Consider the following 91,904-nt stretch of genomic DNA (forward strand, 5'->3'; position numbering starts at 1 on the left):
TAATAAATCGGTCGAGCAGACCAAAAACACGGGGCGGTTTTATACAGTGGCTTGTGTATTTACTGGCTTTGTTGCCATTACCCTGATGGCATTACGCTGTTGTGGTTCCTCATTCGTTAGAAGATATCTATATACGAAATGTATAACTTGCCTTAATGATTCTCTCTACGGATACTGACTACTGTTTGGCTATACCAGTATCGCAGATAAGGTGGCCTCTATGGATAACGAGACGACATTACTAAGTGATAAAGCTGATAGTGGGATGCGATCCCTTTCGTGATTTGGTAGCAGTAAATTGAGGTATTTTAGTTGGTAGAAGTAAAAACGATTGGCTTGTTCTTTGTCACAGCCGTTGCAGAAATATTGGGTTGTTACTTGCCGTATCTATGGCTAAAAGAAGGTAAGTCAATTTGGCTATTGCTGCCAGCTGCATTTTTTCTTGCTTTGTTTGCTTGGCTTTTATCTCTTCATCCAACCGCTGCGGGAAGGGTTTATGCAGCATACGGCGGCGTGTATATTCTCGTCGCGATTGGGTGGTTGTGGTTAGTTGATGGTATTCGTCCTACCCTGTGGGATATCGTTGGTGTATCCGTCGCATTAGTGGGCATGGCAATAATTATGTTTGCCCCTCGTGCAGCATAGTAAAGATGACAATTTATGAATATCTGCGACAAAGTTAACTGCTAGTAAAATAAGCTAACCTGTGTGCGGATAATGTTCAAATTAAAGCGGCAACAAGTGCCGCTTTGTAAGGTTTAGGATGCACATTAAGCCGGCTAGTTGTTAGCCACAAGCTCCCGCCGAACAATATCCGCTCCGGCACTCAATGCATTCAGCTTGGCTGCTGCTACAGTGCGGGGTAGTGGGGCCATGCCACAGTTGGTGCAAGGGTATAGCATATCGGCATCAACATACTTGAGTGCTTCTCGCAGGGTATTGGCGACTTCCTCTGGCGTTTCTATCTCGTTGGTGGCGACATCAATTGCGCCAACCATTACCTTTTTGCCTCGGATGAGTTGAAGTAACTCGATAGGTACGCGAGAGTTGTGGCATTCCAACGAGATGATATCAATATTGGACTGCAGCAGTTTAGGGAACACTTCTTCGTACTGTCGCCATTCAGAGCCTAACGTTTTTTTCCAATCAGTATTGGCTTTAATGCCATAGCCATAACAAATATGGACAGCGGTTTCACACTTTAACCCTTCAATGGCTCTTTCTAGGCAAGCAATGCCCCAATCATTGACCTCGTCAAAAAATACGTTAAAGGCAGGTTCATCAAATTGGATGATATCAACGCCTGCCGCTTCTAACTCTTTGGCTTCTTGGTTGAGTATTTTGGCAAACTCCCAAGCAAGTGCTTTGCGGCTTTTATAGTGGGCATCGTATAGCGTATCTATCATTGTCATGGGGCCTGGTAGCGCCCACTTTATGGGTTGCTTGGTTTGCTTGCGTAGAAATTTGGCATCTTCAACAAATACGGGCTTTTGGCGGCTAACTGGGCCAACCACTGTTGGTACACTGGCATCATAGCGGTTACGGATTTTGACCGTTTTACGGTTTTCAAAATCAACCCCGCTGAGGTGCTCGATAAATGTCGTCACAAAATGCTGGCGGGTTTGCTCACCATCACTGACGATATCTATGTCAGCTAGCTGTTGTTCCTGCAAAGCCACGCGTAGCGCATCGTGTTTGCCATCAATAAGTTCCTCGCCCTGTAATTTCCAAGGCGACCAAAGTGTCTCTGGCTGTGCCAGCCAAGCAGGTTTCGGTAAACTGCCTGCTGTTGAAGTCGGTAATAATGTTTTCATAATCAATGCTTTTTAGGTTTTCGTTATTTATTAAGCGTAATTAGCTGACCACTGCTCAAGAACAGTTTGATAAGGTTTGATGAAGTGCTCTTCGGCAAACTTACCTTGTTTTACAGCCAACTTACTGCGTTCTTCTCGGTCATAAACAATTTGAGTCAATGAGTGATCGAGGTTCTTCAAATTAGGCTGGTAACGCTTACCTGCGATTGCATTGGCATTATAGATTTCAGGCCGATATATTTTTTGAAACGTTTCCATTGTGCTGATGGTGCTTATAAGTTCTAGGTTGGTGTAATCATTAAGCAGATCACCAAAGAAATAGAAAGCCAAAGGGGCAACACTATTCGGCGGCATAAAGTAGCGAACCTGTAGCCCCATTTTCTTGAAATACTGCTCAGTTAAAGAGGACTCATTTGGCTGATATTCAAAACCCAATACCGGATGCTGATTGTCAGTTCGGTGATAGGTCTTGTTATCAGACACACTCAGGCAGATGACAGGTAGCTTTTTAAAATGCTGTTTGTAAGCCTCTGAACTCACGAAATACTTGAAGAGCTTCCCATGCAATTCGCCAAAATTATCTGGAATACTAAATTGTGGTTGATCTTTATTATGATCCAGCAAGAGCACGCTAAAATCATAATCCCGTACGTAAGAAGAAAAGTTATTGCCGACAATACCTTCAATGCGTTCATTGGTTTTATGATCAACAATATTGGTTTTCAGCACTTCTATTGAAGGAAAACTTTGGCCGCTTCCTTCAATATCCATATCAACAGAAATTATCTCTAGCTCGACAGAGTAACGGTCTCCATTGGGGTTATCCCAATGCGCTAATCCATTGAAGCTGTTATCAATCATTCTCAGGGCGTTGCGCAGGTTCTGCTGGCGGCTTTCACCTCGCGCTAAATTGGCAAAGTTAGTGGTGATACGGGTGCTGTCTGATGGATGGTAATTTTCATCGAGACAAATACTTTTGATAGTAAAAGAGAAGTCTGTATTCATGGCGTGCTGGTATCCTATTTCCTTAAATTAAAGCTGAGTTTGTTTTTATTCTTTCTGCTATTTCAGGTTATTTATGCTAAGTGCTTTCACTTAGGTAACTTATTTTTTGTTGCCTTGAAGGCTGTGTTTTATTTATATCTTGGAAGAGAACATGAAGATAATGTTTTTACCTCAAGCGCAACATGAGAAAGATTCATGATCTTTTGATTAGTGGTTTGAACATTGGATTGGTGACCCAGCTCGCAAACGGTACATGACTGATTATGTTCATATTAATAGCCTAAATGTATTGGGGAATAATGCGATGAAAGTGGTGCTGCCTACAATTTGTGCTTTGATGTGTACGGTTTCTTTTAGCTACGCTAACAACCTTGGTGAAGGCGTAAAGATACCCATGGTTGATAAAGGTATAGTCTGGGATTCCAATATCGAACTAGAAGCAACGATTTACAAACCCGTGGGGGAAGGGCCGTTTCCTACCGTTGTTTTTAGTCATGGCTCTACAGGCCCTGGTGTTATACCTGAAGATCAGACGATAAACCCCTGGGGCTTTGGTCGATATCTGGTTGATAAAAACATCGCGCTGGTTGTGCCTATGCGCAGGGGGCGTGGGCAATCTGAAGGAAGTTACAAAGAGCTTTACTCCTGTGAGCCTAAAGAGATAGCCGAGGGCATGGAATATGCCGAGCAATCTTTAGAAGCAGCGATGAGCTTCTTAATGCAGCAAGATTGGGTTGATCGTGAAAAAATGATACTTGCTGGTAACTCAAGAGGCGGGATATTGTCATTGGCTTATGCTTCTCATAATCCTGGCAAAGTAGCCGGTGTTATTAATTTTGCAGGAGGCTGGGTAGGGGATGTTTGTAACCGAGATGATAAATCGCAGAATATCCCGCTTTTTGAGCAAGCAGGCAAACAGTTTAACAAGCCAACCTTGTTTATCTATGGCAGCAATGATTCGTATTACTCCGATGCTACGATTAAATGCCAAGCTGAGGCCTATAAAGAGGCTGGGGGAGACGTTAACTTTCAGTTCTACCAATTCAGAAATGGCGCTGCAGGCCATCATGTTTTTTATGAGTATGGGTACCTATGGAGTGGCGTAGTGGATAGTTACCTTGCAAAAATAAACGCAAAGTAAATCACATAAGTACGTTTGCTACCAACAAACTTAACGGCGACAACCTGTGGTATTTGCTTAATTTGTGGGAAGAGTATGAAGTTTCATCAATTCAATGTATCAGACATTGATGCTCAAAAAAGATTGTTATTAATTGCGCTTTGGACGCCAGAAGATGAACCGGACAATAGCCCCGAAGTCTTAGAATTGCCTCATATTAAAGAGTATTTTGAAAATTGGGGACAAGAGGGTGATATGGGCCTGTTTGCTGTTGGGGCAAATGGTGAGGCCATTGGTATCGTTCAGTTGCGCTATAAATCATGCCTGACTGAATCGTACTCAGAGTACCCAGAGTTAGCCATTGCTGTTGCTCCTGCGTATCACGGTCAAGGGATCGCCTCGGCGTTGATGCGTGAACTACTTGAACGTATTGATGTCACGGTAAAAGGGATACGTTTAGGCGTACATCCTAAAAATACTGTGGCGATGGCTTTGTATAAGAAGTTTGGTTTTAAGGTTTATGACACTGGAAAGAATGGCTTTCCGCAATTGGTCATGAAGGTTAATACTTAATATGCTTGCCTGGTGCCGATAAAGGAAGATAACCAATGGCTAATGAAATCATCCTATTACGAGGTTTGTTTCGTGGTAGCTATCATTGGGGGGATTTTCCCGAGCTATTACAAAGTGAGCTTCCAGATAAAGTCGTCACTTGTATCGACATTCCTGGCAATGGCGAGCTTTCATCACAGGTGTCTCCCTCGACTATCCCCGCAATGGTTGAAGCCATAAGATTGCAGCGTGAAACTAGCAACAAGGTACACATCTTGGCTATTTCGATGGGAGGAATGATTGCGTTGAAATGGGCAGAGTTGTACCCAAGCGAAGTTGAGTCCTTGATTTGCGTGAATACGACAGCGAAAGGGTTTAGCCCGTTCTATCAACGCCTACAGCCGAAAAACTATTTAAAAATCGTCCAAGCATTAATATCGAACTCAGTTCAAAGAGAAAAAATCATCTATAGCATGGTCTCGAACCAACAACTGAATGTCGATGTTGTGGCAGGGTGGGCTGGGTATGGGGAAAGACACCCAATGAGAGCGAGTAACTTTTGGCGTCAACTCGTCGCTGCAACTCAGTTTGATGTCACCCGTCCGGCTAGTCATCTTTACTTTATTTCATCAGAAAAAGATAACTTGGTGAGCAGTAAAGCCACCAAAGCAATCGCTAAGGCATGGAAAGCGCCACTCATAATTAATGAACACGACGGGCATGATATCGCTTTAGATAATCCTCAATGGCTTCTGAAGAAAGTTGTGGTGACTTTGGATAAAGCTGAGTAATGCCGAAAGTGGTCATATTGGATGAACACCGACAGGGCGTAGTGTGGTGGTATAGCTTGTAGGCTAAATAACAAAAGGGCAGTCATCGACTGCCCTTTGTAATGTTAGCAATAGGTAAACGATATGGGTTTACTGAACCACTTCGCCGCTTTCAACAACGGTTTTACGTACCTTGTCTGCAAAATCCAGAGCTTCTTGGCGGATAGCGTCTTCGTCCACCGTTAGCATCTCACGATCTTTCATCAGGATCTTACCATCAACAATGGTGTGCTTAACGTTAGATGCGTAAGCAGAGTAAACCAGTGCAGAGTATGGGTTGTATACCGGCACCATGTTTGGCGACGTGGTATCAACAACGATAATGTCTGCTAGTTTGCCCATTTCTAGTGAGCCAATGGTGTCTTCCATGTGAAGGGCACGTGCTGCACCAATGGTTGCCATTTCGATAACTTGCATCGGTGGCATTGCTGCGCGGTCTTTGCTTACTAGCTTGTGTACTTTTGCAACCTGGTTGAATTCATCAATGGTGCTAATGGTGTTACCAGACATAGGGCCGTCAGTACCTAGGCCGATACGAACGCCTTCTTCAAGCATTTTAGGAGCAGGTGCAACGCCTTTCGCTGATTTGATGTTTGCACTCATGTTGTGAGCAACACCTACATCGTGCTTTTTAAGTAGCTCGATGTCGCTGTCACTAACGTTAATCATGTGAGCACCTACAAGGTTAGGAGTTAGGGCACCGATATCTGCCATGTACTCAACAGGTGATTTACCGCCGCTACGTTCAGCAATAACTTGGTTCTCACGCTCAGATTCAGCAAGGTGGATCATCACAGGCACGTCGTATTTCTTCGATAGCTCAGTGATTTTCTGCAGTGTTTCTGTGGTGTTGGTGTAAGGTGCGTGTGGTGCAAACGCTGGGGTAATACGTGGGTGGTCTTTGTATTCTTCAATAAAGTTAACCGCGTACTTAATGCCTTCTTCGGCATTGGCAGCATCTGCTACTGGGAATTTGATAACGGTCTCACCCAGTACTGCACGCATACCGATTTCATCAACGGTTTTCGCCACTTCATCTTCGAAGTAGTACATGTCTGCGTAAGTGGTTACACCGCCTTTTAGCATCTCTACGTTACCCAGCTGGGCGCCGATGCGCACCATATCACGAGAAACAAGCTTGCTTTCTAGAGGGAAGATGTAGCGGTGCAGACGATCTGGCACATCATCAGCCAGTGAGCGGAATACCGTCATTGATACGTGGGTGTGGGTGTTGATCAAACCCGGCATCACGATATCGCCATCAGCATCAATGGTTTTTTCTGCTTTGTATTCGTTTACATCGTTTCCGTCAGTAACTGCGAAAATCTTGTTTTCTTTTACAGCAACAAGACCATTCTCGTAGACAGTTTTATCTGCGTTCATGGTAAGAACGGTTGCGTTCTTAATAAGAAGATCAACTTTTTCAGCTGCCATTGCCGTGTTGCCAACAAGAGATACTGCTGCAAGAGAAGCTGCTAGCAGAGTTTTTTTAAACATAGTTACCACCAGAGTACGATTAAAGTAGCCTGATGATACCGCCTGCAAATGTGTTGAGAATCACTATTGCAATGACGGTTTACAATATGTGATGTAGTTCCCGTTTTTACGCTTTTACTAACAATAAAGTGCTCAATAAAACGGCGAAAACAGCAAGGGTAAACGTTTGCCTTAGCTCTTTATGCCGCTTTTTGGGCATCTTTATTGAGCGCGTAGGCCATCCAAAGCACCAGTGCTGTACTGCATAGTGGCAGTGCAACCCACACACCGTTAACGCCAAGCAATTTAGCCAGGGTAAAGATAAATACGGTGATAAGGATCAGCTTGCCGCCCGATAGCATAGAGGCTTCCTTGGCACGGTTGATAGACTGAAAATAAGTCGCACCAACCAACAACAAGCCTTCGGCAGGCAAGCCCCAGAAGTACAGTTGCATACCGTTTACCGCTTCAGGTAGTAGAGTTGGGTTATCACCCGCGAACATATACACCACGGTTTCTGGCACGGAGTAGAGAACGGCAACACCAACAAGGGCGAGTGCCAATGTCACGGTGAAGGCAATATTACGTGTTTTGATCACTCGGTCGTGGCGTTTAGCGCCAGTGTTGTAACTGGTGATTGGTTGGATACCTAAGGCTATCCCTTCAAAAATTAGATAGAAGAAAGCTTCTGTATAGCTGACGATACCGTAGGCGGCCACATGGATAGGTTGGCCAACCCATAGAAAGGCTTTGTTGTGTAAGGTCAGTACCACGGAAAGGTATAGATACATCAACAGGCTCGAAAAGCCGAGGCGGCAAATTTGAGCAACTTCGTGCCACTTTAGCTTGAGGGTTTGCCAAGTAATTCGCAGCTGGGTCTTATCGCTGAAAAAGTGAGAAATACACAAGGTCGCGGTAGCCAGCTGGGACAGCATGGTTGCGATGGCGGCACCAGTAAGTTCCCACGGCAGCACAACAATGAATATCCAATCAAGAAACACATTCAGTACACCGCCGAATATCATGATTAAGGTAACGCGGTTAGGTTGACCATCGTTACGTAATAGCGATGAAAATGCCATTGAGATGATCGGGAATGTGCCCAAAGCGAAGTACCAAAACAGGTAATCGGAGGCCATTTGCAGGATTTCACCTTCGGCACCTAGCCATACCAGAATATCGTCACCGAACATCATGCCCAAGCTACAGGTGATCAATGAAACCACCAGGCAAAGAGACAGGGCATTGCCCACAATCTGTTTGGCTTGTTGCTCGTTACCCTCACCAAGCTTGATTGAGACAAGTGCTGAGGCGCCCATACCAACCAGTGCCCCTTGGGCGTATAACACCGACCCTATGGGGTAGCCCAGCATGATACCTGCCAAGCCTTTTTCTCCGATGAAATGCCCCACAAACATACCATCAATCGCTACGTAGATACCGGTTACCAGCATGGCGGCAATGGTAGGCATGGTATAGCGAATGAATAAACGGTACAGGGAATCGTTTTTCAGAGAAAGGTGCGAGGCCGAATTGGATGCTGATGACATGGAAGTAACTTTTTAAAGAGGGTAATAGGCAGTGAGCACAATGTACTTGTAGACGGTTTTGTCGTCTTGCTCGCGTTTGAGCGGGTGGTGAATTTGGTGCTCACCATTCACAAACCCAAATGCGTCATTTAATTGTGAGGGTAAATCGCTGTTTGGGACAAGTAGTTTCACCCCGTCTTGTTGATAGTCTAAGGCGTTTGCTGGCAGCTCACCCAGCCACCAAGCCGGTATTTCTTTGCTTGCCTTGCTTCTATCGAACCAATGATCAGCCACCAATACCAAGTGCTGAGGCTTGTTCGGGTTCAGTTTCTGCTTTGTTTGCTCAATGGCGGCAATCAGGCTGTTGCGCCTTGCGATGTTGGCACTCAACAAGCGGTGGGCAATAACCCAAACGGTAAATTGCTCGGTTTCTATTTGAAAAATAGGCTGTGCCAAGCTGTCTTTGCTTTGGCATTGCTGAAGTTGTGCAGCAATATTATCTTGTTGAAGGGTGGTAATAATTCGGCGGCAAAGTGCTTTGCCTAGGTGGTTTTCACGCATCCCTCGGTTATGAACAGTTGGATAATGCTGTTCACAAAGTTGGTGACAATCAGCTTGGAAAGCTTGAATGCTAGTTGAAAGATATTCTGAAACCAAAGATTCACCCCATGAAACACGAAACTGGCTGGAAGGGTTGGGCGTTCAACCAGCCAGTATTGAATGGGTATATCGTATCAGAAAAAACAGCTTCTTCTACATAATTCAACGATTTGAGTTAACGAAAATGAAGTAACTTAGCTGTTACCTTTTTCGGTTGCACGACGCGGTAACGGGATGATTTGTAACCATCGACGAAATGTTTGATGGCGTAATGCCAAGATCCCGACCACGCAAGTGATATAGATAGCCGGTTCAATGATCCCCGATTTAACTGACCAGTAGTAATGAATGGGCGCGAGCAACACGGCCAGGTATACCCAGTTATGGAGTTGCTGCCAGCGTGGTCCCATCTTGCGCTGAATAGCTTGGGTCGAAGTAACCGCAAGGGCAAACAGGATCAACCAGCTAATGGCACCCAAGGTTAAATAGGGCCGTTCGACGATTTCTGAAACCAGCAGGGCTAGGTTTAAGTTAAGGTCGAGCACCATATAGCCCATCATGTGTAAAAGTGCCCAAAAGAAGCTGTATAAGCCAACCAAGCGCCTAACCCTCACCAGCATGCCTTGTTTAAAGTGACGTGCTAACGGAGAGATGATCAATGTGATCATCAAGGTATTTAGTGCCGCTTTACCGGTGAAGTGACTAATGCCTTGTATTGGATCCGCGCCCAAGCCTCCTGACAGGGTTTGCAAGACTAAAAGCGCCAAGAACCCTAACGATACAAGATGGATAACAACCTTTAGCCAGAATATATGTCGAGGCGTGATTTTAAACCGAGTTTTTGCCATTAGTAATTCCTCGTTAAATCCATCCCTTTATAAAGGCTGGCAACTTCGCGTTCATAACCGTTGAACATGAGCGTAGGCTGGCGTCGGCTACTGAATACGCTGCCTTCGCCGATAAAGCGCTCACTGGCCTGGCTCCAGCGAGGGTGGTCAACTTTTGGGTTTACGTTGGCATAGAAGCCATACTCGTTGGGTGCCAATATGTTCCACGTTGTTGGTGGTTGCTTGTCGGTAAGGGTGATCTTAACGATGGATTTAATGCTCTTGAATCCGTATTTCCATGGCACAACCAAGCGAATAGGTGCGCCATTTTGTGGCGCCAAGGTTTTCCCATACAAGCCAACGGATAACAGGGTTAGCGGGTGCATGGCTTCATCTAGGCGCAATCCTTCAACGTAGGGGTAATCAATCCCGCCGCCTAATCGGCGAGAAGCTTGCCCCGGCATCTGCTTAGGATCATACAGGGTTTCGAAAGCCACGTATTTTGCCCCGCTGGTTGGTGAAGCCATGCGAATCAAATCTGCCAACTGAAAGCCAATCCAAGGAATGTTCATTGACCATGCTTCAACACAACGAAGGCGGTAAATACGCTCTTCAAGGGTGAATTTTTTGAAGATATCCTCATAGCCGAGCGTCATTGGCTTTCTTACCATGCCACCTATTTCAATGTTCCAAGGGTTGGTTTTGAAATTCTGCGCCCGAGCGGCTGGGTCGGATTTGTCAGTGCCAAATTCATAGAAGTTATTGTATTCGAGTACTTTACTTTCTGGTGTCAAAGACAATTGCTTATTGGAATAGACAGATGATTGAGTCGCAAGTGCTCTTCGATTATCGACAATTTTCTTGTCTTTACCTGTAAACGCATCGAACAAACCAGCATTAGCCTGTGAGGCGAGGGGCATGCCTACCAATGTGATGCCGAGCTTCTTCAAAATGTCTCGGCGCTGGTGGTATACCGACTCAGGAGTGGCTTGGTTTTCAGTCAATGACCAGCGAAAAGGTTTCTTAATTAACATAGCTGTCCCTACTTAAGCTTATCTCGTTAAACCTAAAGACCTGAGCTAGGTCGAATAAATTTCACAACATTTCAAAATTGCTTGATTTCACATAAGAAAGAGGTATCTTGCGCTCCCTGATATTCCTAATTCATTGAATGTATAGCTCATGAATGGGTGCTGTTAGTATCAAACAATTTTCAGGGAAAAAGAATGAAACTACGTGCGCTGTTACTGGCATCTGCAATGATTTTGCCGACCACGTCTTTTGCTTCAACTGCTCCATTGGCTGCTGGGGTATTTTTAGGCAGCCCAACATCGGGCCTGACACTGCAATATTGGGATCGCGTCCAGTTTGGACTTGGTTTAGATACCTTGAGTTTTAGTGTTGATGCCAAATGGTACCTAAGTGAGTTCACAGGCCGAACTGATCTGGCTCCTTTCTATACCTATACGGGTCTACAATGGGTTGATGATAATGAAGACGATTGGGGGCCACGCGCTGGGTTAGGCTTCATTCTGCCAATCGGTAGTGCTCATATGTACGCTGAAGCGGGTCCAACTTGGTATGTTGACTCTTCGAATATTGAATTTGAAGGCGCCTTAGGTTTCCGTTTCCAGCTTTAAGTCAATGCTTAGTCTGGCGAGTAGCTACACGAGATTAAAATCAGTTTACGGTGCTAGATTGGCCAAGTAGTAACAAGACGAGATGTAACATGCGCGATATCCATGAATTTAATGCCCACCTTGAGCTTCAGCATATATTCCTTGAAGCCAATGCCGAGCGTTATCACTCATTGCGCCAATACTTTGAAGCTTATTACTGCTATAGCCACAAGTTGACGACTCGCCAAGGCAAGCCTGACTGGGAGCAAATCTTCAGCTTTGCGTCATGCTCCCAGCAAGCTGCAATGATTCAGGCGTCAAAGGCGAATCATCGAAAGGAAACAGTCCGAGAGCTGCGGGTGCCATTATCGGTACTGACAGGCAAGCTAAAGACCCTAGTAAGGGATGAGCAATTAACGCTTGAAGCGGTTAAACAGCTGCTAGATAGCACATTGGAATATGTGGTGATTAGCCGTGCTGAATGGCAGGTCCTGAAGAAAAACGGCTGGCTGGAGGCTATGCCACCGGCGTTCTATCAATCCAGCCACCCCAATTATCAGGATACGAACCTACGCTTCGAATTGGCAGGCATTACTTTCTAGCTCTCATAGGTTTAGTTGTGAATAGTTTGCTCTATATAACAAAAATTATGCCATTCAGTTTATATATAGAGTATATGTTCTAAGCTGTTTCGATAAGTAGGTTATCAGGATGGCAGGGAATGGATAGACAACAAAAATCAAATGGCGCTTCAGCATTGATTGTAGAGGGCGGGGCAATGCGGGGTATTTTTGCTGCCGGGGTACTTGATAAGTTTTTGGAACAAAACTATCGCCCTTTTGATTTTTGTATCGGCGTGTCTGCGGGCTCTACCAATTTAGCGGCTTGGCTCGCCAACCAACATGGCCGAAGTTACCGTGTTATTACCGACTATTCCTGTCGGCCAGAGTTCATCGACTTATATCGTTTCATTAAGGGCGGCCATTGGCTCGATTTGGATTGGCTTTGGGATATCACTATTGATGAAATCGAAATTGACCGTGAAACATTAGAAAACCAGCCAATTCCATTGTACGTAGTTACCACTAAGGTGAATACTGGCGAAGCGGCGTATATTCAGGCAACGGCAGAAAACCTCAATGATTTGCTAAAAGCTTCTTGTTCAGTACCCATCGCATATCGTCATTATCCTGAAATTTTGGGGGAAGCGATGACCGATGGTGGTGTTGCTGATTCAATTCCCGTGATTAAGGCCTATGAAATGGGAGCAAGAGACATTACCGTGGTGCTATCTCGACCAAGGGGCTATCGCAAATCTGCCCCGCGCAGTACTTGGTTAGTAAAGAAGCTACTTTCTGATACACCCGTTCTAGCTGAAGCAATGTTGCAACGGGCAGAGAGTTATAACCGGGCAATTGATTTTATTGATAATCCGCCAGAAGATTGCAAGATCACCGTGATTGCTCCCCCTGATGATTTTGTCGTAGGTAGGGTGACGACGGACAAGGAAAAGCTCGATCTCGGCTATCGACAAGGGATCACAGCAAGCAATTTATAACCTATAACATTTAACGTAACTTGCCATACTTAAAGCCTTCATATATCAGGTCTAAGCTGTTTATAGGGTTCTACCTATATCGAGGATGGTATGTCGGAAGATCAGGTTGAGCAGGTTGGCTTCTCAGGCGGTTGCTATTGGTGTATCGAAGCTGTATTCCAGTCTTTAGTCGGTGTTAATACCGTGAGGCAAGGCTGGATAAAACCCATTAATGGCAGGACCTTTACTGAAGGGGTGCTGATTGATTTTCAGCCCGAAACCATTTCACTTGAAGTGCTGATTGCTGTTCACCTCCATACTCATAACTGTACTAGCCGACATGCGTTACGGTATCGTTATCCTTCAGGTATTTATGTCACTTCAGAATTACAGCGACTTAATGCCAAACAAGCATTGGTCATGAATCAAGCTGACTTTGATGATGAATTATTAACACGTGTTTATGATCTCGGTAGTTTCAAATTGAGTGATGAATCAATGTGGAATTACTATTATGCTAATCCGAACAAACCCTTTTGCCAAACAAAAATCAAACCAAAGCTAAAAGCGTTATTAGACCAATTCTCGGATCATGTTGATAGCAATAAAAGGCGATTGATTAATAACTAGGTTTGAATGTCTAGGTTTGAATATCTTTAATTAAATCATATTAAGTTTATGGTTTATTTGTATAATTTAACGCTACTTATAAACTGCTGGAGGTAGTGATGGCGTATGCAGTTTCTCAATTGCTTTGTAGTAGTCAGTACCTGTATTAGCACAAGAAATAGATACGTTACTTGCTGCCCCAATAGGCTTTTTACCGCTAATGGTTGTGATGGCCGCACTAGTGGGGTTTAGCTTTGGTAGCATTTCAAAAGAGTTTATGCTTACAATTTTCATTTAAATGTCTGCTTGGTTTGCAATATTAAGTTTGAGTAATAGTCATGACATCCTGTGTGGTTGATTTTTACACTACCTACGACAAATTTAGCAATGATATATTTATCATTAACTGAATTTAAAAGTTATTAATTTACATTTTGCGATAGGGCTTACTTTAATAGTGATAAGGTGATTTATTACCACTCTAAAGATAAATAAATTATCTTTTGTGGTGCGATTATTTGTGATTTTGCGTTGGATTTATAATTGGAGATGTAACAAATCAAAATAAAAAAGGCAGACCATATAATGGTCTGCCAGAGCAGGAGCTTGCTAGTATTGTTATTGTAGTGCGAGTTTTTGAGCGTTACGCGTCACCGATAATACCACCATCAGTACGCGTAATACGGATAACCGATGAGCGTGGTACTGAGTTACCGCCATCAGGGAAGTGTGATGGTTCAAGATCTTCACCTGGATGCTGTACACCAACAAACATGGTTTTTTGGTCAGGACTAAACGTCAAGCCAGTGACCTCACAAGCGATTGGACCTGTTAGGAAACGGCGTACTTCACCAGTGTTAGGGTCACCGCAAAGCATTTGGTTATTCCCCATGCCTGCAAAGTCGCCGGTGTTAGAATATTTACCGTCAGTTTGAATCCATAGACGACCAGCGTTATCAAAGCCGATACCATCTGGGCTGTTGAACATGTTGTCGGCGTTGATGTTGTCGCTGCCAGCCATCAAGCCTTTGTGAACCGTCGGGTTACCCGCAATCAGGTACAGATCCCAATCAAAGCTGTTTGCCGTGTGATTACCGTTGGATGGCGACCAGCGCACGATATGACCATATGGGTTTTCTTCACGAGGGTTAACAGCATCAACAGGTTGGTTGGCTTTCATGCCACGGTACTTGTTGTTCGTAAGCGTACAGAACACTTGCTGGTTTTTAGGGTTAATTGCTACCCACTCAGGGCGATCCATGGTTGTTGCACCAACTTGAGTTGCTGCTTTACGCGCAAAGATCAGTACTTCTGCTTGGTTCTTAAATCCATTTTCTGGTGTTAGGCCATTTTTGCCAAACGTAAGTTCAACCCATTCGCCTTTACCTTCAAGCTCACCTTCTTTGGCTGAGAACTTGGCAACGTAGAGTGTACCTTCGTCGAGCAGGTCGCGGTTAGCGCTTAGATCAGAAGGGTTGTATTTGTTTTTAGAAACAAAGCGGTAGATGTGCTCACCACGTTCGTCATCACCCATGTAGACAACAACATGGCCGTCATTGTTGACGGTTAGTGCCGCGTTTTCATGCTTGAAACGACCAAGCGCCGTGCGCTTTTTGGGTGTCGAGTTCGGGTTCATTGGGTCGATTTCAACAACCCAACCGTGGCGGTGCGGTTCGTTAGGGTTTTTCGCTAGATCGAAGCGCTCGTCATGCTTAAACCACTGGTAATCCCAGTCTTCTTTAGAAAGGCCGTAACGCTTGTAGTTACTGTCTAGGGCAGGGTTGCCCGCAGAGCCAAATACACCGTTGAAGTTTTCTTCACAAGTGAGGTAGGTACCCCAAGGTGTTTCACCGTTCGCACAGTTGTTGAAAGTGCCTAAAACGGTTTTACCAGCAGGATCCGCAGAGGTTTTCAGAAGTGCGTCGCCAGCAGCTGCGCCTGTTAGCTCCATTTCTGTGTTCGCGGTAATGCGGCGGTTCAAACGACCTTCAACGTTGATTTCCCATTTACCGTTTTTCTTTTGCAGTTCAACGATGGAAATACCGTGTGCGTTTTGCGACTTCAATACATCATCAGCAGACAGGTTTTTACCCTGATGCTTGAAGAGATACTCGTGGTTGGTGTATTCGTTGTTGATGGAAAGCACGGCACGGTCATCGCTGATCTGGAAGAAAGTCATGCCATCGTTGTTGTCACCAAATTGCTGAAGCTGTGCTTTGCTATCTGCATCTTGGCTAAAGCTAGGCGCACCTTTGAACATTGGGTCGCCCCAAGAGATCAGCACATCGGCCTGATAGCCTTTTGGCACCACAATGGTATCAGCCGTTGAAGCAGGTACGGCTTCAAAGCCGATTTCTACTTTTTGTTCTTTTGTTTGGGCGATGGCTTGGGCAATTGGTGCTGAGGCAAAGAATGCAACCGTACCGGTTGCTGTTGAGGCTTTTAGGAACTGGCGGCGGTTAATTCCTTTTTCAATGATGCGATTAAACTCTGGTTCTTCATTGCGAGGATGAAGAATGCTTTCTAAACGCTCAAAACGACTCATTGCTGACTTCCTTTAATTATATTGTTTGTCCTTGCCAGCTTTTCTATCTGGCAAGCAAAGCTGTTATGTGATTTACGCATCACAATGTATAGAAGGTGTGTGATGCTTTTGTTAATGCTAGATGACAAAACCGTGAATCGAATAACTGTTCGGTGAAAACGGTTGCGCAACCGTTTGCCTTAATTTGTTTCAAAATGTTTCTTTATTATCCAATCACACTTTTAGAAGTTGAATTTCTTCATCATCTCTATAGAATTCGCGCCAAAGACGGATTGAGTTGTATATTTTTGGTGAAATGGACCAAAAGTTTCTACTTCGAGACCTATTCTCGAAACTACAATTTACCTACCTAAGGGTAGGGCAGATCCAGAAGCATCTCCTAACGCTTAAATATCAATTCGATACCTGTCTTGTAGCCAAGTAACACCCATTTTTAACGCCTTAGGATCTTTGTTGTGAATCTGGATACCATGTTCAAGCTGTCGGAACGCAAAGCGACAGTTTCAACCGAAATTTACGCAGGTTTTATTACCTTTTTAGCGATGAGCTACATCCTTGCTGTTAACCCAGCTATTTTAGGTGATATTCCTGGAATGGATCGTGGGGCGCTGTTTACAGCGACGGCAATCGCTTCTGCGCTTGCAACACTTGTCATGGGTGTGTGGGGTAACTACCCGGTGATGCTTGCGCCGGGTATGAGTATGAACGGCTTCTTTAAGGGCGTTCTGCTGAGCGGTTCGATAGCCTTGGTGTGGCATGAAGCGCTATTGGGTATCTTCCTATCAGGTATCATTTACCTAATCCTAAGTATGACTTCAATCCGTAAGAGCTTGATTGAGTCGATTCCTGAAGATCTTAAGCTAGCCATTTCTGTCTCTCTTGGCTTGTTCATTGCTTTTCTTGGCTTAAAGAACGCAGGCATTATTGTTTCAAACCCAATTATCTTGGTGAGTTTGGGTGATGTGACCAATCCTCAAGTGGCGATTGCTTATATCTCTATCTTCATTGCATTGGCGTGTATGATTCGCAACATCAAATTGGCAACCTTCATTGCCTTTGTGTCTGCCATCGTACTAACGGTGATTGCTGACTTCTTCATGGGTACCAGCAACGCGCCGATCCCAGATAGCCTATTCTCAATGCCGCCAAGCATAGAGCCAACCCTAGGCCAAATTTTTAATTTTTCTGGATTCACGCCCGAGAAGCTATTCGACTTGTTCTTCATTGTGATGATCTTCCTGATTGTCGACTTCTTTGACGGCTTGAGCACCATTGTTGGGGTAGGTCGTGATGCAGGTATCATTGATAAAGACGGTAAAGTGCCGAATGCGAAGTCTGCACTGGTAGCGGATGCGGGTGGTACTGTTGTTGGTGCTGTATTAGGTACAACATCTGTTACGGCATTCTCTGAATCTGGTATTGCCTCTTCTCAAGGCTCAAAAACGGGTTTGAGTGCGGTGGTTGTTGCGGGCATGTTCGGCCTGTCACTATTCCTATACCCAGTCTTCTCTATCTTCTCTGCTGCGATGGTTGCACCAGCAATGGTTGTGGTAGGTATCTACATGATTGGTCGAATTGCGAAGATCAACTGGGATATCATGGAAGTGCGCATTGCCTCTTTCTTTACCATCATGTTTACCATTCTGTCGTTCTCGCCAGCAAACGGTATGGCGATGGGCTTTGTTAGCTATGCATTCTCAATGGTTGTTGCCGGTAAGCGCAAAGAAGTGCATCCGCTTATCTATATCCTTGCAGCAATGTTCCTTGCTTACCTAATCTTTGTATAAGCAGTTAAAACCTCCGGTTTGAAAAACGGCCACTTACAGTGGCCGTTTTTTTATGCGTAAGGATGTATGAATTTAGGCTGGGTATGATGAAAGTGGCGCATCTTCACCATCAATAACTCGGTTTGTTCGCTTAAGCATTTATCGATTATATAAAGCTTCTTTATTGATGCCTTGAATAGCCAGTAACGAAAATCGTTAGAGTTATAGCTATTTCCTGTTTCTACAGGATGAAATTAGTTAGATCTCGAAATAATAGGGTGATTATTTTTTCAGCTTCAATCCTGTAAGAAAGGGGTTTTTTGGCTAATATTTAATCGTTAATTGTTGATTTATCTTAAAACTTGACATGATACTAGTGAGAATGGTTTGATCTATATGATGTTTTATTATTTATAGGGCTAAGTATTCTTGGTGAGAGACGTGCCAAGTAGGATTAAATGATGAGTAAAATAGATAAGTACAGTATCGATAATACGGATTATACAGTCGGTCAAGATAACGTCCAAAAGTGGGGGTTTGATGTACATAATCCCGTCTTCGGTACCAGTGCTGGCTTGATTGTTTTGTTTTTGGTTGCTGTTTTAATTAGTGACCCAACTACCGCTAAAGAAACCTTGAATGGTGTAAAGAACGGTATCATCAACCAGTTCGATTCGTTGTTTCTTTGGGCAGGTAATATTTTTGTTATATTTTGCCTTGCACTAATTGTTTCGCCATTCGGTAAGATCCGCATTGGCGGTCAAGATGCAGAAGCTGACTACTCACGCATGTCATGGCTAGCGATGCTATTCGCAGCGGGTATGGGTATCGGCCTGATGTTCTGGAGTGTGGCTGAGCCTGTTGCTTACTACACAGGTTGGTTTGGTACTCCGCTAAATGTTGCTGCCAATACTCCTGAAGCCCGTGAGCTTGCACTAGGCGCGACTATGTACCACTGGGGTCTGCACCCGTGGGCAATCTACGGTGTCGTTGCACTTTCCCTTGCTTTCTTTGCTTACAACAAAGGTTTGCCACTTTCGATCCGTTCCATCTTCTATCCAATTCTTGGCGATCGTGTTTGGGGCTGGCCTGGTCACATTATTGATATCTTCGCGGTATTGGCGACGATGTTCGGTCTTGCGACTTCATTGGGCCTGGGTGCTCAGCAAGCAGCAAGTGGTGTACAGCACGTTTTCGGTATTGAAGCTGGCATTGGCCTGCAAATTGCCGTGATCGTTGTGGTGACCTTACTGGCGGTGATTTCGGTAGCTCGTGGTATTGATGGTGGTGTGAAGCTGCTAAGTAACCTAAACATGCTGGTGGCAATTGCGCTGCTTGTATTCGTTGCTATGGTTGGTTTTGCCGTTTCTATGGGGACTATCCCGACGACAGTTGCAGGCTACGCAGAAAACTTCTTTGCATTAAGTAACCCGCATGGTCGTGAAGACCAAAGCTGGTTGCACGGCTGGACTATCTTCTACTGGGCATGGTGGGTGTCATGGTCACCATTCGTTGGTATGTTTATCGCACGTGTATCTAAAGGTCGTACTGTTCGTGAATTCATGGTGGCTGTACTTATTGTACCAACACTAATCACGACGCTTTGGATGTCTGTATTCGGTGGTCAGGCGATTGATCAGGTGATCAACGGTGTCGGTACATTGGGTGAGAATGGCCTAACATCTGTACCGCTAGCTATGTATGAGATGTTTGACTCGCTACCAATGAGCACATTCCTGTCTGTCGTGGCAATTATCCTAGTAATGGTATTCTTCATTACTTCTTCGGATTCTGGTTCGATGGTAATCGACAACATTACAGCAGGCGGTAAGATTGATTCACCAATGCCTCAGCGTATTTTCTGGGCTGCAATGGAAGGTGCTGTTGCTGCGGTAATGCTGTACGTGGGTGGTACTGAAGCTATTGAGGCACTGCAGGCTGGTGCGATTTCAACCGCGCTACCATTCGTGTTCATTCTATTGCTGATGTGTGTGAGCCTGATTCTTGGCTTCCGTACTGAAAAGTACCGTTAAGTAACTAGATTGCACTTAACTGGTTGCACTTAAAAGAGTGTCTTGAGATGAGAAAAGCCGCTAGCGATAGCGGCTTTTTTATACCTGAAAACTAGAGCCAGAGCTCCGATAGCGGAGTATCCGGACTAAAGTGATAGGCTATTTGAGCTTGAAGCAGTTCAGCCGTAGCCAGCGCATCAGTGACAGCATGGTGGGGTTGATAGGCAGGCAAACCGTAACGTTGGCGGGAGCGGCCTAAGCGAACCGAACCTGGACGGTTACCCTTAAGTCGGTTAATAAAGCCACCAAAATCACGCTGCTGAATAGCAGATTCAATCGCAAGGGTATCGATAACAGGAAAGTGAATACCTTCGTTCAAGCGCGTTTGTAGCGCCTGATTCATAAACTCACGTTCAATGTTCTTGTAGTGGACCACCACAATTTTACCCGCGAGAGAATCGAGCACCTTCTCTAAGATCTTGAGAAGATCGGGCGCGTTTTCGACTTCTGAGTCGGTAATACCATGGATAATGACCGACTCTTCTTCCAGCGGGCGGTGTGGATTTACAAACCACTGTGCAGAGTCCCTGCATCGAATACGTTTCATGGTAAAAGGGACAATACCAATACTGATGATCTCATCTTTTTTGGGGTCTAATCCTGTGGTTTCAAAGTCTAATGCCACAAACTCCACATCTTTTAGGGGCGTATCGCCACTAGGCAGTGAGGTTGAGTAAAACTGCTTGAGACGAGGATCCGTTGCTGAACCTAATAAGGTATTAAAAAACGTTGGCCAATCAGGTGTTGACCGCGTATTTAATAGCTGTCGAGTCGCCTTTGTTGGCGATGCTGGTGATTTAGCCATTAGCGACGATTACCTTGATAGCGGAACTTAATGAAGTTTTGCGCATTGCTTAAAATTTGGAATGCCGCCTTTAGGTTGCGTCGTTCGAAGTCTGACATGTTTTCTGGCTCAATGCTGTTATCGGCTTCGATTTCCGCTTCGATATCGAGTGCCTGGTGGCGGATGCGCACCATGTAGATAAACTCCATCGCATCACGTAAATCTTGTCCCCGCCCCTTAGGTAGAATGCCAGCATCAATGATGTCATCTAAGCGCTCGAATGAATTCTGCGAGCGTGAGCCTACAGCCAGAGAATGCACACGGATCAAATCAGCGAGTGGGGCAGTGCCGCGGCGCTTGAGGTTAATCGAGTTTCGGTGCTGGCCGTCTTTCTCCATAACAAAATCTTTGAAGAAGCCTAGCGGCGGTGTTCGAGTGATTGCATTTCGTGCTAAACAAGCCAAGAAGCGATTGTTTCGACGCGCACGACGTACCACGAAGCCGTTCAACTGCTCTGCCCATTTTTCACGGCCGTAAACACCGGACAAATCGAAGAAGATTGAGCTATTCAATAGGGCCTGTGGTTTCGGGTCATCTATCCATTCGGCAAAGCATGTTTCCCATTCACTGCGGGTTTTACGCCATTCAGGGTTGGTGATCATAATATCGCCAGTACAGTAACTATAACCACAGGCAGCAAGGCCATCGCACACGAACTTGGCAAAGTCTTCAAAGTATTTTCCATGAAGTTTTTCGTCGTAGCTGTCATCAAGGATTAACGCGTTGTCTTGATCAGTAACGATAAGTTGTTCGTCTCGCGCCATTGAGCCCATAGCCATGAGGCAGTATGGGATAGGCGGAGGTCCAAACTTCTCTTCAGCAAGTTCAGCCAGACGCTGCTTGAAGCTGCGCCCGATAACGGACATTGCACTACCTACCATGTGGGCGTTGGCGTCTTCGTTAACCATACGCACGAAACAGTACTTAACCTGTTCGGATACGACTTGCAGCTCCTCAACTGTTTGTTGCTGGAATATGGTACTTACCAGTAACAAGCTGTTTTGAGATTCGTAACGAACGATATCGGTTAGGCCTATCACGCCAATCGGGTGCTTGTTTCGCAATACTGGCAAATGGTGAACGTTATAGCGAAGCATGGTCAGCATTGCTTCGAATACATACGCGTTGTAATCAAGTGAGATAAGCTCTGTGGTCATGACTTCTGACACTGGCGTGTTAATGTCAACACCTTCAGCGATTACGCGAGAGCATAAATCACGGTCAGTAATGATGCCTACCAGTGGGTCAAAATCGTCTTCATCATTACTTTCACGCTCTGGGTCGGTGATAAGCAAAGACGATACGCTCTCTTCGGCCATGGTCATTGCTGCGGTCTGAATCGACTCATTTTTAGCAATCAAGATCGGCTCGCGGGTGAGCAGGGTACGAACTTTTGAGGTTGTTAGATCGTTTTCTTCTGAATGGGTTGAGACGGCATTGCGAAGGCGAGTGCTGTCTTCCAACTCAACGAAATCGGCAAACGAATCAAATTCATCACACAGTGAGTTGAAGATATCTTCCGGAATACAGTACACCAAGGTATCTTCGATAGCGCGAGCTGGCATACGAACGCGATTACTCATCAACAGGCCCATTTGGCCAAATAAATCACCTTCGTCAATACGGTTGTACAGTTCACCTTTCCTGCGGTAAATCTCGACCGAGCCGCTACGGATCATGTAAAGATCATGAATATCATCACCGAAATTCAAAATCATTGTATCTGCACGGTAATAAGAAACCTCAATATTCAGGGCGACACGTTTGAGCGTCTCTTCCGGCAATTGTTTAAAAGGGGGATATTGGCTAATGAAATTGAGAATTTCGAGCTGTTCAGCTTCCATGTGCGATCCGTCTGTGACACGTTTGATATGGCTTAAGTATACCGTTAATCACCCGACATGTATGTTGCTCAGCCCAACGTATTCAAAATTATTCCTGCTATAACAAAGAAATAAGCGTAGATAAGGGATGGCGCTAAATAATAATTGAGCCGCTCGGTGTTAAGTGGTGAAAAAGTGATCGCTCAACGTCATATTATTGTTAATTTCATGATTTTTATTGCAGTCACATGTATTTCGCCCATAATACTGTTTATTTATCCAGTTTTAGAGACGTTGATTGTTTATTGGTGATGTAAGCTTCATCTAGTGACAGCTATGTAGTGTGAATAATGTGGCTAATTTCAAAACACATCTTGGATCAGCCGCGATAACCAGTAGCCTAGCTGCTACCGCGTTATTGTCTGCGGGGCATATCGTGCCAATTACAGCCCTGTGGCTAATGCTACTGGGGACTGTGGGCGGCTTGCTGCCAGACATTGACTCCGATAACTCGACATCCATGAGCACGTTGTTTAGGCTCTTTGCTGGGTTAATCACATTCAGTTTTGTTGGCCATATCTACAAAATGGTGTCGATGCTCGAGCTCATGGTTTATGGCGCTTTCTGTTATTTAACCATTCGTTATAACTGCAAGTCGACGTTAGAAAAGATCACGGTACATCGCGGTTGTTGTCATTCGATTGCGTTTATTTCAGCTTCAGGCTTGTTTACCGTGTGGCTGTTATACCTGCTTGGGTATAGTGATATTACCGCTTGGCTGTCAGGTACTTTCCTGTTCTTTGGTGGTGTGGTGCACCTTGCACTTGATGAGATTTACAGCGTTGATTTAGCCAACCGACGGCTGAAATTATCTTTTGGTTCGGCGCTGAAAATATTCTCGCCCAAAAATCCATTTTTAAGCGCACTTCAGTGCTTACTTATCGGCATGCTTTATATCCATAGCCCTTCGTGGGATAACACCTGGAAAGAGGTTAGCAACTGGAGTGAATTTCGCTTTAAGCCAGATTGGCTTAATCGTGAAGATGTGACACGTTTTTTTGATAGTGTTATCTCTTCAACCAAGGAAGCGATGAATAATAAAGCAAGTTAAACCTTTTGATTATGCACCAATTGCAACAAATTGAATTCTCTTTGGTTTAGTTTGATAAATATCAATAGTAACAATGGCATCCATGCTAAAGTCACGGAAAACAATTCTATAAAATTGCTTTGCATTTTCGTGAGAACCATATGCCATTGAATATCAATAACATTTCTGTCAGAAAGCAGGTGTTGTTACCCGTTGTTCTGATTTGTCTTATTATGCTCGTTGCTTTTTCAATAGTAACAAAGCAATCTGCCGCTCAGCGCAAGCATAATAATGACGTGACCTATAATGCGTTGAACCATAAAACTAACGTTCAACAGGTGTTGGAAAATACCTTTAATATTCGAATTAATGCAATATATGCATTGAATGATGACGCAGCATTTAATCGCCTTGATGCTGCTGTTGCTGATGGTATTAAAGCCAATAACCTACTGTTAGACAGAATTAGCCAAGACCAACAGTTTCTAGCCGCGGTAAATACAGTTCGCTCTAACAGCGAAAACTATCAGCAGTTTATTCAACGTGAATTGAAGCCTTTTGTTGTGAAGAAAAGCAGCATGGGAGTGACGGCAAGTGAAGAGGGTGCAGTTGCGGCTAACTTTCAGGCGACAGGCCAAGCATTAATTGAATCTATCGACGGGTTATCTTTGGCAATTAATAGTGATGCTGAAAATCAGCTGGCAAGTGTTTACGCAGATTATAATCAGATGATGCGCGGCGTCATGATTTTAATTGGTAGCCTTGTGGTTGTTGGTTTATTGATTGCATGGTATCTAGCAGGACGCATTGTGCAGCCGATTATTGCAGTGAGAGATGTGCTGCACCAATTGTCGGAAGGTAACCTTACTGTGCGTGCCGAAGAGAATGGCAGTAATGAAATTGGCGCTTTGAGCCACGACATCAACAATACCCTGTCTCGTCTACAGCAGACGATCACGTCATTGAACCGTATTAGCGACGAGGTAGCATCGGCTTCTACTGAATTGACCGCTGTTATGCATTCAGCTCAAACCAATGCTGAGAGTGAGTTGGCAGAAATTGAACAGGTAGCCTCGGCGGTTAACGAGTTGTCGAGCACGGCTGAAAACGTGAGTATGAATGCGGGTGAAGCAGATACTTGTGCCAAGCAAAGCCAGAAAATGGTTGATGAAGGCCAGAGTGTGTTTGTGCAAAGCGAGCAGGCCAACCGTGAAACCTCCGGAAAAATGTCACAGGCAGCAGATGTCGTGCTGCACCTTCGCGAGCAGTCTGAGCAAGTCAGCAAGGTCATTGATGTTATCCAAGGTATTTCAGAGCAAACAAACCTGTTGGCGCTAAACGCAGCCATTGAAGCGGCGAGGGCGGGTGAGTCTGGCCGTGGCTTTGCCGTGGTAGCCGATGAAGTGCGTATGCTGGCTGCTCGTACACAAGACTCTACCCGCGAAATTCAAGCCATAATTGAAGATCTTCAAGCCCAGTCGGTGAATGCGAATCAAGGCATGCAAGACTCACTGCAAATGCTTGAAGATTCAGGCAATCTAACCAGCTTAGCAAATGAAGTGTTTGAGGGTATTACCGATGCCATGGGCGTTATCGGTGATATGAATGCCGAAGTGGCAACGGCCGCTGAACAGCAATCTCAGGTTACTCAAGATATTAACCGTAATGTGGTGACCATGTCTGAATTGGTTAATCAAAATGTAGTGGGTATCAGCCAAAGCACCAGTGCGAGTGAGGAGCTGGCACAGCTGGCTGACCAGCAGCGCAAGCAGCTGTCATTCTTTAAATGCTAAGCACATTTTTTAGTCATAGCCTGCTTTAAAGTGAAAACAAGAATGGGAGTGATCAATCACTCCCATTTTTTATGTGTTTTATGCGGCTTCTTCCACTGGCTTTGGCGGAGTGCGGAAGATATTAATAATAGCCTTTACTGTGTAGTAGCCACAGATGGCAGTAAAGCCGATGGCGGCAGCATTTTCACCGAATGCGATGGAGCCTCCAATAAAGTTAGCCACTTCGCCGCCGAAGCTTTTGACGTATTCGAGCGCCCATTGGTAGACAAGATATAGCTTAGTTAAGGTAATGAACACAAGGTAGGCTTTACCGTAAGGTGTCATTAGGAATTGTTTTACTTTTAACCAAAAGCTTTTCATATCGGATGCTCTCTGAATAAGTTATTGGGAACGAGAGCAAGTGTAAGAAATACACCGTAGGTAAACTTACCAATATGCGCCAGTGCGTGATATTGGGGTTAATGGCAGTTTGAGGTTGAATTGAGATTACATGGCATCACGAAATATAGAAGGGTACGACACAACTTGGTTCTTGCCCTGCTTCTTTGCTTGCCCAAGCGCGATATCAGCATCATTGACTAAGGTATAAACGCTGTATGGCGATTGTTCGATGGTTTTTACACCAATGCTGACAGTAAATTGAATAGAGTTGTCTGGGCAGCAAGGTAGAGCCAGCTTACTAACCCGCCAGCGAAGTCGCTCTGCGAGTTGTTCGCCGAATTGCTGGGCTGTATTTGGCAGTAGAATCAGAAACTCTTCACCACCCCAGCGACAGATGAAATCAGACTTCCTGATACTGCTTTTACAACAGTAAGCAAAGCGTCGGATGGCTTCATCACCAACGTGGTGACCAAAGCGATCGTTAATTGACTTAAAGTTATCAATATCAAGGAATAAACAGGTAAGCGGCTGGCCGTAGCGTTCGGCTTTGCTAAGTTCGTTCTCTAGAATCGACTCAAAACGGTTGCGATTAGTGAGCTTGGACAGTGCATCCACGTTCGCCTGTTGCTCAAGATCGTTATAGTGTTGATACTTCTCGGTGATATCGATAACAGAGAGCTGTATAGCCGGTTCACCTTCATATTCGACAACTGATTCCGCTGCTAACAAGTTCACTTGCTGCCCGCCACTTTTGTTTAAAACAAAAGTCCTCACTCTTGGTTTCATTTCGTGATTAATGAGCTTGCGGTAATTTTCGAAGGCTTCTTCATGGGGAATGTGTTGAAAAAGGTCAAGCAGGCTTGGCAGTGAAGTAATGTCAGAAACGGAGTTCAGCCCAATTATCCGGCATAAACTTTCATCGGCATAGAGTGGTTTGAACTCACGGTGTACTAGCGTTCCAAAGTCAGAAGCAAAGGTATTATCGTAGTCCAGATGTATTTTAGGGAAACTGTCCATCGTTCCTCATACTGCTCAGTTGTTCTTTTGGGAATACCCATCTGTTCTCTTCTGGATATCCATCCATGCTATATGGAAATTAGTTATTTGATATACCAATCACTAGTTAGAATATGTGATATTGGTTCAGAAACATCAAGGCGAATTTTGCGTGTGAGATAACTTTGTTTGAAACGGTGCTCTGTGTCACGGAATTCTCGTTTTTATGAGCGTTATTTTACTGCGTTCTTATGCTTAGCCCCCGGCTTAACCTGCATAATATTCATTCGTAATTACTCTTACGGCTGGCATGAAATGGTAAGTAAACCATGCCATCATCCATACAATACCTATCAAGATTTGAGGCGTAATCGCCACATCCCATTCAAAACTTGAGGTTGGTATGAGTCAAACTACAAACGAAGTAAAAGCCCCAGTGTCTACTTCTATGGATAGTGAGCCCGTTGCTAAGGAAAGCCAATCACAAGAAAAACAGCCAAAACTAACGCCACAGAAGATCACCGCCGCTGTGCTAATGCTGTGTGTCTTTTTATTCGCATTCTACCTGGTGGCTGACCGAACAATTCCGAGTACCGATATGGCCAGGGTACAGGGTAACGTAGTGCCGCTAACGCCACTGGTCTCTGGCCCGATTACCAAAGTGCATGTAAAGCCGAACGATATTGTTAAAGCTGGCGACCCATTAGTTGAAATTGACCAGACTGATTATCGTATCGCGGTCAAAAAGGCCGAGCAGGGGCTTGAAATCGCAGGTAAGCAGATTGGTGTACAAACTGCGTCTATTCAATCGGCACAGGCGCAGCTTTCTGATGCGATTGCAAACCAAGAGAATGTGCGCCGCCAAGCCAATCGTGTGTTGGCAATGGTGAACAAGGGCATTGTGACCCAGTCAGATGCGGATAAAACGCGCGCGGCATTGTCTCAGGCAGCGGCCCAAGTACAGAAAGCGCAAGCGGGCCTTGAACAGGCTAAGAAACAGCTTGGTGCCAACGGCGCGGAAAATACCGATATGCAAGCAGCCATTCTTGCTTTACAAAAAGCGCAGCTGGATTTGGAGCGTACTGTTATTCGTGCACCTTCAATGGGCGGGGTGACTAACTTCCGACTAGATGAAGGGGTTTACGCTAACAAAGGGCAGCCTTTAATGACGTTTATCTCAGGTGAAGATAGCTGGGTTGAAGCCTATTACCGTGAGAATAGCCTTGGCAACATCAAGGCGGGCGATACGGTTGAGATCGCATTGGATAACGTGCCTGGTGAGGTCTTTAAAGGCCAAGTGGCAAGTATTGATTTTGGTATTAATTGGGGACAAAGCCAGCAAGCAGGCCAGCTCGCCAATGTACAAAACCAGAGTGGTTGGTTGCGACAAACTCAGCGTTTCCCGGTCGTTATCCGTTTTGAAGACGATGCCCCGGAAGGCGCGCTTCGAGTGGGTGGTCAAGCTGACATCATGTTGTATACCCAAGATGCATCAATCATGAACGTGTTCGGTAAAGTTTGGATTCGTGTCATTAGTTGGTTGTCGTATATCCGCTAGGAGTAGACCCATGGTTAATATGAATATTCAAACGCGGCAGATAACTCGATATACCCTGGGCGTTATGCTGGCTATCGCATTGGCCTATGGTTTGAACTGGAGCTTGGCTTATGTCATGCCAGTGTTTGTCGCGAAGATCTTCGTGGATAAACCCAAACCAACGCGGGGCACAATCATTGAGCTGCTTCTTTCTATGGTTGCAACGGTGATCATTGCACTGGGTGTGAGTAACGGTATTGCCCAATATCCGGTTATTCTATTGTTGCTAGTGGGTCTGTTGATGTTCTGGGCCTACTACTTGTTCCAAGATCCGAAGTGGAATTTCTTCGCCACAATTATGATTATTGCCACCTTACTGGTGCCGTACCTTGGGGTGATTACCCCAGCTGCGGCACTGGGATTGGGTAAGGGGTTAATGGTATCAGGTGTCGGGGCGGTGGCTATTTTTTGGCTGATGCATACCTTGCTCCCGGATAGCGACGACCAGGCAAGCGGTAGTGAAGAGCAAGGTCTAGTGCTAAGTGATGAGCTGCGACAAACAAGAATGTTTGAAGCGGGTAGAGCCCTGATGATTAGTTTTCCGGTGATCACCTATTTCTATTTCTTTCAGCCGCATGGTGCCTTATTAACCATGGCGTTTATTGGTATTTTGTCGTTGCAACTCACTCAGTTAACCAGTATTAAATTGTCGATATTTTTGATCCTGACTAACAGTATTGGTGGAGTAATGGCGATAGTCGCTTATGAATTGCTTGTTACTGTGCCGTGGTTTCCGTTTTTGATGGCAATGATGACCTTGGTGATTTTGGTGTTTGCCCAAAAGCTATATCAAGAGCCTGCGAAAGCGGCGATATTTGCCAGCATACTCTCAGCCATGTTGGTGTTGTTTGGCGCAGCGATTGCTAGCGATAACAAAGAGATTGATATGAATGTCTATACGCGACTGTGGCAGATCGTACTAGCCGCAATTTACATGGTCTCGGTTGCAACCTTGATTGAAAGCCGTAAGCCAAAAGCCGTGTTATCAGACGCTAGTGCCGTTTAAAAAGCGCTTTCTGTACGCTTTTGGAGGAAAGCCGGTGAGCTTTTTGAAGGCACGCGAGAAGTGGGCGATGTTGGCATAACCTAGCTCTGTTGAAATGTCAGTTAACGACAGCTCGGGGTTTTCCATCAAGCGACAGGCAGTCGCTAGCATGATGTTATCTTTAACATTTTTAAAGCTAGTGTGTTCAGCGGCAAGGCGGCGCTGTAATGTTCGTGTACTGGTATCAAGGATAGCTGCGGCTTGTTCGATATTCATGTCTTGACGTGAGAGATATGGCGCCAAAGCCAGGTAAATCGATTCAATAAAGCTGGGGGCATCAGGTTGTTGAGTTTGGTCCTCACCGGCGCGGTCAAAACTGACGGGGAGGTGACAAGGTAACGACATGATGTCATTACTCACCTCAATTGCTGCTAGGCTCCTTTCGGTATAAAACACCGTCTTGTCTGTTTTTAATATCGCTTTTAATTGGCTGGCTCCTTCGGACTGCAATGCGATGTAGTTGGGTAACCATGGCTGCTTAGCGGCAAAGCGTATAAATTCGACCATGTAGAGCACGGCAAAGATTTCAGCCCACATAAAGCCAGAAGTCTCTTTTTTCTCTTTATGGCGGCAGATCCAAGGTGTGCCATTAAAATGCTGGATACTTAACTCGGTAGCCGGTGAGTCGTGCAATACGGCTGTTTTTAACTGCTCTAATGCATCGCCAATGGTTGCAGGTTTATCAAGGTGACGCAGAATTTTGGGTATGAAATACTCCTTAATGGCGGTGCAAAGCAGCTGGCCATAATGCTCCGGGTCCGCGCGCTCAGCCATCAAAACAAGCAAGTGCTTAATCGGTGTTTCAGGAATATATTCATGCTTAGTCGAGAGTATATCTTCGGGTAATCCGACGGTTTCCAGTAGTGGGTATATATCCTGCTCAAAGTGCTTGAGAAGCGAGACAAAGGTACTGGCATGAACGGTTTTGATCAGTGGTACGAGTTGACCTTGTTGCATGCATGCCCCCGGAAACCTGATATACGCTGAACATTGTTGAGTATAACCGTTAGTTTACCCGCTATGGAGGTTCTGCCATAGATTCTTGTTTTGCAGACAGCGATGACTGAGTGGCTAGGCTAATTTCTTACGATTAGCCTCACTGTAAAGTGGTAAATCATGCCATAAGATTCACGCCTTTATTGCATAGCGAGAGGGGGTAGTGTGTCTATCATCGATAATATCCTGATTTTTCTTGGTCTTCGAAGTAAGAAACAAATAAACAAGAAGCACGAATGGGATGAAGAGCAACAGCCAAAAGAACAGTTGCCACGCTATACCAAACGTACTTTTTATAAAGGGTATTATCTAGAGAATAGCTCTGGTGATATCGATAACTGGTCGGTCAGAATTAATGGCAAAGTAATGACAGGGAAACTCGACTTACTACAAAAGAGCATTAACTGGTTTTGTGACACCAAAAAATTACTGCCGCCTGAATCTTTTGAAGTAAAAGAAATCGAGGTATCGAGCTCTGATAGGCTTGATATTGAGCATCATGGCTATCGGATTATCAATGACAGCTCACAATCGAATGGCTGGTATACGGTGATCAATGGCAAGCTAGTCAAAGGAACAGAAACACTCATTAAAGAGAAAATTGATGAATACTTGGCTTACAAGCTGAGCCAAGAGCAGAAACAGAACGAACCGATGGCATAAGCTAATTCCAACTTAATGGCTATCTATTGCATCCAGAGGTTAGACTGAAATAACTTCAATTTTACGAATAGGTTAGCTATAACTAAGCATCAAAAAATAATTTGGTGACAAATTGCTTAATGTTTAGTCATGAACAGTTATCCAGTTTTTGTGCTGTATTTGATAAAGGGTCGTTCAGTGCGGGCGCAAGGTTATTAGAAAGGGATCGTTCTACGATTCGAGAGCATATCCATATTATGGAGGACGCAATAGGCGTTTCGTTATTTGTCATTGATGGGAGAAGCGCCAAGCCCACCGAAACCGCCTATAAGTTATACCCACGAGCACAGGTATTGGTTAAGCAGTTAAAAGAGTTCCAGCTAGAAGCAATGGCATCGTTCGAGCAGGAAATTTGCTCATTGAATGTATTTTATGACGCCATGATCCCGAGTGGGCTGATCATTTTTGTAGAAAAGGCCATGACGAAGCAGTGGCCGGCTATCCGGGTCAACTGGCTGCAACGAAGCCGCCAAGAAGCGTTAGATGGCTTGGTACAAGGGAAGGGACATTTGGCGTTAATGCCGATAAAAAATAAGGTAAATACAGAGCGAGAAGTGGTGTTTACTAACCTTGGTGTGGTTCGCTCTGGTGTTTATGCCAGCCCAAGCAGTCCACTACACCAGCTACAATCTGTTCGGCTCGCAGACTTACAGCTCGATAAGCAGTACATTGCCGAAAACCATTATGCGTCTGATCTACAGGCTAGCGTCATTTCGCCGCACTACCACCTTGTTAGCAGTACTGAAATACTCATATCACTACTCAAGGATCAGGGATGGGTATTACTTCCGCTTCAAACGGCTAAATTGTATGAAGAGGTGGGCTATATCAAGCGTCTAGAAGTTGAAGAACTGATCAATACGGTTAACTTTAATATTTGTACTTTTCATTCGCCTGCCATGGAAAGCCACCCTGTGATTTCGTCTTTGCTAACGTCAGTGAAAGACTACGCGCAGTCGTACTTAAAGTAATGCCTGCTAGCGGGCTAGCAGGCATTCAGTATTAGTTTACGACTCGTTCGATAAACGTCATCATTCTTTCTTCTACAGAGAAGCGGGTACCGTCACTGCCCAAGCTGACAGCCCCAGAAGGGTAGAAGTGGCTGGCACCAGGTACCCAGTTGTATTGGAAATCTGCTCCAATGTTGTTGTAGTGATTGAGCAAGATAGGCGTACGGGTTAACGTCGCTGGCAGATCGTATTGCCCTTGGAACATCAGAATAGGGCTAATATCGCTTGCAGACTTTGCTGTTTTCTTGATATCAAAACCAATTTCCGCTGTACCCAACATCATGACACCCGATACAGGTACTTTCATACCATGGGCAACATTTAAGCTGTTTATTGCACCTGCAGAGAATCCACCTAATACCACTTTATCCGGATCTATATTGTAGTTTTCGGCATTTTTACGAACAAAATTAACCGCTGTTCTTAAATCTTCAGCGCCCGCAAGTACTGTATTTTCAACGACCGAGACATCATCAGGATTGGCGAAATCTAACGCAGGAAGCCCCATGATTGAACGAACAAGGTTAACTTGGCCATCTAATTCAAGCACCGGAGACATATCTAACATATCTTCGTTATAGCCATCATAGGATGGAACAGGGTGCTCTGGCGCTACTCGGTAATCGATATTGAAGCAAGCGTAGCCGCGCTTAGCGAATTTCTCACAATACTCCTGCATAGAAGTCGTTTGTGCCCCTTCCATTAAATAAGGCTGGCGAGGGTTTCCGCGATGAAACGAACCACCAAAAGTCATGAAAATGGCTGGAGCAGGTTCGTCGGTAAAGGCGGGCAGGTAAGCGTCCATCCATAGCTCACGTGTTTGAACCTCACCGTTTATCGTGATTGCGGCTTCACCGTAAACAATATCTTGAACTTGGGAAATCTCGGCAGCCTGTGTGCTGAATCCTGCGATAGAAATAGTGCAAGCCAAAGTTAATTTGCTGAAGGTTTTCATCAGATGCCTCTCTCATGAGAGTCTTAATTCAATAAACACAGAGTAAAGGTTTACCTTCAACTGCTCTAATCAGGTTTGGGGGGTAAAACCCCCACATGATGACAAGCTATACACTATCTAAAGATGATGGGTTGTGCTGTAAGGTTGGGCAACAAGGTACGCACTCGACTGACTTTAAATGCCGTTGGTTGCTGATTGGTATTTTGCACAACAATGCTAATAGGTTCTGAGGGTTGCTCGCGCCATACTGGGACGCCATTGTCATATTTTACCCAATCGTTATTAAAGTCTGAGAGAGGAATTGTGAAGGCGGTATCACTACCGTTTTCATAGGCGTAACCGGTACTGGAAAGGGTTTGCAAATAGCCTTGGCTGTCGACTAAACCAATGTATAAGCCAGATAATTGGGTCGGGTTTAAGCCTGTAAAAACCAACTCCAAAGAGCCACTATTGGTTTTACCGAGTTGCTGAGCATTTAGCTGTTCTATTGTCTCTCGTTGCCAAGTCTGCCATGTCGATAACACGATATTTTCATTGATTGCTAAATCATTGTTGAACGCGCCTTGCCAGGCTATTTGGCGTTGTTTTGTTGCTTGACCATTAAGCACAAGATTCACTAACACGGTGCCAGAGGTTGCCCAAGTCGGTAACATTTGTCCGTGCCAATCGAGGGTAGCGGACTCGCCAGCTCCCTTGCTCGACCAGTGGTTGCTTCCTTGTGAGATGACGATCTTCCATTGAGCCCAATGGGTTAGTGCTAGGTCAATTTTCAGAGATTGAAGAACAGAACTTGAGGCTGTAGTTACATCAAATCGGATTACATTCGGAATAGAGCTATCTAGCTCATGTTGTTCGATGAGCCGCTTATATACATCCAAGGCTGGCTTAGGGTTGTACTCTGCATTGAGTAAGCCAAAGCTTTGCTCAGCATCTGCAAACCAGCCTTGTTGCAGTGGCTCATCGGTAAAAGAGAACCAATTAAGGGCGAACAGGCCGAGTTGGCGAAGCAGGGGCAGATAGAAATGGAGTTTCTCAAGTTCATTGGCTTGCTGAGCTTCCCAGTTTGGTTGTGAGGCTATGGATAAATAGGCCAACATCCAAGGTTTATTGAAGCGTTTTTGCAAGCGTTCGCCTAAGCGAAGTGCCCGCACCCAGCCGGACCAATCAGGGGCAGAATGTGCTCGCTCCGTATAACTTGAAAGCATCAGCATGCTGGCTACAAAGTCGCTGGCTTCAATGCTGTTGTAGGCGCTGGCATAGCTCGGTGTACTGCCGGGCTGATCCCAATCACCAAGCCCAAGGCCAATTTTCACTTGAGGGGCCCCTTTTCTGATGAGCGCCATGACTTCAAGCATCAACGGGTCCCAACCATCCCAACTTTCAATGCCGTTTTTATTAAATTCGGGCTCAAGGATCAGGTAGGCTTGGGGTAAATCTTGCAGCAGAGGAATGAGTTTGTTTTCAATCTCGTTTAGATAGCGCTCACGATTCGCTTGCACATATTCAGGGCTGATTTTATCGCCAAAATACCAATAGCTAATCATTGGGATATAGCCTTTTGCATGCGCACCTCGCAACAAATCTGCGCGGAGCCAGTGCCAGTCACTGTCTTGGGTTATCCATAGCGTGACGCTTTTTACGTTTAATCCATGCTGCTCTAATGTATTCCATATCGGGGTGAAGTTTTGCCCACTGCCTACTGGGCTATCGAGGAGTAACCGCGCACCCACTCCCCATAAAAAAGGCGAAGTTGTATTAGGAGGCGCATCTTGATTGAGCTTTAGCATAAAGGCCATGGCATCGACTCGTTGTTGCCAACTTCGAGCAAGTAGACTGTTTTGGCTCGCCCAACGTGAATCGAGTTTAGCTTGTAGCTGCTCAAACAGATCAATGGCTAAGGTATTTTGATTACTTCTTAAAGCTGAAAACACGGCACCAAACATGGCTTGGATATACCAATCCGCTTTCATCTCTTTGGTTGCATCGGCAGTAGTGAGGTATAACTGCAGTGCTTGTTGGGGTTGCTGTGCAAGCTCTAACAAGCTGTGAGCGACTAATAGTTGGCCTCGGATAGCCAAGGGTTGAGAAGGGTTGCTGGCATATAAGCGAGCACTGGTTTGCTGCATTTGCGTTAAAGCATATTGGTCCCGTAACTGCACCAAATAGAGAAAGTCCGCCAGAAGGGGATCACTGCGGTAACCTCGTAGTAGGGCAAAAGCCGCACGAGCTTCAAGCCGATGGACACTAAAAGGATCTTCGCTTAAATATTGCCGATAATACGACATTGCTTGGTTCCAATTTTGTTCTTGTTCGGCAATGCGGGCAGCAAGAAATAAAGCCTCGCCCTTGTATGGTTGCTTGGCACTGGCAAGGCGTTTTTGGGCCGCTGCCAGTTGCCCTTGTTGAACCAGCTGGATGCCTTCGCCTATTTTGTTACTGGCAATGGCATTTTGCATAGTCAGTAACACCAAGCAAAAAATGAGGAAGGGGCGCCAAAGTTTTTTTGGGATACTGATTCTACTGCTTGGAACCATCTTTATCCTGTGCACTATAATCCAGCTCTAAGGTTTCAAAGTACTCTAGGTTATTGCGAATAGTTTCGAGGTGAATTGCCCGTTCTGGTGGTAATTCACAGGACTCAAGCATGGCGAGGTTTTCTTTCATTCCCATCACCATGATTTGAATACGAGCCGAGCTATCATTGATGTCCTCTGCAATATCCCCCAGTTCATCGCCTTTTCTGGTTTGTATCGTCGTTGATAGCTTGCCCATAGAAATATCCACCAATGCATGGCGAATACGTTCTACAGGACCATATAAACGGTAGCTCAGCCAGCAACCTGCCCAAGTTGCCAGCGCCAACTGGAGCAACAGCAATAGCACTAACCAGTTACTCATTGCGTCATACATGGAAGGAAGGGACTGGGCGACGGCATTCAGCTCTTCAGGGAGTAACTGGAAGGAGAGTTGTTCGGCTAAGACATCAAGCGTTTGTGCATAGAAGAAATAAAACTGTGCCGCATTGATAATTGCGCTGAGCAAGGCAATAAATAAGATTCGCCATATCAATCGTCTTGATAAACCCACCTTGATGCTTCTTACAACAGAAGGTAAACGCAGTATTTGCAGCATTGTTGTTCTCCATAACAAACTGGTTGTATATGAAGTATATAGTTTCTAAATTGAGCGAGGGAAAAATTCTGCTTGTCGTTTGAAGGTGAGTAACAAGTTATCGGTTTAGGTTGGTAAATGTTTTAGAAGTGCCCCTTTGAAATGCGCGGTAAAGGGGCACGAATTGTTGGAGGTTTATTACTGGATATTGTCTTCAACCGCCCGGCGCAAGAAGCCCGCTTTGGCTTCTAGTTGCTGCTTAGCCGTCTCGATATCTAAACCGGTCAGGATCATTAATATAGCGAGCTTGACGTCATATTGAGTTTGTTCAAGTGTGCTGACAGCTATCTCTTTTTCGCAGTCGGTCGCTTGCATTACTATTCTGGCTGAACGTGCGACCAGCTTCTCGTTGGTTGCTTTTACGTCTACCATCAAGTTTTGGTAGCTTTTCCCAAGTCGGATCATACTGGCCGTTGTTAGCATGTTCAGTACCAGCTTTTGTGCTGTGCCTGACTTCATGCGTGTTGAGCCAGTGAGTGCTTCCGGGCCAACAACTGGGCTGATCGCGATTTTTGCCACCTCGGCAATGGCCGATTCAGGGTTGCAAGACAGGGCTACGGTTGTCGCACCCTGCGAATTGGCATATTCCAAGCCACCGATAACGTAAGGGGTGCGGCCACTAGCGGCGATACCGACGACAACATCTTTGTCAGTAAAGTTAATCGCTTGCAGATCTTCTTTTCCAAGCTGAGGCGAGTCTTCAGCCCCTTCCTTTGCCTTGATGATTGCCTCAGGACCACCGGCAATTAAGCCAATAACCATTTGATCAGAGACGCCAAAGGTTGGCGGGCATTCTGACGCATCGAGGATCCCCAACCGCCCGCTGGTTCCAGCGCCCATATAAACAAGGCGGCCACCGACCTTGAAGGCCTCGGTAATTTTATCGACGGCTTGCGCGATTTCAGGGAGTACTTTTTCAATCGCGAGCGGGACAAGCTTATCTTGCTGGTTAATGCGTTTGACTATCTCAAGTGAAGGCAACAGGTCAATATCCATGGTGTCGGGGTTACGACCTTCCGATACCAATTGCGATAATGCTGCGATAAGAGAGTGTTCTGTCATGTGAATCCTTATTTTTCTGCGTAAAACGCCTTGTCCGCATAATAAACAACGCCAAGAGAAGCGGCTTTGCTTGCGCCAGTGACTTCGGGCAGGCTGCTTGGCAAATTGTGCATTCGTTGATGTGCAAGCCAGGCAAATGCCATTGCTTCCATGTTGTCACTATCAACGCCTTTTTCTGTGGTTGTACCCACTTGCCATTCTGGCAGCAATTCAGCGATACGTTTCATTAATAGTGGGTTATTAGCACCACCACCACAGACAAGGAGTTGCGGTTGTTCGCCTACTTGATAACGAATTACTTCTGTTGCAATAGTTGATGCAGTGTACTCGCATAATGTTCTTTGTACATCTTCGTGGCGAATGTCATAACCTGCCAGTTTGTTTTCTAGCCAAGGCAGGTTGAACAACTCACGTCCCGTACTTTTGGGGGCACCAAGGCTTAAATATGGCTCTTCTAATAAGCTTGCCAGTAAAGCTTGGTCAACATGGCCACGCTTGGCAAATTGCGCATCACGATCGAACTTTTCACCGATATGACGCTCACACCACGCATCCATCAGCATATTGCCAGGACCAGTGTCATAGCCGATGACAGGTTGCTGTGGGCGTAAGACGGAAATATTCGAAATACCACCGATATTTAAGACAACAACGCTTGACGCCTTAGACTCAAAAATGGATTGATGGAAAGCAGGCACCAGCGGTGCACCTTGGCCGCCGAGCGCCATGTCTTTGCGTCGGAAATCGGCAACGGTATCAATGCCTGTTTTGGCAGCAATGATGTTGGCATCACCAATCTGCATGGTAAATGGACTATCCCCCGTTGGCTGGTGGAAAACCGTTTGGCCATGGTTGCCGATAGCGTGTATTTGTTCGGCTTTGTAGCCTGATTGGGCAAGTAAATGGTTAACTGCATCGGCGTACAGGTGGCCAAGCTGGTGATCCAGCTGGCCAATTTCGACCAAGTTTGTATCTTGACCAATACAAATGTTCAGCAAGCGCTGCTTTAGCTGATCTGGAATAGGGTAGTCGGCTGAAGCGAGCAGGGTAATTTTACCGTTTACCATTTCGACTAGGGCGGTATCGACACCGTCCATGCTGGTGCCTGACATTACGCCGATATACAGTTCTTTATTCATCGATATCTCCAGCGAATTTTCTAGCAAGTAGGGTAGCACCATCTAAGGCGTTCCCCTTGGGCTTAATGATTCTTTGCTGCCAATGCTCAGGCAGTTGATGTTGATAATAATGGCTAAGGCCGCCAAGAAAAACGATATCCAGATTATTGTTTTTACAACACTTAATGGCAAGTTGTTCAATATGCTTTGTACCACGGGCCAATATCCCCTGACTGGAACGACAGCCTTGTTCGGCGCAATTGATGACAACTGGAGCCAATTGGGCGTAGTTCGAAGCGCTGGCTGATTTCAACCAAGTCAGTAGTTGATCGCGCCTGCCTCCCACTATAGGTGTTAACGTTTTGGTTAATAGGGCTTGTTGATCGTTTTTATGGGTAGTACTTTCACGTTTGCTTTCTAGGGACTCAATAAGGTATTGAACGGCATTGAAGCCAATCCAAGCGCCTCCGCCTTCATCGCCGATAGGAAAACCCCAACCGCCATAGAGGGTTGTTTGACCATCATGATCAAGCTGAGTCGCAACCGTGCCAGTACCTACCGCAATGCAGTTAATTGGCTTAGCGTGATTTGCGCCAATTAATGAGATATAAGCATCAGTCATCACCTTACAGTGCGGAAAACAACTCAGCGCCCCTTCAAGCTTTGACTTCAATTCTGTATTACCCGCACCTGCAACACCGATAACAATCCCGACCTGCTCATTGGTCAGCTGATGTTGATGCAAGCAAGTGTGTATCGCTTGTTTGATGGTGCTAATTGCTTTATCCCCATTTTGGGTAAGGGACGACGGACCAAATACATGCTCGCTGGTTTGATCCGTCGTTAGGGGATCTTTCGGGGTTAAGCGTAGGGCGGTTTTGGTTCCGCCCCCGTCAATGGCGATAAAATGCGTAATCATAATTATGCCGATTGTAGCTGGTCTTGCTCTTGTTTCTGGCTGCTACCCATTAGGCATACACACAGAGAAACAAAAGTACCGACACATAGCTGGTATGGGAAGGCGAGTCTTACTCCAACCCAGTCTGGGTAAACAACAGTCATCACGGAATCCCACACATAGGCTTGTAGTAGCAATGTGGTGAGGAAGCCAGCAATCAGTGCCATTGCAACAGAACGCTCGCCACCACGGTTCGTAAAGATGGCGGTGAAGTACACGCCCAACAAACCGGTGTAGGCAAAAACCATCACACTTAAAGCAAATGCGAGTAGTGGCATGTCAGTGTACTGTTGCCAGTAGAAGCAAAGGATCCCCATACTGCCAAGCGCTATAGCGGCAGCAGCCATACCAAAGCGGCCTGCTTTCACATAGTGAAGATCATTCTGGGTACCATCGCGTGCTTCTTTCCAAGGCTTGTAAATGTCTTGAATTGCCACTGATGACATTGAGTTAAGCCCAGAGTTTAACGTTGAAAGGGCTGCTGCGACGACACCAACAGTGACTAACCCGCGCAGGCCAGCTGGCATCTCATTCAATACGTAATACATAAAGATTGTCACGCTTTCGCCGTTGAAGCTTTGTACCACTTCTTGCCCATCGGTACCCATTAACTCAGGACGTTGGTAGAAGATGTAAAGCAGCAAGCCTATGGTCATGAAGATCAATACAACAGGGATAGAGAAGATGATTGAGTTGATCATCGCCTTCGAACCTTGCTTCGCATCTTTACAGGTAAGAACCCGCTGCGTCATATCCTGATCAAGGCCAAATGCACCGATGTTAAGTAAAACGAAACCAGTGATACATGCCCAAAAGCTGAAAGTACCAGCTGGAGAGAAGTCTAGGCTAAAATCGAATAAGGTTAGCTTCGAAGCCTGCTCGCCACCTGGATTATTTAATGCTTGGATGATTTGTCCCATATCAGCAGGGATCTGGCCAAGTAGGTAGATAATTACTGCAATCGCCGCACCAACGTAGACCACAAGTTGGATTAGGTCACTCCAAATAACCGAGCGAATACCGCCCATGTAGGTATAGGCAAGGCCAACGGCCACTAGGATCACAACTGAGCTAATGACACTAGATGGCGAAATGTTGGTAAATAGGATCATCGAAACGGCAATAGCTGCCATGTATAGGCGAGAGCCGGAAGCAAACACACGGCCAACCAAGTACATCATGCCAGCACGCTGTTTGGTTTTCTCACCGAAGCGCACCTTGAGCAGTTCGTACACGGTGGACACTTTGTTCTGGTAGAAGCGTGGGATCAAGACCCAAGCAACAAACAAGGCGCCCATGATGCCGCCAATATTGGTGGCGAGGTAAGTTAAGTCGCCACGGTAACTTGAATCTGGGCCGCCAAGAAAGGTGGCCGCTGATTGAGAGGTTGCTAATACTGATACAGCGACTACCCACATAGGCATGCTATTGCCGCCGAGAAAGTAGTCTTTTGTGGAGGTGATTTTGACGCGGCTAAAGTGCCAGCCGGTGTAGGCAATAATCGAGAAGTAAATCGCAAATACTGCCCAGTCCAATGTTGTAAAAAGAGAATTCATAGCAGCTCCGTAGCATGAATTGTGCAAGGTGTTTGGAATAAAATGTCGCTATTAGATGTTAGGTATCGTTATCTTTTTGGGTCAGTATGGCGGGTTGAATAGGGAATTCCAAAGGCTATTCTTTGATGGAATAGTTGAAGGTGGTTTTCTATGACCATGCTCGCAATTCTGCTTGAGTACTATTCCAATTGAATTCGAAACAAGGAATAACTATTCCTCGGTTTTGAAGTAAACAGTAATCTAAGTGAACCGTGATGTATAAGCATTACATTCTGAAGAAATAATGACAGGAGGCATAATGAAAGGACTAACAAGAATCAAAGCATTGCTTCCTCAACTTTCACCATCGGACACTTTAGTTGCACGTTTTGTACTTGAGTACCCAGAGCAGGTTAAGCTTCTCTCTTCCCCTGAATTGGCGAAAGCCATTGGTGTGGGGCAATCAACCATTGTTAAATTTAGCCAGAAGGTTGGCTATAGCGGCTTTTCAGAGCTTAAGCAAAAGTTATACGAGACTGAGCGTCCATATCAGCCCATTTCGCGAAAAGTGATTCATGGTTCTATTTCTCGCAGTGACAAAGTGTCTGTTGTAATGGAAAAGTTATTAGCCAGTAAGGCGCAATCGCTAGAGCAGACCACTATGCTTAATGCTGATACGAATATTCAGGAAGCGGCCAATATCTTACACCTCGCGACCAAAATACAAATATCTGGTGTTGGCGCGTCATCCTTGGTGGCAAAAGACTTAAGCTACAAGCTGATGAAAATAGGCCATGCGGTGCAGGCTGAATATGATACCCATATACAGGTTGCCAATGCCTCGACGCTGAAGGAAAAGGATGCAGTGGTGGTCATTTCCCATTCTGGTCAAAGTAAGGAAGTGTTGAGGGTGGCGCAAATAGCGAAAAGTAATGGTGCGAAGGTCATTTCTGTTAGCCAACTCGCAACCACCCCCCTTGATAAGTTTGCGGATGTAAAACTGATCACCTCGACAGATGAAGAGCAGAACCGAAGCTCGTCGATTACCTCTAGGGATAGTCAGTTGTTGATTACTGATTTGCTGTTTATTGCTATTACCCAACAAGAAGAGGAGGCAGATAAACTGATTGAGCAAAGCCGTAGTGCAGTGGCTTCACTCAAACAGTAATACTCATTTTACTCTGACCAAATTGGCGGCCACTGATTGTGTTGTGTTAGATAGTCTTCGATTGGTTTGCTTCGATAGCCAGTTTCATAGCGTGCGCTAACGCTGTAATGAACCCAAGTCGGGATCTCACTTTGGCGGGGAATCTCTCGCACACTCTTACCCAGCAAGCGGTATTTACGTTTGTACTCATTGTGCTGTGTTGCATGCGGATTTAAATTTAGCGGCCTTAGGGTGGGGTCGAAGCTGAGCCCTGTTTTTTCTGCCTCTTGTTGGAGCCAAAGCATGGGAATATCGGAAAGCACTGTGCCATCAGCATCAGGTTGGTAACTTCCGCCTACATCGCAGTGAACACCTGCAAACCACACTTGTTCAATATCAATGCCTTCTTTAGGTTGCCAAAGCGTTGGAGTGAAATCTTGTCGTACTTCATCAAGGGCTAAAGCTTGGCGAGCTTTAAGCACATTGCTTCCGAGTTTATCGTCATAGAACAAGTGCTCATCTTCTATCAGTCCAAATATGCTGGTGGGTAACCCCATTGCCCCGACGGTATCCCATACACCAATGAAATTTATATGGGTTGTTTGTTGAATGGCGTAGCGATCTTTCCAATCAATTGAAAATTGGCTATGAGGTTTGTTCTCTGGGTTTCGATAAAGCATAAAGGCATCTTCAATCATACTGCCATTGATGCTTTTAAGTATGCTGCAATTATTGATCATCCCGCATAGGCTTCTGACTGTATAGGCACCGCGGCTAAAACCAAATAGATACAACTCATCGCCAGGCTCATAGTTATGAACAATGAAGCGATAGCAATCCATGATATTTTTATCTAAGCCTTTGCCAAGGGCTCCAGCGAAGAGCTTGTTGTGGTATGAACCAATCCCCCAATCGTAATAAACAATTTGCTTAGTGCCATCTGGAGCTGTAGGAGGAATACAGCGAGCAAATTTTAAAACGTTGGTAGGGTAAGTTTCTTCGCCGTATTGCTCTGGCCGATTCCAAGTACCATCGGAGCATATGATAATTCTTTTCATATTCGATCCTCTGTGCTGGGGGATAGGGAGCGCTTTTTAATTGCCTTCCTCTACTTTAATCAATTCCCGCTTTTTAGCTTGAAGGCTTGGTCACAGATTTATGTGGAATTATCGGCACTTTGTTAATTGTCGAAGGGGATCACATGCTCATTGTGTCAGGTTATTTTACAAAGCAGAATTTCTATACAGCTAAATTATTGAAAGTTAAGTAAATGAAAAGTTGGTATTTCACTTGCTTACTATTAACCAGCTAATAAAAAATAATTAGCATTAAAGCTAATTGAAAAAGAAGTGGCATTATCGTGGCGCATTAAACTAATGACGAGAAAGGCGCCAGTATAAAAACACGGACGTTTTTATAAAAATGGGGAATGCGTTGAAGCGGCACTTCGGTGTCGCTATTTTTTTGTTCAATGCAGACGCCCGTAGCCCGAAGTTTCAGAGGTGCGATTTGTCGATTAGTTTATCGTTGACTCAAAAGCGACTTGTGCTTTTTCTAACTCTATCATTAAGTCGTCGAGTCGTTGATACTGACCAGTTATGATTGCACGCTGAATTTCGCTCTGAGTCTTGATCAGCTTATCTTTGCAACTTTCCTTGGTAAAAAGGTTTCTGAGTCCATCAGCTTGATCCATAAATAATCCTTAAAATGAATGCGCTTTGCGATGAGAAAATAATATTCATATTTAAATCACTTATTCCATTTGTTTCATATCAGTTATAGGACATAATAAATCATCTGAAAACAAGAAAATCTGCGATCCATGTCACATGGATAAAATTTGGTATTTAGCATTTTTATATGTTGATTACATACATATTAGCCATGAATGTTGCTTGAAGGCTTTAATTTAATATATTTAGTGGCTTCTAATTTAAGTAAGATGTGCGACATTTGCACTGGGGGAGAGGGCGTTTAAAACCGCAAATACAGATAATACAGTGGCTATCTTGATCAATAAGAAAGTCATCTTCTTGGCCACATTTAGGGCACGGTTCTAAAAAGCATTCGCATATTTCGATGGTCATAAATCCTGTTTCACTTCATAACAATAGGGTTAATTCACTTTCATTGTTAAGTATTTAATGTGTGATTTGTGTGATATTGCTCCCAAAAACGGAGCTAAAAATAAGCGACTTGAGTGAGTGGCTAATTATCTGTACAAGATACTTGTTACTGAAATGGCCGAGGTTGGTAAGTGGTTGAAGGATAGGTTGATTTTGGTGGTTTATATGTCGATAGGTTTTGTTTATTAGGCAGTGTTATTTAAAAAAAATCCATGTCAAATTGTAAGTGAGTTAGACGAATCAATAAAATTTAACCAAAAAAACGCCGCTCTAATAGCGGCGTCAATTCAATTATGCGTCAGAGGGTAATTAGCTATAAGCTAATTTATGGTGTTGCAATTCAGTTCGCATACCCATTAACAAGCTTACACACATTGTTAGTAGCACAATCGTAAACGGAAGCGCCGTTGAGATTGTTCCAGCTTGAAGTGCTTGCATTGCCTCTGTGCCACCAATCCAAAGCAGCGAAGCAGCGATAGCACCTTGCATGCTAGCCCAGAATAAACGCTGGGGTACTGGGGCATCGACTTTACCGCCAGCAGTGATACTGTCGATAACCAATGAAGCGGAATCTGAAGAGGTAATAAAGAATACCATGATCAGCAATATTGAGATTACTGAAAGCAATACGCTAAATGGCAGTACTTCATAAACTTCAAATAGGGCAAGGGTAACGTTGGTTAGCCCGTTAGCACCAAGTTCACCAATGTTGTTTACAACTTGATCAATGGCGATGCCACCGAATACTGACATCCAAAGTAGCGTAATGACTGTTGGAATACAGATAACAGCAAAGATGAACTCACGTACGGTGCGACCTTTAGATACACGTGCAATGAACATACCTACACATGGTGACCATGAGATCCACCAAGCCCAGTAGAATACAGTCCAACCGTGCATCCATGCTTCGTCTTCACGACCATGCGGGTTACTTAGTGGAATGATATTCTCAATGTAGCCCATTAGCGCAACTGGGATAGTGTTAAACGCTGCAGCTAGGCCAGCAAGGGCAACAAAGATCAGCAGGGCAAATGCAACCAGTAGATTAGTGTTACTTAGCAGTTTAATCCCGCCGTCAATACCGCGATAAACAGAGATACCCGCTAAAAAAGTAACAAAGATAATAACGCCAATTTGTAGATCAACACTGTTATTGATACCGAATACAAAGCTAAGGCCGCTAGCGGCTTGTTGCGCACCTAGGCCGAGCGTGGTCGCCAAACCAAATAGGGTAGCGATAACAGCCATGATATCAATAGCGTGACCAAACCAGCCCCAGGTACGATCGCCCAAGATAGGGTAGAAGATTGAACGCATTGAAAGCGGTAGGCCTTTGTTATAAGCAAAAAAGGCAAGAGACAGCGCAACAACGGCATAAATGGCCCATGGGTGTAAACCCCAGTGGAACATGGTTGCACCAAGGGCAACTTTGGCGGCTTCTGGCGTGTTAGGCTCAACGGCAAGTGGCGTTTCGAACCAGCCAGTGAAGTAAGCAACAGGCTCGGCAACACCCCAGAACATGAGGCCGATACCCATACCCGCAGCGAAAAGCATCGAGAACCAAGAACTGTTTGAGTGTTCAGGTTCTGCGTCTGCACCGCCAAGGCGAATCTTACCAAATGGTGAAAAGGCTAGACCAAGAATGAAAATAAGAAAGATGTTGCCTGACCACATGATCAAACTATCAAAGTTGTTAATGATGCTTAATTTAATGCCATCAAGCACAGATTTGGCTGTGGCTGCATCGCTAAGTAGTAGTGCGACGATGAAAAGTAGAATGAGTCCGGCACTGATACCGAAGACAGGGTTATGGACATCAAAACCCCAACGCTGAACATTATCCTGGCCAATTGTGTAGTCAGTATTTTCTATACTGTACTTATCCTTAAGATGATTCATCATTTCCTCAATTTATTAGCACACTAAGCATTCTGGCGAGCCTTTGCGTCTTCCGTAACCATTGGAATCGCCAATTTGATTAGTGTGCAAAACAATAATTTCGACATACGATATCAAAAATTTGATGTAAGACCAAATAATTCTCAAGATATCACCGTTTTATTGCATTTTTATGCGTCTGTTTAGTGGTATTCCTAGGATGAAAAGGTTAGTTATCTAATCTTTTGTTTGGGGGTGATTATCCTTTGAACTCGAGGGGTTTTATTGTGTTTCTAATTCTAAGGTTATGTGGTTAAGTCTTTTAAAGATCACCATGCTTTAATTTTGACCGCCCAAAACGGGAATGATGGCTATGTCTTGCGTTATTTTGCGCCGAGCATAGGTATCGATGAAGATCTCGCTACTGGCTCGGCCCAGTGTTCATTAGCACCTTATTGGCTAAGCTTGTTATCGAGTACAAGTTTAAAGGTCAGGCAGCTATCGAGTGAAGGTGGTTATTTTCAAGTAGAGCGGAAAGGAAATGAGCATATCTTACTAACAGCAAATACGGTATTGGCTGGTGTTGCTACAGTGGACTAATACTGTTGGCTAATGCTCAACTTGGCGTTTTGATTTATCGGAGTGGGAGGTTGAAATGAAAGGTCAATGTTTATGTGGTGCTATTGAAGTGGAGGCAGAACCCCAAAAGGAAGTCGGCCTGTGCCATTGTTCAATGTGCCGTAAGTGGTCTAGTGGCCCTATGTTTGCGGTCCACTGTGGCTCAGATGTTGTGTTTAATGGCGATGAGCCTACCATCTACCAATCATCAGAATGGGCAGAGCGTGGCTTCTGCAGTAAATGCGGCACAAACCTGTTTTACCATTTACTTCCAACCAACGAATTCATTTTATCCGCGGGACTATTTCAAGATGCCGATTTCACCTTAACTAATGAAATATTCATTGACGAAAAGCCAGGGTATTATGAGTTACGTAATGACACTCACAAAATGACAGGGCAGCAAGTGTTCGAGCAGTATGCTCCCAAAGACGAGTAAGCTGCATTAGTTTAATTAAAATCCATGGAAGGAATAATTGATGAAAACAGTGTTAGTGACTGGTGGGAGTAAGGGGATTGGCTTAGAAGCGGTTAAAGCGTTTGTTTCTCAAGGCCATCAAGTGGTGACTTGTGCTCGATCGGTAGAGACATGGCAAGAAGCGGTAAGGTCGTCCCCTGAGTTAGAACACGTTGATTTTGTTTCTGTTGATCTCTCTGATTCTGCACAAGTCGAGAAGCTTTTTAGTCATATTAAACAACACTATCAGTGTCTGCACATAGCGATTAACAATGCATCTCCCAAGCTCGAATCTGGGGGTGTTTTCGCTAATGTCGATACTGATGAGTTACATAAAACTTTAATGAATGACTTTTGGGCTCATGCATTGTGTTTTAAGCATGAATTATTACTCATGTCGAAAGGCGCTTGCATCGTCAACATCAGTTCTGTGAATGGTATTCGACCGACCCCCAACGCTGCTATGTACAGTGCGGCGAAGCATGGTTTAGAGGGGCTGACTCGCTCTGTTGCGCTTGAGGCAATAAAGTCTGGAATTCGGGTGAACGCTGTAGCCCCTGGTGTTACATGGACACCGCGCTGGGAGGATAGGTTAAGTTATCAAATGCTAATCTACGTAGTGAAGTCGAGAGCGTTGTCCCACTTGGTCGTTTTGCACATGCCCAAGAAATAGTGAATGCCATTGAGTGGTTATGCTCTGATAAAGCAAGTTATGTTGTTGGCCATACACTCGTCGTTGATGGCGGCTTATCGCTTAGTTAGTTTATCTAGTTACTTACAATGAAATAATCTCATGGTTTGGTAAGCCCTCTCCTTGAATTTGTTGAGCTTTATTGGTTATTTTAATTCTTAATAAAATTTGTAGTGAAGGATAACCAATGACATTGACGTTTAGACAAGCGCGGCATTCAGACTTGGAAGGTTTGGTGATGATGCTCGCGAATGACCCTTTGGGCAGCAAGCGAGAAGACGTATCTTTACCATTGAATGCTAAGTATGAAGCGGCGTTCAAGGCTATCGATACTGATCCAAATAACCAGTTAATTGTTGCTGAGACTGATGGTAATTTGGTGGGTATGCTTCAGCTAACCTTCATTCCATATTTAACGCACACTGGTAGTTGGCGCTGCCTTGTTGAAGGCGTCAGGGTGCATGAGGACTACCGTGGTCGAGGTTATGGTGAAGCCTTCTTCGAGCATGCTATTGCCACTGCCAAGTCTAAAGGATGCTCGCTCATTCAACTAACGAGTGATAAGGCACGCCCTGATGCACTTAGGTTCTATGAAAAACTAGGGTTTACAGCAAGCCATGAAGGATTCAAATTAGCCTTATAGTCATGTTTGTTGCTGCGATTGATATCATTGCTAGGGAGTGGATTAATGATAAAACGGGTAGGGAATACAGTGATTCAGCCTAAGCACAAAGCCAGCTGTCATTGCGGTGCCATTGAGCTTGAGTTGACATTACCCAATGGCATTGAAAGCCCAAGACGATGCGATTGCTCTATTTGTCGCCGTAAGGGAGCAATAGTTGGATCTGTGACGCTAGATGCTATCCGCATAGTAAAAGGGGAAGAGTTCTTGAAGCTCTACCAATTTAATACCAATACCGCCCAACACTATTTTTGCTCTAATTGTGGTATTTATACCCACCATAAACGCCGTTCAAACCCCAATGAATACGGTTATAACATTGGCTGTTTAGAAGGCGTGAATCCTTTTGAATTGGGTGACGTTGTCACAAATGATGGGGTTAATCACCCGGCTGATAGGTAGTATTAAGTGATTTAGGTTGTGAGGAAGCAACCTTTAACCATGCAGTTATGGAAACAAGCAGCTGCTTGTGACGTATTTTTGGGGTATCCTGAGTACTTTATCGATAGTCAGGGATGGTTATGTCGACGAAAGGGCTTCCGCCACTGAATAGCCTTGTTATGTTTGAAGCTGCAGCGCGATATTGTAGCTTCACTTTGGCTGCTGATGAGCTTTGTGTTACTCAGGCTGCAGTTAGTCGACAAATCCGCTTACTTGAAGAGCATCTAGGTCGTAGTTTATTTATACGAAAGCATCGAACCTTAGAGTTAACTGCAGCAGGTAAAGATTATGCCTCAAGTATTAGTCAATCTTTAGCGGATATCTTAGCTGCCACACAAGCTGCAAGTATTGCCTCTACACCTACGGCACAGAAGCTTACTATAGTGGCGGGTCAATGCTTTACGTCTTTTTGGCTAATGCCACGATTAAACTCTTTTCAAAAGCAGCATCCAGATATTCAAATACATATTACAGTAGATGATCAAGCCAATGAGCGTAGTGAAAGTGACTATGATTTGGCCTTTTTCTATAGTGGTCAGCCGGATGGTGTGGCTGGTTGGCATCGCTTATTTGAAGAAAATGTTTTTCCAGTTTGTAGCCCATCTTATTTGGCTCAGGCTGGGGGAGAAATCTCACTTACTGAGATATGGCAGCATACATTGCTAATGATGGATAGTTGGCCTGAGAACTGGGAAAACTGGGAGAGTTGGGCATTACGTGAAGGGATAGAGTATCAACAGCCGAGCAAAGCCCTTTTTTTGGCTGAGCAAACATTAATCGTTCAGGCCGCCGTTCAAGACTGTGGTATCGCGCTCGTTTGGGATTGGCATGTCCATGACTTAATAAAACAAGGGAAACTGGTTCCGTTGGTTGACCGAGTTCAAAAGCGAGTTGGTAGTTTTTATCTATCTCAATCAAAACTTTCAGATAGACGAATCAATAAGTTATTTTTGGATTGGGTTGAAACTGAAGTAAGTTGTCAAAAGTTTTAATCCATATACCCAAGCTGAATCTTGAAGCAGCTCGGGTAGATGGATTCATATCAAAAGGGCATTGAGTGCCCTTTTGATTGTGCAGGGTAACATTTCTCCTGCTATTGGAACTTACGATCAATCTTTTCTGACCATACTTTTCTATGTACTTCGATATCGTCTTCCCATGCAATTTGCTCTGCTTCTAGGTAAAAGTAGCTTTTGTCAGAATGAAGCTTTTGCGTGCTTTCGACTTTATAGTTCCACTTTTCTCGTGAAACAGTGTGGACCCATTTGGTTTCAACTTGGGCGGAAGTAGGATCATTTGGAAGAATTATGTATTTTTCAGATGCCACTTGATCAACGGTTAGACCATGAGCGCTATACCTTAAGGTCCCAAAGTCATCAAATATCTCAGTGGTTACACTCCCTGTATATGCGTCTTCCACAGTTTGACGAGTACTATTTCCTTCTCTTAATACTTCCATTGCTATAGGTTTTGCACTTTCAGGTAAGCCAAACGGACTGCTTTCTAAAGCGGTACTGTTGTTATGGCAAGGAATATCCAGAAAGGCATCGGCTAATTTTAATGTTAAACACGTAGGCTCTGGAGAGGGCCATATTAGTGGCCAATAACTATCAGAAATAGATAGGCTGATCCTGTGCCCCGCTGGAACAATATAGCCAATATCATCCAGCTTTATGGTTATACGATAAGGCTTTCCAGGTTCTAAGTACTGTGGGTTATCAAACCCTTCTCTCATACATAAGTTTTGAACCGAATAAGTAATACGTGCTGACTCACCATTTGGAAAAACATCATTCAAACGCAGTGCAAGTTTTGCAACAGGTTTATCCGAAATAATATCGAAAGAAAAGGTTGGTGCGCCAAGTATGTGCATATCTTCAGTTAATGGCTGAGAGGTAAACACGGTTGAGAACGCATCATCGCGGCGCTGATCTGTTGGATATTCTGGCCCTAACCATATAACACAATACTCGCCTGAAGCAGCACCAACGGTTTCTGGAGAGTTGATTGTGCTAGTTGAGTCAATAGCTAAATCATTTGAATCCTTTGTGAGTTGGTTAGGTGTTAAGTAGTAACGCAAAGGTGCGATGTTGGAAGACGGCCAAGACTTCTCTTGAACCCAATGTCCTGGACGCTCATTGTAACTGGCGGCTGGAGGCATAGCATCTTGCATATATAGTGTGACAGCTGGCTCGTTCATAATGCCCGTATCTTTCCCCTTTAACCAATAGTCCCACCAGCGTAGAGCTTCTTTTAGAAATCCAATTGCCGGATCAGGAGTAGCAAAGTGGGGGTATTTATGTGCCCAAGGCCCAACTAATGCCTTTTTAGGTGCTTTTAGGTGCTCTATCATACGCATTAACGGAGTGTGGTATGCATCCCACCAGCCACCGACTAAATAGACTGCAGCTTCTATGGCGTTATAATCTTGGTTTATTGAGCCCTGCTTCCAGTATTCATCTTGGAAAGAGTGCTCCATCCACGTTTTTGCATGAAGAGGCATATTTTGTAAGCGGTTTAGCCACATGTCTCGCCAATCATCACCCACTAAAAGCGGATCGGGCGCGTAAGCCGAGTAACTTTGCATGGTACCTGACCAGCCAATATTTTCGTTCAGCAGACACCCATTATGGTAGTGGATATCATCCCTGAATCGATCATCTGTCGAGCAAATTGAAATAATGGCTTTTAGTGCTTTAGGCTTATGCGTTGCAACTTGGAGTGCGTTAAACCCACCCCATGAAATACCCCACATACCCACATTTCCGTCACACCAGGTTTGCTGGGTTAGCCATTGGATGACTTCCAATGCATCAGCTTGTTCTTGCGGATCATATTCTTCTTGTATTGCGCCTTGAGATTCTCCGTATCCACGAATATCAACTCTAACGCAAGCATAGCCGTGGCCTGCTAGATAAGGGTGAGTCAGTTCATCTCTCGCTGCGGTACCGTCTCGCTTTCGGTAAGGGAGGTACTCTAAGATAGCTGGTACTGGCTTGTTTTCTGCATTTACAGGTAACCAGATTCGAGCGGCAAGCTTAGTACCGTCAGATAGGGGAATAAAAATATTTTCAATTTCGCGTACTTCAAAGGGGAAAGCGTCAATTATTTTTGTACGGTCAATAGCAGTAACTAAGGCCATATCTTTGTCCTTATAAAAATAGAAATAAAGGCTAAAGAGCGGTATTACAGGAGGTAATACCGCACGGAAAAGGGTTAAGCTTTATTTGGAAGTTTGGGTATGAAGTGCTGCAGCTTCTTTTTCATAGTCCCGAATGATGCGGTCTTTTAATATTCGAGGATCATTAGCGAGTGAAACAGCAGATGCTGACATAAGTACTAAAACAAGAATGGCAAATACACCGCCTAGATTTGAAACCATTTTGATGCCGTCAATCCCTGCAAAACTGATCATTGCCCATGAAATAAAGGCGACAAATGAGCCCCACATTACGATGAGTGGCTTATTGGCTTTTAAGTTATCGGCAGATAAACCTCGAGTACAGATTTGTGACATTACAAGCGCGTTTGAGTGAGCAGAAGTGACAAATGATAGGAAAGCAACTAATAACATTACTCCTGCCAGCAGTGATGTTGCGGGTAGTTTGTCGAATACGCTGTAAAGCACATTCTCTACCCCTTGATTTTGCAGTACATCATATAAGGCATTGTTTGAGTCCATGTCCCACTTGATTGCAGTACCGCCGAAGATCCACATCCACAACACAGTGAACGATGCAGGTAATAGCATTGTCATAATGATTAGCTGCTTAACGGTATAGCCTCGCGCGATGTAGCCAAGGAACAAGGCTGATAGCGGTGCCCAAGCCATCCAAATTGCCCAGTAGTACAAACTCCACCATTTCGGCCATTGATCGCCTGATGCTGCACCTGTAAAGGTCAGTTTATTAATGAAGTTGGTTAAAAATTGACCGAAGGCTTCAACACCGAATGCAAACTGGAACAGGGTAGGACCAGCGAAAAGCATCAGTGTTGCAATGGCGAATAACCCGATTGAGTTCCACTTAGCCAAGATGGTTATGCCCTTATGAAGTCCGGTAACAGCGGAACCAACAAAGCTTGCGGTAATCACAATGACAGTGATACCCATTGTGAAACCGTTTGTAGGGATGTCAAAGAAGTAATTTAATCCCCCCATTAAAATCAGGATGCTAGTACCCATTGTGGCAGCCATACCGAAAATCAGCGTAAAAAGGCATGCCGAGTCTAGAATTTGAGCGCCTTTATCGCCGATTTTCCGGTGGCCTAAGGCTGGTTCAATGGTTGAGGCAAGCGAATATGGCTTTTTTAGATTGAAAAAGACCAATGCAAAACACACGGAAGGGACTGCATAGATTGCATAGGGTGCATATGTCCAGTGCATTAAGACTGTTGAAAGAGAAAATAAAGCAGCCTGAAAAGACCCTGGCGTTAAACCAAGTGACTCTGGTGGTTGGTGTAAATAATAAAGTGGCTCAGCTGTAGACCAGAATAATACCCCTGCCGACAATGTTGTTGAAAGTGTGATAGTGAACCACTTCCACTTTGTTAGCATAGGTGTTGCGTCTTTACCGCCAATTTTGACATCACCGACCTTGGAGAAGAATAGGTACCCAGCAATGAGGGTAATGATGAAAGTTAGTAAGCTAAATGCCCAAGCAAAGTTCGCCATGATGACGTTATTAATTGCTGTAGCACCAGCGGCAAACGAAGCTTCATCGATGAGGTTAACAACGACGATCCCTGATGCGACAAGAAAAGAAGGCCAGAATACAATCGGCCTAAGGCTATTGTTGAGCATTTTCATTACAACTATTCCCTTTGTTACTGACAATCACAGCTCTATAGAGTGTGTCGTCGATAGATACTCTTCGAATTATGATATTTATAAGTATCAAATCATTAACAAAATCGTAAAGTGATGTTTCGTTATGGCTAACATTACATCTTGTTATACGAGTTCACTGTTGCAGGAAAGGGAATGTGGCGTTCAACTGTATAGCATAGCTTTAGCCCACAATTGTTGTGGGCTAAGCCGTAATTCTGTTATTTCGCACCAACGAGCGGCGGATGTTCTTGCACATCTTGCCGAAACGGGCAATCTCGTCGAAATTAGGGGCGATACCTCGGTCGAGTTGGTGTTGCCAGTAGCTTAATTCGGTATCAACCAGCTCCATTAGCTTCTTGGGGCAGCCAATACAAGTATTGTCCGGGCCGCACTTGAAGGTATCTTCCTGATAAATCGGAAACTCATCTTTTACAGCATCGATGATCTGCTGCATCGCAGTACTTCTGTCAGGTTTTTTACTCACGTGTTTAGCCAAGTTGGAGCAGGGGGCGGTAGTGTATTCTTATTGAGTGAAAAATCAATTCCCAGCTAGGGCTATTAGCTGGCGACATCTGAAAACTTAGTATTTGATACTGCCTATAAAATAATGATATCAATGGGTAAGCACACAGTATTAAGGGATAAGCAATGAAGACGATCGGGATGCTTGGCGGCATGAGCTGGGAATCAACGGCAAGTTACTACAAAGCAATCAATGAAGGTGTAAAAGAGCAGCTTGGCGGTTTACATTCTGCAAAAATTTGCTTGTATAGCGTCGACTTTGATGAAATTGAAAAGCTTCAACATCAGGGGCGCTGGGATGATACGGCAGACATTCTATCTAAGGCTGCCCAATCGATAGAAGCGGGTGGGGCTGACTTTCTGATGATTTGCACTAACACTATGCACAAGGTAGCGCCGCAAATTGAAGCTAAGATCTCGGTGCCTATTCTCCATATTGCTGATGCAACCGCAGAGCAGCTGGTCAGCGACGGCATTAAAAGCGTTGGTTTGCTAGGCACGCGCTTCACGATGGAGCAAGATTTCTATAAACAGCGCTTGATTGATAATTTCGGCATTGATGTTGTTGTACCGGATGATGCTGATAGAACGACAGTACACGATATTATCTATAACGAACTGTGTTTGGGTGTGATTAAGGAGGACTCCAGAGAAGCGTATCAACGAATTGTTCAACATTTATTTGAGCAAGGCGCTGAAGCGGTCATTTTGGGTTGTACCGAAATTGCACTGCTTATCCAACAACAGCATACGTCAGTGCCGTTATACGATACGACCGAAATCCATGCTATAGCGGCTGTTACCCGCGCCATAGGTGATCTTTCCTAAAGAGGCTGCTCATATCAAAATGAAGAAGTTATTATTGTCACTTGCATTATTTTCGGTTAATTCACTTTCGGCTTACGCTAATGAATTGGTGACGATTGATTTATCAAAGGCACCAACCTATCAGGCTATCATTGAGTTAAGTCGCGAGAGCCAAGGGTATGAGCAGCAGAAGACTGTTGTGGTCAATATGAATGAAGCCGCTAGCTTTCGACTCAGTGAGCAAAGCGCTGAGCCAAGTACCACTCATATTGAACCATCGCCTGGCATCCCTGGTAAAGATTATGTGGTAATGCTGAACACATCGATTCACTTTGATAGTGTGCCCCAAGTACACCTAAACCAATCAAGGCTCCAGTTGTCGCAACGACTACCACTGTCAAACAGTGAACGGATAATGATCGGTGGTAATCACAAAGTGGTTAGCACTCACGATGGGGAGGCCAACCTGACTCACGAAGTGGTCACTGAAATTTGGTTTTCTATCAATAAGCTTTGATCAGCTACATCAAGTGGGAGCTTCACCTCGTATAATTTTGGGTATACAATCGTACGCCTTGGCCCACTGAGAAAATAAAAAGGAGGTAAATCATGACAAAGTGTGAAGCAATTGATAAAAATTTCGCACACTTCTTTGGTAATCAAACTTGCTCAAGTTTTACTGGTATCGTGCTGCGATAACCTTTGCTTGAGCGAAGTTTTAATTACACAGAATAGAGTCACTTCTCTCTAGCTTACCTGGTTATTGTCAGCAATGTTTGACGATAGGCGTTGTTACGCCTGTAAATCTTGAGTAAGCCATGAGCACTTTACTATCTGCACAAACTATTTCTTATCAAACAACTTCAGCACCTTTGCTTGAAGGAATTTCATTCACCTTAAAAAAAGGCGATCGCATTGGCCTTGTTGGTCATAACGGTTGTGGTAAAAGTACCCTTCTAAGCCTACTTAACGGTGAAACTCAGCCTCAGTCCGGTGCTATTACCGCTGCAAATCAATGCTTGATGGAGCGAGTAGAGCAGCATTTACCGCCATACCTAGAGCAAGTTTCTATGCTTGAAGCCGTGGTTAAAAAGCTGCCAAAGAGCGAGCAGCAGTCTGAAAGCTGGCGAGCTGAGTTAATCCTGGCAGACATGGGCTTTTCAAAGCATGACTGGCAATTAACCGCTGGAAGCCTCAGTGGTGGTCAGCATACCCGCCTGTTATTGGCAAGGGCACTGATTTCGCAACCTGACTTACTGTTGCTTGATGAACCAAGTAACCACCTAGATTTGCCAACGTTGCTTTGGCTGGAGCAATTTCTGCTGCAATGAAAAGGCAGTTTTGTCTTGGTTTCACATGACAGGCGCTTGCTTGATCGGGTAACCAATTGCACCTGGATATTGCGTGATAAAGCGCTGCGCTATTTTCGTTTACCTTGCAGTGAGGCACTTCAATCTCTCGAAGCGATGGATGAGGCTGATTTCTTGCGAAACCAGTCAGAACAAAAGGAAATTGAACGCATCGAAAAAAGTGCAAAGCGTTTAGCCACTTGGGGGCAAGTTTACGATAACGAAGACTTGTCACGAAAAGCCAAGAATATGGAAAAACGTGTTGAACGATTGAAAGATGCACAAACGGAGTTGACGTCAGGCACACCATGGCAACTTCAGCTAAAAGGTGAAGCTTTACGGGCTGACAGACTGCTAAGCCTTTCAGATATTGCGGTAAAGCCTGTTCCGGCGGCACCGGTGTTGTTCCAAGTGCTAGAAAAGCAAATCAAGAGCGGCGATAGAGTTGCCATTGTTGGCCGTAACGGTTGTGGAAAGTCGTCACTTCTGAAAATGCTTTGGCGGGCTTATGTCAGCGAGTCTGAGGGCGATCAACCAATAAAGTTCCATCCGCGTTGTAGGCTTGGCTTTTATGATCAAAGCCTTAAGCAACTACAAGATGAAGCTAACTTGATTGATGCGCTAAGCGTGTTCACTGATTTATCAGAAGAGCAGAGGAAAATGGCGCTTATTAGTGCTGGCTTTCCGTATGTACGCCATAGCCAACAAGTTCAGTCGCTCAGTGGCGGTGAGCGCTCTCGGTTGTTACTGGTTGGTCTAACACTGGCCAATTATCATTTGCTGCTACTTGATGAGCCAACTAATCACTTGGACTTGGCTGGAAAAGAAGAGCTAGCACAAACGCTTCGTGAGTTTGCTGGGGGCTTTTTGTTGGTTACCCACGATCGTGACTTGATTGAAGCAAGCTGTAACCGCTATTGGCTAGTTCAAGATGATCAACTCGAAGAGTGGCATGATATTGAACAGCTTTATGCCGTCTTAGAAGGCGCTGAGCCTAACCAAATTGACAGTAATGAACTGAATGAAGTGAGTGCCGAGTATGAAGCACTCCAACTTGGCAGTGATGCGTCATCAAATGATAACAACCCTTCTGAGGAAGAGATGCTTATCGACCGGCTTTGTAATTTAGAGGCCTTATTAGAAGCCGATCTTAGTCGTAAATTGAAGCACCAAAAGCCAAAGTTACAACAAGAGTGGCGCAATGAAATCAGCGACATTAATTGCCAGCTCGGTATCGAGTAGGGCGTGAATGAATATGAAAGAGAACAAACAAATGACAAAGGAAAACACGCAAGCGTTAGTTGTTGGCCACAATGAATTGGCATGGGATAAGAAAGTTGCCGATGATGTGGTATGGACCATTCCTGTATCAATAGAGACCATCGATAAAGCAAGAGGTGGCGATATTGAAGTCAGCCTTGGGGCAAATAGCCTTGTGCCAAGAGATTGGTTCCCATCGCAGTTAAAAGGCGTAAAAATATTATGTCTGGCGAGCGGTGGTGGGCAGCAAGGGCCAATTCTGGCAGCAGCTGGCGCTGATGTTACTGTTATGGATATATCCACTTCGCAATTGGAGCAGGATAGAAAGGTTGCTGACTTAGCGCAATTGCAACTTGCGACAGTTCAAGGGGATATGTGCGACCTATCCATGTTTAGTGATGAAACGTTCGATATCGTGTTCTGCCCAGTCTCTATTACCTACATACCTGATTTGCAGCCGATGTATAAGGAAGTTTATCGGGTACTGGTAAAGGGCGGGTCATTCATGTTGGGCGCACCAAACCCTGCGATTTACTTGTTCGATGATGCAAAGTGGGAGCAAGGAATCTTTGAGGTAGCCAATTGTCTGCCGTTCCAATCATTTGATGAACTGGATGATGAGCAGCGGAAGCAGTTTATTGTCGACAAGAGAGCCATTGAACATAGCCATACATTAACATCCATTATTGCGGGCCAGCTAGAAGCCGGCTTTGTATTGGATGGGTTTTATGAAGATAGCCTCGATGAAGAGCTATCTAAGTACTTCAATGATTACTTTTCGACAAAAGCGCTGAAGCGTTGATATGTCTAGTCCTAAAATAGGTTGACGCTTTTTATGTAGCCAGTAGGTATTCCCTACTGGCTTTTTCATGCACTTCACTTGGTGTTCTCATCCCCAAGCTAGTATGCGGTCTCAAGTCGTTATATACCGATATCGACTCTTTCACCAACACCATCAGTTCCTTTAGGGTATTGCACTGGTAGAGTAGGAACTCACTCTTTAGTATTCCATTAACCCGCTCAGCCAACGCATTCTGGTAGCAGTCATAACCATCTGTCATAGAAGGTATCATGCTATTGGCGCTCAACTTTTCCTGGTACTCCGATGAGCAGTACTGTAGCCCTCGATCTGAGTGGTGGATTGTTGCTGCATCTGTTTGGCGGTTCGTTATGGTCATCTCCAGCGCTTTTACCACATCGCTAGCCTTCATTTCATTACTCAGCTCATAGCCTAATATTTTCCGGGAGTAAGCGTCTGTAACGAGTGAGAGATAATGTGTCCCTTCATCTGTTTTGACATAGGTAATATCGCTCACAACCACTTGTTCTACATGATGAACAACTCTATCTTTCAAAAGGTTCGGATGCTTCCTGAGCCAGTGTTTACTGTTCGTGGTCTTGGTGTAGTTCTTCCTTGGCTTGACCAACAGGTTCTCGTTTTTTAAGTACTTAAATAGCCCATCCCGTCCCAGCTTTATTCCGTGTTTCTCTAGCTGGGGCTTAATCAACTGGTATAGCTTTCGAGTACCAACCCGAGGCATAAATTGGCGCCAATACCTTACCATCTCTTTTACAGGCAATAGTTCCTCAGCACGCGCTTCAAGGCGTTGCTTCCATTGATGCACAGCTTGCCGAGATAAGTTGAACTGCCTACATGCAGTTGCAAGCTTTACTTTTCCTTGCTCTTTGGCAAGCCAGAGCGCTCGGCTAAGTACTTTTTTTCCAAGTCTATCCCGTGCTCTTTTTTAAAGATATCCACCATATCGCCGTAAATCATGTTCTTTAATTCGGCGTCGGCAAGGGCCTTTTCTAGGCGCTTAATCTTCTGTGCTGGCGTTTCTTTTGATTTAGACATAGTAAGAAAGTGCTCAATTGGCTTCGACCAATCTAACTTACCATGCTTTCTTAGCCATACAAGAACAGTGCTTCGTCCCTGAATGCCATAGTGAGCTTGGGCTTGTTTGTAGGTCATCTCGCCTTTTTCAACCTGAGCAACAACTGCGAGTTTAAAGCCTAAAGTGTAATCACGCTGGGTTCGTTTGATCTTTGATTCACTTGATGAGTTCATTGATAAGTCTCCAATGTGTCAACTTATCTCAGGACGGGACAATCTAGGAATAAGAGCCAGCCTGTTGTGGGCTGGCTCTTTTTGTATGTGGTGAGCTAAACGTTCTGTAGCCTATGGGCATATTTAACTGTAAGTTCGTTACTCAACAGTCGGGCGGTCACGATAGCTTTTGCCGGAGGTCTGCTATTTGCCATTATTAACTCCCGCTATTTACCGATAGGAGGATAAGTCGCAACGTTTGTGCGAGATGAAATCAAATCGATATACGTCCGCATGTACTTGCTTAATGTCAGCTCAGCTATCATGGTGAAGTTTCTGAGCTCGGCAAAAGCGGCAATGTCATCAATGTTCAGGTTACGGCGACCTAAGACAAATGCTTCGACATCAAGCTCCTGCTCCATCAGTGCTAGCTGCTCTTCTAATTGAGGAAGGTAGTGCTCCGTTTTTTCAAGTGCTTCCTCGATACTCTGGCCTAGCACTTCTTTACGTGATTCAGTGAAGGCATTAAGCGCCGATGCGCCCGAAAGCTCAGGCAGGTTGAGCTTTGGCATGCGCGGATACAATAATTGAGCTGTCACCGGCTTTAGTTGAGCTAAACGTGACTCCAGCTTTTCCGATACCTCGTAGTGGTCGAACATAGGTACGTTCAATTGATCAAGTTTGCGGATAATATCAAGGCTTTCGGCCATCACTGATACGTTTCCACTTTTGGGATCTACCGTTTCTAATACCGGAACCGTAAAGCGCTCAAACTTTCCTTCGAGGGATGCCGGTAACTCTCCTAGCAGCATTGGGCTGATTTCACACTCGATCCCCTTTAACCCAATAACGGCTTTGACCCTGACACAAAATGGGCAGCTGTCGAATACATGTAATTTCATAGTGTTAACCTCCATGGATTATTGCGAATGACATTTTTCGAATATATACAGGTAGATCCTGATAATTTTGCCAACTCTCATACTTAGGCATTTTTAGTGTCTCGCTCATTTCGAGGATTCTTGGCACCAAGCGGGATGGGTCGGCACGTAGTTGAGCTTTAATTTCAGGAAGTACCAAATCGTACAAGTCATCATAGAACTTTTGTGTAGCCACAAGCGGCACAAGATCCAGTCTTTTTGAATGCACGTTAATGGCGTAATTCAGATCCCAATTTGCCAGCTTAGTTAGCAGTGCTCGACTGCCTAGCATATTGGTATCCGTCAAAAAAACGCCCGGATTCAGCCCTTCGTCGACATACATATCAGCACTCACAGCGACCTTTTCTTTGGGTAAATAGATAACAGCAACCGCCAAACCGTCAGCAGCACCGAAATGATGCAGCTCTACTGATGTCGTCCCCATTTCTATCGTTAAAGATTTTTCGAAGGTCTTATGAATAACCTCTGGCAGCATACCCAGAGGATCTAGCTCCTCATACTCCAAAATGTTGCTATGGGCAATAACCTCTGCATCAGGGAAAATTTTTGTTCCGCCAACATGATCAAAATGTTCATGTGTCAAAACGATTTTTTTGACTGGATTATCTGTTATTTTTGCTATCTCACTTTTTAGGACCTTGGCCCGATAGCTGTTCGCGGTATCAGAAATTAATACATCTTCCTCACCAACTACAACTAGGCTGGTGTAATTAAACAGGCTGACCGCATATACGTTCTCTGCCAGTTCCTGAACTAGTGAGTCTTTTGTTTGTGCAAAAGCAGTTGGTGAAAGAGTGGCAATGAAAATTATTGCCATTTTCTTAAAAAACTTCATGAGGTAACCTTGTTTGCAATTTAAAGCACTTAATTACCGTGCCAAATTGAGTAAGACATTCTTTCTACATGCGCCGGAAGATTCTCTTTGTAGCCACGCCAGTGGCTGAACTCTGGTAATCTGACCGCTTCCTTAAGCTCTTCGGTTGTTTTTCCTTCTTGCATGCCTTTCCATACCGCATCAAAAAGGGCTTTGTTGAAGCGGTAGTCTTCTCTAAATGCTTCCGGCGAAGAGGCTGGCATATGGCCACTTAGTACAGTGTCAAATTCAAGTTCGTTCAAGACACGCTCAAAGGTATTGATAATCGCCACGTAGTTGTGTGCGGTAAGACGATAAGGTTCATTAACGTAACCGGGAAGGTGCCAATCCACCCCCATCAGCACCTGATCTGTAGGCATATGGATGATGCTCATGCAATCGCCGTCGTTCGGACCGTAATAGTGCAAATCGACCTGCTTGCCGCCTAACTTGACCGAGTAGTGATCCTTATACGTGATATCAGGCTGAACGACCCGAGCTTCCAGGTCACGGCTCAACAGCTCTGTACACTTTTCCTGAGTAATAAATTCGGCACCTTCATCTTTGAAGATCTGTCCCCCTCGCGAATGGTCAAAATGGTCGTGGGAATAAATCACTTTTTTTACGGGTTGATCGGTTAGTTTGCTGATTTCCTTACGCATCATTTTTGAGCGAGCTTCGCCTGACGGATCCGTTACGATGACACCCTCGTCCGTGATAACGACTAGGCTGTTATAGAAAAACTGTGAATATTGATAAACGCCGTCTTTCAGCTCTGTCATTGCTGGCTTGGAAGGATCGAAGCCCTGCGCAGCATTGACGCTGGCAACCATGCCAAGCGCAAGGGATAAAGTGGCTAGTTTTGAAGTGGCTAGCTTTGAAGTAATAGTCATAATGCTTCCCTGTTTCACCGTAGTTGGTAAAACAGAAGATAATTAATATAATCAGTGTGCACAATTAAGCAAAATGTCACTTCATAATATATAAAAAGTATCTAATGGATAAGTACAAGAATATGCAGCTGTTTTGCACCGTTGTTGAAAAAGGCAGTTTTGCCAAAGCCGCTAAAACAATTGGTGTGACCCCCGCGATTGTCGGGCGGAGGATCGCAGACTTAGAAAATGAGCTGGGATTGGTCTTGCTGAACCGCACCACCAGAAGCATGCAGCTTACACCTGGAGGAAAAGATTACTATCAGGGGGTAAAGCGGATTGTTGAAGACATTGACCGGCTTGAGGATTCGCTAAGCTCTGATCATCAAAATAATCCCTCTGGCCTCATTCGATTATCGGCACCCGATGGACTAGGGCCCTTTTTAATCCAAGCGATTAGCATATTCAGGGCAAATTATTCTAACATTCGTTTCGATTTAATTTTAAGTAATGCCCAAACGAATCTGATCAAAGAGGAGGTAGACCTTACCTTCCGCCTGTCCTTTGACCTTCAAGACTCCTCTTATATTGCAACAAAGCTGGGTTCAACCACTTTTAGCCTGTATGCATCACCAAAATATTTGGCAATAAAAGGTATACCCACTCATTTTAGCGAACTAGAACACCATGATTGTATTCATATGGGGAGTAATCGGTATGGTGATGTGTGGAATCTACAGGTAGACGGAAAAAATGTTACTTATCGGCAACAATGGGCGATGGTGGTATCCAGTACAGGGGCATTGATTCAGGCATTGCAAAATGGGATGGGGATTGGTGCTGTTCCAACCATATTCGCACGCGAGCAAGTCAGTCAAAGTCAACTGATAGAGTTGTCTGGGTTAGCAAGCTTTCCTGAAGTTGGGATATACGGCATGTACCCGACACGCAAGCATATGCCCTACCGTATGACACTGTTCTTAAATTTTCTAAAAGAGTGGTTCAAAACCAACATAGTTTAAATTTACTTTTCCGGATCCGATTTAACCATTACTCGCACTTAGACAGTTAAGCACCTCTGGCTCGGTTAGGGTTGTTGCGTAACGAACTAAATTCAAAGCTTACAAACACCATAGCTGGTCGAGACTAGAATATGTAACGCAAATTCGCTGGCGCGATCTGCCATTGAACAATTACGTTAATTAATTTTGGGGCAAAAATGAGTCAGCCAACAAGTTAGCATATGACGAATAAGCAACCTGCCAGCTCCTAACGACAAAAACCAACAGGTTGCATTCAAATGGCTTTAACTAGCAGCAGCTAGCAAATCGCTAGGCCACTTGCTTCTTTTTCTTCGAGGCTTTCTGGCTCTCAAGGCTGTCTTGGAAGGCGCGGAGTAAGTCGATGGCGGACAGCATGCCGACCAGCTCCCCAGCCTTGTTGAGTACCGGGGCGGCACCGATGTGATGGTCTAAGATGGTGCCAATGGCTTTGGTGAGGGTGTCGTAGGTGCGAACATGGATGACATCTGTACACATAACATCACCGATGTGCAGATCATCGGTTAAATCGTAGTCGTGGCCGATTTCCGGTGACTCGTCGACCCATTGCGGGCGGCGCAGCTCTCGGTCGCTGACAATGCCGACGAGTTTGCCCTGGTCGTTTACCACGGGCAGGTGGCGAATCGACTCATCGCGCATCAAGAAGAAGGCTTCACGAAGTCCTGCATCCGGTTGGATCGTAATAATCTTTTGCGTCATGTATTCAGATACTTTTGTTGGCATTGCATCTTCCCTTGTCAAAGTAAACGGATGTTGCTCGATTTACCCTAGCTAAATCTCCGGCCGTGAACTGCGAGCAAACCCTAATTTTTACTTTTGCACGTTAACTAAAATGCCGCCTCATGTTGGTTTATCGTATCGGTAAATACGACTTTTCTGTTAATGTGTGGCAACTAAGTCAGATTGTGATGGTCGGACGTATAAATAGCATGAACCGTTCGGTCTTTATCAAGGAGTAGTCGTGGATTCAGTTACACAAATGGTACTGGGGGCAGCCGTTGCCGGTTTTGTCGCCGGCAGGAAATGTTCTCCGAAAATCTTATTGGCAGGTGCGGCGCTGGGAACCTTACCGGACTTGGATGTCATGCTCAGCTATGGCGATCCTGTGTCTGATATGGTGAAGCACCGTGGCTTTAGCCATTCTCTGTTTGTCCTGCTGCCCTTTTCATTGTTGTTAAGCTGGCTGTGGCAGAAGTGGCGGCCAACCCGCTTTAGCTTTGCCCATTTGTGGTTGCTGGTGGCGGCTTGTTTGCTGACCCACCCAATCCTTGATGCCTTCACAGCCTACGGTACGCAGCTGTTCTGGCCGATCACCACGCCGATAGCTATCTCTAGCGTGTTCATTATCGACCCGTTTTATACCGTGCCGCTATTGCTGATGCTGATCGCCAGCTTGTTGTGGCGTGATCGTATGGCTAAGCTTTGCGGCGCCGGGCTGGCGGTGTCTTCGCTGTATTTGGTTTGGTCGTTGGTTGCGGTGAATGTGATAGAGCAGCGGGTCGAACAACAGCTTGAAGGCACGCCAATGGCGGGGCAGCCGGTGTTTATTACCCCAACGCCGTTCAATACCGTGCTTTGGCGTATTGTGGTGAAGGGTGAAGATCACTATTTAGAGGGGCTGTCATCCTTGGTTGATAGCGATACCCATATCGAGTTTATCGAAAAGCCGTTAGGTGCATGGCCTGAGGGTATCGATTCTGACTATCAGCAGATGTTGGCCCATTTCACCTCGGGTTTTATGAAGTACGAGCAGCGCCAAGATGAGCTGGTTGTCACTGACTTGCGTCTCGGTATGGCCGACTACATGCCATTCCAATTTGCATTGGCGAGCCAAGATCAGAGCGGCAATTGGTCGGTGATCCCGCCGGTTCGGCTTGAAAGCCAGTCGGTGAGGCTGAAGCATATCCCTACCTTGTGGCTGCGGGTGTTGGGAAATCAGGATATTGACGCCAACCTGTGCCATATCTCCGAGTGCCCGAGTATCGGTGAAACCGCTCGTCGGTAGGTATGAACAATTGCATCTCAATCTATGCGCTCCTTCAGCTGTGTAGCGGAAGGGGCGAATAATGTTGCACAAATATCTCGTTGCGGTAATTCAATTGGGCGCTTTGTGTAGCACGCTTATCTTTATCGAATACCATTTTTATGCCTCTACTCACATATCAACTGGTTGCTGTGAATTAACAAAATTTAATTGATACGCATCAATTGCTAAGCAAGATTGTGCTGGCAGTCTACTCCCAAAGTATTGTTGCTTTACCTTTCTAACACCTTGTTGGAAGGGAATATTTTGTCGATATAGGGAGATGACGAGTATGTTGTATTTGGAATTTTTATTCCTTCTTCTCGTGTTGTACGCGGGTAGCCGGTTCGGTGGTATTGGCCTTGGGGTTGTATCTGGCTTAGGTCTGCTGGTTGAAGTGTTCATTTTCAGAATGCCGCCGACATCGCCGCCGATCACGGTAATGTTAATTATTATTGCGGTTGTTACCTGTGCTTCGATTTTGGAAGCGGCAGGTGGTTTGAAATACATGCTGCAAGTGGCAGAGCGTATTTTGCGTAGCAACCCAAAACGTGTGACGTTTCTTGGCCCGTTAGTGACCTACGTGATGACGTTCATGCTAGGTACAGGCCATGCGGTTTATTCCATTATGCCAATCATTGGCGACGTGGCGCTTAAGAACGGTATCCGTCCTGAGCGTCCTATGGCAGCCTCATCGGTGTCTTCCCAGCTAGCGATCACCGCCAGCCCGATCTCAGCTGCAGTTGTTTACTACCTCGCCCAGTTAACCGGTATCCAAACCGATATCACCCTGTTGACCATTTTGATGGTTACCGTGCCTTCTACCTTGTTGGGTACCTTCCTGCTGTCGCTTTATAGCCTACGCCGTGGTGCCGATCTGAAAGAAGACCTGGAATACCAGCGTCGTTTGCGCGACCCGCTATGGAAAGACAAGATCCTTCATACCACGGCAACGTCGCTGGACGAGAAGCTGCCAGCATCGGTCAAGCATGCGGTAATGCTGTTTATCCTAGCGCTTGCCTCGATTGTGCTTGTTGCGATGTGGCCTGATATTCGCACCATTGGTGAAGGTAAGCCTATCCCTATGTCGGTGATCATCCAGATGATGATGTTGGCCTTCGGTGGTTTGATTTTGCTGGTGACTCGCACCAATGTGCAGAAAGTGCCTGAAGGGGTGGTGTTTAAATCGGGCATGGTCGCCGCGATTGCCATCTTCGGTATTGCTTGGATGAGTGACACCTACTTTCAGTATGCAATGCCATCGTTCAAAACGGGCATTACCGAAATGGTGCAAGATTACCCGTGGACATTCGCATTGGCGCTGTTCATCGTATCGGTTGTGGTGAACAGCCAGGCGGCAACGGCACGTATGATGCTGCCTGTTGGCCTTGCGATGGGGCTTAACCCGGCATTGTTGATTGGCTTGATGCCTGCGACCTACGGCTACTTCTTTATTCCGAATTACCCGTCTGATATCGCCACCTGTAACTTCGATGTCACGGGTACGACGAAGATTGGTAAGTGGTACTTTAACCATAGTTTCATGGCGCCGGGCCTGATTGGTGTGGTTTCGGCGTGTACCTTTGGTTATACCATCGCCCAAGTCATTGTTTAAATTAGCATAAAAAGAATGCCAGCTAGTGTGAGAACTCGCTGGCATTTTTTGTGTCCAAATTTTGTAAATTTAAGTATAAAATGAGACCAAGCTGATGATTTTTATTCCGAATTGGAATTTGTTTGCCTAATAAAAAAGCATTAAAATTCAAAGGTGTTATATTTATTTTAATAAGAATGATGTGTGGGCCCATTGAGGTGGTAAATGAAGAAGGTCGATTTTGATGCGTTAAGGGCACGGATGCACGGAAAAGCGTTAAAGAAAGCAATGGACTTCTATAAGAAAAAGCTTAGAAAAGAAGAACAAAAATAATGAACAGTTACAACTAAACGGGAGCACCTAAGTGCTCCCGTTTTTATTTCTATTTTTTACCAGTTAATCTTCCGATTGGCGCTTGTGAGGCTCGGTGACTTCTTCGTAAGGCCAATAATGGTGGCCGATACGGATCACGAGCGTGGCAGCCGCAAGGATAAAGGCTGCGAGCGCTAGCCATACCACGTAGATCCCATCCAACTCTTTCATTCCTAGGGTGATATAGCGGGCAATGGCCATGATCGCAATGTAGATTGGGTAGCGAACCGGGATCTTACCGTTGGCGATAAATTGCTGCACCATGGCTAATACTTCGAGGTATATGAACATCAATAAGATGTCGGTGAGCAGAATTTGCCGGTTGACGTAGACATGGATGAATTCGTTGATCATCGCAGCCAGCGTCGCCAGTGTTATCGCAACCAGCAGTATGGCTTCTAGTATGTGGAAGAGCTTTAGGAAAGGGCGGCTGAAGCCCTTAGGCAAATGTGAAGGCATGAAAGATCCTAATGACGATTTATTATTATGCTTACGGTGAATTCCATCACCGTAAGCCAATTATATTTTAGATAACTCGAAAAAGGATATTATTTTCCATGCGATAGGCAGGATAGTTGTAACTGGGTTTACCAATCGACGCCTTTTCGTGCTTTTACGCCGCTTTCAAAGGCGTGTTTTACATTACGTACTTCCGATACGGTATCTGCCAAATCGGTTAGCGAGCGATGGGCCCCACGGCCTGTGACAACAACCGACTGCATTTTCGGGCGGTTTTGGATTGCTTCCAATACCTCGTCTAATTCTACGTAGCCGTATGTCACCATATAGGTCAGCTCGTCCAGCAGCACGACATCGTAGCTATCATCAGCCAGCATCTTTTTACACTCGGCCCATGTTTTTTGTGCGGCTTCGGTATCGGACTGCTTGTTTTGGGTTTCCCAGGTAAAGCCCGTCGCCATTACCGCGAAGTTAACGCCATGCTGTTCAAGCAACGCACGTTCACCGCAATCCCATGTTCCCTTGATAAATTGGCCTACGCCACACTTTTGGCCGTGGCCAACGGCACGGGCAATGGTGCCAAAGCCCGACGTCGACTTGCCTTTACCGTTACCGGTGATCACTAAAAAGATCCCTTTCTCTTCTTGAGCGGCATCGACCCGAGCATCAATTTCTGCTTTGACTTTTTCCTGTCGGGCTTTGTATCGCTCGTCTTTTTGTTTTTGATCTACCATGGGAATCCTTGTTGTTATGTGATGCTTGCCAATAGAACGAGATAGCCAGCGATTTCTGATATTTGTTGAGCCGCGCCTAGGCAGTCTCCGGTATAGCCCCCAAGTTGGCGATTGAACCAACGGCCACAGCAAAAGCGCGCGATGATAAGGATCACCGTTAGGACGAAGGCTGTGGTGAGGGGGAGTAAGAGTAATACCATTAAACTGGTGGCAATTAAAACCCACAAATCGTGCTGGCTTTGCTGATTTGCCAAAGGTTTTACTTTGCTTTGCTCGTCCAATCTCACATAGGGATAGCTGAAGATCAGGCTAGCAGCGATGGCCCGGCTTAGGGTATGCATGATTACCAATGACAGGGCTGCAAAGCTGATGCTGACATTGGCAATGCTGGCTAACGTTGCCCACTTTAATCCCAGTGCGATAAATAGCGCGCTGGCCCCATACGTGCCAAGGCGCGAATCCTTCATAATGTCGAGCTTCTGCTCGGGTTTCCATCCGCCACCAAAGCCATCGAAGACATCGGCAAGCCCATCTTCGTGAAAGGCCCCCGTGAGTAGCAGGCTAAACGCCATTGCGATGACGATGGCAATGGCGGGCGGGAATAAGGTTTGAACGACAATAAATACCAACGCCGTTAGTACACCAACAACGGTGCCGACAAGCGCAAAGTACCGATTGGCCTGGTTCAGGCGCTCTGGGGAGTATGGCGTGTTAGCAGGAATAGGGATGCGGGTGAAAAATGCCAGTGCCACCAAGAAGATTTGCCATTGTTGCTTCATATATCGCTATGAAAATCCGTTTAAAATGAAAAACAAAAGAGTAAAGTATTTTAAACCGATTTTTGATTTCAGCTTAACCGTTTTTTTAGTTAGAATCCCACTAACGGTATGGTGTTCTATTTATTGAAAGGTTTATCAATGCGTATTTGGTTGGCGGTTTGTTTTATTGCTTTACTTGCGGGTTGCTCTAGTCGGTTACCCACCGATCAGGAGTGGGCCGAAAGTTCGGCACAGCGCAAGGGGGAGCTGGTCGAAGTCGAGTATATTGAAGATGCCACTGGGCTACAGTGGGTGTCGCCAACACTGGAGGTTTCTAAATACCAGCAGTTGATGATTGAGCCTGTAGGGCTAAATCAGAAAGCGAAGACCGATCACCAGCTTCCCGAAAAAGTGCTGGAGCGAATATCGCATCGTTTGACTGGGATTCTGGAAGAAGAGTTGTCTAACGGTGTGCCTATTACCCATAGCCCAAATGATCACACCGCCATACTCAGGGTGGAGATAACCCGAGCCAGTACCGATATGGAAGATCTGAAGATCACCGAGATCCTACCTTATGGGGCAATTATTGGCGGAACCAAAGCCTTGCTAGGTACGCGGGATCGTATTGTCCGTCTGTTGGTCGAGTCCCAATTGCTTGATAGTACGACTGGCGAGTTGCTTGCCGAACGCGTTAGTGTATTGTTAGCAAAAGACATATTGGAAAATGACACCGAACAACTACGCTTTGAGCAGATAAAGGATGCTGTCGAGCGCTTTACTCAAGATATCGTCCATTTCATCCGTTTAACGGCTTATCAAGGCCACTTGATAGAGCAGGGTGAGGGTTAATACGTGCGGCAGGCGTAGGCGTTTCAATAAGGAATAATGTATGGCATATAAAATTTTGGTGGTATGCATGGGCAACATCTGTCGTTCGCCGACCGGTGAAGCCATTCTGCGCGCTAAGTCCCAAGAGCGTGGTGGCTATGTCACTGTCGACTCGGCAGGCACAATTGGGTATCACCAAGGCGAGCAGCCCGATCCCCGCTCGATGGCGGCAGGTGAGGCGAGGGGATATAGCTTCGATGGGATACGCTCAAGAAAGATCACCGCTGATGACTTTGAGCATTTTGACCTTATTTTAGCGGCCGACCATGCCAACCTTGCCGATATGCAAGCCATTTGCCCCGATGAATACCAGCACAAGCTGAAGCTATTTTTAAGCTACGGCAATAACCCGGATTTCGAGGAAATTCCCGATCCGTACTACGGAGGTAGCAACGGCTTTGAATTGGTGCTGGATTTGATTGAGGAAGCGTCGGACGCGGTGCTGGACAGTATTCAACAGTGATGCGCTTCAATAGTTCTGCTCTTTGAAGAAACGCATGTACTCAATAACAAAATGCCCGCAATGTTTTGCGGGCATTTGTTTATCTGAAGCTTGGCTTACTTAGCCTAGGGTATCGGTTGCAACCTTGTAGGTTGGATCTTCTACCATGTTCACCTCAACCAGGTTACCCGCTTTCTTAAGCAGCGAGCGACACTCTGGGCTTAGGTGACGAATGTGCAGCGTTTTACCTTGGTTGGCGTAGCGCTCAGCAATGGTATCGATGGCTTCGATTGCAGAGTGGTCAGCAACGCGTGATTTGGCAAAATCAATGATCACATCCGCTGGGTCGTTTTTCGCATCAAATAGCTCTAGGAAGTGAGAAACCGAACCAAAGAATAGCGGGCCGTTTACTTCGTAAACTTTTGAACCACTCTGGTCGATGTGGCTTGATGCATAGATGTGCTTCGCGTGTTCCCAAGCGAATACTAGCGCAGAGTAAATCACACCTACGATTACCGCCATAGCTAGGTCAACCGCAACAGTCACACCAGTGACAAGAATAATCGCGAAGAAGTCGTGTTTTGGTACTTTACGTGCCATCTTCAAGCTTGCCCACTCGAAGGTACCAATCACAACCATGAACATAACACCAACTAGCGCTGCTAGCGGGATCATTTCAATTAGTGATGAACCGAATAGGATAAATAGCAATAGGCCTACCGCGCCGGTGATACCAGACAGGCGACCACGACCACCCGAGTTGATGTTGATCATCGATTGACCGATCATCGCACAACCACCCATAGCGCCGAATACAGAACAGGTAACGTTCGCAAGGCCCTGGCCCACACATTCGCGGTTACCTTGACCACGGGTGCCTGTCATTTCATCGATGACTGTTAGCGTCAGTAGTGATTCAATCAGACCAACAGCGGCCAGTACAAGCGAGTATGGCAAGATGATGCTTAGGGTTTCCATGTTGAAGCCAACCTGCGGTACCGAGAATGTCGGTAGCGAACCTGCTAGGGTTGCTTCTGAGTTGCCACTCATGGTGCGAACGAAGTCGATAACAGTACGCGCATCAAGATCTAAACCATGAACCAATGCCGTTACTGTGATAATCGCAACCAATGAAGAAGGTACAGCAGTCGTTAGCTTAGGTAGGAAGTGGATGATAGACATGGTCAGCGCCACAAGGCCAAGCATGATGTACAGCTCTGGGCCCTGCATCCAAACTAATGCGCCTGAAGCATCTGGTACTTTGAACTGGCCAAGCTGAGCGAGGAAAATCACAATCGCCAAACCGTTTACGAAACCAATCATTACCGGGTGCGGCACCATGCGGATAAACTTACCCAGTTTGAAAATACCAGCAAGGATCTGAATAACACCGGCCAGCATGACAGCCGCAAACAGGTACTCAATACCGTGCTCGGCAACCAGGCTTACCATTACAACAGCCATTGCGCCTGTTGCACCAGAAATCATTCCCGGGCGACCACCCAGAACGGCAGTGACTAGGCCAACAATAAATGCAGCGTATAGGCCAACCATTGGGTCTACACCTGCTACGAAAGCAAAGGCTACAGCTTCCGGTACCAGTGCTAGCGCAACAGTTAGTCCAGAAAGAACGTCATTTTTGACGGATTGTCGCGAAAATTGAGGGAATTCAAACATTTTATTCAGTTTTTATCCGGTTAAGGTGGGTTTAGCCGGGTTGCGTCAGTGCATCCACTTTTAAAAGAGCTTATAAGGCGCAAGATCCTACAGAAATATGTGAAGTGGTTCAACTTTCAAGTGGGTTTTTTCATCTTGAGGTGAGTAATTGTAACCAGATTTATAGCTATCAATAATTGCGGTTGTGGGAGTAATTTCTGTTTTCCATATGTTTCATTATATGAATAACTCAATTGCTGAAATGTCCTTATCAGTACTCCTATGAGTTATTTGAGGCTATTTATTGAGAGCAGCATTTGTAAACCATGTCCCCGGTTTATAACCCCCTCCAGCTCCCCCTTGTATAAACTTGCTCGATTTCTTTACTTCGGAGTTCAAGGGGGAGAGCCTTCTTTGGTGCGGAAAGGGCGTTGGTCACAGTACTGATTACTTGCGAGAAACAGTTCCTTCCCCTTTACCCACTGCGGCATGGTTGTTCGCAGAATCACTTTCAAGGGGAAGGCTAGGATGGGGTTATGGCTCGGAGCCCAATGGCAAGCACAGTGCTAGCAACCCCCTCCAGCTCCCCCTTGTATAAACTTGCTCGATTTCTTTACTTCGGAGTTCAAGGGGGAGAGCTTTCTTTGGTGCGGAAAGGGCGTTGGTCACAGTACTGATTACCTGCGAGAAACAGTTCCTTCCCCTTTGTCAACCATGGCAACGTTGTGCACGAAGTCAGTTTCAAGGCAGGGTGGGGTTACTGCGCCAATCCTTACCGAATGTTCATAAGCCACCACCAAACACCAAGCTCAAAGCCCCCTCAAACTGGCTACTTCAGAGTGTGGTAAAAGGTTAAAAACAAAAAAAGCCATACCCTTTCAGGTATGGCTTTCAATGTTTAGCTACTCAGCTATTGCCGCAGCAATGAGGCTTAACCTAGTGGCTTACTCATTGGCGCTTGAGCAGAGTTGGTCGCCGTTTGGCTACCAGCTTGGCGAGCAGCAAAGCGGCTCTCGCGAAGTGGAGCAATGGCAACAACTTCTGCAGTGGCGGTTTCAGCTGGTGCAGGGGCTTTAGCCATTGGCGCAGCAGTGTGGCGACCACGAGGTGCCGTTGCTGTTACTGGCTTAGCTTCTGCAGCCGCTTCTTTAGCAACAACTTCAACGACAGGCTTTTCTGCCTTCACTTCAGCTTTAGGTGCTGCTTCAACAACTGGAGTCTCAGCGACTGGTGCTTCTGCCACCGTCTCTTCAACAATTGGCTCTTCAACAGCAGGCGCCTCAACAACTGCTTCTTCAGCAACTGGCGCTTCAACGATAGTTTCTTCAACCACAGGTTGTGCTTCAGCAACAGGTGCTTGGCGAAGTGGGAATGCTTTACCCATCGCTAGCTCAGGTTGTGCAACGCCACCAAGTGCTGGAGCAGTTTCTGCTGGAGCTTCAACGGCAGCTTCTGCAACTGGCTCGTCGATAGCGGCAACAGGCACTTTCTTCGCCTGCCATACTTTGCCCATCGCCATTTCTGGTGAGGCAACGCCTGATAGAGGGCGTGAAGCTGCTGGTTTCTCAACAATGCTTACCACGTTTTCCATATCGTTAAGAGCATCAGTGGCTTCTTCAACGGCATGGCCGACAGCATCAGTTACCATCTTCTCTACGTTATCGCCTTTTTCTGGGCGGTTATCGCGGATGCGACGGCGACGCTGGCCGCTAGCGCGAAGGTGGCGAGGTGAACGGCGGTTACGACGCTGGCCATTTTCTTGCTCAGCTTTATCTTCACCTTTTTGTTCAACTTGCTCCTCAGTCGCTTTCGCTTCTTTGGCCATTGCTGTGCCTAGCTCTTCGATTGCCGAAGGTGCTTTTGCCTCTTGTGCGACAGGCGCTTTCACTTCTTCTGCAACAGGTGCTGTTTCTGGCGTTTGTACCGGTGCTTGCTCTAGGTCATCGGTGATACGTACTTTCTTGCGAAGGTCACGGCGTTGACGACGCTGCTTCACTTTAGACGCTTTCTCGAATTCCTGTTCGCGTTTCTCTTCTACGCTAGGCTTCGCACTTTTCGCTTGCTGCTCTTCAGTACGACGTTGCTTCTGCGCTTGAATGTCTTCACGACGAGACTGGCGCTTCTGCTCTTTGTCTTTACGCTGCTGAGTTTGCTTCTCGGTTTGCGGCTGCTCCGGCTTGTCCTTCGCTTTCTCGTTGCGACGACGCTGCTGGCGCTGCTCGTTAGCTTGCTTACGCTCGCCTTCTGGACGCTCAGTGCGATCCTGACGACCACGGCGCTGACCATCTTTACCACCACGGCGGTTTTCTTGACGGTCTCCGCGACGGCCACCTTCTTGGCGCTCACCACGACGGTTGTCTTGGTTGCGGCGGTTGTCCTTGCGGTCACCACGGCGGTTGCTACGCTTGTTCGCTGCTTTCTTCTCTTCCTTCACTTCTGGCTCAGGGCTAGATGAGAAGATGCTTGCGATAGCAGAGAAGATACGGCTAAAGAAGCCAGGCTTTTCTTCAGCAGCAGGTGTTGCTTTCGCTTTCGGCTGCTGTGGCTTCGCTTTAGGCTTAGCCGCTGCTTGCGCTTGCTGTGGTTGTGGTGCACTAAAGCCTTGCAGTACAGGCTCTTCGCGCTTCTTAACAACACGCTCTTGCGGCGCTGATTCAGCTGCTTCGGCTTCTTTCAGTGCTTCAAGTGTGCGAGGTAGGTGGTAAGACAGCGTATCGTGCTCATCACCACTACGTACACGTACAACCTCAAAGTGAGGTGTTTCCATATCAGCGTTAGGCACGATAATCGCACGAACGTTGTGGGACTTCTCGATATGCTGTACAGAACGACGCTTTTCGTTGAGTAGGTAAGAGGCAATGGCGACAGGGACAATCGCAAGCACTTGCGATGTGTTGTCTTTCAGTGCTTCCTCTTCGATCAGACGAAGAATTGATAGCGACAGTGATTCGCTGTCACGGATAACACCCGTACCGCTACAACGAGGACACACGTGGTGGCTCGCTTCAGCCAGTGATGGGCTCAGGCGCTGGCGCGACATTTCAAGTAGGCCAAAGCGCGAGATACGGCCGATCTGAACACGGGCACGATCCATACGAACTGCTTCACGCAGACGGTTTTCAACTTCGCGCTGGTGACGAACAGGGGTCATATCGATGAAGTCGATAACGACTAGGCCACCAAGGTCACGCAGGCGCAACTGGCGGGCAATCTCGTCGGCCGCTTCAAGGTTTGTTTGCAATGCTGTCTCTTCGATATCACCACCCTTAGTTGCACGGGCAGAGTTGATATCGATTGACGTCAATGCTTCAGTTGGATCGATAACGATTGAGCCGCCTGATGGCAGACGAACTTCGCGCTGGAACGCAGATTCAATCTGGTTTTCGATCTGGTAGTGGTTGAATAGCGGCGTATCGGTATTTTCGTACAGTTTCACGCGCGACAGGAAGTCAGGGCGAACCTGCTGGATGTGATCGCGTGCACGGTCGAAAATCTTCTTGCTATCGATAACAATTTCACCGATGTCACGGCGTAGGTAGTCACGGATAGCACGAGCGATTACGTTGCTTTCTTGGTGGATCAAGAACGGTGCTGGTGCAGAGTCTGCTGCATCTTTCACACGTTCCCAATGGTTAAGTAGGTAGTTTAAGTCGTACTCTAGGTCTTCGGCAGACTTGCCAACACCTGCAGTACGTACGATTAGACCCATGCCTTGAGGTAGTTCAAGCGTGCTAAGTGCCGCTTTCAACTGGGTACGCTCTTCACCTTCGATACGACGAGAAATACCGCCGGCACGAGGGTTGTTTGGCATTAGAACTAGGTAGCTACCAGCAAGAGAGATAAAGGTTGTTAGGGCTGCCCCTTTGTTACCGCGCTCTTCTTTGTCAACCTGAACAATAACTTCCTGACCTTCTTTTAGCACTTCCTTGATGTTAGGACGGCCTTGGTAGGTGTAATCAGCGGGGAAGTAATCACGGGCGATTTCTTTAAGAGGGAGGAAACCGTGGCGCTCTGCACCGTAGTCAACGAACGCTGCTTCCAGGCTTGGCTCGATACGTGTGATGCGACCTTTGTAGATATTAGCTTTTTTAGATTCGTGGCCAGGGCTTTCGATATCAAGATCGAAGAGCTTCTGCCCATCAACTAATGCGACGCGCAACTCTTCCTTCTGAGTTGCGTTAATCAACATTCTTTTCATTATATTGTACTCGTTTTTGTCGTTGTATTAGCGCGTGCAGTCACGAGTTTTATCAATGGTGCCCGACCCCAAGTCTGATCTAAATGCAACCTCACGGCTGGAATTCAGGGGTGCTGTTTGGCAACACGTTGTATCCAACTGTATCAAGATGATTAAATCTGAAAAATATACAGCTGGCTCACCGTACTCTTACGGCGGTATCTGTCACATCAATAAAAAAACGTCAGTGAACGCACTAAAAAACACTCCGATGAATTTAACGTCTTACGCCATGTGCTGCGTTTTTCGTCAGAGCGGTATATAAAATAATCACTTGGGTGGTAATCTGCTCACCCTGTTAACAAAGTAGGCTTTTTTTCCTACTCTTGCAGGCAATCATAGCAGGGTGGCTTTTTTGCGGCAATCTGCTTTATGAAAGAGTTCGGTCTAAAGTGTTGAAAAATGCACAATTGCTTTTTTTAGAAAAAAATCAATAGTGAATTAGTCGAAGGGGGGTTATCTCTTTTTCCGTCTTTTGTATAGAATACGTGGCTATGAATGATGACAAACCTAAAGTGCAATTCATCGAGATTTCAGATGACTTTGCCGGCCAGCGGATCGATAACTTCCTTCGCGCAAGGCTTAAAAACGTACCGAAAAGTATGATTTATCGCATTTTGCGTAAAGGTGAAGTGCGAGTAAATAAAAAACGGATAAAACCTGAATATAAACTACAAGACGGCGACCTGGTTCGGGTACCTCCGGTAAGAGTACCGGAAAAAGAAGACCAAGCGCCAATCAGCACCAAGCTGGATAAGGTATCTGAGCTGGAATCGTGCATCATCTATGAAGATGACCACATGCTGATCTTGAATAAGCCGTCAGGAACAGCGGTGCACGGTGGTAGCGGATTGAAGTTTGGTGCCATCGAAGCATTGCGTGCCCTTCGTCCCGATGCGCGTTTCTTGGAGTTGGTTCACCGTATTGACCGCGATACTTCCGGCATCTTGTTGGTAGCGAAGAAGCGCTCGGCGCTACGCAAGCTGCAAGAGCAGTTTCGCAATAAAACGGTGCAGAAGTATTACTATGCCTTGGTGATGGGTGAGTGGAAGGCTAGTTGCAAGAAGGTGACGGCGCCACTGCTTAAAAACGAAGTGAACAGCATTGTACGGGTTAACCCGAACGGTAAAGCGTCTGATACCCGATTCAAGGTGATCGAGCGTTTGGAGCAGGCAACCTTGGTGCAGGCTAGCCCAGTAACGGGCCGTACCCACCAAATTCGTGTTCACTGCCAGTACACTGGTCACCCGATTGCGTGGGACGACCGTTATGGTGATCCGCGCTTTGATGCTTATACGAAAAAAACGGGGCTCAACCGACTTTTCCTTCATGCGGCAAACATCAAGTTTACCCACCCGAATACGGAAGAGCTGATGGATATCAGCGCGCCAATGGAAGCAAAATTGGTGAAGGCGGTGGAGCAGCTGCGGGTCAAAGCGAACAAGCAATAACCGTGCAATGTGATAGCTAAAGCTATTTCGTTAAGCGTTAGATACAGAAAAGCGGCTAGTCGTGAGCAACGGTTAGCCGCTTTTGCTTTGGGTTTATTTATTTTTTATAAAGGGCAGGGGCTCGTTTACAGTACCGAAACGCCTTGCTTCTTAAGCATGTCGCACAAGGCAATCAATGGCATGCCAACCAAGGTGTTGGGATCCCTGCCTTCCAGTTTGTCAAACAACGCAATACCCAGTCCTTCGCACATGAAGCTGCCTGCGCAGTTCAACGGTTGTTCCCGTTCGACATAGCGGCGAATTTCCCCTTGGTCTAATTGGCGGAAGGTGACATGGAAAGGTTCGCAGATGACGTCACTGGTTTGGGTGGCGGCATTATATAGGCACAGGCCGGTATAGAAAGTGACAGTTTGACCGCTTGCTGCTTGTAGTTGCTCGCAGGCTTTATCTACCGTGTGCGGTTTGCCCATGATGTTACCGTTGATCACGCATACCTGATCGGAGCCAATGATCAAATGGTCGGGGTGCTCGGCGGCACACGCTTTGGCTTTGTCTTCGGCTAGGCGTTGTACCAGTGCCTCGGCAGACTCGCCAGCCAGTGGGGTTTCGTCAGTATTGGGCTTGGCGGTCGCAAATGGCACCTGGAGCTTTTCAAGCAAGGACTGGCGGAAAGGCGAGGTAGAAGCCAGCAGCAAAGGTTGGGTCATGATGATTACCGGGTTATTCAAGGTTGTGGTAGTCTAGCCGCCACAGAGTATGAACGCTACGTTATAATGTTAGGTGATGACGGCATACTGGCGATCATTTCATCGTGTTTTGTGTGTTATTTGCGCAGTTAATTAACGGGACTCAACCTGTTTATAGTCAGTCAGATAACAGACAAAATGGTGGAAGTGGCCCCGTTCAGTGATTCGTTCACCGTACGTAGTATACGAATTAACTAAATGCTGTTAATTCACGCACATTTCCTTTGACTCAAACAGATTAGAAGGCTAATATTCGCGCCCTATGCAAAAGGTAAAATTGCCGCTTACGGTTGACCCGGTTCGCGCTGCTCAAAAAAAACTCGACTATGATGGCATCATCAAAGCTGAATTACTTGAGCGTTTGGCCGCGTCAACGCAGAGCGTAACACGTGATGCAAACGTCACCTTATCATTTGACTTGGACCAACGTCGCCTCGCATTTATGCGCGGTCGCGCTGATGTTGAAGTGACTTTGACCTGTCAGCGATGCCAGGAAGGGTTCCAACACGAATACAGTGTGGAATTCTGTTATAGTCCGCTCCTCAAACCAGAGGACGCAGATGATTTCCCGGAAGCTTATGAGCCGGCTGACGTCGACGAAAATGGTGAGATCAATCTGATTCAAATCGTTGAAGACGAATTGATTTTGGAACTGCCTCAAGTCGCTATGCATGATGAAGCTGACTGTAAAGCCAGTGGAAACATGACTTTTGGTGAGATCCCCGTTGCTGATGAGCGTCCGAATCCGTTTGCAGTATTGAAAAATCTAAGTAAGTAATTTTAACAGGAGTAGGGTTAATGGCCGTACAAAAGAGCAAAAAATCACGTGCAGCACGTGGTATGCGTCGTTCACACGATGCACTAACAACTGCAGCTGTATCTGTAGATTCTGCAAGTGGTGAAACTCACCTACGTCACCACGTAACTGCTGACGGTTTCTACCGTGGCCGTAAGGTTATCAACAAATAAGGTTGAACCTTGAGTGGTCTTACCGTTGCACTTGATGCAATGGGCGGGGATTTCGGTCCTCAAGTAACAGTGCCTGCCTCCGTGCAGGCACTGTTGCAATACCCAGAGCTCAAAGTTATTCTTTTTGGTGATCAAAGTGCGATCACGTCTCAACTATCTCTCCTAAACCAGTCTGAACACCCTCGAATTAGCATTGTTCATTGCGAACATGTGATTGGCAACGATACCCGTCCGTCCCAAGCATTGCGCCGTAGCCAAGGCTCTTCCATGCGTATGGCACTGGAAGCGGTAGCCGCAGGCCAAGCTGACGCGTGCGTGAGCGCAGGCAATACCGGTGCGTTAATGGCACTGTCCCGTTTTATACTTAAATTGCTGCCGGGTGTAGACCGACCTGCATTGGTTTCCGCGATTCCTACCCGCACCGACAATAAAACCTGGTTGCTTGATCTCGGGGCAAATGTGTCTTGCGATGCCGACACGCTATTCCAGTTTGCCGTGATGGGGGCCGTATTGGCTGAACAAGGTCTGCCGCATTCGCCACGGGTTGCCTTGCTCAACATTGGTGAGGAAGAGATCAAAGGCAACGATTTGGTGAAACGCTGCTCAGAAATGCTGACAGAATCACCAGATATCAACTATGTCGGTTACCTTGAAGGGGATCAACTATACAGCGGGCAAGCGGATGTCATCGTCTGCGATGGCTTTGTCGGTAATGTGAGTTTGAAAACCAGCGAGGGCGTTGCCAATTTATTCATTAACCAGTTCAAGCAGGCGATTTCTCGCAATCCTCTCAAACAGTTGATTGCTAAATGGTTGTTTAGTGACCTGTTTGATCGGCTCAAACGACTGAACCCCGACCAGTATAACGGGGCGAGTCTGTTAGGATTGCGCGGTATAGTGGTTAAAAGCCATGGAAGTGCTGATACAACCGCATTTGCCAATGCGATTGGTGAAGCGGTTCACGAGGTCAAACGGCAAGTACCGACTAAAATCAGTGACCGTTTGGAAGAAGTCTTACTCGAGAGGCATTATTAGTCTTCATGTATAGCAAAATTTTAGGTACAGGCAGCTTCTTGCCTGAGCAAGTACGTACCAATGCTGACTTAGAGCAAATGGTGGAAACCAACGACGAGTGGATTGTAGCTCGTACCGGTATTCGAGAGCGCCGCATTGCCGCAGCTGATGAAACAGTTGCTGTAATGGGCTATCAGGCTTCTATTAACGCCATCGAAATGGCGGGTATCGATAAAGACGATATTGACCTGATCATCGTAGCGACTACCAGTGCGAGTCACTCATTCCCGTCGGCAGCTTGCCAAGTGCAAGGCATGCTTGATATTAAAGGCTGTCCGGCCTTTGATATTGCCGCGGCGTGCTCGGGGTTCGTTTATGCACTGAGCGTGGCAGATCAGCATATTAAAACCGGTATGGCGAAAAACGTATTGGTGATCGGCTCTGATGCGCTGTCTCACAAATGTGATCCGGAAGATCGTTCAACGATCATCCTGTTCGGTGATGGTGCCGGTGCAGTTGTGGTTGGTGCCAGCGAAGAGCCGGGCATTATCTCTACCCACCTGCATGCCGATGGCCACTTTGGTGGTTTATTGAGCTTGGCGGTGCCCGATCATGGCGAAGCGTTCAGCGACGACAAGTGGCTATATATGGCCGGTAACGAAGTGTTCAAAGTCGCGGTTACCCAGCTATCAAACTTGGTGAAAGACACGCTGGCCGCCAACAACATGGATAAGTCCGAGCTTGATTGGTTGGTACCGCACCAAGCTAACTTGCGAATTATTAAGGCAACGGCGAAGAAACTGTCGATGTCGATGGATCAAGTGGTGGTAACCCTTGACCGTCACGGCAACACGTCTGCAGCCACAGTGCCAACGGCATTGGATGAGGCGGTGCGCGATGGCCGTATCCAGCGTGGCCAAACGCTGCTGTTGGAAGCCTTCGGTGGCGGCTTTACTTGGGGCTCGGCCCTGGTGAAGTTCTAATTATCAGATTCACGACTAGGCTTAGCGCGCAAAGCAACACTGGTTTCACTGGTGGGCTAAGCCTAACAACAACCCAATAAGGATTCTCGAATGTCTAAGTTCGCGATTGTATTCCCAGGACAAGGTTCTCAAACTGTTGGCATGCTGGCAGAGCTTGCAGAACAGTTTGCTATTGTTAAGCAAACTTTTGCTGAAGCGTCTGAAGCACTTGGCTACGACCTATGGGCGTTGGTTCAAAATGGCCCAGCGGAAGACCTAAACCAAACTCACCGCACTCAGCCTGCACTACTGACTTCTTCAGTGGCAATTTGGCGTGTATGGCAAGAGCAGGGTGGTGAGCAACCAGCAGTATTGGCTGGTCACAGCCTCGGTGAGTACTCTGCACTGGTTTGTGCGGGTGTTATCGACTTTAAAGAAGCGGTGAAGCTAGTTGAGCTTCGCGGTCAGCTAATGCAAGAAGCGGTACCAGCTGGCGTTGGTGCAATGTCTGCAATCATCGGCCTTGATAACGATGCGATTGCCAAAGCGTGTGAAGAAGCAGCTCAAGACCAAGTTTGTTCGCCAGTTAACTTCAACTCGCCTGGTCAGGTTGTGATTGCGGGTAACAAAGAAGCAGTAGAGCGTGCAAACGTACTATGTAAAGAAGCGGGTGCTAAGCGTGCTATGCCACTGCCTGTTTCTGTGCCTTCTCACTGTGCGCTAATGCAGCCTGCGGCAGAAAAATTGGCTGCAGCACTAGAAAACATCGCGTTTTCTGCACCAACACTGCCTGTTATCAACAACGCTGATGTTGCGACTGAAACTGATCCTGCGGCAATCAAGCAGGCATTGGTTAAGCAGCTGCACAGCCCAGTACGTTGGACTGAGTCTGTAGAGCGTATGGCTGAGGAAGGCGTTGAGAAACTGCTTGAGCTAGGCCCAGGTAAAGTACTGACTGGCCTAACAAAACGTATTAATCGTTCACTTAGCGCTGCCGCTGTTAACGACACAGCGACGCTAGAAGCTGCTAAGTAATGACCATGTTTGCCTGCGGGGCGCTGAATAATAGCGCGCCACAGGCAGCATAAATAACCTATTAAGAGGAAGAACAATGAGCCTGGAAGGTAAAGTTGCCCTAGTAACGGGTGCAAGCCGCGGTATTGGCCGTGCTATTGCTGAGATTCTAGTTGAGCGCGGTGCGACAGTTGTCGGTACAGCAACATCTGAAAGCGGAGCTGAAGCAATCAGCAGCTACCTTGGTGACAACGGTAAAGGTCTTGCACTTAACGTAACTTCTCCGGAGTCTATTGAGTCTGTGCTTAAGCAGATCAAAGAAGAGTTTGGCGACGTTGATATCTTGGTTAACAACGCAGGTATTACTCGCGACAACTTGCTAATGCGCATGAAAGACGACGAGTGGCAAGACATCATGGATACTAACCTGACGTCTATTTTCCGCCTGTCTAAAGCGGTACTGCGTGCAATGATGAAAAAGCGTCACGGCCGTATCATCAGCATTGGCTCTGTAGTAGGTACTATGGGTAATGCTGGCCAAACTAACTACGCAGCAGCGAAAGCTGGCCTAATTGGCTTCACTAAGTCAATGGCTCGCGAAGTGGCGTCTCGTGGTATTACTGTGAACGCAGTTGCACCTGGCTTCATTGAAACTGACATGACGAAAGCCCTAACTGACGATCAGCGTGCTGCAACCCTGTCTGGTGTGCCTGCTGGTCGCTTGGGCGATCCGCGCGAAATTGCAGCAGCTGTTGCATTTTTAGCCTCTGAAGATGCTGGTTATGTAACCGGCGAAACGCTGCATGTAAATGGCGGCATGTACATGATTTAATCAAAAAAGTTGCATAACTTGATGATGCAAGTCAAACTCAACTAGTTTTCAATGAAAATCGTGGTTTGACCAGCGTCTTGAGTATTGCAACTTTTGCAGTATTGAATAAACTACAGCAAATCGCATTAGCGAATTCTTGTTTTAAGGAAATAGATTAATGAGCAACATCGAAGAACGCGTAAAAAAAATCATTGTTGAGCAACTAGGTGTAGACGAAGCTGAAGTTAAGAACGAAGCTTCTTTCGTTGACGATCTAGGCGCTGACTCTCTAGATACAGTTGAACTAGTTATGGCTCTAGAAGAAGAATTCGACACTGAGATCCCAGACGAAGAAGCTGAAAAAATTACTACAGTTCAAGCAGCAATCGACTACGTTGTTGGCGCTTCTGAGTAATTAAAGAACTCCCTCCAGGCGGTCACCATGACCGCCTGATTTTCTTTTGAAACCTGTTTTATCCTCAAATCCCGGAGAAATTAATCGTGTCTAAGCGTCGCGTAGTTGTTACTGGCATGGGTATGCTATCACCGGTAGGTAATTCTGTAGATTCATCTTGGAAGGCCCTGCTAGAAGGTACTAGCGGTATCAGCACTATTGAACATTTTGATGCTAGCGCATTCGCTACTCGCTTTGCCGGTATGGTCAAAGACTTCAACTGTGAAGAATACATGTCGAAAAAAGATGCACGTAAAATGGATTTGTTTATCCAATACGGCATCGCAGCAGGCGTTCAAGCATTAAAAGACTCTGGCATTGAAGTCACTGAAGAAAACGCAGCCCGTGTGGGTGTTGCTATCGGTTCTGGTATTGGTGGTCTTGGCTTGATTGAAGCTAACCATCAATCATTGATGGAAAAGGGCCCGCGTAAAATCAGCCCGTTCTTTGTTCCATCGACAATTGTAAATATGATCGCAGGCCACATGTCTATCATGCACGGTCTACGTGGTCCAAACATCGCTATCTCTACGGCATGTACAACTGGCCTTCATAACATTGGCCATGCTGCGCGTATGATTGCTTATGGCGATGCAGATGCCATGCTGGCTGGTGGTGCTGAAAAAGCATCTACGCCACTGGGCATGGGCGGCTTCGCAGCTGCTAAAGCACTTTCTACTCGTAACGACGATCCACAGGGCGCATCTCGTCCGTGGGATAAAGAGCGTGACGGTTTCGTACTTGGCGACGGCGCCGGTATGATGGTGCTGGAAGAATACGAACACGCGAAAGCGCGTGGTGCGAAAATCTATGCTGAGCTTGTTGGCTTTGGTATGAGTGGTGATGCTTACCACATGACTTCACCAAGTGTTGACGGTTCTGGTGGTGCACTTGCGATGGAAGCGGCTATCCGTGATGCGGGTATCAACGCTGACCAAATCGGCTATGTGAATGCACACGGTACGTCTACCCCTGCGGGTGACGTTGCTGAAACACTGGGTATCAAGCGTGCAATGGGCGCAGCAGTAGACAAAGTGATGGTGTCTTCTACCAAGTCTATGACCGGTCACCTGTTGGGTGCCGCTGGCTCTGTTGAGGCTATTATCACTGCGATGTCTCTGGTTGATCAGGCTGTACCGCCAACAATCAACCTAGAAAACCCAGATGAAGGCTGTGATCTGGACTACGTGCCAGGCGAAGCTCGCCAAGCTAACCTTGAGTACGCACTTTGTAACTCATTTGGCTTCGGTGGTACAAACGGCTCACTGCTGTTTAAGAAAATCTAAAGATAACCTGTGTTATCATATGGCGGCCCGGTGTTATGCACCGGGCCGTTTTTTTTCGGCAAGATTTACTGATTGGTTTTTCTTGTAGGTTGGTATAAGTCGATTGGTATAAGAACCTTGGTAGAAATAGGTGAGCAATGATTCTGATAAACGGAAAACCTCAATCCCATGTTGAAGTGACCGACAGAGCCTTGCAGTACGGCGATGGCTGTTTTACGACCATGCTCGTTGAAACAGGGCGGGTTCGCCTATGGCCGTTACACTTAGCGCGGTTGAAAAAAACGGTTAACGCTTTTGCTATTGCCGAGCCTGACTGGCAGCAGCTTGAAAGTGACGTTGCCCGCCTGGCAGCACAATACCCGGAAAAAGGGGGCGTAAAGGTGCTGATCAGCCGTGGCAGTGGTGGCCGTGGATATAGCCCGCATGGCTGCGATGCCACCCAAGTGGTTGTGTCTGATTTTACTTGGCCGGCGCATTATGCCAATTGGCAACAAGACGGGATCAGTCTTGGAATTTGCCAGCAAAGATTGTCAATTTCCCCGATCTTAGCGGGGTATAAACACCTAAACCGTCTAGAGCAGGTCATGCTCAAGCAAGAAGCAGAAAAAGCCGGGGTGGTGGATGCCGTCACCTTGGATGCCAACGGGGCGGTGGCGGAAACGGTGGCGTCGAACATTTTTTGGCGTAAGGGCAATACTATCTATACACCGTTACTGGATTTGTCGGGTGTGCACGGGGTAATGCGACGCCATGTGATCGAAATTGTGGCTTCGCTCGATTATTGTTTAGAGAGTGTCAAAATGCCGCTCGATAGCTTGCTTTGTGCAGATGAAGTCTTTATTACTAATGCCCTGATGGCGTTAGTGCCTGTAAATGACATAAATGGAATCAAATTTGTTGAGCGCGATGCGCTTAATGCAATAAACAAGAGGTTGTACACGTGCTAAAGAAGTTGATGATGGTTGTAGTTTTGCTGGGGGTAGTTGCTGCCGGAGCACTGGGCTGGGCCTACCAGCAAGTGAAACTATCGCTTGAACAGCCTGTGGTTAACACAGAAGACGCTTTACTGACGGTTAAGGCGGGCACGTCCTACCGTGGACTATTAAATCAACTTGACCAGCAAGGCATTGTTCCTGCCTCGGAATGGACGCGTTGGATCCCACGGCTAGAGCCAGAACTCGTACAACTGAAGACCGGAAGCTACTTGGTCTCAGCCGAGATGAATTTGCGTGATGTACTTGCTTTGGTGGCTTCTGGCCGCGAGCAGCAGTTTGCCATTACCTTGGTTGAAGGCGACCGTTTCGTTGATTGGCTGGCACAGCTGAGCGAAGCGCCGCATGTGATTCATGAGGCCGAAGGCATGAGCGAGGCTGACATTGCCAAGGCGATTGGTGCTGATGTCGACAAGCTTGAAGGCTACCTACTGCCAGAAACCTATCATTACACCGTGGGTACCAGCGATTTAGACCTACTCAAGCGTGCATACCAAGACATGATTGCGCTGCTTGATGAGGCATGGCAGACGCGTGATAAAGATATTCCGCTTGATAACCCATACGAAGCGCTGATCATGGCGTCAATTATCGAGAAGGAAACGGCCGTTGATGATGAGCGCACCATGGTGTCATCAGTGTTCATGAACCGCTTGAACAAGGGCATGCGACTGCAAACAGACCCAACCGTGATCTACGGAATGGGCGATAAGTACGATGGTAACATTCGCAAGCGCGACCTTCGTACGCCAACGCCGTACAACACCTATACCATTTGGGGTTTGCCACCGACACCGATTGCAATGCCAAGCAAGGCATCGGTTTTGGCTGCAGTAAACCCGGTTGATACGGGGTATTACTACTTTGTGGCTGATGGCAAAGGCGGCCATAAATTTTCTAAGACGCTGACAGAGCACAACCGTGCTGTACGTGCTTACTTGAGAACACTAAGAAAATAAGAATGACTGGTAAATTTATTGTAATTGAAGGGCTTGAAGGCGCGGGTAAAAGTACGGCTATCAAGCAGGTAATGCAGGTACTTGCAGAAAAAGGTATCGAAGATATCACCTCTACCCGCGAGCCAGGCGGTACGCCATTAGCTGAGCAGATGCGCACCTTAGTAAAGGAAGGGCACCCTGATGAGCCGCTAACGGACATGGCTGAACTATTGCTACTGTATGCTGCTCGCTCGCAACTGGTTGAAAATGTGATTAAACCGGCCTTGAATAAAGGCCACTGGGTGGTGGGTGATCGCCACGACATGTCGTCACAGGCCTACCAAGGTGGTGGCCGCGGCTTTGATAAAACTGTGATGGAAAACATCCGTAATACGGTACTGGGTGATTTCCGCCCTGATTTTACGTTGTATATGGATATTGATCCGGTACTTGGCCTTGAGCGCGCGCGTGGCCGAGGTGAGCTTGACCGTATCGAGCAGATGAATATTGATTTCTTCAACCGGGCCCGTGCCCGCTTCTTAGAGCTCTCTGAGAACGATCCAAGCGTGACCATCATTGATGCTAGCCAGTCGTTGGAGAAGGTGACGGCCGATATTCAGGCAGCACTTAAGTGCTGGGTGGAGCAACAGTAAGATGCTTTATCCTTGGCAGGAATCTTTATGGCAGAATTGGCAGCAGTTGTTAGATCAAAGACGACTGCACCATGCCGTTTTATTGGTCGCACCACTGGGCAGCGGTCGTGAGGCACTGGCCAAGCAATTGGCGCAAACAGTGTTATGCCAGAATGGGGTAACGGAGCCATGTGGTATTTGCCACAGCTGTAAGCTGTTTGAAGCGGGGACGCATCCTGATTTCCACCCCTTGGCACCGGAGCAACAAGGCAAGCAAATCGGTGTTGATGCGGTGCGTAAATGTAATCGCTGGGCGGTGGAAACCTCGCAGCTTGGTGGCGATAGGATCATTATGATCGATTATGCCGACGCCATGGGTGAGGCGGCGGCTAATGCGTTGCTTAAAACACTGGAAGAGCCACCATCAGGTTGCCAGTTTATCTTGCTGGCCTCGGCACTTGATAACTTGCTACCGACCATCAATAGCCGCTGTAATAAGTGGCGCCTTGCGATGCCAAATGAAGCCGATACTCAGCGTTGGGTTGAAAAGCAGCTGATGCAAAGTATTAAGCTGGAAACGGTCAGGCTAAACAACAGTGCCCCGATTGCAACCATGCAATTTATCGAGCAAGGGCAGGATATCCGCTATGGCAAGTTGCTAGAAGCCTTTGCCGCTTTCTTACAGCCACCGCATATTGGGCTTTATGACGTTGCCGGGCTGTGTAGCAGCGAAGGGCATAATAGCTTGAAGTGGCTGAGCTACTTCATGGTGGATTGCCTGAAGTTGCAGCAAGGCGCTGCAGGTCATTTGGTGCACAGTGAATCCCTACCTTTGGTGCAGCAAGCCGCCGCAGTGGTTACGCCGGCGACGCTGATTAGCCAAAGCCGCAAAGCCAATGCGCTGTATCAGCAGCTTGAACGCCACACAGGCTTGAATGCTGAGCTATTGTTGGTTGAGTGGCTAACGGGGTTCATGGCTCAATAAGAAGCTGAACCCGCTATAGAGAATAACATGCCCAGCTTGATGCTGGGTTGAGCAGAATACAGAGGAAAATGACGTGTTAGTTGATTCGCATTGTCACCTGGATAAATTAGATTACGAGAAACTGCATACAGGGATTGATGATGTACTGGCAAAAGCGCAGGCCCGTGGCGTGGATTACTTCCTGTCTGTGGGTGTGACGCTAAAAAGCTTCCCGGCCATGATGGAAATGATCGAGCCGCACAACAATGTTTTTGCATCATGTGGGGTACACCCGCTTGATATAGAAACAGGGTTCGATTTCGACAAGCTGAAAGAATATGCCCAGCATGAGCGCGTTGTTGCCATTGGGGAAACGGGGCTTGATTACCACTACCAGCCTGAGCTTGCCGAGCAACAGAAAGCGATCTTTCGCCAGCATGTGCGCTTGGCCGTTGAATTGAACAAGCCGCTGATCATCCATACCCGCATGGCGCGCGAAGATACCATGCAGATTTTGCGTGAAGAAGGTGCCGAGAAGTGTGGCGGTGTGTTGCACTGCTTTACCGAAAGCCTTGAAATGGCGTTGGAAGCCATTGAGCTTGGCTTCTATATCTCGATTTCAGGCATTGTTACCTTCAACAAAGCAAGTGAGCTAAAGCATGTTGTCAGCCAGCTGCCGCTAGAGCGCCTGCTGGTTGAAACCGATTCGCCATACCTTGCGCCGATTCCATATCGCGGTAAGCAAAACCAACCTGCATATGTGAAAGAAGTCGCTGAATATATTGCGATGCTGAAGGGGGTTTCTGCGAGTGAAGTCGAGGAAATTACCACAGACAACTTCTTCACCCTTTTTTCGCGAGCCGAAAGATAATTAGTTAAAAAAAGGAGCGTAAGCTCCTTTTTTTATGCCTGAAATAGTAAAAATTCAGAAAATATTTAAGTGGGTTAAAAATATCCTGCAAAATACGCTATTTTCTGTCTGTTTTAACCTCAATGTAATTTCGTAACGTTAAGTAACATAGCTTACAGTATTGAAAGATAATTACAGTGTGTTGAAAGTGTGGTTTTTGGTATTTTTATTGTTTTAAATCAATATCTTATGTTTTGCGTACTGCCGTTTTAGGTAGTTTGGTCATTGTGATCTATATTTAATTTTGAAATTATATTTCACGCTGTAATGGCATTTTTGACGGCCATCAAGTTATATTTAGCGCCGCAACATATACTAAAGCTGTAATAACAAAGAAAAGCAGTACTTACATAATGACTACGGGGGTAGGTCGTAAGTACTTGCTTAATTTCTGATTAAACATCTCACTCAGGAGCACAATATGTTTAAGAACCTTTTTGCTAACCTGCAAAAAGTCGGTAAGGCGCTGATGCTGCCTGTATCGGTTTTGCCGGTAGCAGGTATTCTGTTGGGCGTTGGTGCCGCTAACTTTAGCTGGCTACCAGAAGTTGTTTCTCAAGTTATGGAATCTGCTGGTGGTTCTGTATTTGGCCAAATGCCACTACTATTCGCAGTAGGTGTAGCACTAGGTTTCACAAACAACGACGGTGTAGCAGGTCTTGCTGCTATCGTAGGTTACGGCATCATGGCTGCAACGCTTGGCGTTATGGCTAGCGTAATGGGCGTAGAATCAATCGATACAGGTGTACTAGGTGGTATCCTTGTCGGTGGTGTTGCTGCGTGGGCATTCAACCGCTTCTTCCGTATTCAGCTTCCTGAGTACCTAGGCTTCTTTGCTGGTAAGCGTTTCGTACCAATCATGACAGGTTTCTGTGCAATTGGTCTTGCGGTACTGCTTTCTATCATCTGGCCACCAGTTGGCGGCGCTATTGCTGCATTCTCTGATTGGGCTGCACACCAGAACCCAACAGTTGCATTCGGTATCTACGGTATCGTTGAGCGTTCTCTAATTCCATTTGGTCTACACCACGTTTGGAACGTTCCATTCTTCTTCGAAGCAGGTTCTTGTGTGAACGCTGCTGGCGAAACTCAGAACGGTGTTCTAACTTGTTACCTAGTTGCTGATGAAGCATCTCGTATCGCGGGTAATGGCTTCGGTCAGCTAGCCGGTGGTTACATGTTCAAGATGTTCGGTCTACCAGCTGCGGCTATCGCGATTGCACACTGTGCTAAGCCTGAGAACCGTGCGAAAGTAATGGGTATCATGCTTTCAGCTGCACTGACTTCTTTCCTAACAGGTATTACTGAGCCAATCGAATTCTCATTCCTATTCGTTGCTCCAGTACTATACGGAATCCATGCACTTCTAGCTGGTTCTGCATACGTTGTTGCTAACATCCTTGGCTTTGTACACGGTACGTCTTTCTCACACGGTCTGATTGACTTCCTAGTACTGTCTGGCAACGCTCAGAAGCTTGGCCTAATGGTTGTTGTTGGTCTTGTATACGCTGCAATCTACTACACAGTATTCCGTGCAGTAATCACTAAGCTTGACCTGAAAACGCCTGGTCGTGAAGACGAGACAGAAGAAGCAGCTTCATCTGCGACAGGTTCTGACCTAGCGAAAGACTTGGTAACTGCTTTCGGTGGTAAAGAGAACATCACAGGTCTTGACGCTTGTATCACTCGCCTACGTGTTGCTGTAGCAAGTGTTGACAACGTTGACCAAGACCGCCTGAAGAAACTAGGCGCGGCGGGTGTTGTTATCGCTGGTGGTGGTGTACAGGCTATCTTCGGTACTAAGTCTGACAACCTGAAATCTGACATGGATGAGTGGATTCGTAACAACTAATACGAACTACAGATTCTAAAATAGAATTCAACAGACTAAAGGGAAGCTTCGGCTTCCCTTTTTTGTTTGCCCAGCAAAGCTGGCAAACCCGTCAGGTTGAAAGAAACCTGAATCGCCCCGACTAAGGGGAAGATAATCCGAATGGCAAGGGCGTTATTGGCCAACGGTAGGGTCTGAAGGAAG

83 protein-coding genes, 3 pseudogenes and 1 riboswitch (1 of these 87 cut by a window edge) are annotated in these 91,904 nt (G+C 46.0%); of the genes and pseudogenes, 48 read left to right on the forward strand and 38 right to left on the reverse strand.

Annotated features, from left to right (window positions below):
* Both C9I98_RS20315 and C9I98_RS20320 read left to right on the forward strand, forming a co-directional pair.
* Positions 1-3, forward strand: partial view of a GFA family protein gene (locus C9I98_RS20315; RefSeq protein WP_107272415.1) — the 3' portion only. Its footprint begins 402 nt before the window's first position; the window shows 3 of its 405 coding nt (coding positions 403-405); its start codon lies beyond the left edge, outside the window; it ends in the stop codon at positions 1-3.
* A 309-nt stretch (positions 4-312) separates the two neighbouring features.
* The gene (locus C9I98_RS20320) at positions 313-645 is read left to right on the forward strand and encodes a YnfA family protein (protein WP_036826261.1); all 333 of its coding nucleotides are present in this window, start codon (positions 313-315) and stop codon (positions 643-645) included.
* Between the two features lie 134 nt (positions 646-779).
* On the opposite strand, the gene C9I98_RS20325 is transcribed toward C9I98_RS20320, so the two are convergent.
* Positions 780-1,814, reverse strand: coding sequence for a methionine synthase (locus C9I98_RS20325; protein ID WP_036826263.1), 1,035 nt, complete (start codon positions 1,812-1,814; stop codon positions 780-782).
* A 30-nt stretch (positions 1,815-1,844) separates the two neighbouring features.
* The gene (locus C9I98_RS20330; RefSeq protein ID WP_036826266.1) at positions 1,845-2,819 is read right to left on the reverse strand and encodes a DUF1852 domain-containing protein; all 975 of its coding nucleotides are present in this window, start codon (positions 2,817-2,819) and stop codon (positions 1,845-1,847) included.
* Between the two features lie 253 nt (positions 2,820-3,072).
* On the opposite strand from C9I98_RS20330, the gene C9I98_RS20335 reads away from it, so the two are divergent.
* The 3 genes from C9I98_RS20335 to C9I98_RS20345 all read left to right on the forward strand — a co-directional run bounded on the left by C9I98_RS20335 (position 3,073) and on the right by C9I98_RS20345 (position 5,282).
* Positions 3,073-3,960 (forward strand): alpha/beta hydrolase family protein, encoded by an 888-nt coding sequence (locus C9I98_RS20335; RefSeq protein ID WP_081879021.1) that lies wholly within the window; start codon positions 3,073-3,075, stop codon positions 3,958-3,960.
* Between the two features lie 75 nt (positions 3,961-4,035).
* On the forward strand, positions 4,036-4,512 hold the full coding sequence (locus C9I98_RS20340) for a GNAT family N-acetyltransferase (protein WP_107272416.1): 477 nt from the start codon (positions 4,036-4,038) through the stop codon (positions 4,510-4,512).
* Between the two features lie 35 nt (positions 4,513-4,547).
* A complete protein-coding gene (locus C9I98_RS20345) occupies positions 4,548-5,282 on the forward strand; it encodes an alpha/beta fold hydrolase (protein ID WP_036818838.1) in 735 nt (244 codons plus the stop codon).
* Between the two features lie 129 nt (positions 5,283-5,411).
* On the opposite strand, the gene C9I98_RS20350 is transcribed toward C9I98_RS20345, so the two are convergent.
* The 5 genes from C9I98_RS20350 to msrP form a co-directional block, all read right to left on the reverse strand.
* The gene (locus tag C9I98_RS20350) at positions 5,412-6,818 is read right to left on the reverse strand and encodes an amidohydrolase (protein ID WP_036818841.1); all 1,407 of its coding nucleotides are present in this window, start codon (positions 6,816-6,818) and stop codon (positions 5,412-5,414) included.
* Positions 6,819-6,997: 179 nt separating this feature from the next.
* Positions 6,998-8,347, reverse strand: a complete 1,350-nt coding sequence (locus tag C9I98_RS20355; protein WP_107272417.1) for an MATE family efflux transporter — start codon at positions 8,345-8,347, stop codon at positions 6,998-7,000.
* 12 nt (positions 8,348-8,359) lie between these two features.
* Positions 8,360-8,983 carry a hypothetical protein gene (locus tag C9I98_RS20360; RefSeq protein ID WP_107272418.1) on the reverse strand — a complete coding sequence of 208 codons (624 nt, stop codon included), beginning with the start codon at positions 8,981-8,983 and terminating at the stop codon, positions 8,360-8,362.
* A 137-nt stretch (positions 8,984-9,120) separates the two neighbouring features.
* Positions 9,121-9,774, reverse strand: coding sequence for a protein-methionine-sulfoxide reductase heme-binding subunit MsrQ (gene msrQ / locus C9I98_RS20365; protein WP_036822293.1), 654 nt, complete (start codon positions 9,772-9,774; stop codon positions 9,121-9,123).
* Positions 9,774-10,787: a protein-methionine-sulfoxide reductase catalytic subunit MsrP gene (gene msrP / locus C9I98_RS20370; protein WP_036822290.1), complete on the reverse strand. Its 1,014-nt coding sequence runs from the start codon at positions 10,785-10,787 to the stop codon at positions 9,774-9,776. Before msrP ends, msrQ begins: the two co-directional genes overlap by 1 nt.
* 192 nt (positions 10,788-10,979) lie before the next feature.
* On the opposite strand from msrP, the gene C9I98_RS20375 reads away from it, so the two are divergent.
* From C9I98_RS20375 to C9I98_RS20390, 4 genes are all read left to right on the forward strand, one after another.
* On the forward strand, positions 10,980-11,393 hold the full coding sequence (locus C9I98_RS20375) for a hypothetical protein (protein ID WP_036822287.1): 414 nt from the start codon (positions 10,980-10,982) through the stop codon (positions 11,391-11,393).
* Positions 11,394-11,482: 89 nt separating this feature from the next.
* Positions 11,483-11,974: a hypothetical protein gene (locus tag C9I98_RS20380; protein WP_107272419.1), complete on the forward strand. Its 492-nt coding sequence runs from the start codon at positions 11,483-11,485 to the stop codon at positions 11,972-11,974.
* A gap of 119 nt (positions 11,975-12,093) precedes the next feature.
* A complete protein-coding gene (locus C9I98_RS20385; RefSeq protein ID WP_107272420.1) occupies positions 12,094-12,930 on the forward strand; it encodes a patatin-like phospholipase family protein in 837 nt (278 codons plus the stop codon).
* 90 nt (positions 12,931-13,020) lie between these two features.
* Positions 13,021-13,539: a peptide-methionine (S)-S-oxide reductase gene (locus C9I98_RS20390; RefSeq protein WP_107272421.1), complete on the forward strand. Its 519-nt coding sequence runs from the start codon at positions 13,021-13,023 to the stop codon at positions 13,537-13,539.
* 72 nt (positions 13,540-13,611) lie between these two features.
* On the opposite strand, the gene C9I98_RS20395 is transcribed toward C9I98_RS20390, so the two are convergent.
* Both C9I98_RS20395 and C9I98_RS20400 read right to left on the reverse strand, forming a co-directional pair.
* Positions 13,612-13,812 (reverse strand): hypothetical protein, encoded by a 201-nt coding sequence (locus C9I98_RS20395; protein ID WP_107272422.1) that lies wholly within the window; start codon positions 13,810-13,812, stop codon positions 13,612-13,614.
* Positions 13,813-14,161: 349 nt separating this feature from the next.
* Positions 14,162-16,063, reverse strand: a complete 1,902-nt coding sequence (locus C9I98_RS20400) for a PhoX family protein (RefSeq protein ID WP_036818599.1) — start codon at positions 16,061-16,063, stop codon at positions 14,162-14,164.
* A 257-nt stretch (positions 16,064-16,320) separates the two neighbouring features.
* Positions 16,321-16,420: riboswitch (purine riboswitch) on the forward strand.
* Between the two features lie 113 nt (positions 16,421-16,533).
* Here C9I98_RS20400 and C9I98_RS20405 point away from each other — a divergent pair.
* Both C9I98_RS20405 and C9I98_RS20410 read left to right on the forward strand, forming a co-directional pair.
* Positions 16,534-17,850: an NCS2 family permease gene (locus tag C9I98_RS20405; RefSeq protein WP_051901981.1), complete on the forward strand. Its 1,317-nt coding sequence runs from the start codon at positions 16,534-16,536 to the stop codon at positions 17,848-17,850.
* A 437-nt stretch (positions 17,851-18,287) separates the two neighbouring features.
* Complete coding sequence (locus C9I98_RS20410; protein WP_107272423.1) at positions 18,288-19,862, forward strand: BCCT family transporter; 1,575 nt, start codon at positions 18,288-18,290, stop codon at positions 19,860-19,862.
* A 91-nt stretch (positions 19,863-19,953) separates the two neighbouring features.
* Here C9I98_RS20410 and C9I98_RS20415 read toward each other — a convergent pair whose 3' ends face one another.
* Entirely contained in the window at positions 19,954-20,706 is a 753-nt protein-coding gene (locus C9I98_RS20415) for a 3'-5' exonuclease (protein ID WP_036825481.1), read from the reverse strand.
* Positions 20,706-22,589 carry a DUF294 nucleotidyltransferase-like domain-containing protein gene (locus C9I98_RS20420; protein WP_107272424.1) on the reverse strand — a complete coding sequence of 628 codons (1,884 nt, stop codon included), beginning with the start codon at positions 22,587-22,589 and terminating at the stop codon, positions 20,706-20,708. Before C9I98_RS20420 ends, C9I98_RS20415 begins: the two co-directional genes overlap by 1 nt.
* 331 nt (positions 22,590-22,920) lie before the next feature.
* On the opposite strand from C9I98_RS20420, the gene C9I98_RS20425 reads away from it, so the two are divergent.
* The gene (locus C9I98_RS20425; protein ID WP_036818433.1) at positions 22,921-23,679 is read left to right on the forward strand and encodes a metal-dependent hydrolase; all 759 of its coding nucleotides are present in this window, start codon (positions 22,921-22,923) and stop codon (positions 23,677-23,679) included.
* A gap of 140 nt (positions 23,680-23,819) precedes the next feature.
* A complete protein-coding gene (locus C9I98_RS20430; protein WP_036818422.1) occupies positions 23,820-25,451 on the forward strand; it encodes a methyl-accepting chemotaxis protein in 1,632 nt (543 codons plus the stop codon).
* Between the two features lie 78 nt (positions 25,452-25,529).
* Here the strand turns inward: C9I98_RS20430 and C9I98_RS20435 are convergent, their stop codons facing one another.
* Both C9I98_RS20435 and C9I98_RS20440 read right to left on the reverse strand, forming a co-directional pair.
* Positions 25,530-25,811, reverse strand: a complete 282-nt coding sequence (locus tag C9I98_RS20435) for a hypothetical protein (protein ID WP_036818424.1) — start codon at positions 25,809-25,811, stop codon at positions 25,530-25,532.
* A gap of 126 nt (positions 25,812-25,937) precedes the next feature.
* Positions 25,938-26,849, reverse strand: a complete 912-nt coding sequence (locus tag C9I98_RS20440) for a sensor domain-containing diguanylate cyclase (RefSeq protein WP_036818426.1) — start codon at positions 26,847-26,849, stop codon at positions 25,938-25,940.
* A gap of 415 nt (positions 26,850-27,264) precedes the next feature.
* Here C9I98_RS20440 and C9I98_RS20445 point away from each other — a divergent pair, with 415 nt between their 5' ends.
* Together C9I98_RS20445 and C9I98_RS20450 are read left to right on the forward strand one after the other, a co-directional pair.
* Positions 27,265-28,386, forward strand: coding sequence for an HlyD family secretion protein (locus C9I98_RS20445; protein ID WP_036818435.1), 1,122 nt, complete (start codon positions 27,265-27,267; stop codon positions 28,384-28,386).
* Positions 28,387-28,396: 10 nt separating this feature from the next.
* Positions 28,397-29,431 (forward strand): DUF2955 domain-containing protein, encoded by a 1,035-nt coding sequence (locus C9I98_RS20450; protein WP_036818429.1) that lies wholly within the window; start codon positions 28,397-28,399, stop codon positions 29,429-29,431.
* Here C9I98_RS20450 and C9I98_RS20455 read toward each other — a convergent pair.
* Positions 29,411-30,427, reverse strand: coding sequence for a helix-turn-helix domain-containing protein (locus tag C9I98_RS20455; RefSeq protein WP_036818431.1), 1,017 nt, complete (start codon positions 30,425-30,427; stop codon positions 29,411-29,413). The two genes, C9I98_RS20450 and C9I98_RS20455, sit on opposite strands and share 21 nt — an antisense overlap.
* 204 nt (positions 30,428-30,631) lie before the next feature.
* On the opposite strand from C9I98_RS20455, the gene C9I98_RS20460 reads away from it, so the two are divergent.
* Positions 30,632-31,129, forward strand: coding sequence for a DUF3319 domain-containing protein (locus tag C9I98_RS20460; RefSeq protein ID WP_158262704.1), 498 nt, complete (start codon positions 30,632-30,634; stop codon positions 31,127-31,129).
* A 119-nt stretch (positions 31,130-31,248) separates the two neighbouring features.
* Positions 31,249-32,139, forward strand: coding sequence for a LysR family transcriptional regulator (locus tag C9I98_RS20465; protein ID WP_036817762.1), 891 nt, complete (start codon positions 31,249-31,251; stop codon positions 32,137-32,139).
* 31 nt (positions 32,140-32,170) lie between these two features.
* On the opposite strand, the gene C9I98_RS20470 is transcribed toward C9I98_RS20465, so the two are convergent.
* From C9I98_RS20470 to C9I98_RS20500, 7 genes are all read right to left on the reverse strand, one after another.
* On the reverse strand, positions 32,171-33,133 hold the full coding sequence (locus tag C9I98_RS20470; protein WP_051901918.1) for an alpha/beta hydrolase: 963 nt from the start codon (positions 33,131-33,133) through the stop codon (positions 32,171-32,173).
* Between the two features lie 113 nt (positions 33,134-33,246).
* The gene (locus C9I98_RS20475) at positions 33,247-35,589 is read right to left on the reverse strand and encodes a tetratricopeptide repeat protein (protein ID WP_036817760.1); all 2,343 of its coding nucleotides are present in this window, start codon (positions 35,587-35,589) and stop codon (positions 33,247-33,249) included.
* A 61-nt stretch (positions 35,590-35,650) separates the two neighbouring features.
* Positions 35,651-36,265 (reverse strand): HAMP domain-containing protein, encoded by a 615-nt coding sequence (locus C9I98_RS20480; protein WP_107272426.1) that lies wholly within the window; start codon positions 36,263-36,265, stop codon positions 35,651-35,653.
* Between the two features lie 177 nt (positions 36,266-36,442).
* Complete coding sequence (murQ, locus tag C9I98_RS20485) at positions 36,443-37,366, reverse strand: N-acetylmuramic acid 6-phosphate etherase (RefSeq protein ID WP_036826406.1); 924 nt, start codon at positions 37,364-37,366, stop codon at positions 36,443-36,445.
* An 8-nt stretch (positions 37,367-37,374) separates the two neighbouring features.
* On the reverse strand, positions 37,375-38,505 hold the full coding sequence (locus C9I98_RS20490; protein WP_036826409.1) for an anhydro-N-acetylmuramic acid kinase: 1,131 nt from the start codon (positions 38,503-38,505) through the stop codon (positions 37,375-37,377).
* Positions 38,498-39,403, reverse strand: a complete 906-nt coding sequence (locus tag C9I98_RS20495; RefSeq protein ID WP_107272427.1) for a glucosamine kinase nucleotide-binding domain-containing protein — start codon at positions 39,401-39,403, stop codon at positions 38,498-38,500. The genes C9I98_RS20490 and C9I98_RS20495 overlap by 8 nt, the downstream gene beginning before the upstream one ends.
* Positions 39,404-39,405: 2 nt before the next feature.
* Positions 39,406-40,998 carry a sodium:solute symporter gene (locus tag C9I98_RS20500; RefSeq protein WP_036826446.1) on the reverse strand — a complete coding sequence of 531 codons (1,593 nt, stop codon included), beginning with the start codon at positions 40,996-40,998 and terminating at the stop codon, positions 39,406-39,408.
* 298 nt (positions 40,999-41,296) lie between these two features.
* Between C9I98_RS20500 and C9I98_RS20505 the strand changes: the two genes are divergently transcribed.
* On the forward strand, positions 41,297-42,145 hold the full coding sequence (locus C9I98_RS20505) for a MurR/RpiR family transcriptional regulator (protein WP_036826445.1): 849 nt from the start codon (positions 41,297-41,299) through the stop codon (positions 42,143-42,145).
* Between the two features lie 8 nt (positions 42,146-42,153).
* On the opposite strand, the gene C9I98_RS20510 is transcribed toward C9I98_RS20505, so the two are convergent.
* The 3 genes from C9I98_RS20510 to C9I98_RS20520 form a co-directional block, all read right to left on the reverse strand.
* Entirely contained in the window at positions 42,154-43,182 is a 1,029-nt protein-coding gene (locus C9I98_RS20510) for a DUF2235 domain-containing protein (RefSeq protein WP_036826444.1), read from the reverse strand.
* A gap of 458 nt (positions 43,183-43,640) precedes the next feature.
* Complete coding sequence (locus tag C9I98_RS20515; RefSeq protein WP_107272428.1) at positions 43,641-43,817, reverse strand: flagellar hook-basal body complex protein FliE; 177 nt, start codon at positions 43,815-43,817, stop codon at positions 43,641-43,643.
* A 742-nt stretch (positions 43,818-44,559) separates the two neighbouring features.
* A complete protein-coding gene (locus tag C9I98_RS20520; RefSeq protein WP_036829438.1) occupies positions 44,560-46,152 on the reverse strand; it encodes a BCCT family transporter in 1,593 nt (530 codons plus the stop codon).
* 291 nt (positions 46,153-46,443) lie between these two features.
* Between C9I98_RS20520 and C9I98_RS20525 the strand changes: the two are divergent.
* From C9I98_RS20525 to C9I98_RS20550, 6 genes and pseudogenes are all read left to right on the forward strand, one after another.
* Positions 46,444-46,731 (forward strand): annotated as a pseudogene (locus C9I98_RS20525) (PhzF family phenazine biosynthesis protein); the annotation flags it as partial.
* A 55-nt stretch (positions 46,732-46,786) separates the two neighbouring features.
* Positions 46,787-47,188, forward strand: a complete 402-nt coding sequence (locus C9I98_RS20530; protein WP_036829434.1) for a GFA family protein — start codon at positions 46,787-46,789, stop codon at positions 47,186-47,188.
* A gap of 40 nt (positions 47,189-47,228) precedes the next feature.
* Positions 47,229-47,968 (forward strand): annotated as a pseudogene (locus C9I98_RS20535) (SDR family NAD(P)-dependent oxidoreductase).
* Positions 47,969-48,084: 116 nt separating this feature from the next.
* Positions 48,085-48,540, forward strand: a complete 456-nt coding sequence (locus C9I98_RS20540) for a GNAT family N-acetyltransferase (protein WP_036826795.1) — start codon at positions 48,085-48,087, stop codon at positions 48,538-48,540.
* A gap of 48 nt (positions 48,541-48,588) precedes the next feature.
* Complete coding sequence (locus C9I98_RS20545) at positions 48,589-48,981, forward strand: GFA family protein (RefSeq protein ID WP_173424698.1); 393 nt, start codon at positions 48,589-48,591, stop codon at positions 48,979-48,981.
* A gap of 119 nt (positions 48,982-49,100) precedes the next feature.
* Positions 49,101-50,012 (forward strand): LysR substrate-binding domain-containing protein, encoded by a 912-nt coding sequence (locus tag C9I98_RS20550; RefSeq protein WP_158262705.1) that lies wholly within the window; start codon positions 49,101-49,103, stop codon positions 50,010-50,012.
* 101 nt (positions 50,013-50,113) lie between these two features.
* Here C9I98_RS20550 and C9I98_RS20555 read toward each other — a convergent pair whose 3' ends face one another.
* The 3 genes from C9I98_RS20555 to C9I98_RS20565 form a co-directional block, all read right to left on the reverse strand.
* Positions 50,114-52,162 (reverse strand): CocE/NonD family hydrolase, encoded by a 2,049-nt coding sequence (locus C9I98_RS20555; protein ID WP_051901822.1) that lies wholly within the window; start codon positions 52,160-52,162, stop codon positions 50,114-50,116.
* A gap of 81 nt (positions 52,163-52,243) precedes the next feature.
* Positions 52,244-53,827, reverse strand: a complete 1,584-nt coding sequence (locus C9I98_RS20560) for a BCCT family transporter (protein ID WP_051901824.1) — start codon at positions 53,825-53,827, stop codon at positions 52,244-52,246.
* A 223-nt stretch (positions 53,828-54,050) separates the two neighbouring features.
* Entirely contained in the window at positions 54,051-54,332 is a 282-nt protein-coding gene (locus tag C9I98_RS20565) for a hypothetical protein (RefSeq protein WP_081878819.1), read from the reverse strand.
* A 164-nt stretch (positions 54,333-54,496) separates the two neighbouring features.
* Between C9I98_RS20565 and C9I98_RS20570 the strand changes: the two genes are divergently transcribed.
* The 4 genes and pseudogenes from C9I98_RS20570 to C9I98_RS20585 all read left to right on the forward strand — a co-directional run bounded on the left by C9I98_RS20570 (position 54,497) and on the right by C9I98_RS20585 (position 58,588).
* A complete protein-coding gene (locus C9I98_RS20570; protein WP_036816710.1) occupies positions 54,497-55,198 on the forward strand; it encodes an aspartate/glutamate racemase family protein in 702 nt (233 codons plus the stop codon).
* A gap of 19 nt (positions 55,199-55,217) precedes the next feature.
* Positions 55,218-55,694 carry a hypothetical protein gene (locus C9I98_RS20575; RefSeq protein ID WP_036816713.1) on the forward strand — a complete coding sequence of 159 codons (477 nt, stop codon included), beginning with the start codon at positions 55,218-55,220 and terminating at the stop codon, positions 55,692-55,694.
* A gap of 301 nt (positions 55,695-55,995) precedes the next feature.
* Positions 55,996-57,768 (forward strand): annotated as a pseudogene (locus tag C9I98_RS20580) (ABC-F family ATP-binding cassette domain-containing protein).
* A 31-nt stretch (positions 57,769-57,799) separates the two neighbouring features.
* Positions 57,800-58,588, forward strand: coding sequence for a class I SAM-dependent methyltransferase (locus C9I98_RS20585; RefSeq protein ID WP_051901825.1), 789 nt, complete (start codon positions 57,800-57,802; stop codon positions 58,586-58,588).
* A 31-nt stretch (positions 58,589-58,619) separates the two neighbouring features.
* Here the strand turns inward: C9I98_RS20585 and C9I98_RS20590 are convergent.
* The 4 genes from C9I98_RS20590 to C9I98_RS20605 all read right to left on the reverse strand — a co-directional run bounded on the left by C9I98_RS20590 (position 58,620) and on the right by C9I98_RS20605 (position 62,460).
* A protein-coding gene (locus C9I98_RS20590) for an IS3 family transposase (protein WP_107272430.1) occupies positions 58,620-59,854 on the reverse strand; the annotation gives its coding sequence in 2 pieces (ribosomal slippage) (positions 58,620-59,509 and positions 59,509-59,854; 1,236 coding nt in all).
* Between the two features lie 206 nt (positions 59,855-60,060).
* On the reverse strand, positions 60,061-60,735 hold the full coding sequence (locus C9I98_RS20595) for a glutathione S-transferase N-terminal domain-containing protein (protein ID WP_036826650.1): 675 nt from the start codon (positions 60,733-60,735) through the stop codon (positions 60,061-60,063).
* Between the two features lie 4 nt (positions 60,736-60,739).
* Positions 60,740-61,609 (reverse strand): MBL fold metallo-hydrolase, encoded by an 870-nt coding sequence (locus C9I98_RS20600; protein WP_051902440.1) that lies wholly within the window; start codon positions 61,607-61,609, stop codon positions 60,740-60,742.
* A gap of 29 nt (positions 61,610-61,638) precedes the next feature.
* A complete protein-coding gene (locus C9I98_RS20605; protein ID WP_051902442.1) occupies positions 61,639-62,460 on the reverse strand; it encodes an MBL fold metallo-hydrolase in 822 nt (273 codons plus the stop codon).
* Positions 62,461-62,624: 164 nt separating this feature from the next.
* On the opposite strand from C9I98_RS20605, the gene C9I98_RS20610 reads away from it, so the two are divergent.
* Positions 62,625-63,521: a LysR family transcriptional regulator gene (locus C9I98_RS20610; protein WP_107272431.1), complete on the forward strand. Its 897-nt coding sequence runs from the start codon at positions 62,625-62,627 to the stop codon at positions 63,519-63,521.
* A 309-nt stretch (positions 63,522-63,830) separates the two neighbouring features.
* Here C9I98_RS20610 and C9I98_RS20615 read toward each other — a convergent pair whose 3' ends face one another.
* A complete protein-coding gene (locus C9I98_RS20615) occupies positions 63,831-64,283 on the reverse strand; it encodes a CBS domain-containing protein (RefSeq protein WP_036827072.1) in 453 nt (150 codons plus the stop codon).
* Between the two features lie 238 nt (positions 64,284-64,521).
* Here C9I98_RS20615 and C9I98_RS20620 point away from each other — a divergent pair, with 238 nt between their 5' ends.
* Entirely contained in the window at positions 64,522-65,565 is a 1,044-nt protein-coding gene (locus C9I98_RS20620) for a metal-dependent hydrolase (RefSeq protein WP_107272432.1), read from the forward strand.
* Between the two features lie 310 nt (positions 65,566-65,875).
* Positions 65,876-67,198 (forward strand): anaerobic C4-dicarboxylate transporter, encoded by a 1,323-nt coding sequence (locus C9I98_RS20625; protein ID WP_107272433.1) that lies wholly within the window; start codon positions 65,876-65,878, stop codon positions 67,196-67,198.
* Between the two features lie 375 nt (positions 67,199-67,573).
* Here the strand turns inward: C9I98_RS20625 and C9I98_RS20630 are convergent, their stop codons facing one another.
* From C9I98_RS20630 to C9I98_RS20640, 3 genes are all read right to left on the reverse strand, one after another.
* On the reverse strand, positions 67,574-68,008 hold the full coding sequence (locus C9I98_RS20630; RefSeq protein WP_036825076.1) for a phosphate-starvation-inducible protein PsiE: 435 nt from the start codon (positions 68,006-68,008) through the stop codon (positions 67,574-67,576).
* A gap of 128 nt (positions 68,009-68,136) precedes the next feature.
* Entirely contained in the window at positions 68,137-68,742 is a 606-nt protein-coding gene (gene cobO, locus C9I98_RS20635) for a cob(I)yrinic acid a,c-diamide adenosyltransferase (protein ID WP_036825074.1), read from the reverse strand.
* 14 nt (positions 68,743-68,756) lie between these two features.
* Positions 68,757-69,521, reverse strand: coding sequence for an adenosylcobinamide-GDP ribazoletransferase (locus C9I98_RS20640; RefSeq protein ID WP_107272434.1), 765 nt, complete (start codon positions 69,519-69,521; stop codon positions 68,757-68,759).
* Positions 69,522-69,659: 138 nt separating this feature from the next.
* On the opposite strand from C9I98_RS20640, the gene C9I98_RS20645 reads away from it, so the two are divergent.
* On the forward strand, positions 69,660-70,352 hold the full coding sequence (locus C9I98_RS20645) for a DUF3313 domain-containing protein (RefSeq protein ID WP_107272435.1): 693 nt from the start codon (positions 69,660-69,662) through the stop codon (positions 70,350-70,352).
* 40 nt (positions 70,353-70,392) lie between these two features.
* Entirely contained in the window at positions 70,393-70,854 is a 462-nt protein-coding gene (locus C9I98_RS20650; RefSeq protein ID WP_036824374.1) for a low molecular weight protein-tyrosine-phosphatase, read from the forward strand.
* 99 nt (positions 70,855-70,953) lie between these two features.
* Here C9I98_RS20650 and C9I98_RS20655 read toward each other — a convergent pair whose 3' ends face one another.
* Both C9I98_RS20655 and rne read right to left on the reverse strand, forming a co-directional pair.
* Complete coding sequence (locus tag C9I98_RS20655) at positions 70,954-72,510, reverse strand: SulP family inorganic anion transporter (RefSeq protein ID WP_036824377.1); 1,557 nt, start codon at positions 72,508-72,510, stop codon at positions 70,954-70,956.
* A 910-nt stretch (positions 72,511-73,420) separates the two neighbouring features.
* Positions 73,421-76,678, reverse strand: coding sequence for a ribonuclease E (gene rne / locus C9I98_RS20660; protein WP_211318343.1), 3,258 nt, complete (start codon positions 76,676-76,678; stop codon positions 73,421-73,423).
* Positions 76,679-77,220: 542 nt separating this feature from the next.
* On the opposite strand from rne, the gene rluC reads away from it, so the two are divergent.
* Entirely contained in the window at positions 77,221-78,177 is a 957-nt protein-coding gene (rluC, locus tag C9I98_RS20665; protein ID WP_036831682.1) for a 23S rRNA pseudouridine(955/2504/2580) synthase RluC, read from the forward strand.
* 125 nt (positions 78,178-78,302) lie between these two features.
* On the opposite strand, the gene C9I98_RS20670 is transcribed toward rluC, so the two are convergent.
* On the reverse strand, positions 78,303-78,884 hold the full coding sequence (locus C9I98_RS20670) for a Maf family protein (RefSeq protein ID WP_036831680.1): 582 nt from the start codon (positions 78,882-78,884) through the stop codon (positions 78,303-78,305).
* 301 nt (positions 78,885-79,185) lie between these two features.
* Between C9I98_RS20670 and yceD the strand changes: the two genes are divergently transcribed.
* From yceD to ptsG, 14 genes are all read left to right on the forward strand, one after another.
* Positions 79,186-79,701 (forward strand): 23S rRNA accumulation protein YceD, encoded by a 516-nt coding sequence (yceD, locus tag C9I98_RS20675; protein WP_036831678.1) that lies wholly within the window; start codon positions 79,186-79,188, stop codon positions 79,699-79,701.
* Between the two features lie 20 nt (positions 79,702-79,721).
* Entirely contained in the window at positions 79,722-79,892 is a 171-nt protein-coding gene (rpmF, locus tag C9I98_RS20680; RefSeq protein WP_006231206.1) for a 50S ribosomal protein L32, read from the forward strand.
* Between the two features lie 9 nt (positions 79,893-79,901).
* Positions 79,902-80,927: a phosphate acyltransferase PlsX gene (gene plsX, locus C9I98_RS20685; protein WP_081879142.1), complete on the forward strand. Its 1,026-nt coding sequence runs from the start codon at positions 79,902-79,904 to the stop codon at positions 80,925-80,927.
* A 5-nt stretch (positions 80,928-80,932) separates the two neighbouring features.
* Positions 80,933-81,889 carry a beta-ketoacyl-ACP synthase III gene (locus C9I98_RS20690; RefSeq protein WP_036831675.1) on the forward strand — a complete coding sequence of 319 codons (957 nt, stop codon included), beginning with the start codon at positions 80,933-80,935 and terminating at the stop codon, positions 81,887-81,889.
* A gap of 90 nt (positions 81,890-81,979) precedes the next feature.
* Positions 81,980-82,903: an ACP S-malonyltransferase gene (fabD, locus tag C9I98_RS20695; RefSeq protein WP_036831673.1), complete on the forward strand. Its 924-nt coding sequence runs from the start codon at positions 81,980-81,982 to the stop codon at positions 82,901-82,903.
* Positions 82,904-82,979: 76 nt separating this feature from the next.
* Positions 82,980-83,714, forward strand: a complete 735-nt coding sequence (gene fabG, locus C9I98_RS20700; protein ID WP_107272437.1) for a 3-oxoacyl-ACP reductase FabG — start codon at positions 82,980-82,982, stop codon at positions 83,712-83,714.
* Between the two features lie 157 nt (positions 83,715-83,871).
* Positions 83,872-84,108, forward strand: coding sequence for an acyl carrier protein (gene acpP, locus C9I98_RS20705; RefSeq protein WP_007467184.1), 237 nt, complete (start codon positions 83,872-83,874; stop codon positions 84,106-84,108).
* Positions 84,109-84,194: 86 nt separating this feature from the next.
* Positions 84,195-85,433: a beta-ketoacyl-ACP synthase II gene (gene fabF / locus C9I98_RS20710; RefSeq protein ID WP_036817788.1), complete on the forward strand. Its 1,239-nt coding sequence runs from the start codon at positions 84,195-84,197 to the stop codon at positions 85,431-85,433.
* 137 nt (positions 85,434-85,570) lie between these two features.
* Positions 85,571-86,380: an aminodeoxychorismate lyase gene (gene pabC / locus C9I98_RS20715; RefSeq protein WP_036817787.1), complete on the forward strand. Its 810-nt coding sequence runs from the start codon at positions 85,571-85,573 to the stop codon at positions 86,378-86,380.
* Positions 86,374-87,384 carry an endolytic transglycosylase MltG gene (gene mltG / locus C9I98_RS20720; protein WP_036817786.1) on the forward strand — a complete coding sequence of 337 codons (1,011 nt, stop codon included), beginning with the start codon at positions 86,374-86,376 and terminating at the stop codon, positions 87,382-87,384. Before pabC ends, mltG begins: the two co-directional genes overlap by 7 nt.
* A 2-nt stretch (positions 87,385-87,386) precedes the next feature.
* Positions 87,387-88,016 carry a dTMP kinase gene (gene tmk, locus C9I98_RS20725; protein WP_036817785.1) on the forward strand — a complete coding sequence of 210 codons (630 nt, stop codon included), beginning with the start codon at positions 87,387-87,389 and terminating at the stop codon, positions 88,014-88,016.
* Position 88,017: 1 nt separating this feature from the next.
* Entirely contained in the window at positions 88,018-88,980 is a 963-nt protein-coding gene (gene holB, locus C9I98_RS20730; RefSeq protein WP_036817783.1) for a DNA polymerase III subunit delta', read from the forward strand.
* A gap of 73 nt (positions 88,981-89,053) precedes the next feature.
* The gene (locus tag C9I98_RS20735) at positions 89,054-89,830 is read left to right on the forward strand and encodes a TatD family hydrolase (RefSeq protein ID WP_107272438.1); all 777 of its coding nucleotides are present in this window, start codon (positions 89,054-89,056) and stop codon (positions 89,828-89,830) included.
* A 460-nt stretch (positions 89,831-90,290) separates the two neighbouring features.
* The gene (ptsG, locus tag C9I98_RS20740; protein WP_036826595.1) at positions 90,291-91,721 is read left to right on the forward strand and encodes a PTS glucose transporter subunit IIBC; all 1,431 of its coding nucleotides are present in this window, start codon (positions 90,291-90,293) and stop codon (positions 91,719-91,721) included.
* Positions 91,722-91,904: the final 183 nt, after the last annotated feature.

The organism is Photobacterium sanctipauli (assembly GCF_003026495.1).
Taxonomy (GTDB): Bacteria; Pseudomonadota; Gammaproteobacteria; order Enterobacterales; family Vibrionaceae; genus Photobacterium; species Photobacterium sanctipauli.

What these genes read in the sequence shown, in the direction of transcription:
- C9I98_RS20325 (WP_036826263.1), bottom strand. Translation starts at nt 1,814, where the DNA reads ATGAAAACATTATTACCGACTTCAACAGCAGGCAGTTTACCGAAACCT.
- C9I98_RS20330 (WP_036826266.1), bottom strand. Translation starts at nt 2,819, where the DNA reads ATGAATACAGACTTCTCTTTTACTATCAAAAGTATTTGTCTCGATGAA.
- C9I98_RS20335 (WP_081879021.1), top strand. Translation starts at nt 3,073, where the DNA reads ATGACTGATTATGTTCATATTAATAGCCTAAATGTATTGGGGAATAAT.
- C9I98_RS20340 (WP_107272416.1), top strand. Translation starts at nt 4,036, where the DNA reads ATGAAGTTTCATCAATTCAATGTATCAGACATTGATGCTCAAAAAAGA.
- C9I98_RS20345 (WP_036818838.1), top strand. Translation starts at nt 4,548, where the DNA reads ATGGCTAATGAAATCATCCTATTACGAGGTTTGTTTCGTGGTAGCTAT.
- C9I98_RS20350 (WP_036818841.1), bottom strand. Translation starts at nt 6,818, where the DNA reads ATGTTTAAAAAAACTCTGCTAGCAGCTTCTCTTGCAGCAGTATCTCTT.
- C9I98_RS20355 (WP_107272417.1), bottom strand. Translation starts at nt 8,347, where the DNA reads ATGTCATCAGCATCCAATTCGGCCTCGCACCTTTCTCTGAAAAACGAT.
- msrQ (WP_036822293.1), bottom strand. Translation starts at nt 9,774, where the DNA reads ATGGCAAAAACTCGGTTTAAAATCACGCCTCGACATATATTCTGGCTA.
- msrP (WP_036822290.1), bottom strand. Translation starts at nt 10,787, where the DNA reads ATGTTAATTAAGAAACCTTTTCGCTGGTCATTGACTGAAAACCAAGCC.
- C9I98_RS20375 (WP_036822287.1), top strand. Translation starts at nt 10,980, where the DNA reads ATGAAACTACGTGCGCTGTTACTGGCATCTGCAATGATTTTGCCGACC.
- C9I98_RS20380 (WP_107272419.1), top strand. Translation starts at nt 11,483, where the DNA reads ATGCGCGATATCCATGAATTTAATGCCCACCTTGAGCTTCAGCATATA.
- C9I98_RS20385 (WP_107272420.1), top strand. Translation starts at nt 12,094, where the DNA reads ATGGATAGACAACAAAAATCAAATGGCGCTTCAGCATTGATTGTAGAG.
- C9I98_RS20390 (WP_107272421.1), top strand. Translation starts at nt 13,021, where the DNA reads ATGTCGGAAGATCAGGTTGAGCAGGTTGGCTTCTCAGGCGGTTGCTAT.
- C9I98_RS20395 (WP_107272422.1), bottom strand. Translation starts at nt 13,812, where the DNA reads ATGAAAATTGTAAGCATAAACTCTTTTGAAATGCTACCAAAGCTAAAC.
- C9I98_RS20400 (WP_036818599.1), bottom strand. Translation starts at nt 16,063, where the DNA reads ATGAGTCGTTTTGAGCGTTTAGAAAGCATTCTTCATCCTCGCAATGAA.
- C9I98_RS20405 (WP_051901981.1), top strand. Translation starts at nt 16,534, where the DNA reads ATGTTCAAGCTGTCGGAACGCAAAGCGACAGTTTCAACCGAAATTTAC.
- C9I98_RS20410 (WP_107272423.1), top strand. Translation starts at nt 18,288, where the DNA reads ATGATGAGTAAAATAGATAAGTACAGTATCGATAATACGGATTATACA.
- C9I98_RS20415 (WP_036825481.1), bottom strand. Translation starts at nt 20,706, where the DNA reads ATGGCTAAATCACCAGCATCGCCAACAAAGGCGACTCGACAGCTATTA.
- C9I98_RS20420 (WP_107272424.1), bottom strand. Translation starts at nt 22,589, where the DNA reads ATGGAAGCTGAACAGCTCGAAATTCTCAATTTCATTAGCCAATATCCC.
- C9I98_RS20430 (WP_036818422.1), top strand. Translation starts at nt 23,820, where the DNA reads ATGCCATTGAATATCAATAACATTTCTGTCAGAAAGCAGGTGTTGTTA.
- C9I98_RS20435 (WP_036818424.1), bottom strand. Translation starts at nt 25,811, where the DNA reads ATGAAAAGCTTTTGGTTAAAAGTAAAACAATTCCTAATGACACCTTAC.
- C9I98_RS20440 (WP_036818426.1), bottom strand. Translation starts at nt 26,849, where the DNA reads ATGGACAGTTTCCCTAAAATACATCTGGACTACGATAATACCTTTGCT.
- C9I98_RS20450 (WP_036818429.1), top strand. Translation starts at nt 28,397, where the DNA reads ATGGTTAATATGAATATTCAAACGCGGCAGATAACTCGATATACCCTG.
- C9I98_RS20455 (WP_036818431.1), bottom strand. Translation starts at nt 30,427, where the DNA reads ATGCAACAAGGTCAACTCGTACCACTGATCAAAACCGTTCATGCCAGT.
- C9I98_RS20465 (WP_036817762.1), top strand. Translation starts at nt 31,249, where the DNA reads ATGTTTAGTCATGAACAGTTATCCAGTTTTTGTGCTGTATTTGATAAA.
- C9I98_RS20470 (WP_051901918.1), bottom strand. Translation starts at nt 33,133, where the DNA reads ATGAAAACCTTCAGCAAATTAACTTTGGCTTGCACTATTTCTATCGCA.
- C9I98_RS20475 (WP_036817760.1), bottom strand. Translation starts at nt 35,589, where the DNA reads ATGCAAAATGCCATTGCCAGTAACAAAATAGGCGAAGGCATCCAGCTG.
- C9I98_RS20480 (WP_107272426.1), bottom strand. Translation starts at nt 36,265, where the DNA reads ATGCTGCAAATACTGCGTTTACCTTCTGTTGTAAGAAGCATCAAGGTG.
- murQ (WP_036826406.1), bottom strand. Translation starts at nt 37,366, where the DNA reads ATGACAGAACACTCTCTTATCGCAGCATTATCGCAATTGGTATCGGAA.
- C9I98_RS20490 (WP_036826409.1), bottom strand. Translation starts at nt 38,505, where the DNA reads ATGAATAAAGAACTGTATATCGGCGTAATGTCAGGCACCAGCATGGAC.
- C9I98_RS20495 (WP_107272427.1), bottom strand. Translation starts at nt 39,403, where the DNA reads ATGATTACGCATTTTATCGCCATTGACGGGGGCGGAACCAAAACCGCC.
- C9I98_RS20500 (WP_036826446.1), bottom strand. Translation starts at nt 40,998, where the DNA reads ATGAATTCTCTTTTTACAACATTGGACTGGGCAGTATTTGCGATTTAC.
- C9I98_RS20505 (WP_036826445.1), top strand. Translation starts at nt 41,297, where the DNA reads ATGAAAGGACTAACAAGAATCAAAGCATTGCTTCCTCAACTTTCACCA.
- C9I98_RS20510 (WP_036826444.1), bottom strand. Translation starts at nt 43,182, where the DNA reads ATGAAAAGAATTATCATATGCTCCGATGGTACTTGGAATCGGCCAGAG.
- C9I98_RS20515 (WP_107272428.1), bottom strand. Translation starts at nt 43,817, where the DNA reads ATGGATCAAGCTGATGGACTCAGAAACCTTTTTACCAAGGAAAGTTGC.
- C9I98_RS20520 (WP_036829438.1), bottom strand. Translation starts at nt 46,152, where the DNA reads ATGAATCATCTTAAGGATAAGTACAGTATAGAAAATACTGACTACACA.
- C9I98_RS20530 (WP_036829434.1), top strand. Translation starts at nt 46,787, where the DNA reads ATGAAAGGTCAATGTTTATGTGGTGCTATTGAAGTGGAGGCAGAACCC.
- C9I98_RS20540 (WP_036826795.1), top strand. Translation starts at nt 48,085, where the DNA reads ATGACATTGACGTTTAGACAAGCGCGGCATTCAGACTTGGAAGGTTTG.
- C9I98_RS20550 (WP_158262705.1), top strand. Translation starts at nt 49,101, where the DNA reads ATGTCGACGAAAGGGCTTCCGCCACTGAATAGCCTTGTTATGTTTGAA.
- C9I98_RS20555 (WP_051901822.1), bottom strand. Translation starts at nt 52,162, where the DNA reads ATGGCCTTAGTTACTGCTATTGACCGTACAAAAATAATTGACGCTTTC.
- C9I98_RS20560 (WP_051901824.1), bottom strand. Translation starts at nt 53,827, where the DNA reads ATGAAAATGCTCAACAATAGCCTTAGGCCGATTGTATTCTGGCCTTCT.
- C9I98_RS20570 (WP_036816710.1), top strand. Translation starts at nt 54,497, where the DNA reads ATGAAGACGATCGGGATGCTTGGCGGCATGAGCTGGGAATCAACGGCA.
- C9I98_RS20575 (WP_036816713.1), top strand. Translation starts at nt 55,218, where the DNA reads ATGAAGAAGTTATTATTGTCACTTGCATTATTTTCGGTTAATTCACTT.
- C9I98_RS20585 (WP_051901825.1), top strand. Translation starts at nt 57,800, where the DNA reads ATGACAAAGGAAAACACGCAAGCGTTAGTTGTTGGCCACAATGAATTG.
- C9I98_RS20595 (WP_036826650.1), bottom strand. Translation starts at nt 60,735, where the DNA reads ATGAAATTACATGTATTCGACAGCTGCCCATTTTGTGTCAGGGTCAAA.
- C9I98_RS20600 (WP_051902440.1), bottom strand. Translation starts at nt 61,609, where the DNA reads ATGAAGTTTTTTAAGAAAATGGCAATAATTTTCATTGCCACTCTTTCA.
- C9I98_RS20605 (WP_051902442.1), bottom strand. Translation starts at nt 62,460, where the DNA reads ATGGTTGCCAGCGTCAATGCTGCGCAGGGCTTCGATCCTTCCAAGCCA.
- C9I98_RS20610 (WP_107272431.1), top strand. Translation starts at nt 62,625, where the DNA reads ATGGATAAGTACAAGAATATGCAGCTGTTTTGCACCGTTGTTGAAAAA.
- C9I98_RS20615 (WP_036827072.1), bottom strand. Translation starts at nt 64,283, where the DNA reads ATGCCAACAAAAGTATCTGAATACATGACGCAAAAGATTATTACGATC.
- C9I98_RS20625 (WP_107272433.1), top strand. Translation starts at nt 65,876, where the DNA reads ATGTTGTATTTGGAATTTTTATTCCTTCTTCTCGTGTTGTACGCGGGT.
- C9I98_RS20630 (WP_036825076.1), bottom strand. Translation starts at nt 68,008, where the DNA reads ATGCCTTCACATTTGCCTAAGGGCTTCAGCCGCCCTTTCCTAAAGCTC.
- cobO (WP_036825074.1), bottom strand. Translation starts at nt 68,742, where the DNA reads ATGGTAGATCAAAAACAAAAAGACGAGCGATACAAAGCCCGACAGGAA.
- C9I98_RS20640 (WP_107272434.1), bottom strand. Translation starts at nt 69,521, where the DNA reads ATGAAGCAACAATGGCAAATCTTCTTGGTGGCACTGGCATTTTTCACC.
- C9I98_RS20645 (WP_107272435.1), top strand. Translation starts at nt 69,660, where the DNA reads ATGCGTATTTGGTTGGCGGTTTGTTTTATTGCTTTACTTGCGGGTTGC.
- C9I98_RS20650 (WP_036824374.1), top strand. Translation starts at nt 70,393, where the DNA reads ATGGCATATAAAATTTTGGTGGTATGCATGGGCAACATCTGTCGTTCG.
- C9I98_RS20655 (WP_036824377.1), bottom strand. Translation starts at nt 72,510, where the DNA reads ATGTTTGAATTCCCTCAATTTTCGCGACAATCCGTCAAAAATGACGTT.
- rne (WP_211318343.1), bottom strand. Translation starts at nt 76,678, where the DNA reads ATGTTGATTAACGCAACTCAGAAGGAAGAGTTGCGCGTCGCATTAGTT.
- rluC (WP_036831682.1), top strand. Translation starts at nt 77,221, where the DNA reads ATGAATGATGACAAACCTAAAGTGCAATTCATCGAGATTTCAGATGAC.
- C9I98_RS20670 (WP_036831680.1), bottom strand. Translation starts at nt 78,884, where the DNA reads ATGACCCAACCTTTGCTGCTGGCTTCTACCTCGCCTTTCCGCCAGTCC.
- yceD (WP_036831678.1), top strand. Translation starts at nt 79,186, where the DNA reads ATGCAAAAGGTAAAATTGCCGCTTACGGTTGACCCGGTTCGCGCTGCT.
- rpmF (WP_006231206.1), top strand. Translation starts at nt 79,722, where the DNA reads ATGGCCGTACAAAAGAGCAAAAAATCACGTGCAGCACGTGGTATGCGT.
- C9I98_RS20690 (WP_036831675.1), top strand. Translation starts at nt 80,933, where the DNA reads ATGTATAGCAAAATTTTAGGTACAGGCAGCTTCTTGCCTGAGCAAGTA.
- fabD (WP_036831673.1), top strand. Translation starts at nt 81,980, where the DNA reads ATGTCTAAGTTCGCGATTGTATTCCCAGGACAAGGTTCTCAAACTGTT.
- fabG (WP_107272437.1), top strand. Translation starts at nt 82,980, where the DNA reads ATGAGCCTGGAAGGTAAAGTTGCCCTAGTAACGGGTGCAAGCCGCGGT.
- acpP (WP_007467184.1), top strand. Translation starts at nt 83,872, where the DNA reads ATGAGCAACATCGAAGAACGCGTAAAAAAAATCATTGTTGAGCAACTA.
- pabC (WP_036817787.1), top strand. Translation starts at nt 85,571, where the DNA reads ATGATTCTGATAAACGGAAAACCTCAATCCCATGTTGAAGTGACCGAC.
- tmk (WP_036817785.1), top strand. Translation starts at nt 87,387, where the DNA reads ATGACTGGTAAATTTATTGTAATTGAAGGGCTTGAAGGCGCGGGTAAA.
- holB (WP_036817783.1), top strand. Translation starts at nt 88,018, where the DNA reads ATGCTTTATCCTTGGCAGGAATCTTTATGGCAGAATTGGCAGCAGTTG.
- ptsG (WP_036826595.1), top strand. Translation starts at nt 90,291, where the DNA reads ATGTTTAAGAACCTTTTTGCTAACCTGCAAAAAGTCGGTAAGGCGCTG.